Source organism: Kitasatospora sp. NPDC057692, assembly GCF_042799475.1.
Classification (GTDB): domain Bacteria; phylum Actinomycetota; class Actinomycetes; order Streptomycetales; family Streptomycetaceae; genus Kitasatospora.
Window position 1 is genome coordinate 1 of the sequence record NZ_JBHVIV010000021.1, and the last position, 107,514, is coordinate 107,514.

The window sequence follows — 107,514 nt, forward strand, 5'->3', positions numbered from 1 at the left end:
GTAACCGAACGACCGGGGGGCCACGGACACGCTAGCAAGTCCGGCGGCGACCGCGCCGGGGGGCCGCGGGTGGGTGCCGGTTGGGCCCGGGGGGCTACGCGGGGGTGGGGCTAGGCCCGGAGCGTGTGCGCCTGGCGCACACGCTCCGGGCCTCGCGCCGGTCCCGGGATCGGATCAGGCCTTGCCGACCAGCTCGCGGTGGCGGGCGGCCGACCGGGTGGCCGGCTGGATCAGCCGCAGGTGCGGCGGCATCCGGCGGATCATCGCGAGCAGCAGCACCAGGCCGGCCCGGGCCAGGTAGACCGTGGCCTTGATCGGCGAGGCGCTGGGGGTGCCGGTGGTCCGCTCGCGCATCGCGACCGGCACCTGCCGGATCACGAAGCCGCAGCGGGCGGCGCCGACCATGCTCTCGATCGTGTCGCCGAGGTACTCGACCGGGTACCACTGCGAGAAGAACTCGATCATCGGCTTGTTGCAGGCCTTGAAGCCCGAGGTGGTGTCGGTGAGCTTGGTGCGCGCCACCCGGGACAGCACCACCGAGAGCAGCTTCATCGCCCAGGCGCGCGGGCCGCGCACCTTGTAGGAGCCCTCGCCGGCGAACCGCGCGCCGATGACCAGGTCGGCCTCGTCGAGCTTGGCGATCAGCGTCGGGACGTAGGAGGGGTCGTGCTGACCGTCGGCGTCGCACTGCAGCGCGATGTCGTAGTCGTGCAGGTGCGCGTAGCGGTAGCCGAGCCGCATGGCGCCGCCGACGCCCAGGTTGTACGGGAGCTGGGCGACCTTGGAGCCGTGTGCCGCCGCGACGGCCGCGGTGTTGTCCACCGAGCCGTCGTCCACCACCAGGGTGTCCACCCCGGGCAGCTTCTGCTGGATCTCGCGCAGGATCTTGGGCAGACCCTCCGACTCGTTCCAGGCGGGAAGGATGATCAGAACCTTCTTGCCGTCGATCATGCCCTCACCTCGGGGTCATTGGTGCCGCGCGCGTCGTGGTTCGTCCCCGCGACCGGGTAGCCGGTGTGCTCGGCCAGGTGCGCCCGCATCATGGCGACGTCCTCGGCCAGGGTGCGGGTCTCCGCCTCCAGCCGGGAGGCCTCCCAGCTGAGGTGCAGCGAGACCAGCAGGACGAGCACGAAGCCCGCGAACAGGACGAGGCTGACACCGGACGCGATACCGACCCGGCGGGCGGTTGAGTCCAGGATCGTGGGGAAGAATCCGAGCGGCGCCACGACGACACCGATCGCGAGCCAGATCGCCGCGTACTTCTCCCGGAGTTGCTGCCGGCGCAGCAACTCCAGGATGTAGACGAGCACCAGCACGCCGGTGATCGAGGTAATGACGGAGAGTTGCACGACTGGGAGCGCCTTTCAGCGGCAGTGGCGTGGCCAACAAATGGTATGGACATCTTAAAAGGCGTGGCGATGCCCCGTGGCCGACGCCCCGTGTGCTAACGCGCCGCCAGAGGTGCCCGCTGCTCCGCCGCCGCGGCTGCGGGGGCGGCCATCGAACGCGCCAGCGCCCATAGCATGGCAGCAGCGCTCACTCCGGCACCAGCCAGGTAGGCCAGTTCGGCCCGGGTGGCGATGTCCCCGGGTATCAGGACGACGGCGACCAGCACCGCGGTGCCCGCCAGCCAGGAGAACAACTGGCGCTGGTGGCGGCCCAGCGAGAGCAGCGCCTGTCCGAACACGGTCGCCAGCATGAAGCAGAGGGTGCCCAGCACCAGCCAGAGGAAGTCCGTCGCGCCCAGCACGTCCTGCGCCTTGAAGAGCACCTGGACGGCCCACGGGCCGAGCAGCACCGTCGGCACACCGGCCGCCGCGCACATCGCGACCACGATCCCGCCGGTGCGCAGCAGCATCCGGCGGAACTCCGCCTGGTTGCCGGCGGCCGCCGCTCCGGAGAGCGAGGAGACCAGCGAGGCCTGGATCGCCGCGTAGGCGAACAGCGGGACGCGGGCCAGCACCACCGCGTTGGCCAGCGCCGCGATCAGCGCCTTCGACGAGGGCGAGAGCCCGCTGACGCTCACCACCACGGCGTTGACCATCAGCTGGGAGAGCAGCATCGAGGCCGTCAGCAGCCCCAGGCCCGTGGTGACGTCCCGCCAGACCGGGGCCGGGCCGCCGCGCCGGTCGGCGATCACCTTGCGCATGCCGATCAGCGAGGCCGACAGCGGGGCGACCACCAGGATCAGCGCGAACGCCGTCGGCGAGTGCACACCGAACAGCGGGATCAGCGCGGCCAGGCCGATCCGCAGCCCGCCGTCGACGGCGAGCTGCATGCCGTAGGAGCCGAAGTGGCCGAGCCCGGCCAGCGCGCCGCGCGCCACCGAGCTGATCGCCAGGCCCACCATCGCGCCGCCCAGCCCGGCGACCAGCCCGAGACTGCCGTCGAAGAACCGGTCGGCGATCGGCCGGGCCGCGACGGCGACGCCGGTCAGGACCACGGCCAGCACCGCCAGGGTGGCCAGCAGGACCCGCCGGATCGCCGGGCCCGGGCCGTCGCCGGCCACGTCCCGGGCGGCGACCAGGCGGTTCAGCTCGAGTTCGACCGGAGTGAACAGGCCGTACCCGACGGACATCACCAGGGTCCACAGGACGTTGACGCCCGCGACCTGGTCGGTGTCCAAGCTGTGCCCGGCCAGCGCCAGGAAGATGTACGACGAGGCACCGAGCACGACGGTGCCGCCGAGCACGAGCCGGACACCCGGGGGCAGCGCCCCGAGCAGCTTGGACACCGGATTGGTCATCGCAGGGCGGCCTTGGCCTTCAGCGGCTCCCACCAGGCGCGGTTGTCCCGGTACCACGCGATGGTGGCGGCGAGACCGTCCTCGAAGCGGACCTGCGGCGCGTAGCCGAGCTCCTCGCCGATCTTGCTGATGTCCAGCGAGTAGCGCAGGTCGTGGCCCTTGCGGTCGGCGACCGGCTCGACCATCGACCAGTCGGCGCCGGCGGCCTCCAGCAGCAGGCCGGTCAGCTCCTTGTTGGTGATCTCGGTGCCGCCGCCGATGTTGTAGACCTCGCCGGCCCGGCCCTTGCGCATGGCCAGCTCGATGCCGCGGCAGTGGTCGGAGACGTGCAGCCAGTCGCGGATGTTGCCGCCGGTGCCGTACAGCGGCACCTTCCTGCCGTCCAGCAGGTTGGTGGTGAACAGCGGGATGACCTTCTCCGGGAACTGGTAGTGCCCGTAGTTGTTGGAGCAGCGGGTGACCACCACGTCCATGCCGTGGGTGCGGTGGTAGGCGAGCGCCAGCAGGTCGGAACCGGCCTTGGAGGCGGAGTACGGGGAGTTCGGGGCCAGCGGCCACTCCTCGGTCCACGAGCCCTCGGAGATGGAGCCGTACACCTCGTCGGTGGACACGTGCACGAAGCGGCCGACGCCGTGCTTCTTCGCCGCGTCCAGCAGCACCTGGGTGCCCAGGACGTTGGTGACGACGAACGGACCGGCGCCCTCGATCGAGCGGTCCACGTGCGACTCGGCCGCGAAGTGGACGACCACGTCGTGGCCGGGCATGACCGCGTCGACGGCCTCCGCGTCGCAGATGTCGCCGCGGACGAAGGTGTAGCCGCTGTGGTCGGCGACGGGCGCCAGGTTGGCCTCGACACCCGAATAGGTGAGCTTGTCGAAGACGGTGATCTGATCCGTTGCGCCGGCGCCGAGCAGCTGCCGGACGAACTCTGAACCGATGAAGCCGGCACCGCCGGTCACGAGGATGCGCATAGTGCGGGCAGTCTACCCGTGCCCCGCGGGCCCCCCGTCCGGGGGCGAGCCCCCTCGCCGACCTCGCCCGACCTGGCCGCCTCCCGTGTCACATAAGCTTCGCGCCATGCGTGGAATCCTCTTGGCGGGTGGCACCGGTTCACGACTGTGGCCGCTGACCCGAGCAGTCTCGAAGCAGCTCCTCCCCGTCTTCGACAAGCCGATGATCTACTACCCGCTGTCGACCCTGGTCATGGCGGGGATCAGCGAGATCCTGATCATAACGACCCCCCAGGACCAGGAGCAGTTCCAGCGGCTGCTCGGCGACGGCTCCCAGTTCGGCCTCACGCTGGAGTACGCCGTCCAGGAGAAGCCCGAGGGCATCGCCCAGGCGTTCGTCCTGGCCGCCGACTTCATCGGCGACCAGCCCGTCGCGCTGATCCTCGGCGACAACATCTTCCACGGCAGCGGCCTCGGCACCCGCCTCTCGCAGCACACCGAGCCGGTCGGCGGCCGCGTCTTCGCGTACCCCGTCGCCGACCCGACCGCCTACGGCGTGGTCGAGTTCGACGACAAGGGCCAGGTCATCTCCATCGAGGAGAAGCCCACGCAGCCCAAGTCCCGCTACGCCGTCCCCGGCCTGTACTTCTACGACAACCGCGTGGTCAAGATCGCTGCCGGCCTGAAGCCGAGCGCCCGCGGCGAGCTGGAGATCACCGCCGTCAACGAGGAGTACCTCAAGACCGGCGAGCTGCACGTCACCATCCTCGACCGCGGCACCGCCTGGCTGGACACCGGCACCTTCGTCTCGATGGTCCAGGCCTCCGAGTTCGTCCGGGTCATCGAGGAGCGCCAGGGCTTCAAGATCGGCTGCATCGAGGAGGCCGCCTGGCGGGCCGGCCTGATCTCCGCCGCGCAGCTGCGCGAGCTGGCCGAGCCGCTGCGCAAGAGCGGCTACGGCGACTACCTGATCGCCCTGCTGGAGGAGGAAGTCAGGCAATGAGACTCCGCGAGTTGTCCGTCCCGGGGGCCTTAGAGATCACTCCTGAGCAACTCCGGGACCCGCGCGGCGCGTTCATGGAGTGGTACCGCTTCGACCTGCTGGCCGAGGCGGTCGGCCACCCGCTGCGCCTCGCGCAGGGCAACCTGTCGGTCTCGGGTCGCGGGGTCGTCCGCGGCATCCACTTCGCCGATGTCCCGCCCGGCCAGGCCAAGTACGTCAGCTGCGTGCGCGGCGCCGTGCTGGACGCGGTCGTCGACCTGCGTGTCGGCTCCCCGACCTTCGGCACGTGGGAGCTCGTCCGCCTCGACGAGGTGGAGCGCAAGTGCCTCTACGTCTGCGAGGGCCTCGGCCACGGGTTCTGCGCGCTGACCGACGGCGCCGCGCTGTCGTACATCTGCTCGGAGACCTACAACCCGGGCGGCGAGCACGGCGTCCACCCGCTCGATCCGGACCTGGGGATCGCGTGGCCGGTGGACGAGCCGCGGCTCTCCGCCAAGGACGCGGTCGCCCCCTCACTGGCCAGGGCGCTCGCCACCGGCCTGCTGCCGGACTACACGGCCTGCCAGGAGTACACCGCGAGCCTGCGCCTCTCCTGACCGCGACCGACCCCGAACCGACCCCGACCGGTGCCCGGTCCGCCCCCGCGGCGGCCCGGGCACCGCCGTACCGGGGGCGGGACAGCGGCGGGCGGACCGCCCCGGACGGCTCAGTATGATGGGCCCGCCGCAGGGTCCCCCTGTCCCGGCCCCGACTCCGACCAGCGGATGTGCCCCCCATGACGACACTGGAAATCCTGCTTCCGTACTACGGCGACGTCGCGCTGATGCAGGCCGCGGTGCGCAGCGTGCTGGCCCAGACCGACGGCGACTGGCGGCTGACCGTCGTGGACGACGGCAAGGAGCCCGGGGTCCCGGAGTGGTTCGCCCAGCTCGGCGACGACCGGGTGCGCTACTTCCGCAACGAGCAGAACCTCGGCGTCACCGGCAACTACCGCAAGTGCCTGGGCCTGGCCGAGTACGAGCACATGGTGTTCATGGGCACCGACGACATCATGCTGCCCACCTACGTGGCCAACATCCGCTCGATCCTGGAGCAGTACCCGAGGGTCGCCATGGTGCAGCCCGGCGTCGACGTCATCGACAGCGCCGGCAAGGTGAGCTCCACGCTGGCCGACGAGGCCAAGCGGCGGCTGTACGCGCCCAAGATCCAGGGCCGCCGGCTGCTGGGCGGCGAGGAGCTCGCGGTCAGCCTGCTCCGCGGCAACTGGCTGTACTTCCCGGCGATCTGCTGGCGCACCGACGCCGTGAAGACCGCCGGCTTCCGGGACAACCTGGAGATCATCCAGGACCTCGCGCTGGTCATCGACCTGCTGCAGGCCGGCGAGCACATGGTCGTCGACGACACCAAGGCGTTCCAGTACCGCCGGCACGCCGTCTCCGCCTCCACCTCCTCGGCGTTCAGCGGCTCGCGCTTCACCGAGGCCCGCCGCTACTTCCTGGACGTCGCCGACCGGCTCGACGCGCACGGCTGGCACCGCGCCGCCAAGGCCTCCCGGCTGCACCTGTCGGCCCGCATCCACGCGCTCACCCTGGTCCCGGGCGCGGTGCGCGCCGGGCAGTGGGACGGCGCCAAGACCCTGCTGCGCAACGCCACCAGCACCGCGGGCCAGCCCCGCTGAGCCTCGGCCGCCGCACCGGCCGCGCCGAGCCCGTCCCCCCGCCGAGCACCGCCATCTAGGGAGTCCCCTGCCATGACCACCCCGCACCCGGCCCCGGCCCGCTACGCCGTCCTCGGCGGCACCGGCTTCATCGGCCGACTGCTCGGCGACCGGCTCCTGGAGCAGGGCATCGAGGTCCTCAGCGTCGCCCGCAAGGCCCCCGAGGTCCCCGCCCCCGGCCGGTTCGCCGCCTTCGACCTGTCCACCGCGGACCCGGCCGAGCTCGCCGAACTGCTCGACCGCGAGCGGATCGACACCGTCGTCAACGCCGCCGGCGGCATGTGGGGCCTCACCGACGAGCAGATGCACGAGGCCAACGTCGTGCTCACCGAGCGGCTGATCGAGGCCGTCGCCGCGATGGCCGCCCCGGCCCGGCTGGTCCACCTCGGCAGCGTGCACGAGTACGGCATGGCGCCGATCGGCGTCAGCCAGCACGAGCGGGACACCCCGGCCCCGGTGATGGAGTACGGCCGGCTCAAGCTCGTCGCCACCGAGGCCGTCGTGCGCGCCGCCGAGTCCGGCCGACTGGCCGCGGTCGTGCTGCGGCTCGGCAACGTCGTCGGCGCCGGCCAGCCCGGCCACAGCCTGCTCGGCGTGATGGCCGCCAAGCTCGACGCCGCCCGCCTGGCCGGCGCCACCGCCGAGCTGTCGCTCCAGCCGCTCTCCGCCCAGCGCGACTTCGTCGACCTCGTCGACACCCTGGACGCCGTGCAGCTCGCCGCCGAGGGCCTGGCCGCCGGCCGCCGCGTCCCGGCGGTGCTCAACATCGGCAGCGGCTCGGCCGCCGCCGCCCGGCAGCTGGTCGACCTGCTGATCGAGGAGAGCGGCGTGCCGACCGCGGTCACCGAGGTCCCCGCCCCGGAGGGCACCGGCCCGGAGACCGAGTGGCAGCAGATGGACGTCCTCGCCGCCCGCGACCACCTGGGCTGGGTGCCCAAGCGCTCGCTGCGCCAGTCCGTCCGCGCCCTGTGGCAGGCGCAGACCGCCTGACACCGGGCTCCGCGCGCGACGGGGGCGGGCCGCACGGCCCGCCCCCTCCCGTTCCCTCCACCCCCTCCGTCGGGAAGCCATGAGCACGCGCCCCCAGCGCCACCCTCTGCTCCGCCCGCGCGGCACCCTCGCGCAGCTCACCACCGGTCGGGCCAACGGCTTCGGCGCACTGCGGCTGCTGCTGGCCGCCGCCGTGATCGTCTCGCACGTCTGGCCGGTCGGCTGGGGCCCGCTGGACCCGCTGTGGGACTGGAGCGGCGGGACCACGGACCTCGGCAAGACCGCCGTCCTCGGCTTCTTCGCGCTCTCCGGGTTCATGATCACCGGCAGCGCGGCCAGACTCCCGGCGCTGCGCTACGCCTGGCACCGCGCCCTGCGCATCCTGCCCGGCCTGTTCGTCTCGCTGGTGTTCTGCGCGGTCGTGCTCACCCCGCCGCTCTACCTCCGGCAGCACGGCACCCTGGCCGGCTTCTGGAGCCGCCCCGACGGCCCGGCCGGCTACGTCACCAGCCTCGGCAGCGGCTCCCCCACCGCCGGCTGGGACGTCTCCGGGGTGCTCGCCGAAGGCGTGCGCCTCGGCACCAACTTCGACCGCAGCTTCAACGGCGCCCTCTGGTCGCTCAAGTACGAGGTGCTCTGCTACCTCGTCGTCGGCCTGCTCGCCGCCCTCGGCGTGCTGCGCCGCCACCGCCGCCTCGTGCCGGCCGCGGCGGCCGGGCTCTGGCTGCTCACCGCCTCCCGCCTGCTCGACCCGCCCTCCCCCGCCGACCCGCTGGGCGGCCCCTCGATCACCGTGCCCGGCCTCGGCCTGCTCAGCGGCCACCTGCTGCTCCGCCTCGGCCTGGTGTTCCTGCTCGGCTCGGCGGCGCGGCTGTGGGCCGACCGGGTGCCGCTGTACGACGGGCTGGCACTGGCCGCGGCGGTCGTCCTGCCGGTGACCGTCCGCTGGGGCGGCTACCCCGAGTTCGGCCACCCGGCGCTGGTCTACCTGCTGCTCTGGGCGGCCGCCCGGATGCCGGACCGGTTGCGGCGCGTCGGCCGGCGCGCCGACTACTCGTACGGGCTCTACATCTACGGCTTCCCGGTCGAGCAGGCGCTCGCCCTGCTCGGCGCCGCGCGCCTCGGCAAGGCCGGCTTCCTGGTCTGCGCGCTGGCCGCCGCCGCGGTGCTGGCGGCGTTCTCCTGGCACTGCGTGGAGCGGCCGGCGCTGCGGCTGCGGGACCGCGCCCTGCCGTGGGCGCGGTCCCGCGCGGCGTCCGCCGAAGGGGCCTGAGCACCCCGGGCCCGAGGTGCTCAGTCCTTGAAGACCCAGACCTTCAGCAGCAGGAAGCGCACCACCGTGGCCAGGCCGTTGGCCACGATCAGCCCACCGACCTCGACCGCCTTGGAGGCGTCCGGCACGGCCCGGTCCAGCAGGGCCAGCATCCCGGCGCTCAGCCCCAGGCCGATCAGGAACGCCACCGCGCCCTGCAGTTGGTGCTTGACGGCGCCGTCGCTGCCGGTGATGCCGAAGGTGAAGCGCCGGTTGGCGGCGGTGTTGGCGACCGCGCTCACCGCGAGCGCGATCAGGTTCGCCGCCTGCGCGTCGACGAGCCACCGCGCGGCCACGTACAGGACCAGGTAGAACAGCGTGCTCAGCACGCCGATCACCGCGAAGGACGGGAGCTGGCGCTTGACCGTGCCGGCCGGCGGCGCCGCCGGCCGCTGGTCCGGCGTGGCCGCGGGAGGCTTTTCGGTGGAGACCATCTGGATGCCCAATGCTTCGGAGTCGGTCAGGAGAGCTCGTACACGGCCATCCGGCCGTTGTCGAAGACCCGCGTGCTGAGGGTCTTCAGGGCCGGCGACTCCGGCCCGGTCCTGCGGTTCACCACGACGTAGCGGACGCGGTGCTCGGCGCGCAGCCGGCCGAGGACGTCGGCGGTCGGCCGGTAGACGGCGTCGTCGTTCAGCGCGAGCAGCCGCTGGTCCCAGAAGCCGCCGGACCGCTCGGACAGCAGCCGCGGCGAGTAGGCCCAGCCCTCCACCAGCACCGAGCGCTCCGAGTAGGCGCTCAGGTAGAACGACAGCGCGTTGGTGCACGCCGCCCCGGGGTGGGCGTAGTCGGTGTCCGAGCGGCAGTGGGTGTTGGTGGCGAGCACGTCCTCGGGCGCGCTGTGCGCGCGCACCCAGCGCGCGGCCTGCACCTGGCTGGCGGGCAGCGGCCAGGCGCCGTCCCAGGGCCGCTCCCCCGCCTGCCGCACGTCGAGCAGCAGCGCGGGCGCGCCCGCCGCCAGCGCCGCGGTGAGCAGGACCAGGCCGCCGCGGCGGCGCAGGGCGGGCAGCGCCCGGCCCGCGGCCCGCCACAGCAGGCCGCACAGCGCCGCGATGCCCGCGAGCGCCGCGGCCGCGGCCAGCGCCGGCACCAGCGCGGCGTAGGACGCGGTGCCCCCGGCGTCGCCGACCGTCCGCAGGGCGAAGGCCGCCCAGTCCTCGGCGTGGCGGTGGATGCCGTAGGTGAGCAGCAGGACGAAGGCGAGCGTGCCGACGGCCAGCGCGGCCTTGCCCCGGGCCGGCAGCGCGGCGCGCTCGAAGACCTCGGTGTAGCCCCAGGCGGACAGCAGGACGCCGAAGGAGAGCCCGGCGAGCGTGAAGTAGCTGGAGTTGAAGCCGTTGACCGCCAGGTAGGCCGCCGGCCCGGCGACGGCCCCGCCGAGCAGGAACCACTGGGCCGGCTCCAGCCGGAGCCGGCGGCGCCGGAACAGCGGGACCATCCCCGCCATCCGGAGCTGGTGGTTGAGCAGGAACGCGACCAGGGTGACGGCGACCACCGCGCTCCGCGCCGCCGCGGTCCGGCTCTGCTGCGGATCGGCCCAGTACTTGGCGATGTTGCCGAAGGGCACCACTTCGAGGCCGTAGCTCCGGAACCGGAACACCGCGGCGGTGGCGAAGAGCTGGGCCGCGGCGACGATCGCGCCGAGCCCGACGACGGTCCACGGGACGCGCCGGGTGCCGATCAGCACCATCAGGCCCGCGAACGCCAGGCCGGCCAGGGTCACCGGCAGTGAACTCGCCTTGGCCGCGCTGGAGGCCAGCGCGAACAGGGCAGTCAGGACGAGGGCGCCCCGGCCGAGGGCGGGGACGCCGCCGTCCTCCCGGCCGCCGCGGCCGCGCAGCGCGTCGCCGACCACGCCCACCAGCGCCATCAGCAGCGGCTGACTGTAGGTCAGCGACAGGCTCGCCCACATCATCAGCGGCACGGCCGGGGCCCCGAAGGTCCAGCTCGGCGAGTCGTTCGGGTATCCGGCGCCGAACTCGCCCACCGCGAAGATCAGCAGGGCCGCGACCGGGCCGGCCCACGGCCGGCCGGTCAGCCGGTGGGCCACCGCGGTGGTGACCACCATGGCGAGCGCGGCCAGCGCGGGCACCATCAGCCGCATCTGGATCACCGTCAGGTCGATGCCCCCGACCAGGTCGCCCATGGCCATGTGGGCGAAGGTGAACCAGTGGTAGTGCAGCGGCTCCCCGGCGGCCTGCGGGAAGGTCGGCGGCATGTGGTGCTTGGCGTTGCCGGCCAGCGAGAGCAGGTACGGCAGGTCGATGTACTGCCGGGTGGTCTCGGTGTCCGGCAGCACCGGGTTCCGGCTCAGGAAGACCGCGTAGAGGTAGCCGCCGGTCAGCGCGACCGTGCCGGCGACCGACCAGGACCAGCCGGCCGGCATCCGGCGGTAGCCGCGCGGGAGCCAGTGCCGCCGCAGCCCCGGCACCGCGAGGAACGGGACCACCACGGCCAGCGGCCAGGCGGCGGCCGCCGACTGCAGGCCGAGGCCGACCAGCACGGCCCAGGCGAGCAGTTCCAGGGCCAGCCCGACCACCGCGCCGAGGGCGAGGTCCTCCAGCAGCGTGTGCGGCCGGCGCCGGAGCGCCCGGAAGACCAGCGTGCCGGGCAGCAGGACGGCCCAGAGCAGGTAGCCGGTGTAGCGGGCGATGTCGCCGGGCGGGGTGTCGGCGGCCGACAGCAGGGCGACCAGCAGGGCGTACGCCGCGGCCGCGGGCAGGAACCCGGGCAGCCGGGTGCCCGCCCCGTACCGGGCTCCGGCCCCCGACACGGGGCTCGCACCGGACCGCACCGGCGCGGCGGCCCGCGCGCCCGGCGCGGATACGGTGCCGTCAGTCGTGCCCATCGTCCACTTCTCCTGCGCCACTGCGCCACTGCGTCGCCCGGCGGGGCGCCGGGGCCCGGCCGGGGCCGGGATCACATCGCGTAGGCGGAGACCTTCCGCGTCCCCTCGTCGGTTTCCTCGGCCGAGTCGTAGCCGACGAAGTACGCCGGGCGGGCCTGGGCCGCCGAGTAGATCCGGCCGACGTACTCGCCGAGCAGGCCGATGCAGATCAGCTGGACGGCTCCCAGGAACAGCATCCCGACGAAGAGCGAGGACCAGCCCGGCACGGTCTCGCCGCGCACGTACTCGACCGCAGTGTAGATGCCGAGCGCGACGCAGAGCACGAAGCTCAGCATGCCGAGCCAGGTGGCGAGCCGCAGCGGGGCGGCGGAGAAGTTGGTGATGCTGTCGAGGGCGAGCCGGACCATCTTGGAGAGCGGGTAGTGGGTCGACCCCGCGACCCGCTCCTCGCGCACGTAGACGACCTCGCCGCTGGGGAAGCCCAGCCACGGCACCAGCAGGCGGTAGACCGGCTGGTGCTCGGGCATCGCCTTGAGGGCGTTCACCGCGGCGCGGCTGAGCAGGCGGAAGTCGCCGGCCTGGTTCGGCATCTTCTTGCCGACCAGCTTGCGCATCAGCCAGTAGTAGGCGCCGGCGGTGCGGCGCTTGAAGGCGGTGTCGGTGCCGCGGTCGCCGCGCACGCCGTAGACGACGTCGAGGTTCCCCTCGCGCGCGAGCGAGAGCATCTCGGGGATCTTCTCCGGCGGGTCCTGCAGGTCGGCGTCGATCGACACCACGTAGTCGCCGAAGGCCCGGTGGATGCCGGCGGTCAGCGCGGCCTGGTGCCCGGAGTTGCGGGCGAAGCGGACGATCCGGAACTGCGGCCAGTCCTGGCGCACCTTCTGCATGATCGCCGGGGTGGCGTCGGTGCTGCCGTCGTCGACGCCGACGACCTCGTAGTCGATCCCCAACCCGTCCAGGATCGGCCGCAGCCGCTCGACGGTGAGTGGCAGGGCCTCCTGCTCGTTGTAGATCGGCATGACGACCGACAACAGCGGCGCCGGCCCCTCGGCCGCCTTTCCCGCGTCGTGGGCTGCTGCGTTGAACATCAGGTGTCGCCTCGTCCCTTGGGTCTCGAAAGCGATCGATCGGACATCGGCAGCCCGCGCCCGGGTCCCGGCCGATCGAGACGGCGAGTGGGAGATGATGTGAGCCGTCTGTGCCGTCCGGGTGATCGCGGCCAGGCTAACAGCAGGTTTTCAGCGCCGCATGAATGCTTCTTGAGCATCGTCCTCATCCTGCCCCGCTCCCTCAGGACCGCAGCGCCGCCGGCTCGTCCGAGGCCCTGCGGAGGGTCGCCATCGAACGGTCCAGCGCGTTCTTGAGGAGTGCGGACACCGGCCGCTCGACCACCCGGTGGACCGTCCAGGCCGTCAGCAGCATCAGGACGAGCGCGGTCCCGAGCGCCGCCGCGACCCCGACCCGGTGCAGCCGCAGGACGTGGATCACCGTCCAGCCGACCTCCTGGTGGATCAGGTACAGCGGATAGGTGAGCGCCCCCGCCACGGTCAGCCCCTTCCACCGGACCCGGTCGAACAGCCCGAGCGCGGCGCCGAGCACCAGGGCGAAGGCGGCGGTCACCCCGGCGGCCATGGCGTACCAGGACAGCCCGTGGCCGAGGACCTCGACGTAGACCTCCCGCAGGTGGCGCAGGCGGGAGAGCGCGAGGATCCAGGAGAGGCCGACGATCCCCCACAGCAGCGGGTCGCGGCCGAAGCGGTGCATCAGGAACATCCCGACGCCGGCGATGAAGAACGGCGCCTCGTCGGGCATGGCGAAGGTGGACAGCAGCGGGATCCCGCCCTGCGGCGCGAGGACGGCCAGGATCGTCCAGATCCCGCAGAACGCCACCACCCTGCGGTACGTGAGGCCGGTCGCCACCACCAGGGCGAACAGCAGGTAGAACCGCGTCTCGACCCAGAGCGTCCAGTAGACGCCGTCCACGTGCCTCATGCCGAGCGGCTCCTGAAGCATGGTCAGGTTGGCGACGACGGTGTCGACGTGCAGACCCCTCGCCGCGAAGGTCCGGGCGTACTCCCCGAACGCGAGCAGCACGGAGCCGGTGAGCAGGACGGCCACCCAGTACCCCGGGTAGAGGCGGACCACCCGGGAGACGAAGAACTCACCGGGCCGCTTGCCCCAGCAGCTCATGCAGATCACGAACCCGCTGATGACGAAGAAGAGTTCGACGCCCAGCCAGCCGTAGGCGGCCACCTGGTTCAGCCGGGGCAGCGCCTCCCGGGGCGTCACCCCCTCCCACACCCCGGAGACGTCCACGTACGCCGCCCAGTGGAAGCAGACCACACTCAGCGCCGCCAGCAGCCGCATCCCGTCGAGGGCGTACAGCCGCGGCCGCCGGGCCGGTCCGCCCTCGCCCGCCCCGTCCGCGCGGGCGGCGGAACGGCGCCGGAACAGCGAGGGCTTCGTCAGGAGTGGAGGAGAGGCCATTCCGGAGCGCTTTCGGCGAGTGGGGCTCGGAGAAGCCCGGTCGGCCCGGTTCGGGGCGGGCCGCGGGGTCGCTCAGTTTATCCGGAACGCGCGCGCCCGAGGAGCCTCCGTTCACCCGGAGCGACCAGTCGTTCACCGGGGCGGGGCGGGAACGCCGAAGGGCCCCGCACACCCAGGGTGTGCGGGGCCCTTCGGATCGCCTGTGCGGTCCAGGCAGGTCAGAACATCAATTACTTGATGATCTTGGTGACCTGGCCGGCGCCGACGGTGCGGCCACCCTCACGGATGGCGAACTTCAGGCCCTCCTCCATGGCGATCGGCTGGATCAGCGCGACCGTCATGCCGGTGTTGTCGCCCGGCATGACCATCTCGGTGCCCTCGGGGAGGGTCACGACGCCGGTCACGTCCGTGGTACGGAAGTAGAACTGCGGGCGGTAGTTGTTGAAGAACGGGGTGTGACGGCCACCCTCGTCCTTCGACAGGATGTAGGCCTGGGCCTCGAAGTCGGTGTGCGGGGTGACCGAACCCGGCTTGATGATGACCTGGCCGCGCTCGACGTCCTCGCGCTTGATGCCACGGAGCAGCAGACCGACGTTCTCACCGGCCTGGCCCTCGTCGAGCAGCTTGCGGAACATCTCGATGCCGGTGACCGTGGTGGTGGTCTTCTCGGTCTTGATGCCGATGATGTCGACGGTCTCGTTGACCTTGAGGATACCGCGCTCGATACGACCGGTGACGACGGTGCCACGACCGGTGATCGTGAAGACGTCCTCGATCGGCATCAGGAACGGCTGGTCCACGGCGCGGGCCGGGGTGGGGATGTTCTCGTCGACCGCGTGCATGAGGCCGAGGAGCTTCTCGCCCCACTCCTTGTCGCCCTCGAGGGCCTTCAGGGCGGAGACGCGGACGACCGGCAGGTCGTCGCCCGGGAACTCGTACTCGGAGAGCAGCTCACGGACCTCGAGCTCGACGAGCTCCAGGATCTCCTCGTCGTCCACCATGTCGGCCTTGTTCAGGGCGACAACGATGTACGGAACGCCGACCTGGCGGGCCAGGAGGACGTGCTCCTTGGTCTGCGGCATCGGGCCGTCGGTGGCGGCGACCACCAGGATGGCGCCGTCCATCTGGGCGGCACCGGTGATCATGTTCTTGATGTAGTCCGCGTGACCCGGGCAGTCGACGTGGGCGTAGTGGCGCGCCTCGGTCTGGTACTCGACGTGCGCGATGGAGATGGTGATACCGCGCTGCCGCTCCTCCGGCGCCTTGTCGATCTGGTCGAACGGCGTGAAGGGGTTGATCTCCGGGTACGCGTCGTGCAGCACCTTGGTGATGGCCGCGGTCAGCGTGGTCTTACCGTGGTCGATGTGACCGATGGTGCCGATGTTGACGTGGGGCTTCGTCCGCTCGAACTTCGCCTTCGCCACTGAGTCCTCCTGAGGACAGTTCTGTACGCCGTGGTGACGTCAGTTGGTCTTTGATCGGTTGTGGTGCGGGTTGTCCGGAGGACATCCCGTGCCGTCCCGCTGGTGGGGGGGCCGGAGGCCCCGGGAGGATCCGAACCGGATCCTCCCGGGTTGCCTCCTAATAGCCTAAGGGGTGGTTATCGTCCCGAAAGTCGGGACGTCACTCGCCCTTGGCCTTCGCGATGATGTCGTCCGCGACGTTCCGGGGAACCTCGGCGTACGAGTCGAACTGCATCGAGTAGCTCGCGCGACCGGAGGTCTTGCTGCGCAGGTCACCGACGTAGCCGAACATCTCGGAGAGGGGCACCAGCGCCGTGACGACGCGGGCACCGTGACGCTCGTCCATGGACCGGATCTGGCCACGGCGAGAGTTGATGTCGCCGATCACGTCGCCCATGTAGTCCTCGGGCGTGGTGACCTCGACGGCCATCATCGGCTCCAGGAGGACCGGCTTGGCCTTCCTGGCGCCTTCCTTGAAGGCCATCGAGCCGGCGATCTTGAACGCGAGCTCGGAGGAGTCGACGTCGTGCGCGGCACCGTCGAGCAGCTTCACGCGGACACCCTGCAGCGGGTAGCCGGCGAGGATGCCGAACTCCATGGCCTCCTGGCAGCCGGCGTCGACCGACGGGATGTACTCGCGCGGCACGCGGCCACCGGTGACCAGGTTGACGAACTCGTAGCCCTCGGCCTGCTCGAGCGGCTCGATCGCGATCTGCACCTTGGCGAACTGACCGGAACCACCGGTCTGCTTCTTGTGGGTGTAGTCGATGCGCTCGACGGCCTGACGGATCGTCTCGCGGTACGCGACCTGCGGCTTGCCGACGTTGGCCTCGACCTTGAACTCACGGCGCATACGGTCGACGAGCACCTCGAGGTGCAGCTCGCCCATACCCGCGATGATGGTCTGGCCGGTCTCCTCGTCCGTGTTGACCTGGAAGGACGGGTCCTCCTCGGCGAGACGCTGGATGGCGACACCCAGCTTCTCCTGGTCACCCTTGGACTTGGGCTCGATCGCGACGCGGATGACCGGGGCCGGGAAGTCCATGGACTCCAGGATGACCGGGTTCTTCTCGTCGGACAGCGTCTCACCGGTGGTGGTCTGCTTCAGGCCCATGACGGCGATGATGTCGCCGGCGCCCACCGACTCGATCTCCTCACGCTTGTTCGCGTGCATGCGGTAGATCTTGCCGATGCGCTCCTTCTTGCCCTTGACGGCGTTCAGCACCGAGGTGCCGGACTCCAGGCGGCCCGAGTAGACCCGGACGAAGGTGAGCTTGCCGAGGTGCGGGTCCGACATGATCTTGAACGCGAGCGCGGCGAGCGGCTCGTCGTCCGAGGCCTTGCGGGAGATCTTGACGGTGTCGTCGCCCGGCTTGGTGCCCTCGATGGACTCGATGTCCAGCGGGGACGGCAGGTACTTGACGACGGCGTCGAGCAGGGGCTGGACGCCCTTGTTCTTGAACGCGGTGCCGCAGAAGATCGGGGTGAAGTCCGAGTTCAGCGTGCCCTTGCGGATCGCGGTCTGCAGCAGCTCGACCGGGATGTCCTCGCCCTCCAGGGCGAGCTCCATGATCTCGTCGCTGACGTTCGACACGGTGTCGATCAGGGCCTCGCGGTACTCGTCCGCCTGCTCCTGCAGCTCGGCCGGGATGTCGACGATGTCGTACATCTCGCCCTTGGCGGCCTCGGCCGACCAGACCAGCGCCTTCATGCGGACCAGGTCGACAACGCCCTGGAAGTCCGACTCGGCACCGATCGGCAGCTGCATGACCAGCGGGGTCGCGCCGAGGCGGTCCACGATGGTCTGGACGCAGAAGAAGAAGTTGGCGCCCGTGCGGTCCAGCTTGTTGATGAAGCAGATGCGCGGAACGCCGTAGCGGTCAGCCTGCCGCCACACGGTCTCGGACTGGGGCTCCACACCGGCGACACCGTCGAACACCGTCACGGCACCGTCGAGGACGCGCAGCGAGCGCTCCACCTCGACGGTGAAGTCGACGTGACCCGGGGTGTCGATGATGTTGATCGTGTGGTCGGCATCGTCGACGGTCCAGTGACAGGTCGTCGCGGCCGACGTGATCGTGATGCCGCGCTCCTGCTCCTGCTCCATCCAGTCCATGGTGGCAGCGCCATCGTGGACCTCACCGATCTTGTACGACACACCGGTGTAGAACAGGATCCGCTCGGTGGTGGTGGTCTTGCCCGCGTCGATGTGCGCCATGATCCCGATGTTGCGGACCTTGGCGAGGTCAAGGGAGGTTGCAGCCATGGTGGCTCGTTCTCTCTCTGTCTAGTGACGGGGTACGGACTACCAGCGGTAGTGCGCGAAGGCCTTGTTGGACTCGGCCATCTTGTGGGTGTCCTCGCGACGCTTCACGGAAGCGCCCAGGCCGTTGCTGGCGTCGAGGATCTCGTTCATCAGGCGCTCGGTCATGGTCTTCTCGCGACGGGCACGCGAGTAGCCGACCATCCAGCGCAGCGCCAGGGTGCTGGCGCGGCCCGGACGGACCTCGACCGGAACCTGGTAGGTCGCGCCACCGACACGGCGGGACTTGACCTCGAGGGCCGGCTTGACGTTCTCCAGCGCGCGCTTCAGCGTCACGACCGGGTCCGAGCCGGTCTTCTCACGGACGCCCTCGAGGGCGCCGTAGACGATCCGCTCGGCGGTGGAGCGCTTGCCGTGCAGCAGGATCTTGTTGACCAGCTGGGTGACGACCGGGGAGCCGTAGACCGGGTCGATGATGACCGGGCGCTTCGGGGCGGGGCCCTTACGAGGCATTCTTACTTCTCCTTCTTGGCGCCGTAGCGGCTGCGGGCCTGCTTGCGGTTCTTGACACCCTGGGTGTCGAGCGAACCGCGGATGATCTTGTAGCGGACACCAGGAAGGTCCTTCACACGACCACCGCGAACCAGCACGATGGAGTGCTCCTGCAGGTTGTGGCCCTCGCCCGGAATGTAAGCGGTGACCTCGATCCCGCTGGTGAGGCGCACACGGGCGACCTTACGAAGCGCCGAGTTCGGCTTCTTCGGGGTGGTCGTGTACACACGCGTGCAGACCCCACGGCGCTGCGGGGAGCCCTTCAGCGCGGGAGTCTTGTTCTTCTCGACCTTGTCCTGCCGGCCCTTTCGGACCAGCTGCTGGATCGTAGGCACCGTTTCTCCGTTTTCTGTGTGCCAAGGCTTGGTGGAACTAACCTGCGGTGATTCCCTCGCACACGGCCCCGTGGTCGACCCACGCGGTCGGGTGTGTTGGGTTTTTTCCGGCACGGAATCCCGTGGGCTGATGTACAGCGACGGCGCTCTACGCGCGGCGCGCTGGGAGGCGCTCCGGCTCGGCGCGGCGACCGGTGTGCATGCACGCACAAGGACCCGGGGACACCCCAGGCACAAGGTCAGAGCGTACCTAGCGCATCGGGCGCGGTCAAAACAAATGCAACGCCGCAGGTGGGGGCCGTCGGCCGGGTGTCGCCCGGGTGTCCCGCGCGCGGCCGCCCGGTGTCGGACCGCCCTCCTACCGCCCTACCACACCGGGGAGGCCGCCGCCACCCGGGGGACGGCCCGCCCGCGGGCGGCCGGCGGTCAGCCGAACATGACCGCCACGGTGAGGATCAGCGCCCAGAAGGCGATCGACAGCCAGCCGAAGACGATCCCGGTGACGGCCATGCCGTCGCCGTCCTCGTTGCGCTCCGCCGCCTGCCTGCGGCCGACGTGGCCGGCGATCACGGCCGGCACCCCCAGCAGGCCGCCGGTCGGCACGCAGAGCAGGCCCAGCACCAGCGAGGTCACCGCGAGGGCGTTGGTCCGGCGGGCCGGCGGCGGGGGCAGGAAGGTCGGCGGCACCGGGACCACGACCGGTCCGGCCATCGTCGGCGCCATCATCTGCGGGGCCACCATCGGACCGGACGGCAGGTCGGCGACCAGCCGGGCGAGCTGGCCGTAGGTCTGCGCGGTGCTCGCCGCGTCGAACCGGTCGCCGTACTCGGCGGCGCTCAGCCGGCCCTCGGCGAACGCGGCCTTCAGCACGTCCACCGTCCGCTCGCGGTCCGCGGTCGCCGCGCGCATCGCCGACTGCGGCATCGCGACGTGCTGCGGTACGGCGTGCTGCGGCGCGCCGGGCGGCATCCCCGGCACCGGCGGCACGGACGCGGGAGGCTTGGCCATCCCGTGGCCCTGGTCACCCCACGGCTGAACGGCCATCCGCCACCTCCCGGTACCCCCGCGCGACCACGGTCCCTCCCCGTTCACTCGACTCTCATAGTGCAGGACGAACGGGCGCCCTGAGTAGTTGCCAATTCCGGCTGTCGGTCGGTCTTTTCCCGAAAACCCGCGTCGGCTTGGCCCGCGCCCGGCCCCGCCGGCCGCCGCGCTCACCCGTTTGGCTCAGACACACCCGGGGCATCGCCCCTGCAGACAGGCCCGGCCGGGCGGTGGCAGGCTGTCGTTCGGGCCCGTACCGATCATGGAACCCGCACCGGCCCCGACCGGTCCGACCACCAGCAGAAAGAGCCGCCATGCAGGCGTCAGCGCCGCCGCCGTCCCCCGTCCCCGCCGCCCCCGTGCCCCCGGCCGTGTCCATCCAGGGCCTGTGGAAGCACTTCGGCACCCAGGCCGCCGTCGCCGGGCTCGGCCTGGAGCTGCCGGCCGGGGCGTTCGTCGGACTGGTCGGGCCCAACGGCGCCGGCAAGACCACCACCCTGTCGATGGTCACCGGCCTGCTCCGGCCGGACCAGGGCACCGTGCTCATCCACGGCGCCGACGTCTGGGCCGACCCGGTCGCCGCCAAGGCCCGGATCGGCATCCTGCCCGAGGGCCTGCGGATGTTCGAGCGGCTCAGCGGCCGTGAGCTGCTCCAGTACAACGGCCGGCTGCGCGGCCTGCCCGGCGCCGAGGTCGACCGCCGCGCCGAGGAGCTGCTCGCCGTCCTCGACCTCGCCGGCCACGCCGACAAGCTGGTCGCCGACTACTCCACCGGCATGCGCAAGAAGATCGGCCTGGCCGCCGCGCTGCTGCACAACCCCGACGTGCTCTTCCTCGACGAGCCCTTCGAGGGCGTCGACCCGGTCTCCGCCCAGACCATCCGCGGCGTGCTCAAGCGGTACGCGGCGGCCGGCTCCACCGTCGTCTTCTCCAGCCACGTCATGGAGCTCGTCGAACAGCTCTGCGACTGGGTCGCGGTGGTCAGCGCCGGCCGGGTGATCGCCCAGGGCCCGCTGGACACCGTCCGCGGCGGGCGCAGCCTGCACGAGGCGTTCCTGGAGCTGATCGGCGTCCGCGAGGACGACGGCCACGCACTCGGCTGGCTCGGCGGTGGCGAGCGGTGAGCTCCTCCCCCGCCGCGCTCGCGCCCACCGGGCCGCCCGACGACCGCACCGTCGTGCGGACGCTGGTCTCGCTCAAGCTCCGGCTGCTGCGCAACGGCCTGCGGCGCAGCCGCGGCCGGGCCGCCCTCTACCTGCTCGGCAGCGTCCTCGGCGTGCTGTTCGCCGCCGGGATCGCGCTCGCCGTGGCGATGCTGGAGCACGCCACCGACAGCGGATCCGCCGGTGACGCGGGCGTCGTCCTCACCGGCGCGCTGGCGCTCGGCTGGGCCGCGCTCCCGCTCTTCCTCTTCTCCAGCGACGAGAGCGCCGATCCGACCCGGCTCACCATGCTGCCGCTGCGGCCCGCGCCGCTGCTGCGCGGCTCGGTGCTGGCCGCCCTGATCGGGCCCGGTCCGCTGGTCAGCCTGGTGCTGTTCACCGGCGCCGCGCTCTCCGGTGCCGCCGGCGGCGCCTCGGCGGCGGCCGGGGTGGTCGGGGTGCCGCTCGCCGTGCTCACCGTCGTCGTCCTCTCGCGCGCCGTCGCCGCCGGCAACGCCCGGCTGCTCTCCAGTCGGCGCGGCAAGGACTTCGCCATCTTCGGCGGCCTGCTCTTCGCGCTGCTGGTGCAGATCGCCAACGTCGGCTCGCAGAGCGTCTTCGGCAAGCCCGGCGCCAACGGCCTCGACCTCGAACCGCTCGCCCCGATCGCCTCCGTGCTGCGCTGGATCCCGCCGGTCTCCGCCGTCGACGCCGTCCGCACCGCCGGCGAGGGCCGGTACCCGCTCGCGCTGCTCCAGCTGGCCGCGACCGCCGCACTGCTGCTCCTGCTGCTGCGCTGGTGGCGGGGCAGCCTGCAGCAGCTGATGGTCACCGCCGACGCCTCGACGGTGGAGGTGGTGCGCGGCGTCCAGGCGTCGCGGCGCGGCCGGCGCCTCCTGCCGGACGGCCGGGTCGGCGCCGTGATGCAGCGCCACCTGCGGTACGCCTGGCGCGAGCCGCGGGCCAAGGCCGCCGTCTTCACCAGCATCGGCATGACGCTGGTGGTCTGCGTGCTGTCGATCGTCCAGGGCTGGTCCACGGTCTACCTGGTGGCGATGACCGGGATGTTCCTCGGCCTGCAGATGCTCAATCTGTTCGGCATGGACGGCTCCGCGTTCTGGATGGTCGCCGCCACCCTGCTCACCCCCGCGGACGCCCGCGACGAACTGCGCGGCCGCGCGTTCGCGCTGCTCTCCTACGCCGTCCCGGTCACCCTGGTGCTCTCCCTCGTGCTCGCCGCCGCCACCGGCGAGTGGTCCGGCCTGCCCTCGGCCCTCGGCGCCGCCTTCGCCCTGCTCGGCAGCGGCATCGCCATCGGCGCCGTGCTCAGCGTGCTCGCGCCGTACACCATGCCCGCCGACAACAACCCGATGCGCAACGCCGCCCCCGGCCAGGGCGGGCTGGTGATGCTGAACAGCTTCGGCTCGATGTTCGGCAGCGCCGTCGTGGCGTCCCCCGTCGTCGGCTACCTCGCCTGGGCCCTCGCCGCCGACGCCCCCACCTGGCCGCTGCTGTTCGCCGGCCCCCTCTACGGCGCCCTCGTCGCCGCCCTGGGCCTGCGCCTGGCCGCCGGCCGCCTGCTGGAGCGCCTCCCCGAGATCCTGGCCAAGGCCGTCGAACGCTGACCGGCCCGGACCCGGGCGGGAGGCCGGACGCTCCGGCCTCCCGCCCGGGGCGTCAGCCGCCGCAGGTCACGTCCTCGGCCGGCAGCCGGCCGGTGGTCAGGTACCGCACGGCGGTCGCGTCGGCGCAGGACGGGCGGGGGCCGACCAGCACGCCGTGGCCCTCGCCGCCGGCCACCGTGACCATCCGCGAGCCGCGCAGGGCCCGGTGCATGCCCCGGGCCATCGGCAGCGTCGCCTGGGCGTCCCACTCGTTCTGCAGGATCAGGGCCTCGCCGCCGTTGTGCACCGCCGTGGCCGGCTCCTCGGCCGCGGACTGCCAGAAGGCGCACGGCGTGACGGCGGCCCCGATGTCACCGGCCAGCGGGTTCGCGGCCCGGTCGCGGACCGCGTCCCGGCGGTACTGCTCGGGGTCGCGCGGCCAGTCGCGGCCCTCGCCGCAGAAGACGGCCCAGATGGCCGCGACCGCGTTGTCGTCCGGCACGGCCCGGTCGGCCGCCGCGCCGGCGGCCGTTTCCGCGGCGGCCCGGGAGCCGTCGGCGGCGGCCCCGGGCTGGGCCGGAGCGTCCGGAGCGGGCGCCCCGCCCGCCGCCGAGGCCTTCAGCGCCGCGATCCAGGGCGTGACCGTCCCGAGGTGGACGAACTGCGTGTACGCGGACCGGAGGTCGTCGCCGCGCAGCACGCCCCCCTCCGTGCGGACGGGCGTGCGGTCGGCGTGGGCGACGAGGTCCCAGAACGCCGTCCGGACCCGGGCGGCGGTCGGACCCAGCCCGTACTCGGCGTGGCGCGCGGCGGCCCACTCGGTCCACCGGGTGAAGGCCCGTTCGGCGCCCGCCGCCGCCGACCGGAGCGTGCCCCGCCAGGTCAGCGCCGGGTCGAGCGCGCTGTCGAGCACCATCCGGTCCGAGCGCCGGGGGAACATCTGCAGGTAGACGGCGCCGAGGTAGGTGCCGTACGAGTGCCCGAGGTAGGAGATCCGCTTCTCCCCCAGGGCCGCGCGGACGACGTCCATGTCGCGGGCCGTGTTGCGGGTGGTGAGGTGCGGCAGCACGTCGCCCGCCCGGGCCCGGCACTTGTCGGCCACCGTGCGGGCCCACGCCACGTCCTTCGCGAAGGTCGCCGGCGCGTAGGTGTGCTGCACCACCTGCTCGTCCTTCGTCAGACCGCAGCCGACCGGCGTGCTCCGGCCGACGCCCCGCGGGTCGAAGCCGATCAGGTCGAACCGGTCCCGCACCTCCGCCGGCAGCCGCGGCGCGAGGTCGTCGGGCAGGGTCAGGCCCGAGGCCCCCGGGCCGCCGGGGTTCATCAGCAGCACGCCGTGCCGCTCCTTCGCGCTGCCCGCCCTGACCCGCGAGACCGCGAGGTCGATCGTCCGGCCCCCGGGGTCGCCGTAGTCCAGCGGCACCGTGACCGTCGCGCATTCGAGCGCGGCCGGACGGTCCGGCGCACAGCGTTCCCAGCGGAGCGTCTGCCGCGCGGCCCGTCCGCCCGGATCGTCCCCGGCGAACGCCAGGGCGGGGGTGAGGGTCGTCACCACGGTCGTCACCGCGCCCGCCGCCAGTACGGAAATCGTTCGTCCGCCACGCAGAACCATGCCGGTCCCCCCAGTACAGAATCGGTGCCTCGTGCCCCGTGCCTCTCCGCTCCAGTCTCCCGGCGCCGCACCGGCCCCGGCGTACGGCGCGGGGACGGAACCGCGGGCCGCCGTGGGACCGGGGTCCCCCCGTCCCTGCCCCCACCGCTCCGGCACCGCTCCTGGGTGGACCGGTCCGGCATCATGGGTGGGAGGTACGGGACCGGAGGTGCACGGCGTGGGCAGGCAGAAACAGGGCGGCGGGGGCGGGGACGCCGGTCCGCTGCTGGAGACCGCCGTACGCGGCGCGGTGACCGCCTCCGAGGAGACGCTCGATCTCGCGCTGGACACCGGGGCCTCGCTGCTGGCCGCCTCCGCCGGGCAGTGGCCGGCCGTGAGCCGGGCCGTGCTCGGGTACGCCGACACCGCGGTCGGCCGGTGCTGGTCCGTCGGCTGGCGCCCCGCCGACCTGGTGCGGGTGGTGCGCCGCGAGCTGAAGCCGGTCCACCTGGCCCTCGCCGTCGACCTGATCTCCGCCGAGAACCGCCGCCATCCCGCCTCCGCCCCCGACCGGCGCTGGCAGGAGCAGCTGCGCGAGCTGGAGGCGGAGGTCTGGTGGTCCTCCGACGAGGCGTACCTGCCCGCGTTCGCCCAGCGCCACCGGCTGGACCGCTTCGCCCTGGCCACCGCCCTGCTGGAGCTGCTGCGCAGCTGGGGGCGGCTGCCCCCGATCGCGCCGGTGGGCCCCGCCCCGGGCCAGGTGCCGCGCTCCGGGAGCCGGCCGCACGGCCCGGTGACCGGTGAGCCCCGGATGCTGTCGCGGATCCGCGCGCTGCTGGCGAAGGCCGAGTCCACCGACTTCCCCGAGGAGGCCGAGGCGCTGACCGCCAAGGCCCAGCAGCTGATGGCCCAGCACAGCATCGACGAGGCCCTGCTCGCCGTCGACGGCGCCGACCCGCACGCGCCGGGCGCGCTGCGGATCGGCGTGGACAACCCGTACGAGAGCCCGAAGACGATGCTGCTGGACGCGGTCGCGGCCGCCAACCGCTGCCGGGTGGTCTGGGCGAAGGAGTTCGGCTTCTGCACCGTGATCGGCTTCGACGCCGACCTGGACGGCGTCGAGCTGCTCTACACCTCGCTCCTCGTCCAGGCGACCCACGCGATGCAGCAGGCCGGCGCCCGCCAGCACCTGGACGGCGCCTCGCGCACCAAGGCGTTCCGGCAGTCCTTCCTGGTGGCGTACGCCGCGCGGATCCGCGAGCGGCTGGCCGAGGCGACCGAGCGGACGACCAGCGACGCCGCCGCCGGCCGGCACCTGCGCGAGGACGGCACGGCCGAGCAACTGGTCCCGGACGCGCGGCTGCTGCCGGCCCTGAAGGCCCGCACCGAGGCGGTGGACCAGGAGGTGGACCGGATGTTCCCCAAGCTGGTGTCCCAGCGCGTGCGGGTGAGCGACGGCGAGGGCTGGGCGGCCGGCCGCGCGGCCGCGGACCGGGCGTCGCTGCGCGGAGGCTCCGGGGAGATCCGGCGCTGAGGTCCGCGGCGGGCGCCCGGGCGCCTGGTAGAACAGGTCGCGGGGACTACGAGGGGTGGGCGATGTGAGTACGGAGACGGGCTACCGGGACCGGGTGCGCGGGGCGCTGCTCGGCGGAGCGGTCGGGGACGCGCTGGGCTGGCCGGTGGAGTTCCTCCAGCTGCACCAGATCCGCGAGCGCTTCGGCCCGGACGGGGTGACCGGCCTGCCGGGCGGCGGCCTGGTGGCCGAGGTCACCGACGACACCCAGATGACGCTGTTCACCGCCGAGGGCCTGATCCGCGGCTTCGTCCGCGGCTGGTCGGGCGGCGGCGGTTCGGTGCCGGAGGCGGTGCACGGCGCGTACCGGCGGTGGCTGCTCACCCAGCAGCAAGGCGCGCCGGACCGCGAGCCGTCGGCCCGCCCGTACGACGGCTGGCTGCTGCGCGAGCCGTTCCTGTACGCGCGGCGGGCCCCGGGCAACGCCTGCCTGACCGGGGTGCAGTACCACCCGGTGTTCGAGCCGCCGGTGGCGCTGGGGCAGCCGGGGCCGATCAACGCGCACTCCAAGGGCTGCGGCACGGTGATGCGCTCGGCGCCGTTCGGGTTGGGCCGGCTCGGGGTGGAGCAGTCGTTCGGCCTGGCCGCGCAGTGCGCGCAGCTGACCCACGGGCACCCGACCGGCTACCTGGCGGCGGGCGCGTTCGCGGCGCTGGTGGAGCGGCTCGCGGCCGGGACGGAGCCCTGGGCGGCGGTCGGCGAGACGGTGGAGCAGACCCGGGAGTGGCCGGCCTCGAAGGAGACGGTGCAGGCGCTGGCCCGGGCGGTGCGGGTGGCCCAGGAGTCCGAGCCCTCGGCGGACGCCGTGGAGCGGGTCGGGCTGGGGTGGATCGCCGAGGAGTGCCTGGCGATCGCGGTGTACTGCCTGCTCGCGGCGGCCGGCGGCCCGGAGCCGGCCCGGGCGGCGCTGCTGCTGTCGGTGAACCACTCCGGGGACAGCGACTCGACGGGCGCGGTCTGCGGCAACCTGGTCGGCGCGGCGTACGGCGCGAGCGCGCTGCCCGCCGACTGGGCGGAGGCGGTGGAGGGCCGGGAGGCGCTGCTGCGGACGGCGGACGACCTGCTGGTGCTGTTCGGCAGCCGCGAACCGGGCCACCCGGCGCTCGGGGACCGCTACCCGGCCGGGTAGCGGTCCCGCTCAGCCCGCCGCCGACGGGTCGGTGACCTGCCCGAGGAAGAGCGGCCGGCCGGTGGCGGTGTCCCGGACGAGGAAGAGGAACGGCCGGTCGATGTGCAGCTGGACGGGGTCGGCCGGCGCGGGCGCGGCATTCACGTCCATGCCGACGCCGCTGCCGGCCGCCGCGACCGTGCCCTGCTCGTCGACCTGCACGGTGGCCTTCTGGACCACCGTGCCGACGGCGAGCGCCCCGTCGGCGCCCGGCCCGGGGATGCCGGAGAGGTCGGCGCCCGGTCCGAAGACGGCCTTGACGCCCAGGGCCTTCAGGGCGGGCGTGAGTTCGTTGGCGGTGTCGAAGTGGAACTTCGGCAGGGTGAGGTCGACGGTCCGCTCGGTGAGCGAGCCGAGGATCCGGTCCAGTTCCGCCTGGTCCAGGCCCTTGCGGAAGGCCGCGAAGCCGCCCTGCGCGGGAACCACCAGATCCATCGCCAGGGTGCTTCCCGCGTAAGGGAGTTCGACGGCCTGCCAGGGTTCGCCGAGGATGCCGCCGGAGCCCTCGGCGTAGCGCAGGCCGGTGGTCCGGGCCATGGTGGGAACGTCGGCCCCGGTGCCGTCGAGCCGGTGGAACGGCCGGTCGGCGCTCTTCCCCGCCTCGAACGGCTCGGCCCAGTCGGCCTTGAGGTAGAGCGCGTCGGTGAGCGCGAGCCGGGTGCCGGAGTTGATCCGCCCCTGGGCGAACAGCTCCTTGATCCGGCCTTCGGTGGCCTTCGCGACGACGTCGTTGACGGCCTTGCGGGCGCCCTCCGGGTCCTTGCGGAAGTCGGCGGTGTGCACGCCGGTGCCGAAGGCGGCGGCCAGGACGCCGAGGTAGTGCCGGTCGAGCGGGTAGTCGTGCTGGGCCCAGAGGTCGTCGGACTGCCTGAGCACCGGCCCGGCCGGGCCGGCCGCGGCCCCGGGCCGGTTCAGCGCGCCGGTGGCGAGCGCGTACTGCTCGGGCGTGAGCCCGGTGTGCAGCGCCTGGGCGAGTTCCTCGGCGGTGGTGCCGCGGGCGCCGGGCAGCACCATGGCGAGGACGGTGGCCAGGCCGGACGGCGAGAGCACCAGGTTGCGGCCGGCCGCGCCGGGGTCGGCGGTGAGGGTGTGCAGCAGGTCGAGGCCGAAGGCGCCGGTGGCCGCGGCGGTGGCGGCGACCTGGGCGGGGTCGGCGGGCGGCAGGGTCACGGGGTCGGCCCGGACCACGGCCGTGCCGGTGCCGGAGGAACCGCAGGCGGTGAGCAGGGCCGCGCAGCAGAGCAGGAGCACCGCCGGGCGACGGGTGCGGACGGACGTCGTGGACATGGCCGGCCTCGCCTCTCGGGACACGGCGCGGGCCGGTGCCCGCGCCTGGGTGCCGGTTGGACGCGACGGGTCCCGCCCCGGTTCCCCGGCCCGTACCGTCGTACCACCGTGTCGCCGTGCCGCCGTCGCGCGCCGCACGAGGGGAGCCGGTCAGTCCCAGAGCGCGCCGAACTCCAGCAGCTCGTCCCGGTGCTCGATCCGCTCCACCCACGCGGCCGGCCAGGCCCCGGCCCCCAGGTGCGCCCCGGCGAAGGCGCCGGTCAGGCAGGCGATCGCGTCGACGTCGTCGAACTCGGTGGGCCTGCCCGGCGCGTCCCCGATCGCCAGCCCCAGCAGTGCCCCCGTCGCCTTGCCGCCCACGGCCCGCTCCCCCGTCGCTCTCGTGGTCAGACCTCGACCAGCAGTTCCTTCAGCCCCCGGATCACGTAGCCCGGCTGCCACTCGGGCTCGCGGACCAGCCGCAGGCCCGGGGCGCGCCGCAGCAGGGTGCCGTAGGACTCGGTGAGCTCCAGTCTGGCAAGCGGGGCGCCGAGACAGAAGTGGATTCCGGCGCCGAAGGTGATGTGCGGGTTGTCGGTGCGGCCGAGGTCGAGGCGGTCGGGGTCGGCGAAGCGCTCGGGGTCGCGGTTGGCGGAGCCGAAGAGCAGGGCGACCTCGGAGCCGCGCGGCACGGTGACGCCGCGGACCTCGATGTCCTCCAGCACCCAGCGCTCGAACATCTGCAGCGGGGTGTCCCAGCGCATCAGCTCCTCGACGGCGGTGGGCAGCAGCCCGTCGATGTCGGCGCGCAGCCGGGCCAGCTCCCCGGGGTGGCGGAACAGCGCCCACCAGCCGTTGCCGGTGGTGTTGACGGTCGCCTCGTGGCCGGCGTTGAGCAGCAGCACGCAGGTGGAGATCATCTCCTGCTCGCTGAGCGCGTCCGAGCCCTCCTGGGCCTGGATCAGCGCGCTGATCAGGTCCTCGCCGGGGGCGGCCCGGCGCTCGCGGATGAGGGCGCGCAGGTAGTCGGAGAACTCGGTGCTCGCGGTGACGGCCCGGCGGGCCGCCTCCTCGCTCGGGTTGAGCTCGTACATCCCGGTGATGTCGGCGGACCAGGGGCGCAGCAGGTGCCGGTCGGACTCCGGGACGCCGAGCATCTCGGCGATCACCGCGACCGGCAGCGGCTCGGCGACGGCGGCGACGAGGTCGCCGCCGCCGTCCGCGAGCAGTCCGTCGACGAGCTCCCCGGCGAGCCGCCGTACGGTGGGGCGCAGGCCCTCGACCATGCGCGGGGTGAAGGCCTTGGAGACCAGGCGGCGGATCCGGGTGTGGTCCGGGGCCTCCAGGTCGAGCAGGCCGTTGTCGTTGAGGGTGTGGAACGGCTCGTGCGCCGGGTCGGGTTCGGGGCGGCCGAACTCCTGGTGGCTGAACCGGTGGATGTAGGTGCGGCCGAGCCGGCGGTCGCGGAGCAGCGCGCTGACGTCCTCGAAGCGCGAGACCAGCCACTGGCCGGTGGGCTCGAAGTACGTCACCGGGGCCTGCTCGCGCAGGGCGGCGTACGCGTCGTAGGGGTGGGCCACGAACGCCGCCGACCAGGGGTCGAACTTCGCCGTCGTCGTCATCGGTCGATCACTCCAGGCTGTGAGGGGGAGCCGGAAGGATCATCGTACGCATGCACTCCATCCGGCCCCGCCCCCCGTCAGTCGGGCCGCTGCAACCTGATGCTGCCCCGGGCCGGCCGGCCGTCGAACAGCCGCTCGTCCACCGGCCGGGCCTGGCGCGGCGGGGCGTGGCCCGGCGCGAGCGGGATGCTGCCCCGGCCGCCGAGCGCCAGCAGCCAGGCGGTCAGGTCCGGCCGGTTCCCGTACGGCCCGGCCGCCTGCTCCCAGACCCGCCGGACCGCCGCCAGCCCGCGGTCCGTCAGCACCCCCGGCAGCGGCTCCAACGGCGTGCCCGGCGCCACGTACGGGTCCTGCGCCAGCGTCCGGCCGATCAGCAGCGCCGCCTTGTAGCGGTCGCTGTCCGCCGAGGCGGCGCTGCCGTGCGGGGAGCGCGGGTCCGCCCAGTTGGGCGTGTCCGCCTGCTCCAGCACCGGGGAGGCCCCGACCCGGCGGATGCCGTCGCAGTCCAGCAGGTGCACTGCCGGCTCGGGCCGCACCGTCCAGAGCACATTGGCGTGCGAGAGGTCCCCGATCACCAGGCCCCAGCGGTGCAGCCGGTCGATCAGCCCGGCCAGCTCCAGCAGCAGGGCCAGCCGCTGTTCCGGGTCCGGGCGGACGATGCCCTGGGTGGCGGTCTTCTCCGGGTAGAGCAGGTACTGCGCCTCGGTGAGCTTGCGCGCGCCGGCGGCCGTCCGCCAGGTCATCGCCGGCGGGGCCTCCCGCATCAGGAAGCCCACGCAGCGCGGGCCGTCCACCACCCGGCAGAGCGGCCAGGCGGCCTGCGCGTCCAGCCGGTCCCGGTCGGCCCGCGGCAGAGCGAGCCGCAGTCGGACCAGCTCCGCCAGGGCCGCGCCGTTGACCCGGCCGGCCTCCAGATAGCGCTTGAACAGCAGGCCGGGGTAGCCGTCGAGGCGCTGCACCAGACCCTGGCCGCCCCGGCCGGCCTCGCCGCCGACCGGCAGCAGCGCCAGCAGCGCGTCCCCGCCGCCGGCCAGCGCGGTGGCGATGTCCGCGCCACTCACGGCGCGGCCTCCCAGAGGCAGACGACCGAGCGGTCGTCGTCGTAGCTGCGCACCCGGACCTGGGTCTGCCAGAGGAACTCGGCCAGGCCGGGCACCTCCCGGCCCCAGCGTTCGCCGAGCCAGCGCTGCAGCTCGGGCTCCTTGAGCAGGGGGAGCGCGAGCCCGTCGGTGCAGAGCACCAGCAGGTCGCCGGGGCGGGTGTCGGTGATCAGCCGGGCCCGGGTGCGCTCGTAGGCCTCGGGGAGGCAGTCGGTCCGGGTGCTGATCAGCGCACCGCCCTCGTCGGCCTCGGACGCCTCCAGGTTCTGCCAGCCGCCCTCGCGCAGCCGCAGCAGGCCGCCGTCGCCGACCGCGACGAAGCCGCGGAACGGGACGGCCGGGTCGGCCGGCACCAGCAGGGCCCGCAGGGTCGTCGCGTGGGACTTCGGCGGCAGGCCCGCCCGCTCGGCCTCCCGGGCGAGTTCGCCGGCCGCCGTCGCGACGAGCCGGCTCATCAGGTCGGCGAAGTCGGGTTCGGCGCCGGAGCGCAGGAAGGCCAGCAGGGTCCCGGCCTGCTGCGCGACCTGCCTGGTCAGCAGCCGGACGATGCCGTGGGAGCCGTGGTGGGAGTGCGACTGGGAGCCGACGCCGTCGGCCACCGCGACCAGCAGCAGCTCGCCGGTGCGCACGACCAGCGCGGTGTCCTGGCGGCACTCGGCCGCGTAGCGGTGGCCGTCGCCGCGGACGGAGGCGGCGCGGACGGTGAGCGGGCCGAACCGTCCGCCGTCCACCACGGTGTCGGGCAGCAGGGCGCCGAAGAGGTCGCCGCCGGAGACGGCGGGGATGTCGGTCGGCTCGGCGGGGTAGGTCGGGGGCTTGCGGCCGACGTGCGCCGGCGGGCCGGCCTCCTGGAACGACGGCGGGCGGACGACCGGCCCGGCCCCGGCGGCGGGGGCGGTGACGGCCGCGGCCACGGGCGGGACGACCGCCGGGCCGTCGGCGGGCCACGGCTCGCGGACCGCGGACGGCCCCGGGCCGATCGCGCCCGGCAGGGCCCCCTCCGGAACCACCGGCCCGGACACCACGGACCGCGCCGCCTCGGCCGGCACCTCGGCAGGGACCTCGACGGGCGCCTCGGCCGGGGCCGGCGCCACCGGCCCCGGGCCCCACCCGTGCTCGTACACCGAGGCCGCGAGGTCGATCGGGTCGCCCTTGCGGGTCGGCGCGTGCTCCGGTCCGGGCTCCGGCGCGCGGCCGCCCGGCGACTGGTTGTCGTACGCGTTCATCCGGCGGCCCGGTCTCAGAGCTTGTCGAGCGAGACGGAGGTGAACCCGGGCACCTGGTCGTCGACCTGCAGGCTCATGCCCTGGCCGGCCTCGGTCGCCCCGCTCACCGAGCGGACGATCGAGCGGGTCAGGCTGGCCGCGAACTCCCGCAGCGCGACCGCCGGGTTCGCCGTGCCCTCGTCCTGCATGAACGCCTTGAAGGTCGCGACGTGCGCGATCACGCCCCGGTCGGCGCCCGTCATGCCGAAGGCGATGATGTGCGGCCGGAACGCGGCGGCCAGCAGGTCCCGGTAGGGCTGCTCCCAGTCGTCGTCGGTCGGCATGCCGTCCGAGAGGAAGAAGACCACCGGGCGGTAGACGTCGTGGCCGTCCGCCTTCAGCGCCCGCACGTCCCGCTCGATCGCCTGGTGGAGCAGCCGGAAGGCGTTGCCGAAGGACGTCAGCCCGGAGGCCTCCAGGGCGGGCAGCTCGTCGAGGTCGCTCAGGTCGACCAGCGGCTGCAGCTCGTGGGCGTCGGTGGAGAAGCCGATCAGCCCGAACCGGGTCTTGTCGGCGATGGTCGGGTTGGTGCTGATCTCCTGGTGGAGGTCGAACAGGGCCTTGTTGAGGGTGTCGATGTCGGCGCTCATCGACCCCGACTCGTCACACACGGCGTAGAACGGGAGGATCTGCACTGCACTTCTCCTTCGATTGGCAGGTCAACAGACATCAGCCGGTGTAGAAGTAGATCTCCAGCGAGGCGTGCCGGGGGTTGTCCGCGAGCGAGATGAAGTCCCGGGTGGTGGTGGCCCGGAACATCTCCGGACGGGCCTGCGCGAGCAGGCCGTTGACGGTGTGGGCGTAGGCCTGGCCGAGGCCCGGGTCGCGGTTGCTGCCGAAGGTGAGGACCACGGCGGCCTGCCGTCCGGCGTACCGCTCGGTGGCCGCCCGGATCTGCGCGGTCAGGCCGGCCGTGTCCGAGGCGTCCCCGCTGACGTCGACGGTGACCGGGTCGTGCTCGACGCCGCGCGGCCCGGTCGGGGTGGGCGTGGCGCCGGCCCCGGCGGTGGCGCTCACGCTCGGGGCGGCGGTGGGCTCGGCGGCGGCGGCCCGTTCGGCGGCCACCGGGTCCCCCTGGTCCCCCATCGCGACCAGCGCCAGCACTAGCAGCATGTCGGCGAAGAGCCAGCCGGCCAGGTGCACGCCCCGGGCCCGCGGCCGCGCCGTCCGGAACCGGCCCCTCATCGGTCCTGCCCGTGCACCGGCACCTCGTCCAGCTCCAGCAGCGTCCGGTCGTCGACCACGGCGGCCGCGCCGGGGGCGGCCGCCCCGGTGTCCCGGAACCGGGCGGCGCCGCTGTCGGGTCCGGGCCCGGAGACCGTCTTGACCAGGACGGTGCCCGACTCGGCGCGCTGCCCACCCACCCCGGACGCGTCCAGGCGCGCCGCCGCCGCGGTGGCCGCCGAGGCCGCCGCCGCGACCCGGTCGGCCAGCACCGCCACCTCCCGGGTCAGCCCGTCCAGCCGCTCCAGCACCAGCCCGTTGACGTCGGCCACGGTCTCCGCGCCGGTGGTGAACCCGCGCTGGGCGACCGCCAGGTCGAGCACCGCACCCTCCACCCGCTCGCCCGCGCCGGCGAGTTCGGCCCCCACCCGGTCGGTGGCACGCCGGACCAGCTCGGCCGCCTCGGCGACCTGCTCGCCGCTCCGGTGGACGAGGTCGCCGGTGGCCGCCGCGCCGTCCCGGACGCTCTCGGCGAGCCGGTCCCCGCTGTCCCGCACCGCCCGGCCGACCCCGTCGACGGCCCGGCCGATCCCGTCGGCCGCCTTCTCGACGCCGTCCACGGCCCGGCGCAGCGGGTCGACCGCCGCGCCCGCCTCGGCCAGCCGCTGTTCGGCCCCGGCGACCGAGCGCTCGACGGCCAGCGCCGCCTCGCCCAGCTCGCGCTGGGTGTCGGCGGCCTGCCGGCCGAGCCGCTCCAGGGTCTCCGCCGCGCCGGTCAGCTCGGCCGCGAAGCGCTGCGGACTGGACCGGCGACGCTCGTTCAGCACCAGCTGGGCGCGGGTGAGCACCGGCGCCAGCTCCGCCAGCAGGTCCTCCGCCTCGCCCTCGGCCGCCGCCTCGCGGCGCTCGGTACCCGACCTGCGCACGCCGTGCGCGACCGAGAGCGCCAGCAGCAGCGCGATGAACAGGGTGGCGGACAGGGCGACGTCGCCGAAGGTGGCCCAGCCGGGCAGCCGGCCCTCGAAGCCGGTCTGCCAGAGCTGCAGGAACGGGCGCGCGGCCTGCCCGGCGTCCGCGCCGATCAGCGCCCGGTAGGCGCTGGTGGCCTGCATCAGACCGGCCCAGGTGACCAGCAGCGGCACGAACACCAGGGCGCCCAGGGCGACTTCGGCCCAGGCCCAGAACCTCGGCTCGGGGCGGGGCCGCACCGCGGCCCGCACGCTCTCCGGCCGGACGAAGCTGTGCACCAGGTCGAGTTCGGCCCACCGGTCGAGGTCCCCGGCACCGGAGAGCACCAACCCCAGCTCCCTGAGCTCCTCCTGACGGTGCGCCAGTCCGGGACGGTCCGCCAGGGCCCGCAGCTCGCCCCCGATCGCATGGCGGTCCAGCAGTCGGCCTGAGGTCATGAGGGCTCCTTCGTACGCGCCACCGCGGAGCGGGGGAAGCCCGTGTGCCGGTGCGGCGCGCGGGCGCGTCCGCCCGCACGGCCTCCCCCCGGTGGCCGGAACCCGGCCACGCCGCCCCGCGCGGCAGCGTAGCGCAGAACCGGCCACCGGGAGTGGCGAGTTCGCAACGCGGCCGGCGATTCACCACCGGATCCGCCGCGCCCCGGGGGCGGCCGGGGCGGGCTCAGACGTACCGGGCGACCAGCCGGCGGACCAGGGCCGGCAGCGCGGCGGAGATCGGCTCGCGGACGACCTCCTCGGCGGCCTCGTCGAACGGCGTCGGCTCGGCGTTGACGATGATCAGCCGGGAGCCGGTCTTCACCGCGTTGTACGGCAGTGCGGCCACCGGGAAGACCTGCAGGCTGGTGCCGACGGCGATGAAGAGCTCGCAGGCCTTGCTGATCGCGTCCGCCTGCTGCAGCACCTCCGGGTCCAGCTGCTCGCCGAACATCACGGTGCGCGGGCGCAGGATCCCGCCGCAGGTCAGGCACTCCGGGTCCGGCTCGCCCGCCGCGACCCTCTGCAACGCCCCCTCCATCGGACCCACCGCGCGGCACTCCACGCACTGCACCTCCCGTGCGGTGCCGTGGAGTTCGAGCACCTTGCGGGGCGTCTGCCCGGCCCGCTGGTGCAGCCCGTCGACGTTCTGGGTGAGCACCCGCACCGGCAGCCCGGAGCGCTCCAGCGCGACCAGCGCCCGGTGCCCGGCGTTCGGTTCGGCGGCGAGCGCCCCCGTCTCGGCGCGCATCCGCCAGGCCCCGCGGCGGACCTCGGGGTCCTCCAGGTACGGGCCGAGGGTGACCAGCCGCTGCGCGTCCGGGTCGCGCTGCCAGAGCCCGTTGAGGCCGCGGTAGTCGGGGATGCCCGAATCGGTGGAGATCCCGGCGCCGGTGAGCACGGCGATCAGCGGGCGCTTCGCGTTCATGCCCCGGACAGTACGGCCCCGCACGGCCCGCCCGCCACCGATAAACCGACCGGCCGGCCCGCCGGGCCGCGGAACGCCGAAGGGCCCGGAGGCTTGAAGCCTCCGGGCCCTTCGATGCAGTAGCGGGGACAGGATTTGAACCTGCGACCTCTGGGTTATGAGCCCAGCGAGCTACCGAGCTGCTCCACCCCGCGTCGGTGAACATCACTCTACGCGATTCCGACCGAGATCCCTAATCCGTTTCCCCACCGCCCGGAACGCCGCCCGAAGCACCGCCCGGAACAGCCGGGAACAGCCCGGAACAGCCGGGAACGCCGCTGGGCGGCCACCCCGTGCAGGGTGACCGCCCAGCGATCAGGAGCCTTCGACTCAGCCGGTGTACGGGCCGTAGTCGTAGTCGTCCAGCGGGACCGCCTGGCCGGAGCCGGCGCCGAAGGGCGACAGGTCGTAGTCGTCGTAGCCGACGGCCGAGTACATCGCGGCCTTGGCCTCCTCGGTCGGCTCGACCCGGATGTTGCGGTAGCGGGGCAGACCCGTACCGGCCGGGATGAGCTTACCGAGGATGACGTTCTCCTTGAGGCCCAGCAGCGGGTCCGACTTGGCGTGGATCGCCGCGTCGGTGAGGACCCGGGTCGTCTCCTGGAAGGAGGCGGCCGACAGCCAGGACTCGGTGGCCAGCGAGGCCTTGGTGATACCCATCAGCTGCGGACGGCCGGAGGCGGGGTGACCGCCCTCGGAGACCACGCGACGGTTCTCCTGCTCGAAGCGGCCGCGCTCGACGAGCTCGCCCGGGAGCAGCTCGGCGTCGCCCGACTCGATGATCGTCACGCGGCGGAGCATCTGCCGGATGATGATCTCGATGTGCTTGTCGTGGATCGACACACCCTGCGAGTTGTAGACCTTCTGGACCTCGGCGACCAGGTGGATCTGGACGGCGCGCTGGCCCATGATGCGCAGGACGTCGTGCGGGTTGGTGGCACCCATGGTCAGCTTCTGGCCGACCTCGACCGCCTCGCCCTCGCTCACCAGGAGCTTGACACGCTTGGAGACCGGGTAGGCGATCTCGTCGGTGCCGTCGTCCGGGGTGACGACCAGCTTGCGGGTCTTCTCGGTGTCCTCGATGCGGACCCGGCCCTGGGCCTCCGAGATCGGGGCCACACCCTTGGGGGTACGGGCCTCGAAGAGCTCGACGACACGCGGCAGACCCTGGGTGATGTCGTCACCGGCCACACCACCGGTGTGGAAGGTACGCATGGTCAGCTGGGTACCGGGCTCACCGATGGACTGGGCGGCGATGATGCCGACCGCCTCACCGATGTCGACCAGCTTGCCGGTGGCCAGCGAGCGGCCGTAGCAGAAGGCACAGGTGCCGACGGCCGACTCACAGGTCAGGATCGAGCGGGTCTTGACCTCACCGATGCCGTGGCGGATCAGCTCGTCGATCAGCACGTCACCGAGGTCGGTGTTGGCCGTGGCCAGCAGCTTGCCGTCGACGGTGATGTCCTCGGCGAGCATGCGGGCGTAGACGCTGGTCTCGACGTCGTCGGCCTTGCGCAGCACGCCGTCGGCGCCCACGGAGCCGATCGCGAGCTTCAGGCCGCGCTCGGTGCCGCAGTCCTCCTCGCGAATGATGACGTCCTGGGAGACGTCGACCAGACGACGGGTGAGGTAGCCGGAGTCGGCGGTACGGAGGGCGGTGTCCGCGAGACCCTTACGGGCACCGTGGGTGGAGATGAAGTACTCCAGCACGGAGAGACCCTCACGGAACGACGCCTTGATGGGGCGCGCGATGGTCTCGTTCTTCGCGTTGGACACCAGACCACGCATACCGGCGATCTGGCGCATCTGCATCATGTTTCCACGAGCACCCGAGTCGACCATCATGAAGATGGGGTTCGTCTTCGGGAAGTTCTCGTTCATGGCCTCGGCGACCTCGTTGGTCGCCCGGGTCCAGATGCCGATGAGCTCCTGCTTGCGCTCGTCGTTGGTGATCAGACCGCGCTCGTACTGCTTCTGGATCTTCTCGGCCTGCGCCTCGTAGCCCTCAAGGATCTGGCCCTTGGTCGGCGGGACGACGACGTCCGAGATCGAGACGGTGACACCCGAGCGGGTCGACCAGTGGAAGCCGGCCGCCTTCAGGTTGTCCAGGGTCGCCGCGACGGTGACCTTGGGGTAGCGCTCCGCCAGGTCGTTGACGATCGCGGAGAGCTGCTTCTTGCCCACCTCGTAGTCGACGAACGGGTAGTCCTCGGGCAGCAGCTCGTTGAAGAGCGCGCGGCCCAGGGTGGTGTTCAGGCGGAAGGACTCGCCCTCGAACCAGCTCGACTGACCGTCCTCGTCCAGCGGCGGGGTCCAGCCCCGCGGCGGGACGGTGCCGATCGGCAGGCGCAGCTCGATCGGGGCCTGGACGTCCAGCTCGCGGGCGTCGAAGGCCATGACCGCCTCGGCGGTCGACGAGAAGGAGCGGCCGCCGCCCTTCACGTTCTCCCGGTCCGAGGTCAGGAAGAACAGACCGAGCACCATGTCCTGGGTCGGCATGGTGACGGGGCGACCGTCGGCCGGCTTCAGGATGTTGTTCGAGGACAGCATCAGGATGCGGGCCTCGGCCTGCGCCTCCGCGGAGAGCGGCAGGTGGACGGCCATCTGGTCACCGTCGAAGTCCGCGTTGAACGCGGTGCAGACGAGCGGGTGGATCTGGATGGCCTTGCCCTCGACCAGCTGCGGCTCGAAGGCCTGGATGCCGAGGCGGTGCAGGGTGGGCGCACGGTTCAGCAGGACCGGGTGCTCGGCGATGACCTCTTCGAGGACGTCCCACACGACCGGACGGGCGCGCTCGACCATGCGCTTGGCCGACTTGATGTTCTGCGCGTGGTTCAGGTCGACCAGGCGCTTCATCACGAACGGCTTGAAGAGCTCCAGCGCCATGGCCTTGGGCAGACCGCACTGGTGCAGCTTGAGCTGCGGGCCGACGACGATGACCGAACGGGCCGAGTAGTCGACGCGCTTGCCGAGCAGGTTCTGGCGGAAACGGCCCTGCTTGCCCTTCAGCATGTCGCTGAGGGACTTCAGGGGCCGGTTGCCCGGGCCGGTGACCGGACGGCCGCGGCGGCCGTTGTCGAACAGCGCGTCGACGGCCTCCTGGAGCATGCGCTTCTCGTTGTTCACGATGATCTCGGGCGCGCCGAGGTCGAGAAGCCGCTTCAGGCGGTTGTTGCGGTTGATCACGCGGCGGTACAGGTCGTTCAGGTCGGAGGTCGCGAAGCGGCCACCGTCCAGCTGCACCATCGGACGCAGGTCCGGCGGGATGACCGGGACGCAGTCCAGCACCATGCCGTTGGGCTTGTTGGTGGTCTGCAGGAAGGCGGAGACGACCTTGAGGCGCTTGAGCGCACGGGTCTTCTTCTGGCCCTTGCCGGTGCGGATGATCTCGCGCAGGCGCTCGGACTCCTCCGCCAGGTCGAAGGTCTCGAGGCGGTCCTTGAGGGCCGCCGCGCCCATCGAGCCGGAGAAGTAGGTGCCGAAGCGGTCGCGCAGCTCGCGGTAGAGCAGCTCGTCGCCCTCGAGGTCCTGGACCTTGAGGTTCTTGAAGCGGGCCCACACCTCGTCGAGGCGGTCGAGCTCGCGCTGCGCGCGGTCGCGCAGCTGCTTCATCTCGCGCTCGGCGCCCTCGCGCACCTTGCGGCGCACGTCGGCCTTGGCGCCCTCGGCCTCCAGCTCGGCCAGGTCGGTCTCGGCCTTCTTGGCGCGGGCCTCGAGGTCGGAGTCGCGGCGGTTCTCGATCTGCTGGCGCTCGACCGAGACGTGCGCCTCCAGGGACGGCAGGTCGCGCTGGCGGCGCTCGTCGTCGACCCAGGTGATCATGTAGGCGGCGAAGTAGATGACCTTCTCGAGGTCCTTCGGCGCCAGGTCGAGCAGGTAGCCGAGGCGCGACGGCACACCCTTGAAGTACCAGATGTGGGTGACCGGGGCGGCCAGCTCGATGTGGCCCATCCGCTCACGGCGCACCTTGGCGCGGGTCACCTCGACGCCGCAGCGCTCACAGATGATGCCCTTGAAGCGGACGCGCTTGTACTTGCCGCAGTAGCACTCCCAGTCCCGGGTGGGGCCGAAGATCTTCTCGCAGAAGAGCCCGTCCTTTTCCGGCTTCAGGGTGCGGTAGTTGATGGTCTCCGGCTTCTTGACCTCGCCGTGGGACCACTGGCGGATGTCGTCGGCGGTGGCCAGGCCGATGCGGAGCTCGTCGAAGAAGTTGACGTCAAGCACTGGTCGTCAAGCCCTCTTTCGTAAGTCGAGAGTCGTTCGTGTGGTCTGAGGGGGGCCTGGGGGCGGGCCGGCTGCTCAGCGGGCAGCCGGCCCCACCTCCGTCAGACCTCTTCGACGCTGCTCGGCTCGCGCCGGGACAGGTCGATGCCGAGCTCCTCGGCGGCGCGGAACACGTCCTCGTCGGAGTCCCGCATCTCGATGGACTGGCCGTCCGAGGACAGCACCTCCACGTTGAGGCAGAGCGACTGCATTTCCTTGATGAGGACCTTGAAGGACTCGGGAATGCCGGGCTCGGGGATGTTCTCGCCCTTGACGATGGCCTCGTAGACCTTCACACGGCCGAGAACGTCGTCGGACTTGATGGTGAGCAGCTCCTGCAGCGCGTACGCGGCGCCGTATGCCTCAAGGGCCCACACCTCCATCTCACCGAAGCGCTGACCACCGAACTGCGCCTTACCACCGAGCGGCTGCTGGGTGATCATCGAGTACGGACCGGTCGAGCGGGCGTGCAGCTTGTCGTCGACCAGGTGGTGCAGCTTGAGGATGTACATGTAGCCGACCGAGACCGGCATCGGGAACGGCTCGCCGGAGCGGCCGTCGAACAGCCGGGCCTTGCCGGTGGAGTTCACCAGGCGCTCACCGTCACGGGTGAGGGTGGTGTTGTCCAGCAGGCCGGTGATCTCGTCCTCGCGGGCGCCGTCGAAGACGGGGGTGGCGAGGTTGGTGCCACCCTCGACGGTGTCGGCGCCGATCGCCTGCAGGCGCTGGGCCCACTCGTCGGCGAGGCCCGAGACGTCCCAGCCCTGCTTGGCGAGCCACCCGAGGTGGATCTCCAGGACCTGTCCCGGGTTCATTCGGGACGGGACGCCCAGCGGGTTGAGGATGATGTCGACCGGGGTGCCGTCCTCCAGGAACGGCATGTCCTCGACCGGCAGGATCTTGGAGATGACACCCTTGTTGCCGTGACGGCCGGCGAGCTTGTCACCGTTGGTGATCTTGCGCTTCTGGGCCACGTAGACGCGGACCAGCTGGTTCACGCCCGGGGGCAGCTCGTCGCCCTCTTCGCGGTCGAAGACGCGGACGCCGATGACCTTGCCGGACTCACCGTGCGGCACCTTCAGCGAGGTGTCGCGGACCTCACGGGCCTTCTCGCCGAAGATCGCGCGGAGCAGGCGCTCCTCGGGGGTCAGCTCGGTCTCGCCCTTCGGGGTGACCTTGCCGACCAGGATGTCGCCGGTGACGACGTCGGCGCCGATGCGGATGATGCCGCGCTCGTCGAGGTCCGCGAGGACCTCCTCGGAGACGTTCGGGATGTCCCGGGTGATCTCCTCGGGGCCGAGCTTGGTGTCACGGGCGTCGACCTCGTGCTCCTCGATGTGGATCGAGGAGAGGACGTCGTCCTGCACGAGGCGCTGCGACAGGATGATCGCGTCCTCGTAGTTGTGGCCCTCCCACGACATGAACGCCACGAGGAGGTTCTTGCCGAGGGCCATCTCGCCCTCGTCGGTGCACGGGCCGTCGGCCAGCACCTGGTTGACCTCCACCCGGGTGCCCTCGTCCACGAGCACCTTCTGGTTGAAGGCGGTGCCCTGGTTCGAGCGGGTGAACTTGGCGGCGCGGTACGTGGTGTACGTGCCGTCGTCGTTGGCCACGGTGACGTAGTCGGCCGAGACCTCCTGGACGACACCCGGCTTCTCGGCGGTGATGACGTCCGCGGCGTCGACGGCGCAGCGGTACTCCATGCCGGTGCCGACCAGCGGGGCCTCGCTCTTCAGCAGCGGCACCGCCTGGCGCATCATGTTCGAGCCCATGAGCGCGCGGTTGGCGTCGTCGTGCTCGAGGAACGGGATCATGGCGGTCGCGACCGACACCATCTGGCGCGGCGAGACGTCCATGTAGTCGATCTCGGTGCCCGGGATGTAGTCGATCTCGCCGCCGCGGCGGCGGACCAGGACACGCGGCTCGGCGAAGTGCAGGTCCGCGGTCAGCGGGGCGTTCGCCTGGGCGATGACGTAGCGGTCCTCCTCGTCGGCGGTCAGGTAGTCGACCTGCTCGGTGACCACGCCGTCGACGACCTTGCGGTACGGGGTCTCGATGAAGCCGAAGGCGTTGACCCGGCCGTACGAGGCCAGCGACCCGATCAGACCGATGTTCGGGCCTTCCGGGGTCTCGATCGGACACATGCGGCCGTAGTGCGAGGGGTGCACGTCACGGACCTCGAAGCCGGCGCGCTCACGGGAGAGACCGCCGGGGCCGAGGGCGGACAGACGGCGCTTGTGGGTCAGGCCCGACAGCGGGTTCGTCTGGTCCATGAACTGCGACAGCTGGCTGGTGCCGAAGAACTCCTTGATGGAGGCGACGACCGGCCGGATGTTGATCAGGGTCTGCGGCGTGATCGCCTCGACGTCCTGGGTGGTCATGCGCTCGCGCACGACGCGCTCCATACGGGCGAGACCCGTACGGACCTGGTTCTGGATGAGCTCGCCCACGTTGCGCAGGCGGCGGTTGCCGAAGTGGTCGATGTCGTCGACCTCGACCACGATGTCGCGGCCGGTCTCGTCACGCCAGTCGACCTCGCCGGCGTGCAGCTTGACCAGGTACTTGATCGCGTTGATGATGTCGGGCTCGGTGAGCACACCGGAGTCCAGCGACTCGGCGTTGCCGAGCTTGCGGTTCACCTTGTAGCGGCCGACCTTGGCGAGGTCGTAGCGCTTCGGGTTGAAGTACAGGTTCTCCAGCAGCGTCTGCGCGGCCTCGCGCGTCGGCGGCTCGCCCGGACGCAGCTTGCGGTAGATGTCCAGCAGCGCGTCGTCCTGGCCCTGGGTGTGGTCCTTCTCCAGGGTGGCGCGCATCGACTCGTACTCGCCGAACTCCTCGAGAATCATCTCGTTGGTCCAGCCGAGAGCCTTGAGCAGCACGGTGACGGACTGCTTGCGCTTGCGGTCGATGCGGACGCCGACCATGTCGCGCTTGTCGATCTCCATCTCCAGCCAGGCACCACGCGAGGGGATGACCTTGCAGGAGTAGATGTCCTTGTCGGACACCTTGTCCAGGGTGGAGTCGAAGTACACACCCGGGGAGCGGACGAGCTGCGACACGACGACACGCTCGGTGCCGTTGATCACGAACGTGCCCTTGTGGGTCATGAGCGGGAAATCGCCCATGAAGACCGTCTGAGACTTGATCTCACCGGTCTCGTTGTTGGTGAACTCGGCCGTGACGAAGAGCGGGGCCGCGAACGTGAAGTCGCGGTCCTTGCACTCGTCAATGGAGTTCTTCGGCGGCTCGAAACGGTGGTCGCGGAAGGTCAGGGACATCGACCCGCTGAAGTCCTCGATCGGCGAGATCTCCTCGAAGATCTCCTCCAGACCGGACTTGGTGGGGACGTCCAGACCGTTCTCCAGCGCCTGCTCGACCCGGGTCTTCCAGGCCGCGTTGCCGAGCAGCCAGTCAAAGCTCTCGGTCTGCAGGGCCAGGAGGTTCGGGACCTCGAGGGGCTCCTTGATCTTCGCGAAGGAGACGCGGAGCGGGGCGGTGGATGCGGCGGAATTGTTCGAGGCGTTGCGCGGCGCGGCCAAGAGGGGGGTCCTTCCGAGGGCTCGGAGCTCACTACGCGCGTACCAGCCGGGCCTTCACGGGCTTGGTCCCGCCTCCCTCGCCACTGGCCTCCGCCGGGATCGAAGTCCCAGGTCAGAGCCGCTTTGCGGAGGTGGTGCCAGACCCCTTCGGGGCAACGCAAACTCCGGGCGACGAGTCACGGAGAAGCTAACAGGCAGCGCAAAGGGACAGTGTAGCCAAAGGCGACACTGCTGTCCAGCTCTGATTCGGAGACCGAATCGGAGACTCCTCCCGGTAGCCGTCGGGCGCGGACGCCCGCCGGGTACTGCACCGGCCCGGACTTGCCGGGCCCCACGACTCACGTGGAGTCACTTCCCGCCGGAGCCGCCGGTTATGCATCCGACGGAGGACCAACCGGGCCGACTCGCGCCTTGAGAATCGCGCGCCCCGCCGGGTTCGTCAAGGGCCCGCCTCCGGCGCGGACCTCGACCCCTTCATCGGGCCGGACCGCCCCGGCGTTACAGAAGCCGTGGTCGGGGCCTCACCCGATGACAGCGATCACCATACCCGCCCGCACCGACAGTGCCGAGTGAGCGTTCGGCCACACCGGTGTGTCCGGGCGCCGGCCGGCCCCGGAGGCCCGGGAACGGGGCCGCCGGGGCCGGGAACGGAAAAAGGCCGGGCCGACCACCACAAGGGTGATCGGCCCGGCCCCAGGCCCCCTCAGAGGGGGCGGCAAGTCACTTGACGGTGACCTTGGCGCCGGCGGCCTCGAGGGCGGCCTTGGCCTTCTCGGCAACGTCCTTGGCAACCTTCTCCAGGACCTTGGCACCGGCGGTGTCAACGAGGTCCTTGGCCTCCTTCAGGCCGAGGGAGGTCAGGGTGCGCACCTCCTTGATGACCTGGATCTTCTTGTCGCCGGCACCCTCGAGGATGACGTCGAACTCGTCCTGCTCCTCGACGGCCTCGGCGGCGGCGGCAGCGCCACCGGCGGCGGCAACGGCGACCGGGGCGGCGGCGGTGACGTCGAACTTCTCCTCGAAGGCCTTCACGAAGGCGGCCAGCTCGATGAGGGTGAGCTCCTCGAACTGCGCGAGCAGCTCGTCCTGGGACAGCTTCGCCATGATTGGCGTCCTTCCACTAAATCGGCAGGTGGTGCCGGATGTACGGGTTGGCGGGCGTACGGGCCCGCAGCGAGGCGTGGCCCCGGCCGATTACTCGGCCGCGGTCTCCTCGGCGGCGGGAGCCGGCGTACCGGCACCGCCCTGCTCGACCTTGTCGCGCAGCGCGTCCACGGTGCGGACGAGCTTCGACGGGAGGGCCTGGAAGAGCGCGGCAGCCTGGGACTGCTTGGCCTTCAGGGCACCCGCCAGCTTGGCGAGCAGCACCTCGCGGGACTCGAGGTCCGCGAGCTTCTTGATCTCGTCGGCGGACAGCGCCTTGCCATCAAGGACACCGCCCTTGATGACGAGAGCGGGGTTCTCCTTGGCGAAGTCACGCAGAGCCTTCGCCGACTCCACCGGGTCACCGGTGACGAAGGCGACAGCCGTCGGACCGGCGAACAGGTCGTCGAGCTCCGTGATCCCGACCTCATTGGCCGCGATCTTGGTCAGCGTGTTCTTCACCACGGCGTACTGGGCGTTGTCACCCAGGGAGCGACGCAGGGTCTTGACCTGCTTCACCGTGAGACCGCGGTACTCGGTCAGCACGGCCGCGTTCGAGCCACGGAAAAGCTCCGTGATCTCGGCGACGGCAGCAGCCTTGTCGGGCCTAGCCATAGGCTTACGCCTCCTTCCGTGATGTCGAAGTCGGGCCGACCGCGAGAGTCGACCATTCGGCCGCGAACCACTGGACGGAGGAAAGCCCCTGCGGAAAAGCAGATGAGCCCCGGTGCGCAGGCGCACGGGGCTCGGCGTGAACTCGACGGATCCACGTGCTGGGCACGCGACCCGGAGGTCAAAGCTCCAAACAGTCCTGCGCGGGCTGCCCGCGTACGAGACGCGGATCCTTCGGTCGCGCGCTCCCTGTCGGGTGCACGGCGACAACCAGCGGTCTTTGGCTTCCGCCACAGTAGCCGGACGCCGCTGTCCGGGGCAAATCGCCCCCGGCCGGCGCCCTGCCGAACCGGTTCAGCGGGCCAGCGGGGAGACGCCGCGGGTACCGGTGTCCACGGTGTCCGCCTCCGCCGGGGCCTGCACCGAGAGCGAGCCGCCGGGCTCGGTGTAGACCACCGAGTCGTCCAGCCGGCCGCCGCCGTCCCCGGTCCCGGTCCGCTCCATCCGGACCAGCTGGTCCTTGTCGTTCAGCCAGAGGTCCAGGGTCAGCGAGGCCGAGCCGCCGGGCGCCAGCGCGGTCCGCAGCCCCTCCCGGCGGGCCGGGGTGAGCTGGGTCTGCGCCGCCGCGTAGCGGGCCGCGTCGGTGGTCACCCGGTAGTGCTCGACCGTGGAGTCCTCGGACTTCTCCTCGCCGACGTACTGGGCGGTGATCCCCTCGGCGGTCGCGGCGGCCAGCGCCACCACCGGGTTGAGCAGGTCGATCAGCCCGGCGTACGGGATCTCCCGGTGCCCGTCCGGCCCCGGCGGACCGGTGAACCGCTCCCAGTGCCGCCCGCCCTGCCGGGCCGCGGTGGCCGCGTCGCCGCCCTCGTAGGCGACGGTGTCGACCACGATCAGCTGCTCGGCGGCGGCCGGGGTGGAACGTTTGACCTGGAGCGCCGTCTTCGGCTGCCAGAACAGCGGCCCGGAGCCGGCGTCCGCTCCCAGCCGGTAGCTCACCTTGGCCCGGCGGGCGGTCTGCATGGCCAGCTGGGAGGAGAGCAGCACCCCGTGCGGGGAGCGGTCGGTCGGCTTGGCCGGCCAGGTCGGCGAAGCGCTGCTGGGCGTCGGGGTGGCCTCGCCGGGCGTACTCGACGAGGCGGACGGCCCCGGGCCGTCGGCCGACGTGCACCCGGCCGGTCCGGCCGCCAGCACCGCGACGGCGACCACCGCCGCCAGCCGCTGCCGCACCGCCATCCACGCCTCCCCGTCCGATCGATCCGTCCGATCCGTCCGATCCGTCCGCCGCGTTCACACCCGACGGCCCCGCGGGCCGGAGCGTCCGCTCCCGCCCACCTTGCCACCCGGGCCCGCGCGACCCGGTGGCACCCCCCGCCACTCGGCCGCACGGCCCTCGTCCCGTCAGGGCGTCGGCCTGCCGGAGGGCGTGCCGGACGGACCGGACGGGGCGGCGGAGGACGGCCCGGCGGACGCACCGGCCGACGCACCGGCCGACGGCTCCCCGGACGGATCGGCGGCGGGCTCGGCGCCCTCGGCGATGTCCGTCGTGGTCACCACCGCGCCGGCCGTGCCGCGCACGGTGGACCGCACCCGCAGCAGCCGGTCCCCGGGGGCCACCCAGAAGTCGTACTCAAGGGCACCGACCCCGTTGCGCTCGTAGTAGCCGAGCACCTCGGTCAGCCGCGCGGGGCTCAGCCCCTCCTCGGCGCCGAAGTAGTCCGCCGGCGAGGCGGTGCCCCGGTAGTGCGCGACCGTCTCGCCGTTCAGCTGCTCGCCGCCGAGCGGGGTGAGCCGGCCGGCCAGCGCCATCGTGTGCGCCGGTCCGCCCGGGTTGGACAGCACGCCGGTGATCCAGCCGCCGACCCACCCGGTCGACCCGGCCGGAGCGGTCGCCGCCCGCGGGTCCAGCGACTCCGCCCGGCCCCGGTCCGCCGTCCTGGGCGCCGCTCCCGGGTGGTCCAGCTCCAGCGCACCGTCCTGGCCGCGCAGCCGCCCGGTGCCCAGCTCGTCGGTGACGGTCAGCTCGACCGCGTCGCGGGCGCCCCAGGACAGCGTCCCGTCCGCGCCGCGCCGCCCGGCCGGGCCCTCCTGGACCACCTGGACCCGCGCCCCGCCGCTGTCGTCCAGCCGCTGGGAGGCGGACAGCAGCACCTGCCGGGGCGGGCGCTGGGTGGGGCGGTCGCTGATCGGGGTCCGGTCGCCGGACACGGCCAGCACGCTGCACGCGGTCAGGCCGGCGGCGAGCAGCAGCAGGGCCGCCCCCTTGGCGGCGGGACGAAGGGCGGGCACGGCACTCCCCGGCGGTCGAACGGCGGCGGCCCCCCGGACGGGGGCACTCGGGCGGACCGGGCGAGCGTACGACGGACCGCGCACCGGTTCGCCCCACCGGGGGTATCGATCGGGAAACGACGGCGGGCCCGCACCCCCGGCGAAGGGGGTACGGGCCCGCCGTACGGACGTCGACTGCGATCAGACCGCGGCCGGGTCCTCCTCGACGAGGAGGTTGCGGGTGCGGTTCGGGTCCACCAGGATGCCGGGGCCGATGGTGGTCGAGAACGCGGTCTTCTTGATGTAGCGGCCCTTGGCGGCGGACGGCTTGGCGCGGAGCACCTCGTCCAGCGCGGCGGCGTAGTTCTCGACCAGCTGCTCATCGGTGAAGGAGGTCTTACCGATGATGAAGTGCAGGTTCGAGTGCTTGTCGACGCGGAACTCGATCTTGCCGCCCTTGATGTCGTTGACAGCCTTGGCGACATCGGGGGTGACGGTGCCGGTCTTCGGGTTCGGCATCAGGCCACGGGGACCGAGCACGCGGCCGAGGCGGCCGACCTTGCCCATGAGGTCCGGGGTGGCGACGACGGCGTCGAAGTCCAGCTTGCCCTTGGCGACCTCGTCGATGAGCTCGTCGGCACCGACGATGTCGGCACCCGCAGCACGCGCGGCCTCGGCACGCTCGCCGGTCGCGAAGACCAGGACCCGAGCGGTCTTACCGGTGCCGTGCGGGAGGATCACGGTGCTGCGGACCATCTGGTCGGCCTTGCGCGGGTCGACGCCCAGACGCATGGCGACCTCGACGGTGCCGTCGAACTTGCTGGTGCTGGTCGCCTTGGCGAGGCGGACGGCCTCGAGGGGGGCGTAAAGGCGCTCGCGGTCGACCTGGGCGTCCGCGGCCTTCAGGGCCTTGCTGCGCTTCATAGCTGCTCCTGAATGGTGAATGGAGTTGTGGTGTCACGGGCCTGCGCGGGCCCTACCACGGGGGACGAGAAGGGGTGATCAGCCCTCGACGGTGATGCCCATCGACCGGGCGGTGCCGGCGATGATCTTCTCCGCCGCGTCCAGGTCGTTGGCGTTCAGGTCGGGCATCTTGGTGGTGGCGATCTCGCGGACCTGGGCGCTGGTGAGCTTGGCGACCTTGGTCTTGTGCGGCTCGCTGGAGCCCTTCTCGATGCCGGCGGCCTTCAGGATGAGGCGCGCGGCCGGCGGCGTCTTCGTGATGAAGGTGAAGGAACGGTCGTCGTAGACCGTGATCTCCACCGGCACGATCATGCCGCGCTGCGACTCGGTCGCGGCGTTGTAGGCCTTGCAGAACTCCATGATGTTGACACCGTGCTGACCCAGCGCGGGGCCGACCGGCGGGGCCGGGTTGGCCGCACCGGCGTTGATCTGGAGCTTGATAAGCCCCGTGACCTTCTTCTTCTTGGGAGGCATGTCTCTCCGGGTCCTTCCGAGAGGTGATTGCTGGTGTGTGCGGAACCGGGGCGACACCCGGTCGCCAGCACACACATCGGACCAGGCTAACGCCTTGGCGTCGCTGGACCAAAACGGATTCGGGGCGGAGCCGTCGGCCCCGCCCCGAATCCGAAGACCGTGTGACTAGTTCTTCTGGATCTGGTCGAAGGAGAGCTCGACCGGGGTCTCCCGGCCGAAGATCTCGACCAGGCCCTTGACCTTCTTCGAGTCGGGGTTGATCTCGTTGATGGTCGCCTGCAGGGTCGCGAACGGACCGTCGGTGACGGTGACCGAGTCGCCGACCTCGAAGTCGAGGACCTGGATCTCGCTGGGCTTGACCGGCGAGGGCTTGCCGGCCTCCTTGGCCGCCTGGCGCTCGACGTCCGGGGCGAGCATCTTGACGACCTCGTCCAGGGTCAGCGGGTACGGGTCGTAGGCGTTGCCGACGAAGCCGGTGACACCGGGGGTGTTGCGCACGACGCCCCAGGACTCCGGGGTGAGGTCCATGCGCACCAGGACGTAGCCGGGGAGCTTGTTCTGGCGGATGGTCTTGCGGTCGCCGTTCTTGATCTGGACGACCTCCTCCTGCGGCACCTCGGCCTGGAAGATGTACTCCTCGACGTTGAGGGAGACGGCGCGCTGCTCCAGGTTCTGCTTCACCCGGTTCTCGTAGCCGGCGTAGGTGTGGATCACGTACCACTCGCCCGGCATGAACCGCAGGTCCTCGCGGAACTTGGCGACCGGGTCGACCTCCTCGGCCTCTTCGGTCTCCTCGGCGGCGGCCTCCTCGACAGACTCCTCGTCGGACTCGTCGGCCTCGTCGGTCTCCACGTGCAGCGCGGCCTCCTCGGCCGACTCCCCGGCCTCGGCCTCGTCGTACGCCTCGGCCTCGTCCTCGTCGGCGTCGACGGCGTCCACGATCTGCTGCTCGTCGGTCTCGACGTCGTCAGCCAGCTCGGCCGCGTCCTCGGCGGCGACATCCGCCTCGCGGACGGTCTCGTCGGCGTCGTACAGGGGGGACTCAGACACGGTGGCTGCTTCTTTCCTGGAGATGGTGAAGGTGGCGCGCTCCGCGACGATCCGGCGACGCTCCGCTCACGCGGTCGCCGGGAATTCGCCTCGGAGACTTCAACAGTACCGAGTCAACGGTAGCGGCCCCGTCCCGGCGACGCAGACAGCTCGACCCGGGCCGAGGACCGGCCCGGGTCGGGGAAGCTGATTCGAAGGTGGCAGACTGTGTCAGCCGAAGATCCAGAGGGCGGCCTTGGAGAAGCCGTAGTCGAGACCCCACACGAAGGCCATCACGATCACGACGAACACGACCACGACGCTGGTGTAGCTCATCAGCTGGTTGCGCGTCGGCCAGACGACCTTGCGGAGTTCGGCGATGATCTGCCGGTAGAAGAGCGCGAGCCGGGCGAAGACGCCCTTCTTGCCGCGCTTGCCGGACTTCTTGTCGCCAGAGCGCTTACGGCGCGACTCGCCCTCCGCGGGCGTGGTCTCGGCAGCGCCGTCGGTCCCCTCGGGGTTGCCGCTCTCAGGCGTTGCGGTGGAGCCCGTGGTCTCCGTCACTCGTCCTCACCTGAATCCGGGTCCTGCCGGACGTCGACTGCGTGCCCGAAAAGGGCACGAGCGGCCGGCTAACGGTGCTGATCGGCGCCCTCTCCGCATCAAGCCCGCTCGCTCTGTCGGAGCGAACGGGCTGATGACGGATCAAGCAGCAGGGCAAGAGGGACTTGAACCCCCAACCGCCGGTTTTGGAGACCGGTGCTCTACCAATTGAGCTATTGCCCTACGGAACCTCGCGGCCCCAGTAGCGTCCACCAACCTACCGCATCTTCCGTCGATCTCCGCACAGATTCTGTGCGGCGGCGGAGGCTCCGGTTCGTTCGGTGGCCGTCGAGCAGTGAGTGTACGTGGTCGGAGGGCGTTTGGTCGAACCTCTTCTTTTCCGGCTGTCGCCCCGGTCCCACCGGGCCGCCATGTGGACGGCCCCGTACACATGGCGAAACCGCCGTGCCCGGGCCGTGTGCGGTCTGCGACCATGCAGGCATGAGCGCTTCCACCCCGCAGCCCGACAGTTCCGTCCGCCCCGCCGACCGCCGCGTCTCCGCCCGGATCGGCGCGATCGCCGAGTCCGCCACCCTCGCCGTGGACGCCAAGGCCAAGGCCCTCAAGGCGGCCGGCCGTCCGGTCATCGGCTTCGGCGCCGGCGAGCCGGACTTCCCGACCCCGGACTACATCGTCGAGACGGCCGTCGAGGCCTGCCGCGACCCGAAGAACCACCGCTACACCCCGGCCGGCGGCCTGCCGGAGCTCAAGGAGGCGATCGCGGCCAAGACGCTGCGCGACTCCGGCTACGCGGTGGACGCCTCCCAGGTGCTGGTGACCAACGGCGGCAAGCAGGCGATCTACGAGGCGTTCGCGGCGATCCTCGACCCGGGCGACGAGGTCATCGTCCCGGCGCCGTACTGGACCACCTACCCCGAGTCGATCCAGCTGGCCGGCGGCGTGCCGGTGGAGGTCGTGACCGACGAGACCACCGGCTACAAGGTCTCGGTCGAGCAGCTGGAGGCCGCCCGCACCGAGAACACCAAGGTGGTGCTGTTCGTCTCGCCGTCCAACCCGACCGGCGCGGTGTACACCCGGGCCGAGGCCGAGGCGATCGGCCGCTGGGCCCTGGAGCACGGCCTCTGGGTGCTCACCGACGAGATCTACGAGCACCTGGTCTACGGCGACGCGGAGTTCACCTCGCTGCCGGCCCTGCTGCCCGAGCTGGCCGACAAGACCATCGTGGTCAACGGCGTCGCCAAGACCTACGCGATGACCGGCTGGCGGGTGGGCTGGGTGATCGGCCCCAAGGACGTCGTCAAGGCCGCGACCAACCTGCAGTCGCACGCCACCTCCAACGTCTCCAACGTGGCCCAGCGCGCCGCCCTGGCCGCCGTCTCCGGTGACCTCTCCGCGGTCCACGAGATGCGCACCGCCTTCGACCGGCGCCGCCGCACCATCGTGAGGATGCTCAACGAGATCGACGGCGTGGTCTGCCCCGAGCCCGAGGGCGCCTTCTACGTCTACCCGTCGGTCAAGGCCCTGCTGGGCAAGGAGATCCGCGGCCGGCGTCCGCAGAGCTCCGCCGAGCTCGCCTCGCTGATCCTGGACGAGGCCGAGGTCGCGGTCGTCCCCGGTGAGGCCTTCGGCACCCCCGGCTACCTGCGGCTCTCCTACGCGCTCGGCGACGCCGACCTCGCCGAGGGCGTCGGCCGCATCCAGAAGCTGCTGGGCGAGGCCCGCGACTGAGGAGTCAACCCCGATTGACCGGACCGCCCTCTTTCCACCCCTTCGGGGGACGGAAGGAGGGCGGTTCCCGTAGGCCCCCCCGATACGGCAGGATTCGTGAATGGAACGCCTGCTGAACCCGCGAGACGTCAGGGACCTTCCGAAGGCCCACCTGCACCTGCACTTCACCGGCTCGATGCGCCCGGCCACCCTGCTGGAACTGGCCGACAAGCACGGGGTCCGGCTGCCGGAGGCGCTCAGCTCCGGCGAGCCGCCCAAGCTGCGGGCCACCGACGAACGCGGCTGGTTCCGCTTCCAGCGCCTCTACGACACCGCCCGCTCCTGCCTGCGCGACGAGAGCGACATCCGCCGGCTGGTCCGGGAGACCGCCGAGGACGAACGGCGGGACGGCTCCCGCTGGCTGGAGATCCAGGTCGACCCGACCTCCTACGCGCCCCGGCTGGGCGGCCTGATCCCCGCCCTGGAGCTGATCCTGGACGCGGTGGAGGACGCCGCCGCGGCCACCGGCGTCGGCATCCGGGTCCTGGTCGCCGCCAACCGGATGAAGTCCCCGATGGACGCCCGGACGCTGGCCCGGCTGGCCGTCCGGTACGCCGACCGGGGTGTGGTCGGCTTCGGCCTCTCCAACGACGAGCGCCGCGGCCTGGCCCGCGACTTCGACCGGGCCTTCGACATCGCCCGCAAGGGCGGACTGCTGGCCGCCCCGCACGGCGGCGAGCTGGCCGGCCCGGAGTCCGTCCGGGACTGCCTGGACGACCTCGGCGCCGGCCGGATCGGCCACGGGGTGCGGGCGGCCGAGGACGAGCGGCTGATGCAGCGGCTGGCCGACCGTCAGATCACCTGCGAGGTCTGCCCGTCCTCCAACGTCTCGCTCGGCGTCTACGAACGCCCCGAGGAGGTCCCGCTGCGGCGGCTGTTCGACGCCGGGGTGCCGCTCGCGCTCGGCGCCGACGACCCGCTGCTGTTCGGCACCCGGCTGGCCGCCCAGTACGACCTGACCCGCGACGTCCTGGGCTTCTCCGACCAGGAGCTGGCCGAACTGGCCCGCCAGTCGGTGCGCGGCTCGTGCGCGCCCGAGAGCGTGCGCAAGGAGCTGCTGGCCGACATCGACGCCTGGCTGACCGCCTGAGCCGACGGACCCCGGGGACTGTCCTAGAGGGTGACGCCCACCATCACCGGCTCGTTGACCAGCTCCACCCCGAAGGCCGCGCGCACGCCGTCGCGGATCTCCCGGGCCAGGGCGAGCAGGTCCTCGGTGCTGGCCGCGCCGCGGTTGGTGAGCGCCAGGGTGTGCTTGGTGGAGAGGGTCGCCGGGCCGCTGCCGTAGCCCTTGCCGAACCCGGCCTTGTCGATCAGCCAGGCGGCCGAGGTCTTGGTGCACCCGTCCGGCGCCGGGTAGGCGGGGGCGGTCAGCTCGCGCCCGGCGGCCACCGCCAGGAAGGCGGCGTACTGCTCGGCGCTCAGCACCGGGTTGGTGAAGAAGGAGCCGGCCGACCAGGTGTCGTGGTCCGCCGGGTCCAGCACCATGCCCTTGCCGGCCCGCAGGGCGAGCACCGCGTCGTGCGCCTCGCGCAGGCCGACCCGCTCGTCCTGGGCCACCCCGAAGTGCTTGGCGACCTCGGCGTAGCGGACCGGGGTGGAACGCCCGGCCGCGTCCTCCAGCGCGAAGCGGACCCGCAGCACCACGTAGCGGTCCGGCTCCGCCTTGAAGCGGCTGTGCCGGTAGGAGAAGGCGCAGGCCTCGTTGCCGAGGGTGACGGTCCCGCCGGTGCGGCGGTCGTAGGCGACCACCTCGGTGACCGTCCGGGCGACCTCCTGGCCGTAGGCGCCGACGTTCTGCACCGGGGTGGCACCGGCCGAGCCGGGGATGCCGGCCAGGAACTCGATGCCGGCCAGGCCCGCGTCCACGGTGCGGGCCACCGCCTCGGCCCACACCTCGCCGGCCGCCAGCTCCAGCGCGGTGCCGTCGAGGGCGAAGCCGGTGGTGGCGATCCGCAGCACGGTGCCGGGGAACCCGGCGTCGCCGATCACCAGGTTGGAGCCGCCGCCGATCACCAGCAGCGGCTCCCCCGCCGCGTCCGCGGCGCGGACGGCGGCGATCACCTCGTCATCGGTGTGCGCGGTCACCAGGCGGCGGGCCGGCCCGCCGAGCCGCAGGGTGGTCAGCGGGGCGAGGGGGGCGTCGAGTTCTTCCAGCACGCCCCCAGCGTACGGGGGTCCCCCGCGCTCCCCCCGCCCGGACCGGGCGCGCTCAGGCCAGCCGGACGACCGCCCGGGACATGCCGAGCACCTTCTGGCCGGCGTACGTCGCCACCAGGTCGACCTGGACCTTCCGGTCGTCGAGCAGCTTGGCCACCTTGCCGGTGACATCGATCACCGAGCCGACCCCGTCGTTGGGCACCGGCACCGGGCGGGTGAACCGGACGCCGTACTCGACCACCGCGGCCGGGTCGCCGACCCAGTCGGTGACCACCCGGATCGCCTCGGCCATGGTGAACATGCCGTGCGCGATGACGTCGGGCAGGCCGACCTCCTGGGCGAACCTCTCGTTCCAGTGGATCGGGTTGAAGTCGCCGGAGGCGCCCGCGTACTGCACCAGTGTGGCGCGGGTCACCGGGAAGGACTGCGCCGGCAGCTCGGTGCCGGCCTCGACCTCGTCGTAGCGGACCGTCATCGGGCTCACTCCCCCGTCTTCTCGTCGGCGGCCCGGGCCACCAGGGTCATGACGGACGTCACCACGTGCTCGCCGGACTCGTCCGCGATCTCGCCGCGCACGGTGAGCACGTCGTTGCCGGCCAGCGACTTGATGTTGTCGACGGTGACCGCGACGGTCAGCCGGTCGCCGGCCCGCACCGGGCGGGTGTAGCCGAACTTCTGGTCGCCGTGCACGACCCGGCTGTAGTCCAGGCCGAGCTCCGGATCCTGGACCACCTGGGCGGCGGCCCGCATGCTGAGCAGGATCGGGAAGGTCGGCGGGGCGATCACGTCCGGGTGGCCGAGCGCCTTGGCCGCCTCCGGGTCGGTGTACGCCGGGTTGGCGTCACCCACGGCGACGGCGAACTCACGGATCTTCTCCCGGCCGACCTCGTAGGGCTCGGTGGGCGGATACGTCCGCCCGATGAAGGAGGGGTCGAGCGCCATCGGCAAGCTCCTCGGAAACGCGGTGGACAGACGAAAAAAACTCCGGACCGCAACCCAATGAGGGATGCGGCCCGGAGTCGAAGACCTGAGTTCACACAGGCCCGGTGCCCTGCGTGAGGGTCAGCGGGTCTCGCGGTGCGCGGTGTGCGAGTTGCAGCGGGGGCAGTGCTTCTTCATCTCAAGACGGTCCGGGTCGTTACGCCGGTTCTTCTTGGTGATGTAGTTCCGCTCCTTGCACTCCACGCAGGCCAGCGTGATCTTCGGGCGGACATCGGTGGCAGCCACGGGAGTGCCTTCCTTGGACAATGAATAAGAACACAGACAAGAGTAGCCGACCGGGAGTGCGATCTCCCGACCGACTACGCGGGGTAGCGGTGACCGGACTTGAACCGGTGACACAGCGATTATGAGCCGCTTGCTCTACCAACTGAGCTACACCGCCACAGTGATCCGGAGCACAGCCGAAGCTGACTCCTTCTCACCAGAGCCCCCATGCGGAATCGAACCGCAGACCTTCTCCTTACCATGGAGACGCTCTACCGACTGAGCTATAGGGGCGAACGAGGAAGAGATTACACGTTCCGCGCCCAGAGGTGAAATCCGTATCCGGCGGCGAAGTCCGCAGGTCCGCGGCGCGCACGGCCGGTCGATCGAAGGCCGGGCGTTCGACCGGCCTCCGCGGCCGCGGCCCGACCCGATACGACTATTGCCCGCCTCCCGGCGCCCCGGGCCCGCCGCCCGTAGGCTCGTCGCTCATTGACCCGAGCAGGAGCCGGACGCGAGAAGGAGCCGGGCGATGGACAGCGCAGCCGCCGACGGACCGCAGCCCGGCCCCGGCCCGGCCGCCAACCCGCTCGGGCACGGACCCGTCCTGCTGCTCACCGGGGCCAGGCTGGCGGACGGCCGGGTGGTGGACGTGCGGATCAGCGGCGACCGGATCCAGGCCGTCGGCACCGCCGGCGGGCTCGGCCCGCTGCCCGCCCTGCCCGGCGCCCCCACCGTCACCACCGGGGCCAGGATCGACCTGCGCGGCTACCTGCTGCTGCCCGCCCCCGCCGAGGCGCACGCGCACTACGACGTCGCCTTCTCCGCCGCACTGCCCGCTCCCCCGCCGGAGACCTCCACCGACCTCACCCGCCGGGTCACCGAGGCCGCGCTGACCTCGCTCGGCTACGGCGCGACCACCCAGCGCACCCACGTCCGGATCGGCGACGTGCACGGGCTGCGCCGGCTGGAGGCGGTGCTCACCGCCCAGCAGGCGCTGCGCGGCCTCGCCGAACTGCAGGCGGTGGCGATGCCCCGGCTGCTCACCGGCCGGGCCGGGGCGGACGGCCGGGCCCAGCTGCGGGAGGCGCTCAAGCTCGGCGCCACCGCGGCCGGCGGCTGCCCAGAGCTGGACCCCGACCCGGCCGGGTACGTCCAGCTGCTGCTGGAGGCCGCCCGGGAGGCGGACTGCCCGGTGGACCTGCACACCACCGCCGCCGACCCGGGCCGGCTGGCCCGGCTGGCCGGGGCGCTCGCCCCGCTGCGGCCCCGGGTGGTGCTCGGGCCGTGCGGATCCCTCGCGCCGGGCGCCTCGACGGTGCTGGCCAACGCCGGGATCCGGGTGGTCTGCCTGCCGCAGAACGGCGGCTGCGCGGGGCTGGAGGGCCAGGCCGCCGGGCTGCGGCCGGCGCTGCTGCGCGAGCTGGTGAAGGCCCGGGTGCCGCTGGCGGCCGGCAGCGGATCGCTGCGGGACGGCGCCAATCCGGTCGGGCGGGCCGATCCGCTGGAGGCCGCGTACCTGCTGGCGGCGACCGGCGTGCTGGACGTCGAGGCGGCCTACGACGCGGTGTCCAACCAGGCGCGGCTGGCGCTCGGGCTGCCGCCGGTGCGGGTGGACGCCGGTTTCCCGGCCGAGCTGCTGGCGGTGCGCGGGGACAGCCTGGCCGGGGCCCTGGCGGGCGGGCACAGCCGGCTCGTGGTGCACAGCGGACGGGTGGTCAGCCGGACCAGCGCGGTGCGCGAGTTCGCCGACACGGTGGCCCTGGCGCTGCCCCGGCAGGCGGACGGCACGGACGGGCGCGGGCCGAACGAGTGATCGGGGCGCGCGGCATGATCGCCGCGCGCCCCTCCCCCACCAACTGGCCGCCGGAGCGGCGAAGCGGCCCCAGGCATCCCCCACTGGAGCGGGGCCGCTTCCTCACCGCTGACGCTACGCCCGCGAACCGACCCTTCCGCCGGCCCTTGACGCCCTGTTGGCGCCGCGGGCCCCGTCCTTGACGGCTCGTTGACGCCCGACCCGCCGGGGCGCCTCCGGGACGCCGCCGGGGCGCCGTCAGGGCTCGTACCGGTAGCCGATCCCCGGCTCGGTGATCAGATGGCGCGGCCGGGCCGGATCGCGCTCCAGCTTCCGCCGCAGGCCGGCCAGGTAGACCCGCAGGTAGTTACCGTGCTGCTCCTGGCCCGGCCCCCAGACCTCGCGCAGGATCCGCCGCCCGGGCACCAGCCGGCCGGGGCTGGCCAGCAGCAGAGCGAGGATCCGCCACTCGGTCGGGGTGAGCCGCACCGGGCCGTCCGGGCCGGTCACGGTGGTGGCGGCGAGGTCCACGGTGTGGTCGCCGATCACCGGCGCGGACCCGGCCGGACCGGCGACCGGCGGGCGGCGCAGCACGGCCCGCAGCCGGGCCAGCAGCTCCTCCATCAGGAACGGCTTGGTGAGGTAGTCGTCGGCGCCCGCGTCCAGCGCGCCGATCCGGTCGGCGGCGCCGGAGCGGCCGGACAGCACGATGATCGGGACCGCGCTGCGGCGGCGCAGGCCGCGCAGGACGTCCATGCCGTCCAGGTCGGGCAGGCCGAGGTCGAGCAGGACGGCGTCCGGGCTGTGGTGCGCGGCGCGGTCCAGGGCCTCGCCGCCGGTGGCGGCAGTGCGGACGGCGTACTGCCGGGCGCCCAGGTTGATCCTCAGGGTGCGCAGCAGCGCGGGCTCGTCGTCGACGACGAGGATCTCGCTCATGCGGGGGCCTTCCCGGGGTTCGCGGACGACGGGACGTCGGCCGGTGCGAACTCGGACACCGGAACGTCGGACGGCGGAACGTCGGACGGCGGGACGTCGGACGGCGGAACGTCGGACGGCGGGACGTCGGACGGCGGCTTCGCGGCGGGCAGGGTGAGCAGCATGGTGGTGCCGCCGCCGGGGGTGTCCTCGACCTCCAGGCTGCCGCCCATCGCCTCGGCGAGGCCGCGGGAGAGGGCGAGGCCGAGGCCGACGCCCTGGGTGTTGTCGGTGTCGCCGAGGCGCTGGAAGGGCAGGAAGACCCGGTCGCGGTCCTCGGGGGCGATGCCGGGGCCGCGGTCGATCACCCGCAGCTCGACCCGCTCGGCGTGGTGGCTGGCGGCGACCAGGACGGGTGCGCCGGGGGCGTTGTACCGCAGCGCGTTGGTGATCACATTGGCGAGCACCCGCTCCAGCAGCGGCGGATCGGCGAGGACGGGCGGCACGGTCTCCAGGTCGAGCGGCTGGACGGGCGCGTACGGGTCGGCGAGCGAGTCGAGGGCGCGCGGCAGGATCTCGTCGAGATGGGTCTCGGCGAGGTGGAGGGTGAGCGCTCCGGCCTGGAGGCGGCTCATGTCGAGCAGGTTGTCCACCAGACGGGTGAGTTTGACGAGGGACTCGTCGGCGGTGGCGAGCAGCTCGGCCTGGTCCTCGGGCGAGAACTCGACGTCCGGGCTGCGCAGCGAGCCGACCGAGGCGAGCGCGGCGGCCAGCGGGGTGCGCAGGTCGTGGCTGACGGCGGCGAGCAGGGCGGTGCGCATCCGGTCGGCGGCCTTGATCGGTTCGACCTCGGCGGCGACCACGGCGAGCCGGTCGCGTTCCAGGGCGGCGGCGACGTGCGCGGCGAAGGCGGTGAGCACGCGCTGGTCGGCGGCGGGCAGCCGGCGGCCGGTGAGGACGAGGACGGCGTCGGGGCCGACCGGGACCTCGGTGGTCCCGTCGGCCTGCCCGGGGCCGGGTTCGCCGCCGCCGTCGCAGGAGGCCAGCACCTCCCCGCCGGCACGCTCCAGCAGGGCGACGGTCCGCATGCCGAAGGCGGTGCGGGACTTCTCCAGCAGGGCGGGCAGCGCGTCGGCGCCGCGCAGCACGCTGCCGGCCAGGGTGGACAGGGTCTCGGCCTCGGCGGTGGCCCGGGCGGCCCGGGCGGTGAGCCGGGCGGCGTGGTCGACGACCGTGGAGACGGTCAGCGCGACGGCGGCGAAGACCACCAGGGCGATGATGTTGTTGGTCTCGCCGATGGTGAAGTTGTGGACGGGCGGGATGAAGAAGTAGTTCAGCAGCACCGAGGCGACCAGCGAGGCCACCAGGGCCGAGGTCGCGCCGCCGAGCAGGGCCACGGCCACCACGCCGAGCTGGAAGATCAGCGCGTCGGTGGTGAGGTTGACGGTCTCGTGGAACTGCGAGAGCAGCGCGGTCAGCAGCCAGGGCACCACCAGGCCGGCGAGGAAGCCCGCGACGGTGCGCCGCCGGGAGTGCCGGCGGCCGAGCGCGGGCAGCCGGCCGCGGCCGGTGAACTCGTGGGTGACCATGTGGACGTCGATGTCCTCGGAGGCGTCCACGGTGGTCTCGCCGATGCCGGGGCCGGTGAGGAAGCGGGTGATCCGCCCGCGCCGGCTGGTGCCGAGCACGAGCTGGGTGGCGTCGTGGGCGCGGGCGAAGGCGAGCAGCGCGGTGGGGATGTCGTCGCCGACGACCACGTGGTAGCTGCCGCCGAGGCTCTCCACCAGCTGCCGCTGCTGGGCGAGCGCGCCGGAGGAGGCGCCGGCCAGGCCGTCGCTGCGGGTGACGTGGACGGCGAGCAGGTCGCCGCCGGCAGTGCGGTCCGAGATGCGGGCGGCGCGGCGGATCAGCGTCTCGCCCTCGGGGCCGCCGGTCAGCGCGACCACCACGCGCTCGCGGGTCTCCCAGACCCGGTCGATGTTGTGGCTGGCCCGGTAGTCCCGCAGGCCCTCGTCGACCCGCCCGGCCACCCAGAGCAGGGCGAGTTCGCGCAGGGCGGTGAGGTTGCCGACCCGGAAGTAGTGGGAGAGCGCGGCGTCCACCTTCTCCGCCCTGTAGACGTTGCCGTGGGCCATCCGGCGGCGCAGCGCCTGGGGGGCCATGTCGACGAGTTCGATCTGCTCGGCCCGGCGGACCACCTCGTCCGGGACGGTCTCGCGCTGCGGGGTGCCGGTGATCTTGCGGACGACGTCGTTCAGCGATTCCAGGTGCTGGACGTTGACGGTGGTGATGACGTCGATCCCGGCGGCCAGCAGGTCCTCGACGTCCTGCCAGCGCTTGCCGTTGCGCCCGCCGGGGATGTTGGTGTGGGCGAGTTCGTCGACCAGGGCGACGGCGGGCCTGCGGGCGAGCAGGGCGTCGAGGTCCATCTCCTCGAAGTCGGTTTCCCGGTAGGAGCGGTGGGCCCTCGGCAGCACCTCCAGACCGTCGAGCATGGCCTCGGTGTGCCGGCGGCCGTGGCACTCGATCCAGCCGACGACGACGTCCGCGCCGCGGTCCCGTCTGCGCCGTGCCTCGTCCAGCATCCGGTAGGTCTTGCCGACACCGGGGGCGGAGCCGAGGTACACCCTCAGCCGGCCGCGTCGGTGGCCGGTGCCGGGGGTGAGGTCGCGGGCCATGGGCGCTGCTCTTTCGTCGTCTGCGGCGTACGGGGGGACGGGGACGGACGGCGGGCCGATCCGGGTCCGGGGTGGTCCCCCGGTCCGGATCGGCCCGCCTCAGGCACTCGGCCGATCGACCGTCACCTCTGGTCCGCCAGCGCCCTGTTCAGCAGGACGACGTTGACGCCCGGCTGTCCGAGGAAGCCCAGGGACCGGCCGTCGGTGTACCTGTCGACCAGCTTGCGGACGGTGTCGGCCGGCAGGTCGCGGGCCTTGGCGACCCGGTCGGCCTGCTGCTCGGCGTAGGCGGTGGAGATGTGCGGGTCGAGGCCGGAGCCGGAGGCGGTGACCGCGTCGGCCGGGACGCTCGCCGGGTCGACGCCGTCGAACGCGGCGACGGCCTGGCGGCGTTCCTCGACGCTCTTGGCGAGGTCCTCGCTGTTGGGGCCCAGGTTGGAGGCGCCGGAGGCCTTGGGGTCGTAGGCGCCGGGCCGCGGCTGGAACCACTGCGGGTCCGGGCGCGGGGCCTCGTCCGGGTCGTCCGGGTTCTGCTTCGGCAGGTTGAAGCTCTGGCCCAGCAGGCTGGACCCGGCCTCCTTGCCGTCGGCCTTCACGATCGAGCCGTTGGCGTTGTCGTGGAAGACGGCCTGGGCGACGCCGGTGACCAGCAGCGGGTAGGCGATGCCGAGGAGCACCGTCAGGACCAGCAGGGCGCGCAGCGCGGTGAGGTGGGTCCGCACGGCGGTGGGCAGGGGCTTGGACATGATGCGTTCTCCTCTCGTACTAGTTGAGGCCGGGGATGAACTGGACGACCAGGTCGATCAGTTTGATGCCGATGAACGGGACGACGAGGCCGCCGAAGCCGTAGAGGCCGATGTTGCGGCGCAGCAGGGAGCCGGCGTCGGTGGGGCGGTACTTCACCCCGCGCAGGGCGAGCGGGATGAGGCCGATGATGACCAGGGCGTTGAAGACGATCGCCGAGGTGATCGCGGACTGCGGGCTGTGCAGGTGCATGATGTTGAGCTTTTCCAGGCCCGGGTACACGGCCGCGAACATCGCCGGGATGATCGCGAAGTACTTCGCGACGTCGTTGGCGATGGAGAAGGTGGTCAGGGCGCCGCGGGTGATCAGGAGCTGCTTGCCGATCTCGACGATCTCGATCAGCTTGGTGGGGTTGGAGTCCAGGTCGACCATGTTGCCGGCCTCCTTGGCCGCCATGGTGCCGGTGTTCATCGCGACCCCGACGTCGGCCTGGGCGAGGGCGGGGGCGTCGTTGGTGCCGTCGCCCGTCATCGCGACCAGCTTGCCGCCGGCCTGCTCCTTCTTGATCAGGGCCATCTTGTCCTCGGGGGTGGCCTCGGCGAGGAAGTCGTCCACGCCCGCCTCCTCCGCGATGGCCCGGGCGGTCAGCGGGTTGTCGCCGGTGATCATGACGGTCCGGATGCCCATCCGGCGCAGCTCGTCGAACCGCTCCCGCATGCCCTCCTTCACCACGTCCTTGAGGTGGATGACGCCCAGGACCCGGGCGGGCGCGTCGCCCGTCCTGGTCGCGACGACCAGCGGCGTGCCGCCGGCCGCGGAGATGCCGTCGACGAGGGAGGAGACCTCGTCGGTGACGCCGCCGCCGTTGCCCGTGACCCAGGCGGACACCGCCGCGGCCGCGCCCTTGCGGACCTGGCGGGTCCCCTCGGGCTCGTCGAGGTCGACGCCGGACATCCGGGTCTGCGCGGTGAACGGCACCCAGGCGGCATGGGCCAACTCGCCCTGGGCGCGCGCCCGCAGGCCGTACGCCGTCTTCGCCAGGACGACGATCGAGCGGCCCTCCGGCGTCTCGTCGGCCAGCGAGGAGAGCTGGGCGGCGTCGGCCAGCTCCCCGGTGGACACCCCGGTCACGGCGAGGAACTCGGCGGCCTGGCGGTTGCCGAGGGTGATGGTGCCGGTCTTGTCGAGCAGCAGGGTGTTGACGTCGCCGGCGGCCTCGACGGCGCGTCCGGACATCGCCAGCACGTTGCGCTGGACCAGCCGGTCCATGCCCGCGATGCCGATCGCGGAGAGCAGCGCGCCGATCGTCGTCGGGATCAGCGCCACGATCAGCGCGACCAGCACGATCATCGGCTGCGGGGCGCCCGCGTAGGTGGCCATCGGCTGGAGGGTGACGACCGCGACCAGGAAGACGATCGTCAGCGAGGCCAGCAGGATGTTCAGCGCGATCTCGTTGGGCGTCTTCTGCCGGGCGGCGCCCTCGACCAGGGCGATCATCCGGTCGATGAAGGTCTTGCCGGGCTCGGAGGAGATCCTCACCACGATCCGGTCGGACAGCACCTTGGTGCCGCCGGTCACCGCGGAGCGGTCACCGCCCGACTCGCGGATCACCGGCGCGGACTCGCCCGTGATCGCCGACTCGTCGACCGAGGCGACGCCCTCGACGACGTCCCCGTCGCCCGGGACGGTCTGCCCCGCCTCGACCACCACGTGGTCGCCGAGCCGCAGGGCGGTGCCGGGCACCTCCTCCTCGGCCCGCGACGCCGGCCAGCCGGTCAGCCGACGGGCCGTGGTGTCGGTCTTGGTGCGGCGCAGGGTGTCCGCCTGTGCCTTGCCGCGGCCCTCGGCGACGGCCTCGGCCAGGTTGGCGAAGACCGTGGTCAGCCAGAGCCAGACGGTGATCGCCCAGGCGAACACGCTCGGATCGGCTATCGCGGAGACCGTGGTGACGATCGAGCCGACCTCGACCACGAACATCACCGGGTTCTTGACCATCACCCGGGGGTCGAGCTTCTTCACCGCGTCCGGCAGCGACGCCAGGACCAGCTTGGGGTCCAGCAGGCCGCCGGAGACCCGGTGCGCCGCCGCGGCGGACGCCGGCTGCGGGGCCGGCTGTTCGGTCTTCTCGGTAAGGGTGGACGACATCAGGAGAGACCTTCCGCGATCGGCCCGAGGGCCAGGGCCGGGAAGTAGGTGAGGCCGACGACGATCAGGACGACGCCCGACAGCAGGCCCACGAACAGCGGCTTGTGGGTGGGCAGGGTGCCCGGGGTGGCGGGGACCGGCTGCTGCTGCGCGAGCGCGCCGGCCAGGGCGAGGACGAAGACCATCGGCAGGAACCGGCCGAACACCATGGCCAGGCCGATCGCGGTGTCGTACCAGTCGGTGTTGACCGTGATGCCGCCGAACGCCGACCCGTTGTTGTTCGCGCCCGAGGTGAACGCGTACAGCACCTCGGAGAAGCCGTGGGCACCGGTGTTGAGCATCCCGGCCCGCTCGCCCGGCAGCGCCATCGCCGTACCCGTGCCGACCAGCACGAGCGTCGGCGTGGTCAGGATGTAGAGGGAGGCGAACTTCATCTCCCGCCCGCCGAGCTTCTTGCCCAGGTACTCCGGGGTGCGCCCGACCATCAGACCGGCCACGAAGACCGCCACGACCGCCAGCACCAGCATCCCGTACAGGCCCGAGCCCACCCCGCCGGGCGCGATCTCGCCCAGCATCATGTTGAACATCGTCAGCCCGCCGCCGAACGGCGTGTACGAGTCGTGGAAGGAGTTCACCGCACCGGTCGAGGTCAGCGTGGTCGAGGCCGCGAACACCGAGCTGGCCGCGATGCCGAACCGCTGCTCCTTGCCCTCCATCGCGCCGCCGGCCGCCTGCAGGGCGCTGCCCGCGTGCTGCGACTCGGAGAAGGTGATCAGCGCCGTCGAGGCGATCCAGAACAGCGCCATCACGGAGACGATCGCGTAGCCCTGGCGGTGGTCGCCGACCATCCGGCCGAAGGCGCGCGGCAGCGCGAACGGGATCAGCAGGATGAGGAAGACCTCGACCAGGTTGGAGAAGCCGCTCGGGTTCTCGAACGGGTGCGCCGAGTTGGCGTTGTAGAAGCCGCCGCCGTTGGTGCCCAGCAGCTTGATGACCTCCTGGGAGGCCACCGGCCCGCCCGGGACCGCCTGCGGGTCGCCCGCCAGGCCGGCCACCTCGTGGAAGCCGTGGAGGTTCTGCACCACGCCGCTCGCCACCAGGACGAGTGCGAAGACGACCGCCACCGGCAGCAGCAGCCGCAGGCTGATCCGGGTGAGGTCCACCCAGAAGTTGCCGACCCGGTCGGTCCGGTTGCGCGTGAACCCGCGGATCAGCGTGGCGACGACGGCGATGCCGACGGCCGCGGAGACGAAGTTCTGCACCGCCAGGCCGGCCATCTGGGCCAGGTGCCCCATCGCGGCCTCGCCGCTGTAGGACTGCCAGTTGGTGTTGGCCACGAAGGAGATCGCGGTGTTCCAGGCCTGGTGGCCCGGCATCTGCTCGACGCCCAGGCCCAGCGGCAGCCACTGCTGGAGGCGGATCAGACCGTAGAGGAAGAGGACGGAGACGGCCGAGAAGGCCAGCACCGAGCGCAGGTAGACCGACCAGCGCTGGTCGGCGTCGGCGTCCACGCCGATCACCTTGTAGAGCGCCTTCTCGGCTCTCAGGTGCTTGGAGGTGGTGAGGATGCGGGCGATGTGGTCGCCCAGCGGCCGGTAGCACAGGGCCAGCGCGCCCACCAGGGCGAGGACCTGCAACCAGCCCGCGAGAGTCGAGCCCATGTCAGAACTTCTCCGGGTAGATCAACGCCACGACGAGGTAGCCGACGAGCGCGACGGCCACGATGAGACCCACGACGTTCTCCGTACTCATGCGCCCACCTCGCTACGCTCGGCAGCCGCTTCGCACCACGCGCCGCTCTTGATGGTTCGCTCGCTACGCTTGCTCACAGCTTCTCCACCCCCCGCGCGATCAGGGCGATGACGCCGAACACGGCGAGCGTGACGGCGACGTAGATGAGATCGGACATGGCTCCACCACGGTGGCTCGGAGGTGGCCGGCCCCCGCGCTCCGGGACGGACCACGGTGCGCGGGGCGCGGCGCCGGCGGCGGGCCGGCAAGGCCAGCCAACCGCGCTCACGGAGCGTCAACGGCTCTCTTGACGCCCTCCATACGGCGTCCGTTCGATTGTTGACGGCCCCCATACGGGGGCTTGTCCTGGCCGTGACCGGGTGCGCGAAGGCCCCGGACGGCGGGTGCCGTCCGGGGCCTTCGCGCCCGTGTCCGGGCCTTCGTGCCCGTGCCCGGGGCGGCTACCCGCGCTCGGGGGCTGCCGCCGTCTCCCGCTCGGGGGTTGCCGCCGCCTCCCGCTCGGGGGTTGCCGCCTTCTCCCGCTCGGCCCGCACCGACGGCTCGCCGCGCCGGACCGCGCCGGGGGCGCGCCGCGAAGGCCGGTTCGCCCGGCTGGAGGAGGTCAGCTGCCACGGCACGCTGATCACCATCACCCCCGGCGTGAACAGCAGCCGGCTCTTCAGCCAGAGCGCCGACTGGTTGTGCAGCAGGTGCTCCCACCAGTGGCCGACCACGTACTCGGGGATGAACACCGCCACCGCGTCCCGCGGACTGGCCCGCCGCTGGTCCCGCACGTACTGCACCACCGGCTTGGTGATCTCCCGGTAGGGCGAGTCCAGCACCTTCAACGGCACCTGGACGTCCAGCTCCCGCCAGCGGCGCTCCAGTTCCCCGGTGGCGTCCTGCTCCACCGCGACGGTGAGCGCCTCCAGCGAGTCCGGCGCGAAGGCCTGGGCGTAGCCGAGCGCCCGCAGGGTCGGCTTGTGCACCTTGGAGACCAGCACGATGCCGTGCACCTTGGACGGGCGCACCGGCTCGGCCGGCCCGTCCTCCACCGCCAGTTCCTCGGCGACGCTGTCGTAGTGCCGCCGGATGCCGCGCATCATCAGCCACAGCACCACCGCCGCGACCACGGCCAGCCAGGCGCCCTGGGTGAACTTGGTCAGCAGCACGATGACCAGCACCAGTGCCGTGGTGACCGCGCCGAAGAAGTTGATCGCCCGGGAGCGCTGGGCGGCGCCGCGCACCGACGGGTCGGTCTCGGTGGCCAGGGCACGGTTCCAGTGCCGCACCATGCCGATCTGCGACAGCGTGAAGGAGGTGAAGACGCCCAGGATGTAGAGGTGGATGAGGCTGGTGACGTCCGCGTCGTACAGCCAGAGCAGCCCGCCGGCCACCACCGCGAGCGCGATGATGCCGTTGGAGAAGGCCAGCCGGTCGCCGCGGGTGTGCATCTGCCGGGGCAGGTAGCGGTGCTCGGCCAGGATCGAGGCGAGCAGCGGGAAGCCGTTGAACGCCGTGTTGGCCGCCAGGATCAGCACCAGCGCGGTGACCGCCTGCACGGCGTAGAAGAGGACGCTGTGGTCGCCGCCGAAGATCGCCGACGCCAGCTGGGCGATCACGGTCTGCTGGGGCGCGCTCGCGCAGTCCCCCGGGAAGCCGCTGAGGTGGCAGGTGTCGTCGGCGATGTGGACCTTGGAGATCAGCGCCAGCGAGGTGATGCCGACGAACATGACCACGGCCGTGGTGCCCATCACGGCCATCGTCGCGGCGGCGTTCCTCGACTTCGGCGCCCGGAACGCCGGCACGCCGTTGGAGATCGCCTCCACGCCGGTCAGCGCCGTGCAGCCGGAGGCGAACGCCCGCAGCCCCAGCATCAGCAGTCCCAGCCCGGCCAGGGTGTCCTTGCCGTCCTCCGGCACGATCCCGTACGCGGCGCTGGACGCCACCGGCGCGTCGCCGAACGCCACCCGGATCAGGCCGGTGACCACCATCAGCAGGATCGCACCGATGAACAGGTAGGTCGGCGCGGCGAAGGCCTTGCCGGACTCGCGGACGCCGCGCAGGTTCATCGCCATCAGCAGCACGACGAAGCCGAGCGCCAGCTCCACCCGGTGGTCCGCCAGCGAGGGCAGCGCCGAGATGATGTTGTCCACGCCGGAGGCCACCGAGACGGCGACCGTCATCACGTAGTCGACCAGCAGCGAGGCGGCCACCACCAGGCCCGAGTTGGCGCCCAGGTTGCGGGAGACCACCTCGTAGGAGCCGCCGCCGCTCGGGTAGGCGTGCACGACCTGGCGGTAGGACATCACCACGACGGCCATCAGCGCGACCACGCCGGCCGCGACCCACGGGGTCAGGTAGAGGAAGGCGGTGCCGCCGACGGTGAGCACCAGCAGGATCTCCTGGGTCGCGTAGGCGACCGAGGACAGCGGGTCGGAGGCGAAGATCGGCAGGGCCAGGCGCTTGGGGAGCAGGGTCTCCCCGAGCTCCTCGCTGCGCATGGCTCTGCCGATCACGAGGCGCTTGAGCGCCTGGGGCACGTTGAACACATCGGCGAGCGTAAGCGCGTGCGAGGGGCGCGCAATGGGCCGTTCCGGCGTGCCCCGATCGCCGGGAACGCCGGAGGGGCGGGATGTTTTCGCAGGTCGAAGCCGCTATGGGCGGGGCCTGCCGGGCGGGGCGGGGGCGTTTCGAGGGCGCTAAGGGGGGCCGTTAAGACATCGTCAAGATATGACGATCGGACCACTTACATCGGACATATCACCGTAATTCCATCGGGGGGGGGGCGATTGTCCGACTTCCCACTTCCCGCCGCTTCCCGCCACTTCCCGCCACTTCCCGCCGCCGCCCACCTCCCCGACCGTTCACATCCGCATCCGGAGCCGGCAGACCACCGCGTCGGTGTGCCGGCGCAGCGCCCGGTCGATGACGGCGCCGCGGCGGTTCTGCAGGGCGCGCTGCCACGGGCGGGCGGGTTCGACCTCGGGGATGAGCACGGTGAGGCGGTCGTAGGCGTGCTCGGCGGCGAGGTCGTTGACGAAGGCGGCGATCGGCGGGCCCAGGCGGCGGTGGGCGTCGGGGATCCCGATCAGCGGCACGCCGGGCTGCCACAGCTCCCAGTCCCGGCGCAGCGCCTCGGCCTCCTCCGGCTCGTGGACGACGGTGACCGCGAGGACCTCGTCGCCGAGTGAGAGCGCGGCGGAGAGTCCGTCGCGGGTGAGGCGGGTGATGGCGGTGACGGGGACGACGACCAGACTGCGCTGCGGGGTGAGCGGGCCGGGGACGCGGCCCAGCTCCAGTCGTTCGCCGATCCTCGCGTAGCCCCGGTGCACCGCCTCGAACAGCAGCACCAGCAGCGGCAGCGCCAGGCAGATGCCCCAGGCCCCCTCGGTGAACTTCGTTCCGGTGACGACGAGGGCGGCGGTGCCGGTGAGCAGCGCGCCGAACCCGTTCAGCGCCGCCCTCCACCGCCAGCCGGCCGGTTTCCCGGCGCACCAGTGGCGGACCATGCCCACCTGGCAGATCGTGAAGCCGACGAACACGCCGATGGCGAAGAGCGGGACCAGGCTGTTGACGTCGCCGCCCGAGCCGACCAGCAGCAGGGCGGAGACGGCGGCCAGGAAGAGCACGCCGTGGCGGTGGACCTGGCGGTCGGCGCGCAGGGCGAAGACGTGCGGCAGGTGGTGGTCGCGGGCCAGCAGGTGCAGCAGGACCGGCAGTCCGCCGAAGGAGGTGTTGGCGGCCAGGCCCAGCAGGACGACGGTGGCGAACTGCACCAGGTAGAAGCCGGCGCCGTGGCCGAGCGAGGCGTCGGCCAGCTGGGCGAGCACGGTGACCCCCTCGACCGGCTGGAGGTGGAAGCGGCCGATCAGCACGGCCAGTCCGATCAGCATCACGCCGAGCAGCGCGCCGAGCGCGACCTCGGTGCGCTGCGCGCGCTTCACGCCCGGCGCACGGAAGGACGGGACGGCGTTCGCCACCGCCTCCACACCGGTCAGCGCCGAACAGCCGGCCGCGAAGGCCTTGAGCAGCAGCAACGCACCCACCGCCGCGGCGTTCTCCGTCAGCACCGACGCGTGCCCGTCGGCCGCCGCCGTGCTCACCGGTGCGTCCCGGAACAGGCCGACCACGACGATCGCCAGGATCGACAGCACGAAGACGGCGGTCGGCGCCATGAACCAGCGGGCCGACTCGGCGATCCCGCGCAGGTTCACCGCCGTCACCAGCGCCAGCACGCCCAGGCAGAGCCAGACCCGGTCCTCGTACAGGCCCGGCACGGCGGAGGTGAGCGCCGCCACGCCGGCCGTCACCGACACCGCCACGTTCAGCACGTAGTCGACCACCAGCGAGGCCGCCGCCGTCAGCGCCGTCCGCCGGCCCAGGTGCGTCTTGGCCACCGCGTAGGAGCCGCCGCCGTCCAGGAACGCCGCGATCACCTGCCGGTACGAGGCGACCAGGACCGCCAGCAGCACCGCGATCGCCGCCGTGACGGGCAGCGTGAACCCGAGGCCGTACGCCCCCGCCGCGGCGAGCACCAGCACCACGGACTCCGGCCCGTACGCCACCGAGGCCATCGCGTCCAGCGAGAGCGCCGCCAGCCCCCCGAGCGCGGTCAGCCGGTACCGGTCCGGGGTGCCGCCGCCGGTGTCCGGCGGCTCGGGCTCGGCGGTGAGGGCCGGGGCGAGGGGGCTGGACATCGGACGGAACCTCCGCAGTCGATCGGTTGCTCCGATCCTGCGGCGGGACCCGGCCCCACCCGGCGGCCCCTACGCGTTCCTGACGCGCCGTCGCCCGCTCTTGACGGGCCCTTGACGGCCGCGGGGGCGACTGGGCGGGGTGGGCGGACCGCTGTCCCGGCGGGCGCCGGTTGGGAAGACGATCAGCTCTTACGGAGGACTCCCGACGCGTGCGCGCACGACCGGGACTGCTCGGCGGCCAAGCTGAACGGCCCGACCCCACCCCTGCCCCACCACTGTGCTGCCTGACCCAGGTAATTGCAAGTCATTCGCAATAACGCCCACCCCTCGCCATCCACTACCCTCCGCACATGCTCAACTACCCTCCGGCGCCCGCCTCCCCCCTCCTCCTCATCGACCTGGACCACACCCTGGTCGAACGCGACGGCGACGCCGACGCCTGGGCCCCCGCCTTCTGCGCCGCCCACGACCTGCCCGCCGAGGCCGCCCCCGTCGTCCGCACCCTCTTCCGCGCCGACCGCTCCCCCACCGGCTTCGGCCGCATCGGCGCCCGCTTCCGCCTCCCCCACTCGGGCGCCACCCTCTGGGAGGAGCACGTCACCCACGAGGCCGGCCGCACCCACCTGATCCCCGGCGTCCCCGAAGCCCTCGCCGCCCTCCGCGCGGCCGGCTGGACCATCGCCGTCGTCACCAACGGCCGCGCCGACATCCAGCGCGCCAAACTCGCCCGCACCGGCCTGCTTCCCGCCGTCGACGCGGTCTGCGTCTCCGAAGAGGCCGGCGTCCGCAAACCCGACCCCGCGATCTTCCACCTCGCCGCCGCCCGCCTCGGCCGCACCCTCGCCCCCACCGACTGGATGGTCGGCAACAACCCCGACACCGACCTCTGCGGCGCCCACGCCACCGGCATCCGCTCCATCTGGATCACCCCCACCCCGGCCCCGCCCCTCCCCCCGTCCCACCCCACCCCCACCCACACCGCCCCCGACACCCCCACCGCCGCCACCCTCCTCCTCGCCCTCCCCCAATGACCCCCGGGGCGCCGAAGGACCCCCGATCCACACCTCCGTGAATCGGGGCCATCCACCCCACGACCGGCACAGCCTGCGCGACAACTCCCCGGACCGCCGACCAGGCGCGTCCCGACCCGCGGACCCCTGATCACGGCCCGGACCCGGTCCGGATCACGCTCTCGGCACTCCCGACCAACCCGCCTCCGCACGTACCCGAAGGGCCGGGTCCGGGCAGCATCCCCGCTGCCCGGACCCGGCCCTTCGGCACTTCTGACAACGCCTCGACAGACAGGCTCCCGACACCAAGGTCGAACCGGCCTGCGGGTGACGGGCGCCGAGCAACTCGATCAGCGCCGAGCCACCGGACAGCCCGCCACGGCCGAGCCACTCATCCCGAACTCCCCCGGAGCGGCATTCGCAAGCGGCCGCGGCGGTACCGCGGGTGCTCGAATAGACAAAACAGCCCCTGACATGCGTTTCCGCATGTCAGGGGCTGTTTCTCTATCCTGTGGCTGGTGCAGGGTTCGAACCTGCGTAGCTTGCGCGACAGATTTACAGTCTGCTCCCTTTGGCCGCTCGGGCAACCAGCCAGGATTTTCGTCTTCCGGGGTCTCGCCCCGTTCGACTGGGTAAACCTTACCTGATGCCGGGGGGTGGTTCGCCACCCGGTTCGGTGGGGCGCGATCGGCGGGTGTGGCGCGGCTGTCCTGGGCGGCGGCGGGGGCCGGCTGGATAGGCTGGGGCGGCGGGCGCCCAGTGCGGCGGGCCGTGTCAGTGCAGCCAGAGCATCAAGGAGACCAACACCCATGGCCGACTCCAGTTTCGACATCGTCTCGAAGGTCGAGTGGCAGGAGGTCGACAACGCGATCAACCAGACCTCCCGCGAGATCGCCACGCGCTTCGACTTCAAGAACGTCGGCGCCGACATCAAGCGCTCCGGCGAGACGATCGAGATGAAGGCCAACGGCGAGGAGCGCGCCAAGGCCATCCTGGACGTGCTGCAGAGCAAGTTCATCAAGCGCGGTCTGTCACTGAAGGCGCTGGACGCCAAGGACCCGCAGCTGTCCGGCAAGGAGTACAAGATCTTCGCGGACGTGAAGGAGGGCATCTCCCAGGACGATGCCAAGAAGATCGCGAAGATCATCCGGGACGAGGGCCCGAAGGGCGTGAAGGCCCAGGTCCAGGGCGACGAGCTCCGGGTCAGCTCGAAGAGCCGTGACGACCTGCAGACCGTCCAGGCCCTGCTCAAGGGCAAGGACCTGGACTTCGCGATCCAGTTCGTGAACTACCGCTAGCAAACCCCGCTGACCTGCGGAAACGCTAGCTTTCCGGCCCGGGAGGGCACATCGAGGGCACAATGCGGAAGACAGCCTCGATCGCAGCCCTCGTTGTGTCCTCCTCGTCCGGCCACAGGTGCGTGTAGGTGTTGAGCGTGATCGACGGCTTGGCGTGGCCGAGACGCTTCTACACCGTCTTGACGCTCTCGCGGTGCTTGATCAGCACCGAGGCGTAGAAGTGCCGAAGGTCGTGCATCGTCACGTCGTCCGGCACGTGCCACAGAACGCGTGCCCCGCCTTACGGCCGCACCGTTTCTCCCACGTCTTGAGGGCATCCTCGCACCGCTTCGCGGGGGCCTTCAGAGGCGACAAGAGCCTCCTCGTTCAGCAGCGAGGCCAGGAAGGTAACCGGCAGGTCGGCCAGGCGGTCGTCGGCTCGACTGGAGCTGCATCCCGCAATGACGGCGATCGCCCTGCCGACCAGCATCTCCGCTCAACGGTGCAAGTTGGCACGGCGACTGTACGGCGACCAGGCAAAACGCGGACTCGGAGAGCACACCAGTCTCCAGTGCCAGACGGATGACGATCACCAGCCCAGTTTCGTTGACACCCACCTCGGGCACCGCCAAGCATCTGCGCTATTGGAGAACTGGTCCGGCTGGGCCGAATTCGCCCGTCAAGGTGGCTAGGCTGACGGGCATCCACGGGAGGGGCGGGCAGTGACCGAGGTCGTATTCATACACGGCATCAGTAAGCAATACCTCAGCGAGGACTCGTTGGCCCGGGATGTGGTGCCGGAGTTGCTGGGAGGCGTGCGGCTGGCCGGCGGCCCGGTGCCTGCCAGTAATGACGTAGGCGTCGCCTTCTACGGCGACGTGTTCCGCCTTAGCGGTACCCGCAGCGGCCACTACCCCCGTTACGATGCCGCCGACGTCGAGAGCGAGGAGGAGTTCGCGCTCCTCATGACATGGTGGGCGGAAGCAGCCCGCACCGACTCCGGAGTACCCGGCCCCGACGAGGCAGGTGGGCGCGGTGCCGCCGGGTGGGCGGCCACACGGGCGTTGCGGCTGCGAGCAGTGCGGGCGGCACTTGACGCCCTCACAGGAGCGCGGTATCTGCGGGGTGTCCTCGATCAGGCACTCATCGCCGATCTGAAGCAGCTGACCGGCTACTTCACCGATCCGTCTGTGCGGAGCACGGCGCGGGAGCGGCTGGCCGCCCGGATCACACCGCAGACCCGCGTGGTCGTCGCGCACTCGCTCGGCTCGGTCGTCGCCTACGAGACCCTCTGCGACGAGCGGTTCAACGCTGGATGGGACATCCACGCCCTGGTCACACTCGGCTCACCGCTCGGCATGGGCGCGCTCGTCCTCGATCGGCTGCAGCCCGCGCCAAAGGATCGTCAGGCACGGTGGCCCGTACCACTCCGCTCCTGGACCAACATCGCGGACGCCACTGACATCGTCGCCGCCGTCCGCGACCTCCGCCCGCACTTCGGCCCCCGCGTCACTGATTTGACCGTCCACAACGGCGTCCACATGCACGACGCCACGCGGTACCTCACGGCCGTAGAGACCGGTCGGGCCATCGCCGCAGGACTCGTCCGGGCAGACGGGGACGGCCCATGCGCTACCTAATCGCCGCTGGCACCCGCCACTACCCTCGGCACCCGGGCCTCGCGGAGCTGCCCCAGGCACACGAGGACGTCGACCGCATTGTGCAGTTCCTCACCTCGGCAGAGATGGGGTATAGCCGGGTGCTGGAGGCACACTCCGAGGACCCCACCGCAGCGGACTTCGAGGACGCGCTCTCCTCATGGTGCCTTGAGGCAGAGCTCACTGCCGATGACGTGATCACCGTTTACTACGCCGGGCACGGCGACGAACCGACGCCGGGTGGTCGCTACCGCCTGGCCTGTACCGGCAGCCGGGAGGGACATGCCCGCTCATGGCTGTCGCTGGACAACCTCACCGAGGCCCTCGCGGCATCGCCGGTGCGCCACGTCCTCTTCATCATCGACGCGTGCCATGCCGAGGTGGGCGCCGCCGAAATCGGGACCGTGGCCAACGGCATCGTCGCGGCTCGACCGCGCTCCGACGCCTACGGCTCCGGCACGTGGGTGCTGGCCTCCGCCCGGCACCGCGACGTCGCGATGGACGGCGCGTTCGTCACGCGTCTGGTGGCCGCCTGCGAGCGGGGCGACGGTCCGTCCCAGCGCTTCCTCTCCCCTGCAACAGTGACCGACCGCGTCAACCGCGTCTTCATGGCAGATGGGTACCGGCAGCGCGCCGCTTGCTCCTCGACGGACCAGGCAGAACAACCGCCCTTCTTCGCCAACCCCGGGTTCGACCCGAGCGCGGAAATAGTGCCGGACGGACCACCCTCCCGCGAGGCGTCGGACCTCAGCTCGCACTTCGAGCCCCGGGGACGCGGCGTGGAGCAGGTCTACGACTCCGGTTCCTACTTCACGGGGCGGGGCCGCGCCCTCACCACCCTGCGCGACCACCTCGCCAGCACCGGCGATCACGGCGTCATGGCCGTCACAGCGGCACCAGGCTCCGGGAAGTCGGCAGTGCTGGGACGGGTGGTCCTGGATGGGCACTCGGACGTTTCAATCAACGCCCGCCACCAGGTGCTGGGAGACCTGGTCGGCCGCTTGGCTGCAGCCTCCGACCTGCGTGTCTCCGACCCGACGGCACTGCTTAAGGCGCTGGCCGGCCGCAGCAGGCCGCTCCGGATCGTGATCGACTCCCTCGATGAAGCTGGCCCGGCCGACGACAAGATGGAAGCCCGACACATCGCATGGGAGCTGCTACGCCCCCTCGCCGCGGTTCCCTGCGTGCGGCTGGTCGTCGGCACCCGGCGGGAACTTGTCCCGTACATCGGCGACCAAGTGCCGGTGATTGACCTGGACAGCCCAGAGTACGCAGCCGACACCAGCACGGTGGAGTACGTGGAGCGCATCCTGACCGACCAGGGATCCCCTTACCAGGGAAATTCGGGCAGCGCCCGGGCGATCGCCGAAGAGGTCGCCCGCCGGGCTGGCCACTGCTTCCTGGTCGCCCGCATGGTGGCGAGCGCGCTGCTCCGCGCCGAGCCGATGGACACCAGCGTGCCAGGCTGGGCGGAATCCCTCCCCTCAGACGTAGGCGGTGCGTTTGAGGAGTACCTACGGCGATTGCCGAACGATCGGCGCGAGGCATCCACCTGGCTGCTGACCGCCCTGGCATTCGGTGAAGGGCACGGGCTGCCTCGCAAGGTCTGGCTCCCGGTGGCCCGGCGACTGTCCGGACTGCCGTTGCGGGAGGCGGACATCGACACGCTGCTGGAGGAAAACGGCTCTTATCTCTCGATCGTCGAGATCGCCGGTGCCAAGCATTTCCGTCTATATCACCAGGAGTTGACGGACCACCTGCGGCAGCGCGTGCTGCGGCACTGGGACCTGCGGGACGTCGCCGAGCGCTTCGTAGACGCCTTGCTCGATCTGACGCCAAATCGCGCTTGGTCCCGCGCCTACCCTTACGTTCGCAGCCAACTGGCCACGCACGCGGCAGCAGCAGGCATGATCGAACGCTTCGTCGCGGACCCATCGTTCATCCTGGCAGCCGAGCCAGCAGGGTTGCTGCGGGCAGTGCGCCATGTGAAGAGCAGTCCGAAGCTGGCCATGGTCGTGGAGCGCTTTGTGGATGTGAAGGACGACGCAGCGCTCCAACAGATCGACCAAGCCGCACGATTGGCGTTCGTCGCCGAGTCACATGGGACTCCCGAGCTTGCTCGGCGAGCGGAGGAACTGTCAAGCTCCATACGACGCGTGCGGATCGAGTCCCGCCCGGTGACACCGCACCGCATCGTCGGCCGGCACGAGGATTTGTCGTACTCCACCACGTCGTTCGACGGTGGTTGGCTGGTCCAGGATGCCAAGCTGCCGAGCGGCGACAGGTTGGCACTGGCGTTCCGTCGGACCAAACACGTGGGCAAGTCGGCCCGTTCCTCGAACGTCCATCTGTGGGCCCTCGACGACCCGGCTAACTCAACCGTCCTTCCCCATTCAGCCACTGTGGTCGATATGGCCGTTCTGCGGGCCAACCAGGGGAATCCCCTTGCTGTGACGCTTGACGATGCGGGGGATCTTCGCGTCTGGGACTTGGCGGACCACACACTCGTCCGGCATCTTCCACGTACGAGATACCGGGCGATTCTCAACACAGGAAAGCTGACAGATGGCACCCCAGTAGTGGTGTGCAGGGACGAACGGCGAGTCGTTGTCCACGATCCTCTGGCGGAACCTATGTTCGAGGTGGACTATGTCGCGCCGACAAATCTTGCCGTCGAACGCGGGGTAACCGCCCGGCTGGTCCACCTCGGTTTCGACGAGCCAGCTTTGATTGTGTGCGATGGAGTCCGAGGAACGGTCACCCGCTGGATGCTGGATGGCACGTACTCCTTGCTCCTGGAGGGGTTGGATAAGCCAACACTGCTCGGCGAAACGCTTCAGGGGGAAGGCGCCGCAACTGCCGTGGTCTGGGAGGGCGACTACTCGCGCGGGCAACCTCGGCGGCTGTTCCTGCTCGACTGCGGCTCCGGGAAGGCCACCGTCTCACAACATGATCCCCACGGCTGGCCCCAGGGTGGGTTCGTATCACTAGGCGGGTCGGACAGCCTCTACGTCACGGCCGCACGTTGGGGGAAAATCCAGATCCAGTCGACAATCACGGGATACTCAGACACCGTCAAGCCAAAGGTTCGTACAGACTTCTTCGTTCCATTCTCGACTTCGCTGCACGGACGTATCTTGGCTGTCGTCGGCGAACTCGTCGGAGGGATTCAGATTCTGGACTGCGGCACTGGCTCCCCCGCCAGCACCCCGATGGTCGGGCATGAGGGGGCGATACAGGCCATCCATCTTCTGGGCTCCGCCGAGTCGGGGAGCGCGGATGTCCTCACCGTAGGAAATGACGGGACGGCTCGGCTATGGCACTGGACATATACCGAGGAAACCTGGCATCCGAATCAGAAATCGTCGGAGAGCGAGGAGTACTCCAGCTTCGCCAGATCCCATACGCAGTCGATCCACGGATGGAGGGCACGCCCGGATGTCGTCGTCGCCAGTTCCTGGGGTGACCTCCGCCTTCTGGATGCCACCGTGCTGGACTGCGCTGGAACCGAACGCAAGAAGATATCCGCGCGTACACTTCTGAGCGTCCACAATGCGCTGGAGACGTGGGTAGAGGATCCCGATGGCGCGGTGCACTATCTGGTCAAGTCCGAGGAGATCGTCGACACAGCCTCAGAGTCACTAACAAAAGCAAGTTTCATTTGGCATCGGATCACAACCGCCGCGACTGTGGACCGCGCAGAACTAAGCGACCTCACCATGGTTCCTTGGGATGTGGACTGCCACCTACTGCCTGCTTCGGCCCTCCATTCACATGCTCGTGTCGTCGGCTACTGCCCGCTAAACGGCAGGCTTCACGCGGTCGCGTCGTACGGTGCCAAGACCGAGACCACACCAAGCTGGTGGCAGGTCGACCCGGAAGGCGAAATGGTCTACTCCACTGCCTTCACTGCGCACACGGGGCATGCCATCTTGATGGTCGCGGTGCGCCAGGCAGCCATCCGTGGGGACCACACGATCTCCAATCACTTCATCACTAATGACCAGCCAGGCAAGGACAGCCCTAGCCGGGGTTTCCTGTGGGACGCCACCACGCGACAGCCCCTGCGACACGCCCCCCTCGAGCTCCCTGCGCAGCTCACGGCGCTGGCACCCCATCACGCCACAGAGGGGACCCGTTATGTCGCCATGGCGTGCCGCAACGGGCAGGCCGCTGTGCTCGACCTGGACACAGAACGAACCCGCGCGATCCATCTGCCACACTCGGATCGCAGCGAGCGAAGGCTCAGCACGCATCGCCAGCTGGCCGACGGCCACAGCCATTTCCTGCGCTGGGTCGATACCTCCGGTGACAGCCCCGTCCTCCTCTACATGGACGCTGCCGAGACCGATGACTCCACAATCCTCCCCGTGACCATCTGGGACTCCGCAGCCCCCGATGCCCATCACCGCACCCTTGCGGTCCGAGCCCGCCGCCTCCTCTGGACCGGGCCATCGCCCAATGGGCAAGCCTTGGTTGCCGTCAGCGATGAGCACGGGGTCGCCCTCTGCCATCTCCCTAGCGGGGAGCGGGTGTGGGCCACGCCGGCGCCCGCGTTCGTGACCTCGCTGACCGCGCTGCCTGGTAGCCAGACCCTGGATCTCGCCGTGGGAACGCAGCAGGGTGTAGTCCTGCTGCGGCCACGATTGTCCGCCGCCTGGGAGCAACGACTGGGGGTGCGCTCAGTCGGCACAGCTGGGTGATCTACGCCGTCCAGCATCTCCTCAGCCGGAGCTGCCGGGTGGCTGGTCCCAGTTGCTCGGTCGTCGGACCTGCACGGGCACCGTCCGCCACTGGTGAATCCGAGCCAGTAGTGGGACCACACCAGAGATCTTGGTTGCGCCCTGGAGGCTATCCGCCAAAGGCGGCATCAAATACGACTGATCAACTAATCGACCTCCAGAGGGCCTCGTCTCAGCTGACTTGACCCGAGGTCTTCGCGGCCTGCAAGCACATCGAAGGCACAGCGCCGAAGACGTTTTCGATCGCAGCCCTCGTTGTGTCCTCCTCGTCCGGCCACAGGTGCGTGTAGGTGTTGAGCGTGATCGAGGGCTTGGCGTGGCCGAGCCGCTTCTGCACCGTCTTGACGCTCTCTCGGTGCTTGATCAGCGCCGAGGCGTAGAAGTGCCGGAGGTCGTGCATCGTCGCGTCGTCCGGCACCTGGCGGAGCGTCGGCTCCGCACCATCCGGCCGGCTGCGGCGCTCCCAGCTCTTGAACGCAACCTCATGCTGCTTCAGGAGGGCCTTGTCGGCGACCCGCCCGAGGTTCTCCCAGACCGACGACCAGGCCGCGGCGGCGGATCGCCTCGCCGCGCTCGTTGGTGAACACGAGCAGCGCCTTCCGGCGCTTCCACTTGGAAGGGCGGGGGTCGCTGCGGTCCTCGATGCCCACCCGGCGAGCCGGGTACTTCTCCAGGTGTGCCGCCAGCGCGTCCATCGCCGACTTGGCCACCGGAACCGTCCGGTAGCTCTCGTGGGTCTTGGGCGGTGCGAGGTAGGGCTCGCCCTGGTCCGGACTGATCACCTGCTGCGTGACCTTGATCGTGCCGCGCTTGAAGTCGATCTGCCCAAGCTCAAGCCCGAAGAGCTCGCCCTGCCGCAGCCCAGAAGCCGCCGCCAGGAGCAGTAGCGCCCGGTACCAGCCGGGGGCGGCGTCGACCAGGGCCACCACGACCTCGATGGCGAGCGGGACGATCTCCTTGCGCGGCGGAGGCGGCAGCTTCACCCCCTTCGTCGGGTTGAACGGGATCTGGCGGTCGAGTTCCGCGACGCGGAAGATCGCGGTCACGTAGCTGTAGTGAACCCGCAAGGTCGAGGGCGCCAGGACCTTCGAGCGGTCCTTGACCCACGCCTGGATGTCTGAGGTCTTGAAGCCCGCAATGGCCCGGTCGCCGAGGATCGGGTAGATGTGCAGGCGAAGCGCCCTATCCACGCGCTCAGAGGTGCTCGATCCGTGGACCGCGCCCTCACGCCAGCGCTCGCCGACCTCTCGGAACGTCTCCTTGCCAAGAGTGGGGTCGATGTAGGTGCCGCGGTTGAGATCATTGTCGATCCGGGAGGCCTCCGCGTCGGCTTCGGCCCGCTTGGTGTAGTTGAGCTTGCGCGGCGTGCCGTCGGGGTCGCGGTAGCGGACCTGCCAGCGCTTGCCCTTGCCGTGCTCGGCCGTGGGGTACTTGCCCTTGTGCTCGCGGCAGGGCTTGTCGGTCGGGCGGGGGTAGGTCTTGTGCCAGGTGTCGTAGACGGTCGCCATTCGGCTCCTTGGGTTGGGGGCATGCGGAGGCGCGGCCTGTGGCCGGCGGTGAGGTGGAAGTGGTGGCGCGCGGATGGCGGCGCCGGTGAACCGCGAATGCAGACGCTCGCGGAAGCGCCCCTCGGGACGGGTGTTGGATGTTTATCGACCGAAAGCCATTTGTCAAATGCGAGATTCCCAGAGGGGCGCTTGGGTGCCTATTCGTGCTCGATAGTGCCAGATAGTCCCGAGCCCACCGGCGCCCGTGTGCGCTCATCGTCGCTCAGGAGCGCTCGCGACGTTCACTCACGGACACGGTGCGCTCTGAACTGGCCAGTCGCCCAGGCAGAGGTCACCCCGCAGTAGGACGATCAAGATCTTTTGCGGGATTTTCCCGAACTCCTTGCACGTCAGATATTGCGGGCCTTACGTTCGTTAATGCCACTCAGCGAGGTCGCGCCACTTCACTTCGCGACGGGCTGGCCAACCGCCCAACCCTGAGCCTTTTTAGGCTCCGAGCCGGGTTGCGTGGAGACTTTCTCTCCCCTGCGCAGAGCGATCCCCTTTCCGGGGCTCTTCGGCGCGCCCGCACTTCCTTATCCCCTGCCTGCTGGAGACCTCTTGCCCACGACCTTCCGTGCCACCACCCCCGATCGCCGCCCGCTGGCCACTGCAAAGGAGCTCGCCGCGTACCTCGGAGTCCCGCTTGGGACCGTGTACGCATGGCGACACCGCAGCCAGGGCCCCGTGGCGATCAAGGTCGGCCGGCACCTGCGCTACCGCTGGGCGGAGGTGGAAGCCTGGCTGGACGGCCAGAGCGCCGGCCAGGCCGCCTGACCCAACCGCGCCTCACCGCCGGATCCCGCTCCCCTTCTCGTTCCTGCCCCCTACCGGCGGTACGTGGCACCCCGCCGCGTGCCGCGATCTGGAGTCTCACCATCACCTCTATGTCCCACCCTCTTGCCGCCGACGCCGCCGGGGAGATGCCGGCCGCAGACGGCTCCGCGACGGACGCTCTTCGGACCATCGACACGGCGCCGGACACGTCCGAGTCGCCGGGCACCGCTCTACTGGCCGAACTGCGTGACCACATCCGCCGGTACGCGGTCCTGCCCTCGGCGGAGGCGCTCGACGCGGTCACGCTGTGGGTCGCCGCGACGCACCTGCAGGCGGCGTGGCACCACGCGCCGCGTCTGGCGATCGTGGCTCCGGCCCGGCGGTGCGGAAAGTCCCGCCTGCTCGACATCCTGGTCGAGACCGTCCACGATCCGCTGATCACGGTCAACACCAGCGCGGCGGCGATCTACCGTTCGATCAGCGACCGGCCCAGGACCCTGCTGGTCGACGAGGTCGACACCATCTTCGGCAACCCCCGCACGGCCGAGATGAACGAGGGCCTGCGCGGCCTGCTGAACGCCGGTCACCAGCGCAACCGGCCCGTCACCCGGTCGGTCGGCAACGACCACCAGGCCCGCGAGTTCGACACCTTCGCCATGGCCGCCCTCGCGGGGATCGGCGACCTGCCCGACACGATCATGGACCGGTCGGTCGTGATCCGCATGCGCCGTCGTGCCGACGGCGAGGTCGTCGCGCCGCTGCGCGATCGCCGCGACGGTGTCCTGCTGCGGGAGACCCGCGCCAAGCTCGCCCTGTGGGCTTCCCTCGTGCGGGAGAAAGCCGAGGCCCTGCATCCGGACATGCCGGTCGAGGACCGCGCCGCCGACACCTGGGAACCCCTGGTGGCCGTCGCCGACCTCGCCGGCGGCTCGTGGCCGGGCCGCGCCCGCCTGGCGTGCGTGCGCATGGTCGCGGCCGAGGAGGAGATCGAGGAGGACAGCTGCGGCGGCGCGCGGATCCTCGCCGACATCCGCCGGATCTTCTTCACCCACGGCGACACGGACACCTTGCCCACCACGGCGATCCTCGCGGCACTCAACGACGACCCCGAGGCGCCGTGGGCCGAGCACGGACGCGGTGGCCTCACGGCCCGCGCGCTGGCCGGGCTGCTCAAGGACTACCGGATCTCCTCGGCCAATATCCGTCTGCCCGACGGCACCCAGCGCAAGGGCTACACCTTCAACAAGTTCGCTGACTCCTGGCGCCGTTACTGCCCCAAGGTCCACCCGCTCCCCCAGCGCGCCCAGGCCGGCTGACCCCGACCCCCAGGTGCGGTAGATGCCGTCACCGACGTCGCATCCGCTCTCCCACACACCCACCACCGGGACGGCGGACTTCCGGGAGCCGTGACACAACCTGCGGACCACAAGTCGGCCGACCGGACCGGACCGATGCGGCGCTGTACCGGACCAAGACAGTAGCGGGACGGAGCGCCACCCCACACGGGCCAGTCGCGACAACGGACTTCGGCATGCGAGACGGATGAGACGGACCGCGGCGCTCAACCCGGCCGGACCGAGCGGTCCGCCGCCCACAGGCTTGCGGACGGCTCGGACCGGACCGGTGTCCGGCATCCCGTCCAAACGCACGGTCCGGAAGCTGCCGGACCATCTCCTGTGCAGGCCAGGGCCAGCGGACCGTCGGTCCATCCGGTCCGCCTGCGTGGACCAGCGCGGCGGTCCGGTCCGGACGGACCGCTGGACCGGCGGACCGAGATCTGCCGACCATCCGCTCACGGACCGCGCCAGCGGACCGAACCGACCGGAACGCGATCTGTCGAACTCGCGAACCGAAATCCGCCCATCGACCGAGCGGACCGGACCGGTGGACCGGTCCGTTCACAGACCGGACCGAACCGTCCACCTCGCGGTCCGTCCGCGCCTCACCCGTATGACCGATCCGCCCGAAGATCCAGGAGATACTCCCTGGCCGACCACCAGCATGACCCCGAGGAAGCCCACGACTCATACGCCGGTCTGGACACGCTTCTCAACTCGCCCACGCTTACTCGTGATCTGCAGCGGGCGTTCGGCCTGGACGCCCCTGGCGGAGCCAGTAGTACCCCGAGTCCGACTCGCGGCCGGTCACGGGGAAGCTCCGCCCCAGGGGTAGCGGAGCAGGCCCGGCGCGAGGGCGCACCGGGCCAGGGGTTCGAGGCCGAGGGCAGCCCCGAACCGGACGAACTCCTCGCCGTCCAGAAGACGATCCTCACCGACCACCGCCGGCACGACAGCGCCGTCGAAGCTCGCGGAGCCGAGCCGCGGAACCGCCGCTTCGAGGGCGTCAAGCGCGAGGAACGCGTCGGCCCGCTGCGGTTCAAGCCCGACGAGCACGCCAGGCTGCAAGCGGCTGCCCTCGCCCACGGCTACAACGGCGTGTCCGGCTTCGCCGCCGACATCGTCATGGCGTTCATCGACGGCCGGTTCTTCATCGACCTCCCTCTCGCCGAGGAACGGCGGGCCACCCACCACTTCCGCTCGGTCTTCCTGCGCAAGCACGACCGCCTGGGCAACAACCTCAACCAGATCGCCCGCGCCGACAACGGCGGCTACGACCGACCGGACCACAGCCCCCGGACCATCGACCAACTGCTCCGCCTCCAGACCGAGATCGCCCACGCCTTCCGCCCGTCCCCCACCCAGGAGATCCCGACCCGCCCGTGATCGCCGCCATCAAGGACCCCGGCTCCAACACCCGCGGCCTGCTCGCCTACCTCTACGGCCCCGGGCGCCACGACGAACACCACGACCCGCACATCGTCGCCGGCTTCGCGATGCTCGCCATGCCCGACCCCGGCCGCGACGAGCAGGCGACCCTCACCCAGCTCGCCCGCTACCTCGACGAGCCCGTCCACCTGCGCAACAGCGAAGTCGGCCTCAAGCTCACCAACCACGTCTGGCACTGCCCCGTCCGCGCCGCCCCCGAGGACCGCTACCTCTCCGACACCGAGTGGGCCGACATCGCCCACCGCATCGTGCAAACCGCCGGCATCGCCCCCGCCGGCGACGACCTCGCCTGCCGCTGGATCGCCGTACGCCACGCCGACGACCACATCCACATCGTCGCCACCACCGTCCGCGAGGACGGCCGCCGCCCCAAACTCCACGGCAGCGGACGCCGCGTCGCCACGGCCTGCCGCCAGATCGAGAAGGACTACGGCCTGCGCCAACTCAAGCCCGGCGACGGCACCGCCGCCAAACGCCCCACCCAGGCCGAGATGCACAAGGCCCAGCGCCTCGGCTGGAACCGGACCAGCCGCACCTGGCTCGAAGACCGCATCCGCGACGCCATCCCCCACGCCGCCGACATCGAGGAGTTCCTCGCCTACCTCCAAGCCGACGGCGTCGAGGTCAACATCCGCCGACTGCCCTCCGGCGACCTGAAGGGCTACTCCGTCGCCCGGCCCGGCGACCTCAAGGCCGACGGCACACCCAACTACCTCTCCGGCAGCAAGATCGCCCCCGACCTCTCCCTGCCCAAGCTCCAAGCACTCCTCTCCACCAGCACCCCGGAGGAACACCCCACCGCCCGCCGCTACCGCCACAGCACCAGCTGGCAGCGCACCACCGACACCCTCGACACCCTCCACCTCGCCGAAACCGACGGAGACACCGGGGCCGACGCCCTCGCGCAGGCCCAGATCACCGCCCTCGGCGACATCATCAACGCCACCGCCCAGGCCGCACCCCACGAGCTGCGCGCCAAACTACGAGCCGCCACCCGTACGTACGCCCGCGCCCAACGCTCCCAGGTGCGCGCCGACCACCAGGCCGCCGCCGACCTGCGACGGGCCGCCCGCGACATCCTCCAGGCCGCCGACGGACCCGGCGGCAGCACCCTCGCCGCACTGATCGCCGCCCTCGTCTGGGCGGCGGTCCTCGCCGGCCGCTGGCACCAGGCCCGAGGCCACCACCAGCAGGCCCAGGCCTCCCAGCTCGCCGTCCAGCACCTCCAGGCCGCCTACGACCAGGCCGCCGCCGAACACCTCGCCGACCTCGCCCACCGCCAGCCCGCCCAGGAGACGATCAACGACCTCGCCCACGACCTGCGCGCCGCCGTCCCCGACCACGCCGCACGCATCCTCACCGACCCCACTTGGCCCGCCCTCGCCACCGCCCTCGCCGACGCCGAAGCCGCCGGCCACCAACCCCGCCAACTCCTCACCGAGGCAGCCGCCCGCCGCGAACTCGCCACGGCTCGCCAGCCCGCCAAGGTCCTCCTCGGCCGCATCCAGCACACCAGCCGCAACCCCAAACCCAACCGCGCCGCCGACGCCGCCCGCCTCCGCACCACCAGGCTCGCCACGCCCGTACGGGACGCGGCCCAGCCCACTCCACCGCACCACCTCGGCACCAACCAGCGGCGCCACAAGCGGTGAACCCCTAAGGACAGCTGAGTCAGATCATCAACCAGTCGCACCTATCCGGCTGACGCCGCCCGTCCTTGAAGGACAGCCCAGGCGGCGGCCCCAGGATCAGCCGAATGCGCTCCGTCCGGCCTTCCAAGGCCCGATCGCGCGCGCACCACCGACCTCAGCACCCGCCACCACACACCCATCTCCCATTCTCAGGAAGTCTCTTGACCCAGCACACCATCCGCCCCAACGTCGTCGACCTGCTGCACACGGCGGACTACTCGCAGTACCGCAGCACCAACACTCTGCTCCACCAGGGCGGACGTCCCTTCACCATGGAAGAACGCGCCCTCGCCGATAGCGCCACCCGGGCAGAACTCGAGGCAAGCCTCGAACTGCACAGCCAGGAGGTGGAAGCCGCGCGCGAGCTCGACGACGCCACCCAGGCCATCGTCGCCCTCCTGCTCCGGTACTTCGCCAAGCTCCCGGCCGGCAGCGTGTCCGGCGAGGCCGTCGCCATCATGACCAGTCACGATCGCGCCGAATACGAGCGCCTGCTCGGCATCGTCGCCCCCGACGACGGGTTCTTCATCCCCACCAAGGACTGATGCACATCCGCCACCCTGGCCGGGCAACCGCCCGGCCAGGGTGACGGTTTGATGTCTTCTCCCGTGCTCGGGGAGCATGTCAACCCGCCCGGCGTCGTGTGGTACTTGCAACCGACACGAAGGGCACCGCGTGATCAACCCCGCCAACGCCAGCCACAACCCCCACCAGCACCCCGCCACCCTCGCAGTCCCCCACCCCGGCCCCCTCAACCCCCGCGACATCACCATCACCTGTGCCAGGTGCGGCGCTGCCCGCGACTGGCTGCTGATCCACGTCCAGCCCAACCTGGTCTTCGTGCGATGCCGTTGCGCCCACGAGTGGCACGAGCACGACCTGGAAGCCGCCGATGTCGCCGCCGCCCGGAACGATGCGGCGGATGAACGCGAGTGGGATTCGTTCGAGCAGATGTACCGGGGCCTTGGCTTCGACGGGCTCTTCCGGCACACCTACCTCAGCTAACAAGCGGTATTGCAACGGATGCAACAGCAGCAGCCGCTGTCGACATGCCTCGCTCACGTTCATCCGAAGGGCAGCTCAGGTTCGCCGGGACGCCCTTCGGGTCCGTGAAGCCGGAAAGGTGGATGTGGCGGCCAATTTCAAGCGAGCCGAAGACGCTGGTCGGGGGCGTCTCGGCGCAGGGGGTCGGGGGACTCGTTGATGCGCATCAGCCAGTCGTAGGTACGTACATGGATGTTTGAGCGCCGGGCATGGAGTTCCCGGATCTCTGCAGCCGCGTCGTCAAAGGTCTCGCGGGCCATGATGATCAAGCCGGGGACCTCGGCCGTAATACCAGGCAGCCCCAGCCCGTCGGCGTCACGCGCGGAGCGGGCGTAGTGCAGGTTGGTGGACAGCCATCTACGCCAGTCCTCGATCTGGTCGACCGCGTGCCGCAAGGTGGCCGTCGCCCGCTTGTTGCCAGGGTTGGTCAGCCGGCTGACCGGGCTCTCCAGTTCGACAAGCGTCCACCGAACTCCGAGCGATGTCTGACCGGCGATCATGAAGTCGGCCATGTAGTGGTTCCCAAGCTGGACCTGGGGCCGGACCCAGGTGTCGTGGTTGCCCACCACGGTACCGGCCAGCAACGCCGGGTGCTTCTCCAGGAGCCGCTGCATCGCGGCCTCGTCGTCGGCTGTCTCAAGTGCGTCGCGCAGCGCCTCGACCGCCGCCGGGGGCGCTGGAAAGTTGATCCGCCAGCGGTCCAGCTGCGCCTCCTCGGCCCGGGTGATCCGGGTCGGATTGCTCTGGATCGCCGCAGCGTATTCGCGGGCCAGGCGGAGCTGATCGAGATAGCCGTCCTCGCCGGGTCGGGTAATACGGATGGCCCGGTGCGGGGCGGTGCCGAGCCCGTGGCCGCCCCGAAAGTGCAGCCGACCGTTGGCACCGACTGATGAAATCTCGCCGTACAGATCCGGGCCGCTGCGCCGGTCGCGGGCGGTAACAACGTCATCGACCGCAGGCTCCAGTCGGCGCAGGGCGGCGGCGGACTCGCGGTCACGGGCGACGCGCAACCAGGCGTTGAGCACCTCCCGGCACCCGAGCTCGTCCATGTCGGGAACCGCAAGGTCGGTGCGGGCCGCGAGATCGAGGAGGACCTCGTACTCGTCGTCGCCAAAGTCCCCGGCGAGCGCAAGCCCCAGAGGAGTCCGTAGCCGGACGCGCAGCTCGGCGGCGGCGACCGGCGCGGGCGTGGACTGCCCCAGCGCGATGCCCAGGGCCCGGGCGACGGTGATCTGCTCGTCCGTCGGCGCCGAGCACTTACGTTCGAGGCCTTCGGCCACAACCTGCCACCTGAGCTCCGACACTATCCCTCCTTGTGAAACGATGCGCGCTCACGGTAGCCATCCTTGGCGACATAGTGTTGTGGTTCCTCAAGCGAACAGCCGGTAGGAAGACCAGCATTGAGCCGATCCCCTACCGGCCAGCCACGGCTCTGATATCAAGCGTGATTACTGATCAGGCGAAGCACTGGGCGCTCATTCCGCACTCCCAGCAGCTCACACACACGCTCCGGCTTCCAAGCGAGCTCACGGGCGAGCTTCTCGACCGTGAGGCCATCCTCCTCGGCCGCAAGTTCGAAGGCCTGGCGCAGGAGGGCAGGCTGTTCGCCCGAGAAGCCGTTGACCGACTCGGACGCGAACCCCGGCTGCCCTTCGAGCGCACGCAAGCGCTGGTAGGCGCGACTGGTCGTCGCATCCGAGGTCAGTCCGAGTTCGCGGCAGCGGTAGATCAACGAGTGTATGGAGACGCCCCAGGTGCGCCGCAGTTCGGCCAGGCGTGCGAGGTCCATGCGGCGAGGAAGGAGCGGCAGGATGCTGGACTGCGGGGTGAGGAACTCGGCCGCGAAGGCGTCAGCTTCCTTCTCCTGCCGGCTGTCCCCGGTGGCGTCACCGTGAAGCACCAGATGGCCCAACTCGTGTGCGGCGGTGAAGCGGTGCCGGTAGACGTCATCAGCACGATTGGACGTCAGGACCGCGAGGGGCCGGGCAGTCCGGGAGGAGAATGCGTCGACAGTTGTGGCCGACGTGTCGCCCGCCGGCGGCGTGACGACGATGATGCCGTGGGACTCCATCCGCCTCACGAGATGGGTGACCGGACCGTCGCCCAGGCCCCAACGGCGCCGCAGCTCCCGTGCCGCCGCCGCAGGCTCCGCCGGTAGCTCTTCGCCGGGGTGGACCTCTCCTCCGGCGAAGCCGGGCAGGTCCACGACCGGCAGTTGCACCCTCAGTTCCAGGGCGTAGGTCAGTTCCCAGACCTGCTCAGCGAAGGCCAGCGCTCGCTCGCGTTGGGCCTTCGGGGTGCTGCGAAGGCTCCGGAAGTGGGCCATCGAGGCATCGAGGCGGCTGCTCGGTCGGCCGGCCAAGAAGAACGAGAGCGGCACGCTGAGGATGTCCGCAAGGCCAGGAACCAGCTCCGGTCTGGGCTTCGACACACCCGTCTCGTACTGGCCGACGGCGGCCGGTGTGACACCGAGCCGCTCGGCGACGTCCTTCTTGGTCATCTCCGCCAGTCGGCGGGCCTGGGTGAGCCGGGATGGATCGAAACCGTCGACGACGGCACGAGGGGTGATCCCACGTTCTTCCAGTCCCGGGATGAGGTCTTGCCTAGTTCGTCGCATCGTTTTCGTTGATCTGAGGCTTCGCTGGTTCCGCTTCGGTCAGTGGCGTCACGTTGATCGTTCGATCCACGTTCGAACGGGACGACAGGGTAAGAGTAGGCGTCTCGCCCTGGTCGAAGCCGGTGTGCTCCAGAATTGCGGGTCCAGACTGAGCCGGGATGGACGACAGCCGCTTTCCGTGGAAGGTGACGGCCTCCGGAAGCGGCAGCGCTTCCGGTCCGGCGACCCAATCCAACATGCCATCGGCGCCGTGAGCGGCGACGCCCCAGTGGGCCTCCAGCAGCTCCGAGGAGTTGCACGCGAAGGGCACCAGGACCAGACAGGTGTCCGGGGGCACGGTGGTGAGACCGCCGTGCAGTTCGACGGCTGGTTCCTCGGGCGGTGTGGCGAACTCGAAGTCGAAGGCGCCCTGGATGCTTGTTGGAGCCGTCGGGGCCGGGGCGAAGGTGAACAGTTCTCGGACCATCCCGGAGTTGCTGGGTACCCGTGCGGTCAGGATGTCGGACCGGGTCCTCGCGTAGAGGAACGGATAGATCAGCCCGCGTCCGACCAGCACCAGGTCGAATGGGAAGCGGTACGGCTTCACCGCCCTGGCCCCCGGCAACTCCCTGAGTTCCTCGTAGACCCGCTCGAACTGGCCGGACCAACGTGCAGACCCGAACGGGTGCTTCGTCCGGACGTCCGCCTGCTCCTGACCGGCCTGCGCATTGGCCTGCATGTTCCGGAGGGCCTGGCCCAAGCCGGTACGGACGGCGAGCACCTGCTCACCGAACAGCTCGGTCATCCAGGGAGAGAGCGGCACGTCCATGCGTCAGAGCTCCTTGAGGTCAGCACTTTCCATCGAAGCGCATCACAGCCAAGCGCACTTTAGTTGATGTCGGAGAACTTGCACAAGCGCTTCAGTAGGCAAGGTCACATGTGGTGTCGAGTGCGGCCCGCCCCCGGCGCTGGGTGTTCGCCGCAGTTGGCATGGCCGCCCGGCTGGACCGCAGCCGCTCACGGCAAGGCCCGGTGGCAGTTGCTGCCACCTATCGGTTGTCGAGCGATCGGTTTCGCCCGTCCCATGTGTGATCGTGGTCGCTCGCCGATCGCGTCGATCTTCGACCGGGGCGTGTGCTACGTTCCGTGATCCAACCGAAAACAGGCGACCCCGGCAGCGCGCCAACGCTCCGGGGTCCGGCAACAGGAGCCAGAACTCCCGATGCGTGTCCATCGTAGCGCCCACGTGCGCAATTTCACCGTGCTGCCCAACGCCGTCCTGCAGTACCGACGGCTCTCCTACACCGCCCGCGGCCTGCTCGCGGACCTCCTCTCCCGGCCCGACGGCTGGCGCGAGGACGGCCGGCACATGGCCGACACCAGCCCGCAGGGCCGGGGTGCGATCCGCAAGGCCCTGAAGGAGCTGGCGGAGGCGGGCTTCTACAGGGTCGAGAAGATCCGGATGCCGGACGGCACGATCGTCACCGAGACCCACGTCTACGACACCCCACAGCTCACGGTGCTGCCGGGTGTCACCCGTCCGGTCTCCGGTGAAGCGACTACCGGTAGTGCTGACGCCCTTGGGAAGGACCTGGTGAAAGAACCCTCCCACCCCGCCGAGCAGGTCGATGAGCCGGTCCTCGCCGACGAGCCGCAGGCGAGGATGGGAGGGCGGGAGGAAGGCTCCGAGGAAGAGGTCGAGGAACAGCCCGTGGCGGTGCCGGACGAGCAGGTCTGCGAGGCGGTCGCCACATTGTTCCGGGTGATCCGCCCCGAGCCGCGCCTGCGGCTCGGCCAGGCCGAAGCCGAGGAACTCGCGCCCCTCGTCGCGCAGTGGCTGGGGCGCGGCGCGACCCAGGCCGACCTTGCCCAGGCCCTGCTGCCGGGCCTGCCTGCCCCGATGCACTCGGCCGTCGCGGTGCTCCGCTACCGCCTGGAGCGCAAGATGCCGCCCGTCCAACCCGCTGTGCGGCCCGCAGCGATCCGGTACGCCGAGTGCTCCCAGTGCCACGATCCGGTGCCTCAACCGGGGATTTGCCGGGCGTGCGCAGGCCTCGGCGCGCGAACGGTCCCCGCCGGTGGGGACGAGGCGGCCACCCGCAGCGGGGCGGCGCGCGCCAGGGACGCCTTGCGCGCCGCCAGGACCGCTGGCCTGCACCTGGGCAGCCTGGCGGCAGCCCGGTAGTGCGGCACCAGCGTCACCGAGCTGGCAACCGTCACGCCGCCATTGCGGGCAGAGCGCGCAGGCGCTCACGGAACTCGGCGACGGCGGGCTCGGCCGCGTAGGGCTTGAGGTAGCCGTCGAACTTGGTGAGGCGGCTGACGGCGCGGACGGAGTGGACCTTGGTTTCGAGGAGGCCGAGGCCGCGGTTGGCGGCGTCGAGGGCGCCGTCGAGGTCCTTGCCGGCGAGGCGGGCGGTGGCGAGGCGGCCGGAGCGGACGGCCTGGTCGCGGGGGACGGCGTGGTCGATGGAGGAGGCGAGGGCGCTGGTGGCGCGCTCGACCTGGCCGACGCGGAGCATGACCTTGCCCTCGGTGGAGCTGAGCTGGGCGTCGCCGTACCAGGAGAGCCAGGTCGGAAGTTGGTCGCCGCCGTTCCTGGACCAGAGGTCGTGGGCGCGGTTGAGGGCGGAGCCGGCCTTATGGTGCTGGCCGTCGCGGGAGAGGCTCTCGGCGTGGTGGAGTTCGAGGTAGCTGCGGACGCCGGGCTGCATGGTCGAGGGGGTGTTGGCGAGGGCCGTCTCGACCTGCGCGACGCGCTCGGCAGGGTTGCCGGCGTCGGAGAGGTGGACGCCCATCTCGGCGAGCAGGAAGGCGCCGAGGGCGTCGTCGCCCACGGTCTTGGCGGCGCGCAGGGCGCCGAGGTAGTACTGCTGGCCGGCTGAACGCAGGCCGCTGTCGTAGGCCATCCAGCCGGCGATGTAGTTGACCTGGGCGGCCAGCCCGTACAGGCGGGCCTCGACGGCTTCGGTGTGGCGGGCCTGCTTGAGCAGGGTGGTGATGATCGCCAGGTCGCCGCGGGCCTGTTCGATGAGGCGGGCGCCGCCCATCTGGGCGTCCAGGGTCTGGAGGGTGGCGACGCGGGCTTCGAGGGTGTCGACCATGGAGTCGGTCACCTGGTCGCCGTTCAGGGCGGAGGCGAGGGCGGGCGAGGCTGAGGCCCAGCTCGCGGCGACGGTGGCCATGGCGGCCCCGGTGATGGTGAGAAAGCCCCGCCGATCCATATGACCACTCCTGACCAGTTCCACCAGTACGTCCACGGTACCGGTCTTCGTCCAGGGCGCCGTGATGCCGGTCACTTCCCAGACCGGGAGCCATCGCGGCCACGGATTGGCAACCAGGGAACGGGGATTGACGCCCAGGAGGTCGGCCAGGACGTACTGCGCGTCCGGCTCGGGCTCCTGGCCCTGCTCCCACTTCCAGACCAGCGTCCGGTTGGTCGCCAAGTGGATCTTCAGCGCGGCGCCGCGGTCGCGCATCATGCCCGCGAACTGGTTCTTTCCCCACCCGCGTACCTGCAGCAGGTAGGTGAGCGGGTGGACCGCCAGCATGCCTTCGCTCATCTCAACCCCCGGCTCTGTGGGCCCTGTTGGTGAGCGTAGTGCTACCCGCCGCAGCACGGGCGCTCTCGGAGAGAAACCCCCTGGAAACGTTCCGCAACACTCCGCCGCGCCGCGACGCTGGACCGGCCGTCGCCCGAAGAGAACGGAGGGGACCCAGCCATGGACGCAACCGCGAGCCCGCAGCGAAGTCGCCATCGTGGCGCGCACCGCGACCCGCTGGGGACGGCACTCGCCGTGGTGTGGGGGCTCGGCCACATCGTCACGCTCGCGCTTCTCGGGACCGTCGCCCAGCACCAGCTCGGTGCCGAGCAGCAGTTCACGGCACCGCCGGCACGCACTCTCCCGGATCGGGAGCCGGCTGCTTGAGAGCGCCCTGCTCCCGCGTTCGGTCCGTCATCCCGTCTCAACTCATCTCCCACCGGGGGACCTTCATGCAGCACACCCTGACGCACCCCCGCACCACCCTGACCAGGGTGGTCGTCACCGGTGCGGCCGGATTCATCGGTTCGCACCTGGTCAACGCCCTGCTCGCCGACGGAACGACCGTCATCGGTGTGGACAGCCGTGACCCGCGCACTGACGCGATCGCGGCGGCCAACCTCGCCGGAGCCCTCGACCACCCCGGCTTCACCTTCGTCGCCGCCGACTTGAGGACCACCCCGCTCCAGGCTCTCTTCCTGCAGGCCGACGCGGTCTTCCACCTCGCCGCCCTGCCCGGCGTGCGCGGCTCCTGGGGCGAGCGATTCGCCGAGTACACCGCCAGCAACGTCTTCGCGACCGAACGTGTGCTGGCCGCCTGCGAGGATGTCCGCGTTCCCCGGCTGGTCTACGCCTCCTCGTCCAGCGTCTACGGGACCACCGGCGGCGGCGCCACGGGCGAAGGGCGCACGCCGAACCCCGAGTCCCCGTACGCGGTCAGCAAGCTCGCCGGTGAACAGCTGTGCCTGGCCCACGCCGGCAAGTCCACGTCCACGGTCACCGCGGTGGCGCTTCGGCTGTTCACCGTCTACGGGCCTCGCCAGCGCGGCGACATGCTGATCGGCCGCGCGCTGACGGCAGCGCTCGGAGGCCCGCCGCTGGACCTCTACGGGGACGGCCGCCAGAGCCGCGACTTCACCTACGTCGGCGACGTGGTCTCCGCGGCCGTCGCCGCCGCGACCACCGCGATCGGCACGACCGTCCTCAACATCGGAGCCGGTGTCAGCACCAGCGTGCTGGAGGTGCTGGACGCCATCGAGGAGCTGAGCGGGCACCCGGTCCCGATCAACCAGCGGCCCGCCCAGGCCGGCGACGTGGAGACCACCCTCGCCGACCACTCCCGGGCGGCCGACCTCCTGGGCTGGACTCCCGGCACGGACCTCCGGCGGGGCATCTCCCGCCAGCTCGCCCACCTGATCGCCGACTCCCCGCAGTCCGTCCGCGCCTGAGCGACCCCGCCCCACCGTCCCCGGAGGAATCGTGTTCGTCACCACCGCGGACAGCGCGAACGCGCTGTTCACCCGCGCCAGCAAGGCCATCCTCACCCAGGGCCGCAGCGTCGCGCCGCGCGGCATGGCCACCGCCGAACTCATGGGCGCCTACCTCAAGCTGAGCGACCCGACGGCCCGGATGGTCCACCTCAGCCCGCACCGAGTGCTCAACCCCGCCTTCGCCGCCGCCGAGACCGTCTGGATCCTCTCCGGCTCCAGCGACGACTGGATCCACGACTTCAACAGCCGCCTGGCCTCGCTCACCGACCACGGAGCCCTCCAGGGTGCCTACGGCCCGCGCCTGCGGCGCTGGCACGGGCGGCTGGACCAGCTCGACTACGTCCGACGGCAGTTGACCCGCGACAGCGAGAGCCGCCGCGCCGTCGTCCAGATCTTCGACCCGGGCCGCGACACCGCCGGCCACAAGGACGTCCCCTGCACCCTCGGTTACCGCTTCTACCTGCGCGAGGGCCGCCTGGAGATGCACACCAGCATGGGCAGCCAGGACGTGTGGCTGGGCCTTCCGTACGACCTGATCACCACGACCGTCCTGCACGAGCTGATGGCCGGCTGGCTCGGTGCCGAGGTCGGCGACTACCACCATCACGTCGACTCCCTGCACCTGTACGCCCAGCACCAGGACACCGCCTGGCACCTGGCCCCGGACGCGCCCGCCTCGCCCGCGTGGCAGCCGCTCGGCATCCCGTGGGAGGACTTCGACCTGGTGATGAAGCAGGTCACGATGGGCGAGGCGGTCGGCCACCCGGTCTGGGACGGCTTCGCCGCCGTCCTGGCCAGCTACCGGCTGTGGAAGGCCGGGCACCGCGACGAGGCCCGCGCCATCGCCGCCGAGGTGCCGGGGCCGCTGCCCGAGGCCCTCGCCACCTGGTACGACCAGCGTGAGCGCCAGGTGCCGCTCGCCGCGATGCCCACCCCGGCGATCCCGGCGAAGGGGTGACCGGCGATGACCACCCGCCGCAACACCGTGCTGGGCCTGTGCTCCTACACCCACGACTCGGCCGCCGCCCTGCTCGTCGACGGCCAACTCGCCGGGTTCGTCGAGGAGGAGAGGCTCAGCGCGGTCAAGCACGACAAGGGCTACCCGGCCAAGGCCGTCGACTGGCTCCTCGACGAGGCGGGCCTGACCCGCGCCGACATCGGCACCGTCGCCTACAACTTCACACCGCAGAACTACCTGCGGGCGATCCCCGGGGCGCTCGCCCACGCTGTACGGCCCACTACCGCGGAGCGCGCCCTGCCGAGGGCCCGGTCGTTCGCCCGGGTCGCCGCCAGCACCCGCCAGCGCCTGACCTGGCTGGCCGGCAACTTCCCGAACGCCACCGTGCGGCCCGTCCTGCACCACCGCGCCCACGGCCTCTACGCCTTCGCCGCGTCCGGCTACGAAGAGGCCGCCGTCCTGGTGGTCGACAGCCTCGGCGAGGTCCAGGCCACCACCATCGGCCACGCACGGCAGAGCGCACGCGGCTGCGCGTACCGGATCGTCCACGCCCTCGACGACCCCGCCTCCCTCGGCTACGTGTACGGCGCCGTCACCGAGCACCTCGGGTGGCGGCGCGGGGACGAGGAGGGCACCGTCATGGCCCTGGCCGCCCTCGGCGACCCGAAGCGCTTCCGGGCCCTGTTCGCCAAGGCCGTCCGGCTCACCACCAACGGCTTCACGCTCGACCACCGGCTCATCGCCCTGCGGGTCATGGACCGCCGCTACCCCCGGCTGACCACCGCTTTCACCGCCCTCACCTGCCCACCGCGCCGACCGGAGGAGGAGATCGCCCAGGTCCACGCCGACCTCGCCGCCGCCCTCCAGGAACGCACCGAGCAGGTGATGCTGCACCTCGCGCGGATCGCCCGCGAGCGCACCGGCGCCCGGCTGCTGTGCGTGGGCGGCGGGGTCGCGATGAACTGCGTCAGCATCGGCAAGATCATCGCCTCCGGACTGTTCGACGAGGTCGCCGTCCCGCCCGCCGCCGGGGACTCGGGCACCGCGATCGGCGCCGCAGCCGCCGTACACCTCGACCGGCACGGCGACCTCCCCACCGGGCTGGCCCGCGCCTGCTACCTCGGCCCGTCCTTCCCTGGCCTGGAACTGCCCGCCAAGCCGAGGTCCGGTATGACCGCGCGCCGCCTGGACGACGTGGCCGCCTTCGCAGCCCGTGAACTGGCTGAGGGCACGATCATCGGCCTGTTCCAAGGCGGTGTGGAGGCCGGGCCCCGGGCACTCGGGCACCGCTCGATCCTCGCTTCCCCGCTACGGCCCGGCGTCGCCGACCGGCTCAACTCCACCGTGAAGTTCCGCGAACCGTTCCGCCCGTTCGCCCCGGTCGTCCTGGCCGACAAGGCCGCCGACTACTTCACCCTCGGCCAGGAAGCGCCGTTCATGTCGATGGCCTCCCCGGTCACCGACCTGGCCCGCCAGACGATCCCGGCGATCGTCCACACCAACAGCACCGCGCGAGTACAGACCCTCGCCCCCAGGGACAACCCGCTCCTCGCCGACATCCTGACCGCCTTCGCCGAACTCACCGGCGTGCCCGTACTGATCAATACCTCCCTGAACATCAAGGGCAAGCCGATCTGCGGCACCCCGGAGATGGCACTGGACTGCCTCGCCGAATCCGGCCTGGACGCGCTCCTCATCGAGGACTGGTGGGTGACCAAGGCATGAAGATCGGCTACAGCTGCTGGGGCTTCCTCGGCTCCGGCGTCACCGACACCCCCGACGGCGGACGCAGCCACCGCCGAACCCTGGTGGACGGCCTTATCGCCGCCGGCCACGAGATCGTCCTCCTCCAGACCAACCGGGACCTGGCCGAGGCCGGCACCGACCTCACCGCCACCTACCGGTGGGACGACGGCCTGCCCGAGATCGACGCTCTGTTCCTGGAATGGCGCTGGCCCATCCCCAGCCGCAACACCACGGCGTGCGGCGCCGAGGGGCACACCTGCGACCTGCACCGGCAGCAGGAACTCCTCGACCACTACACCCACCGGCTCGCCGTCCGCACGGTGCTGTGGGACAAGGACCAGCAGCTGCCCGCCGACGATCCGCTGCGGACTGTTCGGCACCTGCAGGTGTGCGAGCCGGCCCTGTACCCGTCACCCGGAGCGGCCAGCCTGCTCTTCCCGGTCGCCGACGACGCCCTCGACCAGGCCTACCCGGCCGCCCTCGCGGCCGAGAAGCGCCTGCTGCCACTCGTCTACATCGGCAACCAGTACGACCGCGACACCGCCTTCGAGGAGTTCTTCGCCCGGGCCGCCGCCCAACTGCCTCACCGGGTGGCCGGGAAGTGGAACAGCACCGCCCGCTGGCCGGAGGTGAACTTCACCGGCCGTATCCCCTTCGACGAGGTCACCCCCACCTACCGCTCCGCGGTGGCCACAGTGCTCCTCGCCCCCGACCGGTATGCGAGGACCGGCCAGTTCACCCAGCGACTCTTCGAGGCCGTCCTCGGCGGCTGCCTGCCGCTGGCCCCGCGCACCCTGCGGGCCACCGAGACGGTCGTCCCGCGCGAGCTGGTCGTCACAAGCGCGGCCGACGTTGTGGCCACCGTCACCACGCTCGCCCGGATCGCGGGCAGCCAGGCCCACGCCGACCTGATCGCCCGGTGCCTCGACCGGCTCGACCTGTTCCGCCTCACCCGCCAGCTCCGCACCCTCACCGCCGCACTGACCGGCACAACCATCCCACCCCTGCTGCTCGAAGGAAACCACGCATGACAACGCTGGAGATCTCGTCCGAGTGGCCCGAACAAGTCGGGGGCCAGCCCGTCGCACGGCTCGGTAGCCTGTAGCGGCATGGACAGAATCGCCATCATGGGCTGCGGAGGCAGCGGCAAGACCGTCGTCGGACGCCAGCTCGCCGAACTGATCAATGCCCCTCTGACTCACCTCGACGGCGTCTACTACGACACCGACTGGAACCCTCTGCCGCAGGAGAAGTTCGCTGCTCTCCAGGAGGAGCTCGTCGCCCGGCCCCGCTGGGTGATCGACGGGAACTACGCCTCCACCCTCCCGATCCGCCTCAAGCGGGCCGACACCGTCATCTTCCTCGACATCCCCCCGGTCATCTGCCTGCTCGGCATCCTGCAGCGACGCCGGCGCTACCGCGGCGGCCAGCACACCTCCCAGGGCGTCTTCGACCGCATCACCTGGGGCTTCATCCGCTACATCCTCGGCTACCGGCGCCAGATGCGGCCCAAGGTCCGCGCGTTGATCGCCGAGCACGCCGGCCACGCCCGCGTCGTCACCCTCACCAGCCGCCGGGCCGCCCGCCGCTTCGTCGCCGCCGTCCCTCCACAGACATGACCTGACCCACTTCGCACCGGGAAGGCTCCACCTGTCCATGACCGCCAACCCGTTCCTCGACACCGACCGCGTCCGCCACGACCTGTACGCCGACGCGGGCCGCATCGCCCAGCGCACCGGCGCGCTGTCCCGCGCCAAGACCGCCGGTCCCCACCCCGCCACCGTCATCGCCGACCTCGCCGCCACCGTCATCGCCGACCTCGCCGCCACCGGGCTGCCTGGTACCGTCCTCGACATCGGCTGCGGACGTGGCACGACCACGCTCGCCCTGGCCGAGCGGCTCGACCCGCCGAGGCTCATCGCCTTCGACCAGTCCACCGCCCTCCTCGCCGAGGCCCGGAGCCGGCTCACCGGCCGCCTGGGCGTGGAGTTCCTGCGCGGCGACTTCCACGCCATCGACCTACCCAACTCCTCCGTGGCCGTCGCGGTGGCCGCTTTCTGCCTCTACCACTCGCCCCGGCCAGCGGCAGTGATCGCCGAGATCGCCCGCTGCCTGGCGCCCGGCGGGCTGTCGATCACGGTCACCAAGTCGCCCGACAGCTACCGCACGCTGGACGAGGTGATCGCCGCCAGCGGCCTCGACCCCGAGGCCACCAGCCGGCCGAGCCTGTACGAGACCTTCCACAGCCACAACCAGGCCGACATCGTCGGCACCTGCCTCGACGTGCAGCAGGTCATCCACCACGAACACCGATTCCGCTTCACCGACGCCGACCACATCGCGGAGTACGCAGCCACCAACCCGAAGTACCAACTCGGTGGCGACGTCGCGCAGATCGCCCGCCGGCTTCGGGAGACCGTCGGCAACGGCCCGCTGGAGACCTCCTCCACCGTCACCTACGTCGTGGCCGCCCGCCGATGAGGACCTTCATCAAGACGTACCTGAGCGCCCAGGCCCAGCAGCAATCCCTGGCCCACTACCGGTGGATCGCTCGTGCCAACCCCGACGTGCGCATCCCCCTGATCATCCAAGTCCGCCCCACCGAGATCGACTTCGAACACCTCGAAGGACGACACGGCGGTCCCGACGACCTGGTGGTCCTGGCCAACCTCCTCGGACACCAGCACACCGCCGCTCACACCCGCGAGCTGCACGCAGCCCGCCTCGACACGCCGCACACCCACGACACCATCACCATCACCGGCTTCGCCGACGGCCGCCGCGAACGCCTCCACCAACTCCTGGCCTCCGGCACCGTGCCGAAGCCGGCCATGACGCCCGAGGCCGCCGACGACTGGCTGAACCGGGCCTCGACCATGCCGGCCGCCTTCTACAAGGACGCCAACCCGCGCAACTTCCTCATCACCGACGCCGATGTGGCCGTCATCGACTTCGACTCCCTCACCCTCGCGCCATTCGGCTACGACCTCGCCAAGCTCGTCGTCAGCACCGCCATGACCACCGGCCCGCTGCCCGAGGACACGATCCGCCAGGCCGTGGACACCTACAACCACCACCCCCGCCGACGCGGCCTGCCCGGATGCTCCTGGCGCGAGTTCGCCGCGTGGTGCGAGTTCCACCACATCCTCACCACGCCCTACCTCGGCACCAACGGCTATCGGTTCAGCTGGCACACCACCAGGCCGTCCTGGACCACCGACGTCCTTCGGCACCTCGACAAGGAGTCCGCACCGTGACGCACAACAGCGTGATGAACAGCCGGAACTCGGTCTGCGTGATCGTCCACGACAAGGGCACCGACACGATCGCCGCCGTGCACTACGCCGCCCGCAACTGGTCCCCGCACCCCGCCTGGACCGTCCCGGGCGGCAAGGCGGAGCCGGGCGAAGCCCTTGACGAGGCCGCCGCCCGCGAACTCAAGGAGGAGACCGGCCTGCTCGTCGACCCCGCGGACCTCGAACTCGTCCACGTCATCCACGTCGAACAGGGCTGGGACCAGGCCGGCCAGTTCGTCCTCTTCGTCTTCGCCACCGACAAGTGGACCGGCGAGCTCACCAACACCGAACCCGACAAACACCTCGCCGCCCGCTGGGTTCCCGCCGGCCACCTCCCCGAGCCGGCCTTCCCCACGGCCGCACAGGCGCTCACCGCCTACCGCGCTGGCGGCCCCGCCTTCTCGCGCTACGGCTGGGAGCCGGCAGCGGCATGACGGCGTGGTTGGGTGGGCTCGTCGAGGAACTGGCCCCCGAGCAGATCCGCTGTCACTTCATCCGTCGACACCCGGCGACCACCTCGGTCCGCTGGCTACAGTCGTCGCCATGAGCGACTCGCAGCCCCACGAGGTCGTAGCCCAGCCCCGCACTGCCGCCGGCGTGATCTTCTTCGACGAGGACGACCGCATCCTCCTCGTGAAGCCGACATACAAGCCCGGCTGGGAGATCCCCGGCGGCTACCTGCACGCCGGAGAGACCCCGAGCGAGGGCGCGGCCCGGGAGGTCAAGGAGGAGCTCGGCATCACTCCACCGATCGGCCGCCTGCTCGTTGCCGACTGGGCGCCCCATCCCACCGAGGGCGACAAGCTCCTCTTCGTCTTCGACGGAGGCATCCTCCCGGCCGACGAGCTCGCACGCATCACCGTCGACCTGGTCGAGATCAACGAGTACGCCTTCCACCCCACAGACCAGCTCGAGGCACTCCTCCTCCCCCGCCTCGCCCGCCGCGTCCACGCCGCCATCACAGCCAGAACGCAATCCGAGATCGCCTACCTGGAGCACGGAGCGGCCCGCTCGTAGAGATCCACGACCTCGCACTGGCTGCACGGAGACTTGGGCGAGCAGAGCCGGACGCCATCAGCAGCCGCACCACTGGTCACTCGGGCGGTGCTTTGGTCAGGATGTTGACGACGGCCCGACAGTAGAGACCGCTCAGATCCGGCGCCCTAACGATAAGAAGGAACGGCCGGATCGAGCTGCTCACCGCATGCTTCGGGGCTGATGTGTGGTCACAGCGGAAAGCCAGCACCGTTCATCGCAGGCTCGCCGGTGCTCGGCCTTAGCGTTCCCAGCAGTTGTCGCAGAGTCCCGAGTCGGTGTCGGTGGTGAGCTCTCCGCAGTGGCCACATTCGTCGATGTCGCGCTCGCCGAACTCAGTGACGCAGACGAGGCACAGCCATGCCGCGTCGATGCGGGGAAGCTGCAGCTCGACGCAGAGCCTGCCCACCTCGTCCATGATCGCGCGGATGGCGGCCTCGTCGCCGGTACGCCGGGCTTCCTCCATAGCCGGGATGAGGGCTTCGCGCTTCTCCTCGGGCAACAGGCGGTGAAGGACCGGCACGTTCTGGAGGTCGACGACGCCTTCGGACCAGCATTCGGGGCAGATCCAAAGCGCCGTGTAGCCGCCCTTGCGGTAGTCGCGGGCGATCGCGGAGAGGTACTCCGGGCTCAGCCCCGGTACGGCCTGGCCACCTGCTATGACGGCTCTCAGGGCCTGCTGGTAGGTCTCGATGGTGATGCGCTCACGGATACGGGCGATGCGCTGCAGCTTGGTGCCTGCCATGACGGTCTCTCTCACCGGGCACGCCGCCGACCTCGCCGCGCCGGAGATCTAGACCGACGGGATGGGGGTGGTGCTGGCGAAGCTGTGCTTCTTCTGCCCGGCGTCCAGCTGATGGCCGGCGCTGGTAGCCGTGCGGGCAAGGACCCCGAAGGCCCGGCTGCAGTCTACTGGCTCGGTCCTACGAGGTCGTGGCTTCGAAGAAAATGATCAGGTAGCTGACCAGGTTTGCCACAGCTGGCTGATCCTCCGTGCTGCTGTTGGGGAAGCCGGCCAGCACGTCCTTGACGAGGTTGAGCACGGTGGTAACGCAGTCCGGACGTACGGCGGGCGGGCGAACCACCGTATGGCGCGGAGTCAGTCCAGTGCCCGCGGGCTGGTGCCCGGATCAACCCGATGATTCGGATCTGCGCCGCGATGCCTTTCCGGGGCCAGCGTCACCCGGGAGCGCGAGAGGCAGCCTTCGACGTGGGCTGCCCGCTACCGGGTGCGCGGGGTGGTGACCAGCTGGCCGTTCCTGAGGTGGTGGTCGAGGTCGAGGCCGCTGTCGAGCATGGTGAGAACGTCGTAGTGTCGGTTCGCCGGGACGGTGCCGACCCGCTGCTTGTCCCGGCGCGCTCTGATAGTCGACTTCTTCCTGCCCGGGCGGGCGAGGGCAACCGGGCCGTCCTCCGCGCCGGGTCGCAGCCGCACGAGAGGGATTGAAACGGCACGGCCGGCAAGCAGGGCGGCGACCGGGTTGGAGTGGGAGCCCACGTAGTCGAGAAGGTCGTCGATCTCGTAGGCGTTGGCCGTGTAGGCGGCCTTCCATCCGTCGATCTGTTGGTCAGCCAGCCACGGGCGGAGCTCGTCCGGCCGGATGCCGGCGGCGGCAGCGGCTCGACCGATCGTGTGGGCCAGGCGGCGGGAGGTGATGCCGGAGGTGAGCAGGGTGAGGGCCTGCTCCGTGTCGACGCCGTGCCGGACGTGCCAGGCTGTGCGGGGGTTCAGACGTGGGGTGCTGGGGGTCAACTGCGGGTGGGTGTTGACAAGGTTGACCAGGGCGCCGAGCGTCCAGCTGATCGCGTGCTCGAAGCCGCTGCTGATGTTGTGCACAGTCTGCTCGAGGGCCCAGTCCTGCATCACCGTGTCCGGCAGCCAGGTACGGGCAAGCTCGGGGATGGGCGTGCCGGACACCCAGTCCCCGATCGCCGTGTCGATGGGCACATCGAGCTCTCGGGTCAGGCGGCTGGTGCGCGTGACGCTGAACGTCCACTTGCCGAACACCTCGGGCAGCAGCAGGAGGCTGGCGAAGACTTCCAGTTCGGCGAGGAAGTGCAAGGTCTGATCCAGTGGCCACTCCGGCGGCCCGATCAACAGGTCGGCCTCGCTCAGCTGCGTGTCGTCGGCGGAGGCGTGGGTGAGGAGCTGATCGACCACGCGCTGGGCGATGCGGTCGAGGTGGCGGGCGGAGCCGATGCTGGTGCCGGTGGTGGTCCAGCGGCGGGCGGAATCGGTGTCCGTCGCGTCGTAGGCGGCGGCAACCTGTTCGGCCAGGGCCATCCAGCGGGCGGGGATCGAGGGGTCGGAGGCCTGGTCCATCGCCATCAGCGACCGGACGGCGGCCAGTCGGTCGCCGGGGGCGTGGAGCGTGTCTGCGTGGGTCTGCAGGACCAGCCACACGAAGGCGGCGAAGTCGGCCGCGATGGTGCCGCCCAGCGAGAACACCCCGTCGAAGTACGTTCGCATCTGGTGCTCGGCCCGGGCCAGCGCTGCCAGGGCCTCGTCGCTCAGCAGGGCGGAGGTGACCTCGAGCTGCGCCGTGTCGGGAGTGAGCGTGGCGAAGTCGCGGGCGGTGGGCGGGTAGGGGCGGGTGAGGATTACCCAGCCCTCGCTCTCGCGCCCGGCCCGTCCAGCGCGGCCGATCGCGTTCAACAGCTCGGCGGGGCTGAGGCTGCGCTGGTTGGCGTAGGCGAGCCGGTCGGTGGACACCTTGTGGTGGACGATGACGGTCCGTACCGGCAGGTTGACGCCGTCGGTGAGTGTGGTGGTGCTGGCAATGGCGATCAGCGCAGGCCGGTCGCCCCGCAGGCCGTCCTCCACGGCGTGGAGGACGTCGTCGGGAAGGTCACCGTGGTGGAAGGCGACGCCGTGGCGAGTACAGCCGACCAGGGGGTGCCCGGCTCCGAGGGTCTCGGCCAGGAACTCGGTCAGCGCGGCGGCCTCGGGCCGCACCTCCAGGTGTTCGGCGATAGCGTGCGCAGTGTTGCGCGCCTCGACTTTGCTCTCGACGACCATCAGGACGCTGCCAGCGCCGGTGAGGGCGGCCGCACCGGCGGCGAACACATCGCGGTCGGGGATACCCCCGCCAAGCTTGGTCTTGGAGGTCCACCGGCGCGAGGAGTAGCGGCGCTTGCCCACCGCGCCAGTGGTCAGGTGGGAGACTCCGGCAGCGTCGGTCGGTCTCACGGCCAACTGTGCGGCCACCGGCACGGTGGCAAGGATGGTAGAGGGGTGGTTCTTGCTGGGCGGGCGGTTCGTGAGCTCTGCCTGATCATTGATCAGCTTCGGGTACAGCAGACCGTGCAGGCGTCTCGGCCCGCGCCAGGTGTCCGTGAAGTACACCTCCTCCGCCGGCCGCGAGGGGTCGAGCCATGACGCGAGGGCAGCTCGGTTGCCAACAGCGGCGGACAGCAGGACCAGCCGGGTGTCGGGGCGGGACTGCAGGAGGGAGAGCAGGCTCTCCAGCACGAAGCCGCGCTGTCCCTGCGCGAGGTGGTGGGCCTCGTCGACGACGATCAGGCCGACGTCGTCCAGCGCGCCGCCAGGGTCGTTGCGGATCATGTGCATGAGCCGCTCGGGCGTCACAATGTCCACGTCCCCGACGAGGCTGCCCGGCCCGTCGGCGAGGGGGAAGTCCGGCTGCTCTGCCACCAGTCGGCGCTCCATCTGCCGCAGCCGCCCCCGCAGCGCGGCGCGCATCTCCCGGCCCAAACTGCGCATCGGCGACACGTACACCACCCGGCCGGGTCGCTGCGCCAGGTGGGAGCAGATCACCAGTTGCGCCATCAACGTCTTGCCCGCGCTGGTGGGCACGCTGATCAGGCTACGGGCGGTGTCCGGGTCGATCGGGTTGCCGCTGCTCAGCTTCAGCAGCTCGCGCTGCGGGCGCCACAGGGTCATCACCGGCGGTTCGGACAGGGCGAAGGTGAGCGCGACCGCCGGCGGGGTGCCCGGCGGCAGCAGCTCGTACAGGCTGCTGAGCGCCATCTCCGTGCTCAGGTCGAGCAGGTGGGCGGCCACCCACCTGGCCATCCGGTCGGTGCGGCCAGCGCGCCCCTCCAGCACGTCCAGCAGCGACCGCTGTGCCGTCTCCAGGTTGTCGCGGGCCCCGTAGAACAGGAAGAGGCGCAGCCGGTGGACGGCTTCGACCACGGCCTCGCTCGGCCCGTACATCGTGCCTGCCATCGACTGGCGTCCCATCAACTCGCGCAGGTCCGCGAACTGGCGGCGCCACGCCGTCAAGGTCCGGTTCAGGTCTTGGCGGTTCAGGCCGAGGAAGACCACGCCGACTTCCAGCGCCAGCGATCCGATGTGCGCGGCGAGCGGCGAGGTGAAGTCCACCAGGTCCGCGACCCGACGGTAGACCGCGGTGGCGTTAGGCTCCTGCTCGCACCGGCGGTAGCCGGCCTGGGCTGCGAAAGCGATCTCCAACCGTTCGGCGTCCGAGTGCCGTTCGTCGCCGAGGGCGAGGTCCAGGACGTGCGAACTGACTGCGAGGGCGTTGCGGACCCGCACCGGGTCGAACCCCGCCGCCTGCGGGTCCAGCGCGGCCAGCCCGTGCAGGAACCACGCAGTCGCCAGCACCTCGTCCGAGATCTCCTGGTCCTGCCGGAACGCAGCGACCTCCAAGTCGACGATGGTCTTTAGCAGGTCCTTCGCGGACGGCAGCACCCCGCCGGCCCGGAACTCTCCGAGAGCCGCCGCCAGCACGGCCGGGTCTAGAGTGCGCTCCACACGTACCCCCTCACGATCCGGGCGAAGGCCTCAAGGTCGTCGATCGCCACCACCATCCCCTTCAGAGCATCGGGGTGGGAGTGCGTAGTGAAGTGCTGCTGCGCCAGGTGGAACGCCCTCGCCGGCGTCGCCGACGCGTTCAGCGCCACGCTGACCCCACCGTTCCCGGACTCCTCCGCGTCGACCCACTGGCTCACCAGGCTGCTCACGAACTCCAGGGTGTCGGGCACCAGCCGCTTGTCGCCCCAGGACATCTGCCCCAGGTAGGTCGCGCCTTTCGTGCCGAGCTGCGTCCAGCCCTTGCGGATGGCGCCGTCCGGCTTGTTCGCCTTCCCGGTGTACTTCTTCATCTCCCACAACCGGAAGACGAAGCCGCGAGTGCTGCCCTCGGCCCGGTGGATGATCAGCCCGTCGCCACCACTGTCGCTGACCGTCGGCCCCGGTGCGGTGAGAAACTCCACGCTGCGCCCGGGCTCGGCGGGCAGGTCCCGGGTGATGAGGTACCAGAGCCACTCTCCGACGTAGCCCGCCAGGCCGTGGTTGCCCTTTTTCAGTGCTGCGGCCGCTCCGAAGACGGGGTATGCGAAGGCCAGGGTGCGGACGTGGTCGCGGCCGGTGAGCTTCGTGCCGGCCAGCACGGACTGCCTCCAGAGGTCGTACACCTCGGTCTCGACGTCGGTGCGCGAGTGCATGACCTCGTCCGCGATGATCCATGCAGCTGCGGCCCGGTCCTCCGGGGCCTGGTCGATGGTCACCACGAGTTCCCACGGGCAGTTCTGCCCGGCCCCGCGGCTCTCCCGCCGAGTGAGGTTGGCGAGGCGGCCGCCGACGGCCTGGGCGCGTTCCATCGCCTGCTGCGCCGATATCTCCAACCCGCCCCCACCTCCCGTTCCTGGCCCGGTGTCGGACCTCGCGGCGAAGACACATACCCCACCCTATCGAGCAGGTGAAGCAGATTGGCTGGCGCGACACCCGAGCCCGGCCCTCGCTACTCCGTCCGGGAATCACCGCCCGCCCCCCTTCGGGTCCAGCAACTTCGCGCCACGCTCTCTACGCATGGCGCTGAGCGCCACCGCAAACCGAGGGCACATCCAGGGCACATGCGGGCGGAAAATGGCGCTGACCAGTGAAAACTCCATGCATGAGTTTTCCCAGGTCAGCACCATGATCGCCAGATAATCGCAGGTCAGCGCCGTGCTGGTGCAGTACGTGAACTACCGCTGAGCCGAGCGGCGGCCCCGGTCGGAAGCTCCCTGGTGGGGGCTTCCGAC

87 protein-coding genes and 5 tRNA genes are annotated in these 107,514 nt (G+C 71.3%); 32 read left to right on the forward strand and 60 right to left on the reverse strand.

What is annotated here, in order from left to right:
* Positions 1 to 174: 174 nt before the first annotated feature.
* From ACFVFS_RS14505 to rfbB, 4 genes are all read right to left on the reverse strand, one after another.
* Positions 175 to 951, reverse strand: coding sequence for a glycosyltransferase family 2 protein (locus tag ACFVFS_RS14505; RefSeq protein WP_380623858.1), 777 nt, complete (start codon positions 949 to 951; stop codon positions 175 to 177).
* Complete coding sequence (locus tag ACFVFS_RS14510; RefSeq protein WP_376086158.1) at positions 948 to 1,349, reverse strand: DUF2304 family protein; 402 nt, start codon at positions 1,347 to 1,349, stop codon at positions 948 to 950. Before ACFVFS_RS14510 ends, ACFVFS_RS14505 begins: the two co-directional genes overlap by 4 nt.
* A gap of 95 nt (positions 1,350 to 1,444) precedes the next feature.
* A complete protein-coding gene (locus ACFVFS_RS14515) occupies positions 1,445 to 2,746 on the reverse strand; it encodes a lipopolysaccharide biosynthesis protein (RefSeq protein ID WP_380623861.1) in 1,302 nt (433 codons plus the stop codon).
* Positions 2,743 to 3,717: a dTDP-glucose 4,6-dehydratase gene (rfbB, locus tag ACFVFS_RS14520; protein ID WP_380623864.1), complete on the reverse strand. Its 975-nt coding sequence runs from the start codon at positions 3,715 to 3,717 to the stop codon at positions 2,743 to 2,745. The genes ACFVFS_RS14515 and rfbB overlap by 4 nt, the downstream gene beginning before the upstream one ends.
* 106 nt (positions 3,718 to 3,823) lie before the next feature.
* On the opposite strand from rfbB, the gene rfbA reads away from it, so the two are divergent.
* The 5 genes from rfbA (at position 3,824) to ACFVFS_RS14545 (ending at position 8,679) form a co-directional block, all read left to right on the forward strand.
* Entirely contained in the window at positions 3,824 to 4,699 is an 876-nt protein-coding gene (rfbA, locus tag ACFVFS_RS14525) for a glucose-1-phosphate thymidylyltransferase RfbA (RefSeq protein ID WP_380623867.1), read from the forward strand.
* Complete coding sequence (locus ACFVFS_RS14530; RefSeq protein WP_380623870.1) at positions 4,696 to 5,295, forward strand: dTDP-4-dehydrorhamnose 3,5-epimerase family protein; 600 nt, start codon at positions 4,696 to 4,698, stop codon at positions 5,293 to 5,295. The genes rfbA and ACFVFS_RS14530 overlap by 4 nt, the downstream gene beginning before the upstream one ends.
* Before the next feature lie 179 nt (positions 5,296 to 5,474).
* A complete protein-coding gene (locus ACFVFS_RS14535; protein ID WP_380623873.1) occupies positions 5,475 to 6,377 on the forward strand; it encodes a glycosyltransferase family 2 protein in 903 nt (300 codons plus the stop codon).
* Between the two features lie 72 nt (positions 6,378 to 6,449).
* Positions 6,450 to 7,406, forward strand: a complete 957-nt coding sequence (locus ACFVFS_RS14540) for an NAD-dependent epimerase/dehydratase family protein (RefSeq protein WP_380623876.1) — start codon at positions 6,450 to 6,452, stop codon at positions 7,404 to 7,406.
* A 79-nt stretch (positions 7,407 to 7,485) separates the two neighbouring features.
* Positions 7,486 to 8,679, forward strand: a complete 1,194-nt coding sequence (locus ACFVFS_RS14545) for an acyltransferase family protein (RefSeq protein WP_380623879.1) — start codon at positions 7,486 to 7,488, stop codon at positions 8,677 to 8,679.
* 20 nt (positions 8,680 to 8,699) lie between these two features.
* On the opposite strand, the gene ACFVFS_RS14550 is transcribed toward ACFVFS_RS14545, so the two are convergent.
* From ACFVFS_RS14550 to ACFVFS_RS14590, 9 genes are all read right to left on the reverse strand, one after another.
* Positions 8,700 to 9,152, reverse strand: a complete 453-nt coding sequence (locus tag ACFVFS_RS14550; RefSeq protein WP_380623882.1) for a GtrA family protein — start codon at positions 9,150 to 9,152, stop codon at positions 8,700 to 8,702.
* A 26-nt stretch (positions 9,153 to 9,178) separates the two neighbouring features.
* Positions 9,179 to 11,566, reverse strand: coding sequence for a hypothetical protein (locus ACFVFS_RS14555; RefSeq protein WP_380623884.1), 2,388 nt, complete (start codon positions 11,564 to 11,566; stop codon positions 9,179 to 9,181).
* Between the two features lie 71 nt (positions 11,567 to 11,637).
* Complete coding sequence (locus ACFVFS_RS14560; RefSeq protein ID WP_380623887.1) at positions 11,638 to 12,654, reverse strand: glycosyltransferase family 2 protein; 1,017 nt, start codon at positions 12,652 to 12,654, stop codon at positions 11,638 to 11,640.
* A gap of 202 nt (positions 12,655 to 12,856) precedes the next feature.
* Positions 12,857 to 14,053 carry an acyltransferase family protein gene (locus ACFVFS_RS14565; protein WP_380623889.1) on the reverse strand — a complete coding sequence of 399 codons (1,197 nt, stop codon included), beginning with the start codon at positions 14,051 to 14,053 and terminating at the stop codon, positions 12,857 to 12,859.
* 230 nt (positions 14,054 to 14,283) lie between these two features.
* A complete protein-coding gene (tuf, locus tag ACFVFS_RS14570) occupies positions 14,284 to 15,477 on the reverse strand; it encodes an elongation factor Tu (protein WP_380623892.1) in 1,194 nt (397 codons plus the stop codon).
* Between the two features lie 199 nt (positions 15,478 to 15,676).
* Positions 15,677 to 17,782 (reverse strand): elongation factor G, encoded by a 2,106-nt coding sequence (gene fusA / locus ACFVFS_RS14575; RefSeq protein ID WP_380623895.1) that lies wholly within the window; start codon positions 17,780 to 17,782, stop codon positions 15,677 to 15,679.
* A gap of 39 nt (positions 17,783 to 17,821) precedes the next feature.
* A complete protein-coding gene (gene rpsG, locus ACFVFS_RS14580) occupies positions 17,822 to 18,292 on the reverse strand; it encodes a 30S ribosomal protein S7 (protein ID WP_030055803.1) in 471 nt (156 codons plus the stop codon).
* Positions 18,293 to 18,294: 2 nt separating this feature from the next.
* Positions 18,295 to 18,666 carry a 30S ribosomal protein S12 gene (gene rpsL, locus ACFVFS_RS14585; protein ID WP_014144289.1) on the reverse strand — a complete coding sequence of 124 codons (372 nt, stop codon included), beginning with the start codon at positions 18,664 to 18,666 and terminating at the stop codon, positions 18,295 to 18,297.
* Positions 18,667 to 19,092: 426 nt separating this feature from the next.
* Positions 19,093 to 19,710 (reverse strand): DUF1707 and DUF4190 domain-containing protein, encoded by a 618-nt coding sequence (locus tag ACFVFS_RS14590; RefSeq protein ID WP_380623897.1) that lies wholly within the window; start codon positions 19,708 to 19,710, stop codon positions 19,093 to 19,095.
* 314 nt (positions 19,711 to 20,024) lie between these two features.
* Here ACFVFS_RS14590 and ACFVFS_RS14595 point away from each other — a divergent pair, with 314 nt between their 5' ends.
* Both ACFVFS_RS14595 and ACFVFS_RS14600 read left to right on the forward strand, forming a co-directional pair.
* On the forward strand, positions 20,025 to 20,834 hold the full coding sequence (locus tag ACFVFS_RS14595; RefSeq protein WP_380623899.1) for an ABC transporter ATP-binding protein: 810 nt from the start codon (positions 20,025 to 20,027) through the stop codon (positions 20,832 to 20,834).
* Positions 20,831 to 22,477 (forward strand): transporter, encoded by a 1,647-nt coding sequence (locus ACFVFS_RS14600; protein WP_380623901.1) that lies wholly within the window; start codon positions 20,831 to 20,833, stop codon positions 22,475 to 22,477. Before ACFVFS_RS14595 ends, ACFVFS_RS14600 begins: the two co-directional genes overlap by 4 nt.
* Positions 22,478 to 22,529: 52 nt before the next feature.
* Here the strand turns inward: ACFVFS_RS14600 and ACFVFS_RS14605 are convergent, their stop codons facing one another.
* Positions 22,530 to 24,011: an alpha/beta fold hydrolase gene (locus tag ACFVFS_RS14605; protein ID WP_380623903.1), complete on the reverse strand. Its 1,482-nt coding sequence runs from the start codon at positions 24,009 to 24,011 to the stop codon at positions 22,530 to 22,532.
* A gap of 274 nt (positions 24,012 to 24,285) precedes the next feature.
* On the opposite strand from ACFVFS_RS14605, the gene ACFVFS_RS14610 reads away from it, so the two are divergent.
* Both ACFVFS_RS14610 and ACFVFS_RS14615 read left to right on the forward strand, forming a co-directional pair.
* Positions 24,286 to 25,581, forward strand: coding sequence for a DUF2786 domain-containing protein (locus ACFVFS_RS14610; RefSeq protein ID WP_380623906.1), 1,296 nt, complete (start codon positions 24,286 to 24,288; stop codon positions 25,579 to 25,581).
* Between the two features lie 64 nt (positions 25,582 to 25,645).
* Positions 25,646 to 26,749, forward strand: a complete 1,104-nt coding sequence (locus ACFVFS_RS14615) for an ADP-ribosylglycohydrolase family protein (RefSeq protein ID WP_380623909.1) — start codon at positions 25,646 to 25,648, stop codon at positions 26,747 to 26,749.
* A 9-nt stretch (positions 26,750 to 26,758) separates the two neighbouring features.
* On the opposite strand, the gene ACFVFS_RS14620 is transcribed toward ACFVFS_RS14615, so the two are convergent.
* From ACFVFS_RS14620 to ACFVFS_RS14720, 21 genes are all read right to left on the reverse strand, one after another.
* Complete coding sequence (locus ACFVFS_RS14620) at positions 26,759 to 28,075, reverse strand: serpin family protein (protein ID WP_380623912.1); 1,317 nt, start codon at positions 28,073 to 28,075, stop codon at positions 26,759 to 26,761.
* A 150-nt stretch (positions 28,076 to 28,225) separates the two neighbouring features.
* Positions 28,226 to 28,435 carry a hypothetical protein gene (locus tag ACFVFS_RS14625; protein ID WP_380623914.1) on the reverse strand — a complete coding sequence of 70 codons (210 nt, stop codon included), beginning with the start codon at positions 28,433 to 28,435 and terminating at the stop codon, positions 28,226 to 28,228.
* 26 nt (positions 28,436 to 28,461) lie between these two features.
* Positions 28,462 to 29,676, reverse strand: a complete 1,215-nt coding sequence (locus ACFVFS_RS14630; protein ID WP_380623917.1) for a cytochrome P450 — start codon at positions 29,674 to 29,676, stop codon at positions 28,462 to 28,464.
* A gap of 77 nt (positions 29,677 to 29,753) precedes the next feature.
* Entirely contained in the window at positions 29,754 to 30,737 is a 984-nt protein-coding gene (locus ACFVFS_RS14635; RefSeq protein WP_380623919.1) for a hypothetical protein, read from the reverse strand.
* On the reverse strand, positions 30,734 to 32,002 hold the full coding sequence (locus tag ACFVFS_RS14640) for a protein phosphatase 2C domain-containing protein (RefSeq protein WP_380623922.1): 1,269 nt from the start codon (positions 32,000 to 32,002) through the stop codon (positions 30,734 to 30,736). Before ACFVFS_RS14640 ends, ACFVFS_RS14635 begins: the two co-directional genes overlap by 4 nt.
* Positions 32,003 to 32,016: 14 nt before the next feature.
* Positions 32,017 to 32,676, reverse strand: coding sequence for a VWA domain-containing protein (locus ACFVFS_RS14645; RefSeq protein WP_380623924.1), 660 nt, complete (start codon positions 32,674 to 32,676; stop codon positions 32,017 to 32,019).
* A gap of 34 nt (positions 32,677 to 32,710) precedes the next feature.
* Entirely contained in the window at positions 32,711 to 33,226 is a 516-nt protein-coding gene (locus ACFVFS_RS14650; RefSeq protein ID WP_380623927.1) for a hypothetical protein, read from the reverse strand.
* On the reverse strand, positions 33,223 to 34,611 hold the full coding sequence (locus ACFVFS_RS14655) for a methyl-accepting chemotaxis protein (RefSeq protein WP_380623928.1): 1,389 nt from the start codon (positions 34,609 to 34,611) through the stop codon (positions 33,223 to 33,225). Before ACFVFS_RS14655 ends, ACFVFS_RS14650 begins: the two co-directional genes overlap by 4 nt.
* A gap of 223 nt (positions 34,612 to 34,834) precedes the next feature.
* On the reverse strand, positions 34,835 to 35,575 hold the full coding sequence (locus ACFVFS_RS14660) for an NAD-dependent deacetylase (RefSeq protein ID WP_380623930.1): 741 nt from the start codon (positions 35,573 to 35,575) through the stop codon (positions 34,835 to 34,837).
* 120 nt (positions 35,576 to 35,695) lie between these two features.
* Positions 35,696 to 35,769, reverse strand: a tRNA-Met gene (locus ACFVFS_RS14665).
* Positions 35,770 to 35,944: 175 nt separating this feature from the next.
* On the reverse strand, positions 35,945 to 39,838 hold the full coding sequence (locus ACFVFS_RS14670; protein ID WP_380623932.1) for a DNA-directed RNA polymerase subunit beta': 3,894 nt from the start codon (positions 39,836 to 39,838) through the stop codon (positions 35,945 to 35,947).
* 101 nt (positions 39,839 to 39,939) lie between these two features.
* The gene (rpoB, locus tag ACFVFS_RS14675) at positions 39,940 to 43,416 is read right to left on the reverse strand and encodes a DNA-directed RNA polymerase subunit beta (protein WP_380623935.1); all 3,477 of its coding nucleotides are present in this window, start codon (positions 43,414 to 43,416) and stop codon (positions 39,940 to 39,942) included.
* Positions 43,417 to 44,136: 720 nt separating this feature from the next.
* The gene (gene rplL / locus ACFVFS_RS14680; protein ID WP_380623937.1) at positions 44,137 to 44,520 is read right to left on the reverse strand and encodes a 50S ribosomal protein L7/L12; all 384 of its coding nucleotides are present in this window, start codon (positions 44,518 to 44,520) and stop codon (positions 44,137 to 44,139) included.
* Positions 44,521 to 44,610: 90 nt separating this feature from the next.
* Positions 44,611 to 45,174 carry a 50S ribosomal protein L10 gene (gene rplJ / locus ACFVFS_RS14685; protein ID WP_344342466.1) on the reverse strand — a complete coding sequence of 188 codons (564 nt, stop codon included), beginning with the start codon at positions 45,172 to 45,174 and terminating at the stop codon, positions 44,611 to 44,613.
* A 351-nt stretch (positions 45,175 to 45,525) separates the two neighbouring features.
* Complete coding sequence (locus tag ACFVFS_RS14690) at positions 45,526 to 46,407, reverse strand: hypothetical protein (RefSeq protein ID WP_380623939.1); 882 nt, start codon at positions 46,405 to 46,407, stop codon at positions 45,526 to 45,528.
* A gap of 165 nt (positions 46,408 to 46,572) precedes the next feature.
* On the reverse strand, positions 46,573 to 47,460 hold the full coding sequence (locus tag ACFVFS_RS14695; RefSeq protein WP_380623941.1) for a hypothetical protein: 888 nt from the start codon (positions 47,458 to 47,460) through the stop codon (positions 46,573 to 46,575).
* Positions 47,461 to 47,640: 180 nt separating this feature from the next.
* A complete protein-coding gene (rplA, locus tag ACFVFS_RS14700; RefSeq protein WP_093861690.1) occupies positions 47,641 to 48,363 on the reverse strand; it encodes a 50S ribosomal protein L1 in 723 nt (240 codons plus the stop codon).
* 78 nt (positions 48,364 to 48,441) lie between these two features.
* Positions 48,442 to 48,876: a 50S ribosomal protein L11 gene (gene rplK, locus ACFVFS_RS14705; RefSeq protein ID WP_376086189.1), complete on the reverse strand. Its 435-nt coding sequence runs from the start codon at positions 48,874 to 48,876 to the stop codon at positions 48,442 to 48,444.
* A 165-nt stretch (positions 48,877 to 49,041) separates the two neighbouring features.
* On the reverse strand, positions 49,042 to 49,926 hold the full coding sequence (gene nusG / locus ACFVFS_RS14710) for a transcription termination/antitermination protein NusG (RefSeq protein WP_380623944.1): 885 nt from the start codon (positions 49,924 to 49,926) through the stop codon (positions 49,042 to 49,044).
* 210 nt (positions 49,927 to 50,136) lie between these two features.
* The gene (gene secE / locus ACFVFS_RS14715) at positions 50,137 to 50,469 is read right to left on the reverse strand and encodes a preprotein translocase subunit SecE (protein WP_376086191.1); all 333 of its coding nucleotides are present in this window, start codon (positions 50,467 to 50,469) and stop codon (positions 50,137 to 50,139) included.
* Between the two features lie 149 nt (positions 50,470 to 50,618).
* Positions 50,619 to 50,691, reverse strand: a tRNA-Trp gene (locus ACFVFS_RS14720).
* Positions 50,692 to 50,949: 258 nt separating this feature from the next.
* Between ACFVFS_RS14720 and ACFVFS_RS14725 the strand changes: the two genes are divergently transcribed.
* Together ACFVFS_RS14725 and ACFVFS_RS14730 are read left to right on the forward strand one after the other, a co-directional pair.
* Positions 50,950 to 52,197: a pyridoxal phosphate-dependent aminotransferase gene (locus tag ACFVFS_RS14725; protein ID WP_380623946.1), complete on the forward strand. Its 1,248-nt coding sequence runs from the start codon at positions 50,950 to 50,952 to the stop codon at positions 52,195 to 52,197.
* 100 nt (positions 52,198 to 52,297) lie between these two features.
* Positions 52,298 to 53,326 (forward strand): adenosine deaminase, encoded by a 1,029-nt coding sequence (locus ACFVFS_RS14730; protein ID WP_380623948.1) that lies wholly within the window; start codon positions 52,298 to 52,300, stop codon positions 53,324 to 53,326.
* A gap of 23 nt (positions 53,327 to 53,349) precedes the next feature.
* On the opposite strand, the gene ACFVFS_RS14735 is transcribed toward ACFVFS_RS14730, so the two are convergent.
* The 6 genes from ACFVFS_RS14735 to ACFVFS_RS14760 all read right to left on the reverse strand — a co-directional run bounded on the left by ACFVFS_RS14735 (position 53,350) and on the right by ACFVFS_RS14760 (position 55,896).
* Entirely contained in the window at positions 53,350 to 54,396 is a 1,047-nt protein-coding gene (locus ACFVFS_RS14735; protein ID WP_380623951.1) for a UDP-N-acetylmuramate dehydrogenase, read from the reverse strand.
* 52 nt (positions 54,397 to 54,448) lie between these two features.
* Complete coding sequence (locus ACFVFS_RS14740) at positions 54,449 to 54,871, reverse strand: MaoC family dehydratase (protein ID WP_380624038.1); 423 nt, start codon at positions 54,869 to 54,871, stop codon at positions 54,449 to 54,451.
* A 5-nt stretch (positions 54,872 to 54,876) separates the two neighbouring features.
* Complete coding sequence (locus ACFVFS_RS14745; protein ID WP_380623953.1) at positions 54,877 to 55,338, reverse strand: MaoC family dehydratase N-terminal domain-containing protein; 462 nt, start codon at positions 55,336 to 55,338, stop codon at positions 54,877 to 54,879.
* Positions 55,339 to 55,458: 120 nt separating this feature from the next.
* The gene (gene rpmG / locus ACFVFS_RS14750) at positions 55,459 to 55,623 is read right to left on the reverse strand and encodes a 50S ribosomal protein L33 (RefSeq protein WP_006604855.1); all 165 of its coding nucleotides are present in this window, start codon (positions 55,621 to 55,623) and stop codon (positions 55,459 to 55,461) included.
* An 84-nt stretch (positions 55,624 to 55,707) separates the two neighbouring features.
* A tRNA-Met gene (locus ACFVFS_RS14755) sits at positions 55,708 to 55,780 on the reverse strand.
* Between the two features lie 43 nt (positions 55,781 to 55,823).
* A tRNA-Thr gene (locus tag ACFVFS_RS14760) sits at positions 55,824 to 55,896 on the reverse strand.
* A gap of 238 nt (positions 55,897 to 56,134) precedes the next feature.
* Between ACFVFS_RS14760 and ACFVFS_RS14765 the strand changes: the two genes are divergently transcribed.
* The gene (locus ACFVFS_RS14765) at positions 56,135 to 57,418 is read left to right on the forward strand and encodes a hydrolase (RefSeq protein ID WP_380623956.1); all 1,284 of its coding nucleotides are present in this window, start codon (positions 56,135 to 56,137) and stop codon (positions 57,416 to 57,418) included.
* Positions 57,419 to 57,655: 237 nt separating this feature from the next.
* Here ACFVFS_RS14765 and ACFVFS_RS14770 read toward each other — a convergent pair whose 3' ends face one another.
* From ACFVFS_RS14770 to ACFVFS_RS14805, 8 genes are all read right to left on the reverse strand, one after another.
* On the reverse strand, positions 57,656 to 58,333 hold the full coding sequence (locus tag ACFVFS_RS14770) for a response regulator (RefSeq protein WP_380623959.1): 678 nt from the start codon (positions 58,331 to 58,333) through the stop codon (positions 57,656 to 57,658).
* Entirely contained in the window at positions 58,330 to 60,990 is a 2,661-nt protein-coding gene (locus ACFVFS_RS14775; RefSeq protein WP_380623962.1) for an ATP-binding protein, read from the reverse strand. The genes ACFVFS_RS14770 and ACFVFS_RS14775 overlap by 4 nt, the downstream gene beginning before the upstream one ends.
* 122 nt (positions 60,991 to 61,112) lie before the next feature.
* Positions 61,113 to 61,736, reverse strand: a complete 624-nt coding sequence (gene kdpC, locus ACFVFS_RS14780) for a potassium-transporting ATPase subunit KdpC (protein ID WP_380623964.1) — start codon at positions 61,734 to 61,736, stop codon at positions 61,113 to 61,115.
* Positions 61,737 to 61,755: 19 nt separating this feature from the next.
* The gene (kdpB, locus tag ACFVFS_RS14785; RefSeq protein ID WP_380623966.1) at positions 61,756 to 63,879 is read right to left on the reverse strand and encodes a potassium-transporting ATPase subunit KdpB; all 2,124 of its coding nucleotides are present in this window, start codon (positions 63,877 to 63,879) and stop codon (positions 61,756 to 61,758) included.
* Positions 63,879 to 65,540: a potassium-transporting ATPase subunit KdpA gene (gene kdpA / locus ACFVFS_RS14790; protein WP_380623969.1), complete on the reverse strand. Its 1,662-nt coding sequence runs from the start codon at positions 65,538 to 65,540 to the stop codon at positions 63,879 to 63,881. The genes kdpB and kdpA overlap by 1 nt, the downstream gene beginning before the upstream one ends.
* Before the next feature lies 1 nt (position 65,541).
* On the reverse strand, positions 65,542 to 65,631 hold the full coding sequence (kdpF, locus tag ACFVFS_RS14795) for a K(+)-transporting ATPase subunit F (protein WP_380623972.1): 90 nt from the start codon (positions 65,629 to 65,631) through the stop codon (positions 65,542 to 65,544).
* A gap of 440 nt (positions 65,632 to 66,071) precedes the next feature.
* Complete coding sequence (locus ACFVFS_RS14800) at positions 66,072 to 68,114, reverse strand: APC family permease (RefSeq protein WP_380624040.1); 2,043 nt, start codon at positions 68,112 to 68,114, stop codon at positions 66,072 to 66,074.
* Between the two features lie 363 nt (positions 68,115 to 68,477).
* On the reverse strand, positions 68,478 to 70,310 hold the full coding sequence (locus tag ACFVFS_RS14805) for an APC family permease (protein WP_380623974.1): 1,833 nt from the start codon (positions 70,308 to 70,310) through the stop codon (positions 68,478 to 68,480).
* A gap of 350 nt (positions 70,311 to 70,660) precedes the next feature.
* Between ACFVFS_RS14805 and ACFVFS_RS14810 the strand changes: the two genes are divergently transcribed.
* Positions 70,661 to 71,341 carry an HAD family hydrolase gene (locus ACFVFS_RS14810; protein WP_380623976.1) on the forward strand — a complete coding sequence of 227 codons (681 nt, stop codon included), beginning with the start codon at positions 70,661 to 70,663 and terminating at the stop codon, positions 71,339 to 71,341.
* Positions 71,342 to 71,832: 491 nt separating this feature from the next.
* Here the strand turns inward: ACFVFS_RS14810 and ACFVFS_RS14815 are convergent.
* Positions 71,833 to 71,913 (reverse strand) — tRNA-Tyr (locus ACFVFS_RS14815).
* Between the two features lie 216 nt (positions 71,914 to 72,129).
* Between ACFVFS_RS14815 and ACFVFS_RS14820 the strand changes: the two genes are divergently transcribed.
* From ACFVFS_RS14820 to ACFVFS_RS14830, 3 genes are all read left to right on the forward strand, one after another.
* A complete protein-coding gene (locus tag ACFVFS_RS14820; RefSeq protein WP_380623978.1) occupies positions 72,130 to 72,618 on the forward strand; it encodes a YajQ family cyclic di-GMP-binding protein in 489 nt (162 codons plus the stop codon).
* Positions 72,619 to 73,319: 701 nt separating this feature from the next.
* Positions 73,320 to 74,237, forward strand: a complete 918-nt coding sequence (locus tag ACFVFS_RS14825; protein ID WP_380623980.1) for a hypothetical protein — start codon at positions 73,320 to 73,322, stop codon at positions 74,235 to 74,237.
* Positions 74,225 to 78,958, forward strand: coding sequence for a caspase family protein (locus tag ACFVFS_RS14830; protein WP_380623982.1), 4,734 nt, complete (start codon positions 74,225 to 74,227; stop codon positions 78,956 to 78,958). The genes ACFVFS_RS14825 and ACFVFS_RS14830 overlap by 13 nt, the downstream gene beginning before the upstream one ends.
* 211 nt (positions 78,959 to 79,169) lie before the next feature.
* On the opposite strand, the gene ACFVFS_RS14835 is transcribed toward ACFVFS_RS14830, so the two are convergent.
* Both ACFVFS_RS14835 and ACFVFS_RS14840 read right to left on the reverse strand, forming a co-directional pair.
* Positions 79,170 to 79,415 (reverse strand): tyrosine-type recombinase/integrase, encoded by a 246-nt coding sequence (locus ACFVFS_RS14835; protein WP_380623984.1) that lies wholly within the window; start codon positions 79,413 to 79,415, stop codon positions 79,170 to 79,172.
* 64 nt (positions 79,416 to 79,479) lie between these two features.
* Positions 79,480 to 80,505 (reverse strand): tyrosine-type recombinase/integrase, encoded by a 1,026-nt coding sequence (locus ACFVFS_RS14840; protein WP_380623986.1) that lies wholly within the window; start codon positions 80,503 to 80,505, stop codon positions 79,480 to 79,482.
* A 693-nt stretch (positions 80,506 to 81,198) separates the two neighbouring features.
* Here ACFVFS_RS14840 and ACFVFS_RS14845 point away from each other — a divergent pair.
* Together ACFVFS_RS14845 and ACFVFS_RS14850 are read left to right on the forward strand one after the other, a co-directional pair.
* Positions 81,199 to 81,321, forward strand: coding sequence for a helix-turn-helix transcriptional regulator (locus ACFVFS_RS14845; RefSeq protein WP_380623989.1), 123 nt, complete (start codon positions 81,199 to 81,201; stop codon positions 81,319 to 81,321).
* 110 nt (positions 81,322 to 81,431) lie between these two features.
* Positions 81,432 to 82,637, forward strand: a complete 1,206-nt coding sequence (locus ACFVFS_RS14850; protein WP_380623991.1) for a DUF3631 domain-containing protein — start codon at positions 81,432 to 81,434, stop codon at positions 82,635 to 82,637.
* A gap of 828 nt (positions 82,638 to 83,465) precedes the next feature.
* Here ACFVFS_RS14850 and ACFVFS_RS14855 read toward each other — a convergent pair.
* Positions 83,466 to 83,744, reverse strand: coding sequence for a hypothetical protein (locus ACFVFS_RS14855; RefSeq protein WP_380623992.1), 279 nt, complete (start codon positions 83,742 to 83,744; stop codon positions 83,466 to 83,468).
* A gap of 12 nt (positions 83,745 to 83,756) precedes the next feature.
* On the opposite strand from ACFVFS_RS14855, the gene mobC reads away from it, so the two are divergent.
* The 4 genes from mobC (at position 83,757) to ACFVFS_RS14875 (ending at position 86,803) form a co-directional block, all read left to right on the forward strand.
* Complete coding sequence (gene mobC / locus ACFVFS_RS14860) at positions 83,757 to 84,044, forward strand: plasmid mobilization relaxosome protein MobC (RefSeq protein ID WP_380623994.1); 288 nt, start codon at positions 83,757 to 83,759, stop codon at positions 84,042 to 84,044.
* Positions 84,041 to 85,759 carry a relaxase/mobilization nuclease domain-containing protein gene (locus ACFVFS_RS14865; RefSeq protein WP_380623997.1) on the forward strand — a complete coding sequence of 573 codons (1,719 nt, stop codon included), beginning with the start codon at positions 84,041 to 84,043 and terminating at the stop codon, positions 85,757 to 85,759. The genes mobC and ACFVFS_RS14865 overlap by 4 nt, the downstream gene beginning before the upstream one ends.
* Before the next feature lie 200 nt (positions 85,760 to 85,959).
* Positions 85,960 to 86,343 (forward strand): hypothetical protein, encoded by a 384-nt coding sequence (locus tag ACFVFS_RS14870; RefSeq protein WP_380623999.1) that lies wholly within the window; start codon positions 85,960 to 85,962, stop codon positions 86,341 to 86,343.
* 130 nt (positions 86,344 to 86,473) lie between these two features.
* Positions 86,474 to 86,803 (forward strand): hypothetical protein, encoded by a 330-nt coding sequence (locus tag ACFVFS_RS14875; protein ID WP_380624000.1) that lies wholly within the window; start codon positions 86,474 to 86,476, stop codon positions 86,801 to 86,803.
* Positions 86,804 to 86,940: 137 nt separating this feature from the next.
* Here the strand turns inward: ACFVFS_RS14875 and ACFVFS_RS14880 are convergent, their stop codons facing one another.
* The 3 genes from ACFVFS_RS14880 to ACFVFS_RS14890 all read right to left on the reverse strand — a co-directional run bounded on the left by ACFVFS_RS14880 (position 86,941) and on the right by ACFVFS_RS14890 (position 90,267).
* Complete coding sequence (locus tag ACFVFS_RS14880) at positions 86,941 to 88,146, reverse strand: Shedu anti-phage system protein SduA domain-containing protein (RefSeq protein ID WP_380624002.1); 1,206 nt, start codon at positions 88,144 to 88,146, stop codon at positions 86,941 to 86,943.
* Between the two features lie 134 nt (positions 88,147 to 88,280).
* On the reverse strand, positions 88,281 to 89,459 hold the full coding sequence (locus ACFVFS_RS14885; protein WP_380624005.1) for a helix-turn-helix domain-containing protein: 1,179 nt from the start codon (positions 89,457 to 89,459) through the stop codon (positions 88,281 to 88,283).
* Positions 89,446 to 90,267, reverse strand: coding sequence for a hypothetical protein (locus tag ACFVFS_RS14890; protein ID WP_380624007.1), 822 nt, complete (start codon positions 90,265 to 90,267; stop codon positions 89,446 to 89,448). Before ACFVFS_RS14890 ends, ACFVFS_RS14885 begins: the two co-directional genes overlap by 14 nt.
* 393 nt (positions 90,268 to 90,660) lie before the next feature.
* Here ACFVFS_RS14890 and ACFVFS_RS14895 point away from each other — a divergent pair, with 393 nt between their 5' ends.
* A complete protein-coding gene (locus ACFVFS_RS14895) occupies positions 90,661 to 91,623 on the forward strand; it encodes a hypothetical protein (RefSeq protein ID WP_380624009.1) in 963 nt (320 codons plus the stop codon).
* 31 nt (positions 91,624 to 91,654) lie between these two features.
* Here ACFVFS_RS14895 and ACFVFS_RS14900 read toward each other — a convergent pair whose 3' ends face one another.
* The gene (locus tag ACFVFS_RS14900) at positions 91,655 to 93,001 is read right to left on the reverse strand and encodes a transcriptional regulator (protein WP_380624011.1); all 1,347 of its coding nucleotides are present in this window, start codon (positions 92,999 to 93,001) and stop codon (positions 91,655 to 91,657) included.
* 431 nt (positions 93,002 to 93,432) lie between these two features.
* Between ACFVFS_RS14900 and ACFVFS_RS14905 the strand changes: the two genes are divergently transcribed.
* The 9 genes from ACFVFS_RS14905 (at position 93,433) to ACFVFS_RS14945 (ending at position 101,487) form a co-directional block, all read left to right on the forward strand.
* Positions 93,433 to 94,428, forward strand: a complete 996-nt coding sequence (locus tag ACFVFS_RS14905; RefSeq protein ID WP_380624014.1) for an NAD-dependent epimerase/dehydratase family protein — start codon at positions 93,433 to 93,435, stop codon at positions 94,426 to 94,428.
* Between the two features lie 31 nt (positions 94,429 to 94,459).
* Positions 94,460 to 95,428, forward strand: a complete 969-nt coding sequence (locus ACFVFS_RS14910) for a thymidylate synthase (RefSeq protein ID WP_380624016.1) — start codon at positions 94,460 to 94,462, stop codon at positions 95,426 to 95,428.
* Between the two features lie 6 nt (positions 95,429 to 95,434).
* Entirely contained in the window at positions 95,435 to 97,153 is a 1,719-nt protein-coding gene (locus tag ACFVFS_RS14915) for a carbamoyltransferase (RefSeq protein ID WP_380624018.1), read from the forward strand.
* Positions 97,135 to 98,205 (forward strand): hypothetical protein, encoded by a 1,071-nt coding sequence (locus tag ACFVFS_RS14920; RefSeq protein WP_380624020.1) that lies wholly within the window; start codon positions 97,135 to 97,137, stop codon positions 98,203 to 98,205. Before ACFVFS_RS14915 ends, ACFVFS_RS14920 begins: the two co-directional genes overlap by 19 nt.
* 78 nt (positions 98,206 to 98,283) lie before the next feature.
* Positions 98,284 to 98,793 (forward strand): topology modulation protein, encoded by a 510-nt coding sequence (locus ACFVFS_RS14925; RefSeq protein ID WP_380624022.1) that lies wholly within the window; start codon positions 98,284 to 98,286, stop codon positions 98,791 to 98,793.
* Positions 98,794 to 98,830: 37 nt separating this feature from the next.
* Positions 98,831 to 99,655: a class I SAM-dependent methyltransferase gene (locus ACFVFS_RS14930; RefSeq protein WP_380624024.1), complete on the forward strand. Its 825-nt coding sequence runs from the start codon at positions 98,831 to 98,833 to the stop codon at positions 99,653 to 99,655.
* Positions 99,652 to 100,431, forward strand: a complete 780-nt coding sequence (locus ACFVFS_RS14935) for a phosphotransferase (protein ID WP_380624026.1) — start codon at positions 99,652 to 99,654, stop codon at positions 100,429 to 100,431. Before ACFVFS_RS14930 ends, ACFVFS_RS14935 begins: the two co-directional genes overlap by 4 nt.
* Positions 100,428 to 100,904, forward strand: coding sequence for an NUDIX domain-containing protein (locus ACFVFS_RS14940; protein WP_380624028.1), 477 nt, complete (start codon positions 100,428 to 100,430; stop codon positions 100,902 to 100,904). The genes ACFVFS_RS14935 and ACFVFS_RS14940 overlap by 4 nt, the downstream gene beginning before the upstream one ends.
* Positions 100,905 to 101,013: 109 nt before the next feature.
* Positions 101,014 to 101,487 carry an NUDIX domain-containing protein gene (locus ACFVFS_RS14945; RefSeq protein ID WP_380624030.1) on the forward strand — a complete coding sequence of 158 codons (474 nt, stop codon included), beginning with the start codon at positions 101,014 to 101,016 and terminating at the stop codon, positions 101,485 to 101,487.
* Between the two features lie 259 nt (positions 101,488 to 101,746).
* Here ACFVFS_RS14945 and ACFVFS_RS14950 read toward each other — a convergent pair whose 3' ends face one another.
* The 3 genes from ACFVFS_RS14950 to ACFVFS_RS14960 form a co-directional block, all read right to left on the reverse strand.
* Positions 101,747 to 102,250 carry a hypothetical protein gene (locus ACFVFS_RS14950; RefSeq protein ID WP_380624033.1) on the reverse strand — a complete coding sequence of 168 codons (504 nt, stop codon included), beginning with the start codon at positions 102,248 to 102,250 and terminating at the stop codon, positions 101,747 to 101,749.
* Between the two features lie 477 nt (positions 102,251 to 102,727).
* On the reverse strand, positions 102,728 to 106,243 hold the full coding sequence (locus ACFVFS_RS14955; protein ID WP_380624035.1) for a DEAD/DEAH box helicase: 3,516 nt from the start codon (positions 106,241 to 106,243) through the stop codon (positions 102,728 to 102,730).
* Positions 106,228 to 107,115, reverse strand: a complete 888-nt coding sequence (locus ACFVFS_RS14960) for a hypothetical protein (protein WP_380624037.1) — start codon at positions 107,113 to 107,115, stop codon at positions 106,228 to 106,230. Before ACFVFS_RS14960 ends, ACFVFS_RS14955 begins: the two co-directional genes overlap by 16 nt.
* Positions 107,116 to 107,514: the final 399 nt, after the last annotated feature.

Excerpts from the sequence above, each read along its gene's own strand:
- ACFVFS_RS14850 (WP_380623991.1), top strand. The coding sequence starts at position 81,432 with ATGTCCCACCCTCTTGCCGCCGACGCCGCCGGGGAGATGCCGGCCGCA.
- ACFVFS_RS14745 (WP_380623953.1), bottom strand. The coding sequence starts at position 55,338 with ATGGCGCTCGACCCCTCCTTCATCGGGCGGACGTATCCGCCCACCGAG.
- kdpC (WP_380623964.1), bottom strand. The coding sequence starts at position 61,736 with ATGTCCAAGCCCCTGCCCACCGCCGTGCGGACCCACCTCACCGCGCTG.
- ACFVFS_RS14900 (WP_380624011.1), bottom strand. The coding sequence starts at position 93,001 with ATGAGCGAAGGCATGCTGGCGGTCCACCCGCTCACCTACCTGCTGCAG.
- ACFVFS_RS14630 (WP_380623917.1), bottom strand. The coding sequence starts at position 29,676 with ATGACGACGACGGCGAAGTTCGACCCCTGGTCGGCGGCGTTCGTGGCC.
- ACFVFS_RS14650 (WP_380623927.1), bottom strand. The coding sequence starts at position 33,226 with ATGAGGGGCCGGTTCCGGACGGCGCGGCCGCGGGCCCGGGGCGTGCAC.
- ACFVFS_RS14840 (WP_380623986.1), bottom strand. The coding sequence starts at position 80,505 with ATGGCGACCGTCTACGACACCTGGCACAAGACCTACCCCCGCCCGACC.
- kdpF (WP_380623972.1), bottom strand. The coding sequence starts at position 65,631 with ATGAGTACGGAGAACGTCGTGGGTCTCATCGTGGCCGTCGCGCTCGTC.
- kdpA (WP_380623969.1), bottom strand. The coding sequence starts at position 65,540 with ATGGGCTCGACTCTCGCGGGCTGGTTGCAGGTCCTCGCCCTGGTGGGC.
- rplA (WP_093861690.1), bottom strand. The coding sequence starts at position 48,363 with ATGAAGCGCAGCAAGGCCCTGAAGGCCGCGGACGCCCAGGTCGACCGC.
- ACFVFS_RS14550 (WP_380623882.1), bottom strand. The coding sequence starts at position 9,152 with ATGGTCTCCACCGAAAAGCCTCCCGCGGCCACGCCGGACCAGCGGCCG.
- ACFVFS_RS14935 (WP_380624026.1), top strand. The coding sequence starts at position 99,652 with ATGAGGACCTTCATCAAGACGTACCTGAGCGCCCAGGCCCAGCAGCAA.
- ACFVFS_RS14620 (WP_380623912.1), bottom strand. The coding sequence starts at position 28,075 with ATGTCCACGACGTCCGTCCGCACCCGTCGCCCGGCGGTGCTCCTGCTC.
- ACFVFS_RS14885 (WP_380624005.1), bottom strand. The coding sequence starts at position 89,459 with ATGCGACGAACTAGGCAAGACCTCATCCCGGGACTGGAAGAACGTGGG.
- ACFVFS_RS14890 (WP_380624007.1), bottom strand. The coding sequence starts at position 90,267 with ATGGACGTGCCGCTCTCTCCCTGGATGACCGAGCTGTTCGGTGAGCAG.
- ACFVFS_RS14805 (WP_380623974.1), bottom strand. The coding sequence starts at position 70,310 with ATGTCCAGCCCCCTCGCCCCGGCCCTCACCGCCGAGCCCGAGCCGCCG.
- ACFVFS_RS14775 (WP_380623962.1), bottom strand. The coding sequence starts at position 60,990 with ATGGCCCGCGACCTCACCCCCGGCACCGGCCACCGACGCGGCCGGCTG.
- rplJ (WP_344342466.1), bottom strand. The coding sequence starts at position 45,174 with ATGGCTAGGCCCGACAAGGCTGCTGCCGTCGCCGAGATCACGGAGCTT.
- rpsG (WP_030055803.1), bottom strand. The coding sequence starts at position 18,292 with ATGCCTCGTAAGGGCCCCGCCCCGAAGCGCCCGGTCATCATCGACCCG.
- ACFVFS_RS14535 (WP_380623873.1), top strand. The coding sequence starts at position 5,475 with ATGACGACACTGGAAATCCTGCTTCCGTACTACGGCGACGTCGCGCTG.
- ACFVFS_RS14895 (WP_380624009.1), top strand. The coding sequence starts at position 90,661 with ATGCGTGTCCATCGTAGCGCCCACGTGCGCAATTTCACCGTGCTGCCC.
- ACFVFS_RS14565 (WP_380623889.1), bottom strand. The coding sequence starts at position 14,053 with ATGGCCTCTCCTCCACTCCTGACGAAGCCCTCGCTGTTCCGGCGCCGT.
- ACFVFS_RS14800 (WP_380624040.1), bottom strand. The coding sequence starts at position 68,114 with ATGCGCAGCGAGGAGCTCGGGGAGACCCTGCTCCCCAAGCGCCTGGCC.
- ACFVFS_RS14640 (WP_380623922.1), bottom strand. The coding sequence starts at position 32,002 with ATGAACGCGTACGACAACCAGTCGCCGGGCGGCCGCGCGCCGGAGCCC.
- ACFVFS_RS14905 (WP_380624014.1), top strand. The coding sequence starts at position 93,433 with ATGCAGCACACCCTGACGCACCCCCGCACCACCCTGACCAGGGTGGTC.
- ACFVFS_RS14590 (WP_380623897.1), bottom strand. The coding sequence starts at position 19,710 with ATGGCCGTTCAGCCGTGGGGTGACCAGGGCCACGGGATGGCCAAGCCT.
- ACFVFS_RS14505 (WP_380623858.1), bottom strand. The coding sequence starts at position 951 with ATGATCGACGGCAAGAAGGTTCTGATCATCCTTCCCGCCTGGAACGAG.
- ACFVFS_RS14950 (WP_380624033.1), bottom strand. The coding sequence starts at position 102,250 with ATGGCAGGCACCAAGCTGCAGCGCATCGCCCGTATCCGTGAGCGCATC.
- ACFVFS_RS14660 (WP_380623930.1), bottom strand. The coding sequence starts at position 35,575 with ATGAACGCGAAGCGCCCGCTGATCGCCGTGCTCACCGGCGCCGGGATC.
- ACFVFS_RS14915 (WP_380624018.1), top strand. The coding sequence starts at position 95,435 with ATGACCACCCGCCGCAACACCGTGCTGGGCCTGTGCTCCTACACCCAC.
- ACFVFS_RS14830 (WP_380623982.1), top strand. The coding sequence starts at position 74,225 with ATGCGCTACCTAATCGCCGCTGGCACCCGCCACTACCCTCGGCACCCG.
- ACFVFS_RS14725 (WP_380623946.1), top strand. The coding sequence starts at position 50,950 with ATGAGCGCTTCCACCCCGCAGCCCGACAGTTCCGTCCGCCCCGCCGAC.
- ACFVFS_RS14730 (WP_380623948.1), top strand. The coding sequence starts at position 52,298 with ATGGAACGCCTGCTGAACCCGCGAGACGTCAGGGACCTTCCGAAGGCC.
- ACFVFS_RS14765 (WP_380623956.1), top strand. The coding sequence starts at position 56,135 with ATGGACAGCGCAGCCGCCGACGGACCGCAGCCCGGCCCCGGCCCGGCC.
- ACFVFS_RS14690 (WP_380623939.1), bottom strand. The coding sequence starts at position 46,407 with ATGGCGGTGCGGCAGCGGCTGGCGGCGGTGGTCGCCGTCGCGGTGCTG.
- kdpB (WP_380623966.1), bottom strand. The coding sequence starts at position 63,879 with ATGTCGTCCACCCTTACCGAGAAGACCGAACAGCCGGCCCCGCAGCCG.
- ACFVFS_RS14540 (WP_380623876.1), top strand. The coding sequence starts at position 6,450 with ATGACCACCCCGCACCCGGCCCCGGCCCGCTACGCCGTCCTCGGCGGC.
- ACFVFS_RS14560 (WP_380623887.1), bottom strand. The coding sequence starts at position 12,654 with ATGTTCAACGCAGCAGCCCACGACGCGGGAAAGGCGGCCGAGGGGCCG.
- ACFVFS_RS14530 (WP_380623870.1), top strand. The coding sequence starts at position 4,696 with ATGAGACTCCGCGAGTTGTCCGTCCCGGGGGCCTTAGAGATCACTCCT.
- ACFVFS_RS14555 (WP_380623884.1), bottom strand. The coding sequence starts at position 11,566 with ATGGGCACGACTGACGGCACCGTATCCGCGCCGGGCGCGCGGGCCGCC.
- ACFVFS_RS14655 (WP_380623928.1), bottom strand. The coding sequence starts at position 34,611 with ATGACCTCAGGCCGACTGCTGGACCGCCATGCGATCGGGGGCGAGCTG.
- ACFVFS_RS14925 (WP_380624022.1), top strand. The coding sequence starts at position 98,284 with ATGGACAGAATCGCCATCATGGGCTGCGGAGGCAGCGGCAAGACCGTC.
- rfbA (WP_380623867.1), top strand. The coding sequence starts at position 3,824 with ATGCGTGGAATCCTCTTGGCGGGTGGCACCGGTTCACGACTGTGGCCG.
- ACFVFS_RS14820 (WP_380623978.1), top strand. The coding sequence starts at position 72,130 with ATGGCCGACTCCAGTTTCGACATCGTCTCGAAGGTCGAGTGGCAGGAG.
- ACFVFS_RS14515 (WP_380623861.1), bottom strand. The coding sequence starts at position 2,746 with ATGACCAATCCGGTGTCCAAGCTGCTCGGGGCGCTGCCCCCGGGTGTC.
- ACFVFS_RS14930 (WP_380624024.1), top strand. The coding sequence starts at position 98,831 with ATGACCGCCAACCCGTTCCTCGACACCGACCGCGTCCGCCACGACCTG.
- ACFVFS_RS14810 (WP_380623976.1), top strand. The coding sequence starts at position 70,661 with ATGCTCAACTACCCTCCGGCGCCCGCCTCCCCCCTCCTCCTCATCGAC.
- rplL (WP_380623937.1), bottom strand. The coding sequence starts at position 44,520 with ATGGCGAAGCTGTCCCAGGACGAGCTGCTCGCGCAGTTCGAGGAGCTC.
- fusA (WP_380623895.1), bottom strand. The coding sequence starts at position 17,782 with ATGGCTGCAACCTCCCTTGACCTCGCCAAGGTCCGCAACATCGGGATC.
- rplK (WP_376086189.1), bottom strand. The coding sequence starts at position 48,876 with ATGCCTCCCAAGAAGAAGAAGGTCACGGGGCTTATCAAGCTCCAGATC.
- ACFVFS_RS14545 (WP_380623879.1), top strand. The coding sequence starts at position 7,486 with ATGAGCACGCGCCCCCAGCGCCACCCTCTGCTCCGCCCGCGCGGCACC.
- ACFVFS_RS14770 (WP_380623959.1), bottom strand. The coding sequence starts at position 58,333 with ATGAGCGAGATCCTCGTCGTCGACGACGAGCCCGCGCTGCTGCGCACC.
- ACFVFS_RS14740 (WP_380624038.1), bottom strand. The coding sequence starts at position 54,871 with ATGACGGTCCGCTACGACGAGGTCGAGGCCGGCACCGAGCTGCCGGCG.
- ACFVFS_RS14945 (WP_380624030.1), top strand. The coding sequence starts at position 101,014 with ATGAGCGACTCGCAGCCCCACGAGGTCGTAGCCCAGCCCCGCACTGCC.
- rfbB (WP_380623864.1), bottom strand. The coding sequence starts at position 3,717 with ATGCGCATCCTCGTGACCGGCGGTGCCGGCTTCATCGGTTCAGAGTTC.
- ACFVFS_RS14595 (WP_380623899.1), top strand. The coding sequence starts at position 20,025 with ATGCAGGCGTCAGCGCCGCCGCCGTCCCCCGTCCCCGCCGCCCCCGTG.